This is a genomic window from Pseudooceanicola sp. NS-SX8 (assembly GCF_057380755.1).
The window spans coordinates 3,081,395-3,192,308 of sequence record NZ_CM170819.1; the positions used below are offsets into that span (position 1 = coordinate 3,081,395).

Consider the following 110,914-nt stretch of genomic DNA (forward strand, 5'->3'; position numbering starts at 1 on the left):
ATCGTCGGGAAGCCCAGCATCAGGTCGACAAAGCGCATGATGAAACTGTCGAGGAACCCGCCACGATAGGCCGCGATCAGGCCAAGAGAGGTCCCGACCAGCATCGCCAGCAGACCCGAGGTGACGCCGACCGCCAGCGAGGTGCGCAAGCCATAGAGCATGGCCGAGAACATGTCCCGCCCCTGCCCGTCCGTGCCGAGGATATAGGTCATGCCCGAATAGCCTTCGCTCATCGGCGGCAGCTTGGCGTCGAAGAAGTCGATCTCGTTCAGGTCGTAGGGGTTCTGCGGCGCGATCAGCGGCGCGAAGATGGCAGAGAAGACGAGGATCAGGCAGACAACCGCGGCGAGGGTCGCCTTGGGGCTGGACAGCAGGCCACGCAGGATGCGCGCCGCCATGCTTTCGCCCTTGAGGAGGGAGATCGTGGTCATCATGCGCGGCTCCGGATGCGGGGATCGAGCAGCGAATAGAGCACGTCGACGATCAGGTTGATGACGATGAACATCGCGACGATCACCAGGATGTAGGCGACGACGATGGGCCGATCGAGCATGTTGATGCTGTCGATGATCAGCTTGCCGACACCGGGCCAGGCAAAGATCGTCTCGGTCACCACGGCGAAGGCGATGAGGCTGCCGAACTCGATCCCCAGCACGGTGACGATGGGGATCAGGATGGTCTTGAGCACATGCACGAAGAGGATCCGCCGCTCGCTGATGCCGCGGGCGCGGGCGTATTTCACGAAGTCCAGCGGCATGGTTTCCTGCACGCCCGTCCGTGTCAGGCGGATCACCAGGGCGATCTGCGCCAGCGCCAGGTTCGTGGCGGGCAGCAACAGGTGGATGAAGCCGTCCCAGGTGGCATAGCTCGTGCGAATGCCCAGGATCTGACCTGTCTCGCCCCGCCCGGTCGAAGGCAACCATCCCAGCCAGACGGCGAAGATCATGATCAGCATCATGCCCTGCCAGAAGTTCGGCAGCGAGAAGCCGAGGATCGAACCGGTCATGATCGTCTCATCCGTCGCGCTGCCCGGCTTCACACCCGCGATCAGGCCCAGCGGGATGCCGAGGATCAGCGACAGGATCAGGGAGGTCGTCACCAGCTCCAGCGTCGCGGGCAGCCGCTCGAAGATCACGTCCAGCGCGGGCCGGTTGTAAACGAAGCTGCGCCCGAAATCGCCCTGCAGCGCCGAGGTGACGAAGTTCCAGTATTGCAGCGGCAGAGGGTCATCGAGGTGCAGCGAGGCCGCAACCTGTGCGCGCTCGGCCATGGAGGCATCGGCGGGCAGCAGGATCTCCAGCGGGTCGCCAATGGCATAGACACCGAGAAAGACGACGAGAGAGGTGACGATCAGGACCAGAATGGCCTGAAGCACCCGGCGGAGGATGAAAACCGTCATCGGGCGCCGCCCCGGTCCGATTGGTCTGTCATGTTCTTAGGCATGGCTTGCTTTGCTGTGTCCCTGTTTTCGGAAGAGCTTGAGAGAAGATTCGCATCTATGCAATATTATGAGAAATTGGCCAATTTATATGCGAGACTCGCATACCCATCACGGACCCTCTGATGCAGCTCAATCTTCTCGAAACCTTCCGCGTCGTCCTGGAAAAGGGCTCGACCCTGGCGGCGGCAGCGGACCTGGGGATAACCCAGTCTGCCGTCTCACGCCGCATTGGACAGCTGGAGTCGGAGCTCAACCTGGACCTCTTCGTGCGCGACCGAGGACGACTGGTGCCCACGCGGGAGTGCCGCGCCCTGCAAGGGCAGATCTTCGGCATGGTGGACCGTGGCCAGCGTCTCCAGCATCACGCGCGGGAACTCCGGCGGGGGAACTCCCCTGCCCTGCGCCTGCGCGTCGCGGTGCCTGCCAGCATGACCCTGTCGATCATGCCGCGCATCCTCAGCCGCTTTCTGGCCGAAAACGACCGCGTGCAGGTCGAACTGCACACGGGCCCCTATGATTCCATTGAGCGGATGCTGCAGGACGACCGGGCCGAGCTTGGCTTCCTGCGCATTCCGATCCAGCGCGCGGGGCTCACGATCCTGCCGACGATCTCCGCGCGCAGCGTCTGCGTCATGCCAGAGGGACATCCCCTCGCGTCGCAGGACGAGGTGAAGATGGAGGACCTGAACGGCGAACCCCTGATCCTTCTGGGACGGATGCGCGCGCCGCGTCGCGATCTCGACGCGGCCTTCTGGACTGCCGGCCAAAGCCCCTCGGTGCGGATCGAGGCGCACTCGGTGATGTCCGCCTGCTCCCTCGTGGCCGAGGGGCTGGGCCTGACCATCGTCAACGGGCTGATGGCGCGCGACTTCGCGCACCTGCCGGTGGTGCAGAAGCCGATCTCGCCGGCCATGACTGACCGCTTCGCCTTCGCCTTCAACGCCGAGATGCCGTTGAGCCAGGCAGCCGAGAATTTCATTGCCTGCGCCAACAGCTTCCTGAAGGAGTTGCTGGCCGAAGGGTGATCCCCGCGCAAGCCATGGAGCCCGGAAAGCTCCCCTCAGATCCTGAAGGCCTTGCGCGCACCTCCCCATAGAAGGCCTTTTCGCGCCACGGGCACATCCACGTGCCCGAAGACGCCGACCTCCTCCGGCACCTACTGCCAGGGGTAGCCCATGGCATGCATCATCCGGCCGGCGCCGATCACCTCCTGCACGAACCTCAACGGGGAGCCCAGGCCATCCGCAATCCCAAGGTCGCGGCGGCGCCCCTGGTCGATCCGACGATCACTCGCCCCATGCCCGTCATCAGCCGCCGCAGCCGCTGCCCCCGGCACGACGTTTCGTCGAGTTGCTGACGGCGGATCTGAGCTCGCCAATCCCCCCGCCCCAACTACGACGCTCGGCGACCTTCTTCACGATAGCGATTTTTTCCAATTTGCCGCGCATGGAGACGCCGGTCCCCTCACCGGCAGGGAGGATTCTGCCGCTGATTTGCATCTCTCCCCAAGGCCCCAAAAAGACGCGGGAAAGGATCATGCAGGCGGCGTTCTGCGGACGAAGCGGACTTTTGCGGATGCCGCTGAACTAGCTTTTATACCATCCTTTCGAGCATCACCTGCGCTTCGCCGACAGACGTCAAATCGCTCGTTTGCTCTCTGCCGAGAAAGCTAGAATATGCCGCTGGCTGCCCGAAAACATAGGGCTTACAGAGTGCGCACGGTTTCAGTCCAAATCTATCGGCTATTGCGAGTTGCAGATCGCCGCCGATAGTAGGGCTTTCATCGCTTGCTATATGATCTTGAATAACAAAGCGCGGAGCGCGCGCAATCGGACGACCTGGTACAGCCTTACCGGCAAAGGCTTCCCTAATTTCCTGTCTAAGCGTCTCTTTATAGTCGCCAAGATATACGAAGTCACAAGTATGCAGGTCTTGGTAGGCTTCGATACTGACTTCGAAAACGCCCTCAACTAGCTTTGGTCTGAAAACGAAAATCTCCAACCGTCGTGTCCTGTGGCAATAGCCAAACAGAGCCGTTTCAAAAAGAGATTGTTCCGCTGCTATTGAGCTGTAATCACGGAACGAGACTTTTAGATATGCCAGAATCTGACGGGCGATGTCCTCGATCGAGGGAATGTAAGACGTCGTCGACATGAGGTTCGATAGTAGCATTGACAGACCAAGATAGGTATTCTGGCCCATAAGCGTGCTGCCTGCGAAGCAGTAACCAAGTGTGTGAACGAAATAGGCATCGCTGAAAAATCCATCTGCATCGGGACGTCGGCAGATTATCGGGAGCGACATGACTTTCACGGCATCCCCGACAAGCTGTTGCCCGCTGCTACCAGACACTTTGCTATCTGCAACGGCCCATAGGGATGGATTCTCTGCGACTTCATCGTTGCGCCAAATGGCTATTGCGGTCATGTGCTCTCCTTCACCAAAAACTTGTAAAGTCTCGATTGGAAAATCCCAATATGCCTTTAGACGGATGGGATTAGACGGTAAGCGGTAACAAAGAGAGAGTAAACCAAAAGGCAGCTCTGGGCTCGAAGCAGACCTTCGCGGTGGGCTGGCTTGATGTGGTATACTGTGTCACCAACATGAGGTTGGTGTCGAGGCTGGGCGAGGAGGTTGGAGGACAGAACATGCCTACTGCCAACTTACCTGCCATCCGCGCTTGCCGCCCTGCCTGGAACAAGGGGCGCCTGATCGGTCAGAAACGCCCACTTTTGCCGAAACATGTCTGGGCCATCCGCGTTCGCCTGGAGATCGCCGGGAACCATCGCGACCTTGCCCTCTTCAACTTGGCCGTCGACAGCAAGCTCCGTGGCTGCGACTTGGTGAAACTAAAGGTCGTCGACGTCTACGCTTCCGGCCAGGTCAAGGAACGTGCATCGATCATTCAAAGCAAGACTCTACGGCCGGTCAGGTTTGAGATCACGGAAGGAACGCGGAAATCGCTGTCGCGCTGGATGGAAGAGCCGTTGATGGTCGGCTCGGAATTTCTCTGGCCGGGCCGTTTCCATGAGCGCCTGCACATCTCGACACGGCAGTACGCTCGTCTCGTTCGGGATTGGGTGTCATCCATCGGCCTGGCCCCCACATCCTACGGAACTCACTCCATGCGCCGGACGAAGGTCGCGGAGATCTATCGGAAGACGGGGAACCTGCGCGCCGTACAGCTTCTTCTGGGACACACCAAGATGGACAGCACGGTCCGGTATCTGGGCGTGGACCTAGAAGACGCGCTTGCCATCTCCGAAAGTGTTGAAATCTAATGGACCGGGCCGCCGTCACTGGCGGCCCTCAGCGGTCATTGGCGCGGATCATAGTTGCCGCAGCGCGGCTTCCCCATACCGGACCTTCGTGGCACTGCGCAGCGTCGCCCCTCATTGGCGGTGCGACAAGAGCACGCCGCGACACAGGTGTCCATCGGGAAAGTCGCAGTTCACATTTGCATCGCCGCCCCGCCGGGTGAAGGCGGAGCGACAATACCAGAGCCGCGTCAGGGCAGAACGACGATCTTGCCGACGGTACCCTTGCCGGCATAGGCGGCATAGGCAGCCGCAGCATCCTCCAGGCTGAAGGTTGCAGCGATCACGGGCGTCAGCTTGCCCTCTTCCAGAACGCTTGCCACGTCTTCCATGGTGGCGATCTGTCCTTCGGTGTCCGCCACGAAGATCGCCTCGATGTCCTGCCGGGAGATCATGTCGGGCTGTAGCGGCGGCATGGTGATCGACACGAGGCGCCCGCCGCTGCGCAGGTGACCCGCTGCATCGGAGAGTTCATGGCCCGGCAAGGCGAGGTTGAAGATCGCATCCAGATCGACCGGATAGCCCGCTGCGTCATATCCGGTGAACTGCTTGGCCCCCAGGGCTGCCAGCGTACTCTGGTCCCCCGGCTTGGCCGTTGCCGCGACTTCGACCCCGAGCGAGGCGAGATGGGAGATCAGCGCGGTGCCGACGCCACCAGAGGCCCCGATCACCAGAACCCTCTCGCCTGCCGCAGCGCGACCTGCGCGGGCGGCGGCCAGCGCAGTCAGCCCGGTCGTTGCCACGGCAGCGGCCTTCGCGGGTTCAACTGTCGCGGGACGGCGCGCGATCACCGGCGTATCCGCCTCGACCACCATGTATTCGGCCATGGAGCCGGTGCCGACCGAGGGGCGCGATCCCGCCATCGGCCGCATCACCCGGGGGCTTGCGTAGCCGAAGATTTCGTCGCCCACGGCATAGCCGCTGACCCCCTCGCCAACCGCCGTGACGGTACCGGCAAAGTCGTTACCCATCACATGGGGGAAGGGCAGGTCCAGGAAGGCGCTCAGCTCTCCGGTCAGAAGACGCATGTCGGCGGGGTTCACCGAGGCGGCCCTCACCTTGATCTGAAGCTGGCCTGGACCGGCTTCGGGACGTTCGATGTCTTCGACGGAGAGCACGTCGGGGGTGCCGTATTCGCGGGTAAGAAGGGCTTTCATGATGTGATCCTCTTGAGTCATGCTTCTAAACGGACCATGTAGTCACCTTAAAGGGCTGGATCAATAAGCGGACCGATCGGTCCGTTAAATTTTGGAGATGTCATGTCAAAGCCTCGCGCACCTCGCTCGGATGGGTTGAAGAACCAGGCTTCGCTGCTGAAGGCAGCCGAAGAGGCCTTTGTCGAACTCGGTGTGGATGTCTCCGTCGCCGAGATCGCCCGGCGCGCAGGCGTCGGGAAGGGCACGGTGTTTCGGCACTTCGCCACCAAGGAAGACCTGCTGGCAGCCGTCGTGGTCACCCGTCTTCAAGACCTGATCGCGGAAGGGCGCGCACATCTCGACGCGCCGGACAGCGCCAAGGCTCTCTACGATTTCCTTGAACTGGGGGCGGCGCAGCGGCAGCAGCGCGGGCTTTCCTTCATGCAGGATGCCTATGTGGGGAACGACGTCATCGCTGCGGCGCGCAGTGATCTCCTGACCGTGCTGGACGAGCTTGTCGAGCGCGCCAAGGCCGAGGGGGAACTCCGCAAGGACGTCAACGGCGCAGACGTTGCCCTCCTGATGTGCGCACCCGGCTATATCGCCAGTCATATGCATGAAGCGGACGAGACGGTCTGGCGGCGCTACCTGGCGATCATCTTCGACGGGCTGCGCCCGGAAAGCGCCCGAGCGCTGCCGGGTCACCCGCCGGGGATGCCGAAATAGGATGCGTCACCGACGTCGGGAAAGCTCGAAGCGGACATGCGGTGGCGCGGCAGGTATTTCTTGACGTTCGCGCCACCGTATCCACGCGTTTCGGCCCTGTGCGGCCCTTCGCCAAGCTGGCTCCGCTGCAGCGCAGCTTCCCCAAACCGGCCATCTATGGCATCGCGCAGCAAGGTCTGGCACGCCAAGGTCAGCTCCGCGGACGAAGCTGCCTTTGGAGCAGCCAGTTGCAGCCAAAGCTCCAGACGCACGGGGTCAGGTAGCACCATGGAAGACCGCTTCTACGTTGTTGCCTGCCGGATCTATGACGAAAGCGGCAAAGTAGGCGTCGTGATACTTCGGGCGCAGTCCCGGCAACCCATTGTCCGTTCCGCCGGCGGCCACAGCAGCCCCGTGGAAGGCCGCCACTTCCTCAAGATCATTGGCGCAAAAGGCCACATGGACCGGAGTGGGCCGGGCGCCCTGAATGGCAGAGATGAAAAGCTCTGCCCGGCTCCGCCCGAACCCCGCGACACCACCGTCGGGACGCTCCATTGAAAACAGCTTCGTAACGCCGAGGGGGGCAAGCGCCGCTTCATAGAAGGCCACCATCTCGGCGAAACGGGTGGTTTTCAGGGTCAGGTGATCAAAGAGGCACAAGGGTTCATTCCTTTTGCAGAGGCCAGCCCGCGGCTGGCAATGGGATAGAGGCATTCTCTGCCGACCCGCGATCAAGGCCGCGGTGCTGGCAAGGACCGGGCGCGGCCTTCAGGGAATGCAGGAGAAGCCGCCGTCGACATGCAGCTTCGCGCCGGTGATGTAGCTGGCCCGCGGACTGGCCAGGAAGGCGACCGCATCCGCGAGTTCTTCCAGCGCCCCGACCCGGCCCATCGGGACAGAGGCAAAGAGCGGCAGGACCTGGCGCTGAATGTCGTCCCAGGGGGCGTCCTCCTTCGCAAAGCCCCGCATGGCAGCGACAGTGCGGAAACCGGCTTCAAGTTTGGCACTCCTGATCGATCCGGGCGCAATGGTGTTGACCGTCACGCCATCGGCGGCAACCGCCTTGGCCATTGACGCTGTCATGGCGTTGATCGCCGCCTTCGCCGCCGCGTAATCCGCCCCGGCAGCCGGAGGCAGCGTCGCGGCACCGCTCGAGATGTTGATGACACGTCCCCAGCCCGCCTGCCGCATCGCGGGCAGAAGGCGCGTGCTGATCCGCATGGCGGCCAGCACATTGCGATCAAGGGTGGCCGCCCAGTCCTGCGCCGACGACGGCGCCTGCCAGTCACCCTTGGCCCCGGACCCGCCGGCGTTGTTGACGAGGATACCGATCCTGCCGACCAGTCTCTGGGCGTCCTGCACCAGGCGGTCGACCTCTGCATCCTGCGTCAGGTCGCCTGTCACCGCATGGGCACAGCCCCCGTCCGCGAGGATGGCAGAGACTACGCGTTCCACCTGCGCGGGATCGCGGCCGTGTACCACGACCTTTGCGCCCTCGCGTGCGAGCGTCCGGGCGATGGCTTCTCCGATGCCTTTGCTGCTGCCGGTCACCAACGCGGTCTTGTCGTTGAGTTGCAGATCCATCCTGTTCGCTCCATGTTGTCGTGCGAAGGACACAGATGGGGACAAGACGATGGGCGAGGCAAGTACGCACCAAAATGTGCCTGTCACGGCAGAACACCGGGCGGCCTGCCTGGGCCCGGATGGCACGGCGGAACATGTGATCCGCGTGATCCGGATGATCCAGGGCCGCTGGAAGCTTCCCATACTGTTCCGCCTGTTTGCAGATCCCTCCATTCGCTCTTCGGAGTTCTTGCGGGACATTCCGGGCATCTCACAAAAGATGCTGACCCAGCATCTGCGGGAACTGGAAGCCAACCATCTCATCGAAAGGATCGATTTCGACGAGAAACCCCTGCGCGTCGAATATCGCCTGTCGGCACAAGGACGAAAGCTGATGCCCTTCATCTTCGAAGCGGCGCGGTTTTCGGTAGGTCATCCGGAGTGAACAGACGTCGGAAATCTGTGCAGGGCGCATGGCCGCGTGGGCGCCTCCCTGTAAATCTGACCGCGCCGTAAGCGATGGTCTGACACCAAGCAATCACGGTCCGACCCAACTTTGCCGGATTCGTCTCGAAGGTCTCAGCCACACCTCTTTCCACTGCGTTTGGGCCGGCGGCACGAGGCGTCGTATGGGGCCGGTTCGGGCTCGAAGGGGTCATGCGGCGGTGCAGCGCGTCCAGCGCATAGCTGGCAGCGGTGGCCGTTGCGACCGGCCCAGTGCAGGCGGTAAAGGGCTCGAAGCCGACTTGCAGCGGCGCAGCGTGCTGGACACCCAGGCGAGAGGGTCTTCCCTGCAGAGACGGCCCTCTGCGGACATTCGAACCAAGCGCAGCTAGTGGTCGGTACATCCCATTAGCAGACATTCGTCGGGATGGGCCCCTCTGCGGTGCAGCGTTCCAAAAGCGGCTATCCCTGATTTTTGCGCAGCACTGTGTGCCGACCAAGGTCTGCGGTTCGGACGATGCTCCGTTTCGCTACGATTGTTCAGTGTCCGTTTGCACAATCTGACTGCGGCCTGCGCACGGAGAGAGCGTTGTTCCAAGTGACATCGCTCCCCCCCCCTTTCGCACCGATCTGCGGCCCGGGTTGCCCCTCAGATCGATGCTCTGGCCAGCACGTCCGCCATCGGCACTGGGTCGCGTCCGAGAAGACGAGCGAGGGTTGGGTTCGGGCGGTCGAATTCGCCCGCGCGCGCCGCACGGAAATAGCCCAGCATGATGGCGATCGCACCTTCAGGGACACCGCTTTGCCGCGCGCCGCGTTCCATCTGTTCCTCAGACATCACGTCCCGCGCGATGGCGCGGCCCGTGACCTCCGAGGCGATCCGCGCCAGATCCGCCAGGTCGAGTGCCTCGGGTCCGGTCAGCGGAGCCGTGGCACCGTCGATCGTAGCTTCCCCGGCGAGAAAACGGGCGTCGGCCTCGGCAAGGTCGTCATGGCTGACCCAGGCTACCTTGCCGTCCTCGGGCCCGGAAAGCGTTCCCTGCGCGAAGCCGTGGGCGTTCATCCCGACGGCACTCGCCGCGTAGAACCCATGGCGCAGCGCGGTCCAGGCCAGGCCAGACTCAGCCAGCATGGCTTCGGTGGCTGCGTGATCTCGTCCGGGCGGAAAATGCGACACAGGCGAGGCCGAGATCTGGCTTGTGTAGAGCAGCCGTCCGACACCGATCTCGCGCGCCACCTCGATCGCCACGCGATGCTGCGCGAGCGGATCGCCTCCGCTGGCGGCGGCGTTCGAGGAGACGAGCAGGATCCGCTCTGCCCCTTCCCATGCGTGGCGCAGGCTGGCGGCATCGTCATAGTCGCCGCGCCGCACGCGGATGCCGGCCTCGGCCAGATCGGCCGCCTGCACGGGGTCGCGAGTGCTGATGCCGATCCGACCGGCCGGCACCATATGTCTGAGATGATCCACGACCCTGCGGCCGAGCTGTCCGGTTGCTCCAGTGACAATGAGCATATCGGTCTCCTTGATGTGAAGTGCGAGGCCGGATGATCCGACACCGCCATGACGGAGATTTGGCTGTTCTTGTTTCACATGACTACCGTGCAATTTTCGAATAGCCTGTTCCTCATGAAGAACAGACACACTCTCGATGACCTTGCCATCTTCCATACGGTTGTCCGTGAAGGAGGATTTCGCGCCGCCTCCCGGCGGCTTGGTCTCGCGCCGTCGAAGGTCAGCAACACCGTTTCTCGGATGGAGGCGGCGCTCGGCGTGCCCCTGCTGCGCCGCACCACGCGCAGCATGGCCTGCACGGATGCCGGCCGCGCGCTGGCCGACCGGATCGGTCCGCTTCTCGACGGGCTCGAGGCGGCCCGCGCCGAGGCCGCAGAAACCGCCGATCTCGTGCGCGGGCGACTCAGGTTGAACGTGCCCGGAGCCGTCATGCCCGATGTGCTGCCACCGCTTATCGCCGCGTTCCACGACCGCCACCCGGAGGTGGAGGTCGAGATCGTGGTGGAGAACGGCATCGTCGACATCGTGGAAGCCGGCTGCGACGCCGGTATCCGCTACGACGAGGTGCTGGCACAGGACATGGTGTCGATCCCGATCGGGCCGCGGAGACAACAAATCGCGCTGGCTGCCGCGCCGGACTACCTCAAGGCGCATGGCACGCCCGCGACGCCGCAGGATCTGATCGAGCACCGGGCGATCCGCTACCGCCTGCCTGACGGACCGCTCCTGCCCTGGCAGCTTGTGGAAGACGGCCGGACAATCACGGTCGAGCCAGTCCCGCGCCTTATCCTCGGCGTCAACGCGATCGACACCGGTCTCAGGTTCGCACGGGCCGGCATAGGAATAATCGCGACATTCCGCAACTGGTTGGACGCGGATTTCGCATCAGGCGATCTTGTGCCGGTTTTGCCCGATAGGTGGCCCGCCCGCACCGGGCCCCGCCTTTACTACCCAAGCCGCCATGCTCCGCGGCCCCTCCGTGCTTTCATCGAGGTGTGCCAGGATCAGCATGAGGGCTGATCTTGGTCGAGACTGACACCCGGCAATGCCGGCCCTGAACGTACATTCGCTGTCCTGGTGCGCGTTGCGGCGCAGCGTCACCGAAGCGGCCGATCGGGCCTTGGCTCAGCATTTCCACCGCCCAGATGACCGCAGTGCGGATCTTTTTGCCGTTCGCCCCGTTCACGAACTAAGGGCGTCCGTATGAGCAATATCCCCACACCGGACAGGCCAGTCCGCGGATCGTGCTGAAACGCCGCGCAGGATCATGGAACCACCGGGCCAGCGATCCGGCCCGGCTATGCCCCGCGATGTCCTGCGGGCCCTTTCACCGAGGAGCCAGCTGTCCTGGACACGATCTCATCATGGGTCGCTCCGAACCAGGCACCAAGTCTGGACGGGTCTCCCTCTATGCGAAACTGATCGTTTGCCAGCGCGGCTTGTTGAACCTGCGCCAGGGTCGGGTCCGAGGCGTAGAGTTGGTTCAGCCTCCGCGCAATTTCGGCCGTCACATGGATGGTGATGTCGCCGACTTCACCCTGCATCACGCCCGTGCGGAAGCTGGACACGCCGTTGTTGATATCGAAGCGAAGCCCCTGGAACAGGCCCGGTGCGATTTCGGGTCCGTCGATGTAGTGCTCGACCAGCGAGACGTTCAGATCTGCGGGCAGGTCTGCTGCGCGGGCCGCGGTCACAAGGACCTCGCCGACCATGGCGAACCAGACGGAGCTGCCTGCGTGGAGTGCGGTTGCGGAGGGCACGGGAGTTCCCCTTGCTGGATCACCGGGGGCAGGTGGCGCCCCCGGTGGCAGGTTGAAATCAATCGACGGTCAGGACGATCTTGCCCTGGATGTGGCCTTCGGCCGCGCGCTCGTGGGCGCGGGCGGCCTGCGCCAGCGGCAGAGCGGTGTCGGTCACCACGCGGATCGTGCCGTCCGCCAGCAGGGGCGCCGCGGCGTCAAGTTGCGCGCCGCTGGAGCGCACCTGCGTCGAGGAGACGATAATGCCCAGCCGATCCGCCTCGGCGTGCCCGTCGAAGCCCAGCGGGTTGACGATGAACAGCGCCCCTCCGGGTTTCAGGCAGGCCAGGAAGCGTGCCGCAGCCGCCCCGCCGACACAGTCGAGCATCAGGTCGAGATCCGAGCAGACCTCTTCGGGCTTCATCTGCGTGTAGTCGATCACCTCATCCGCGCCGAGATCACGAAGCAGCTCCGCATGCCGTCCCGAGGCGACGGCGATCACATGCGCACCCTGCCACTTGGCGACCTGAAGGGCCAGGTGCCCGACGCCACCCGCGGCGCCATTGACCAGCACGCGCTTGCCCTTCAGCGGAATGGGGGCGTGCGCCACCGGCTGGAACGGGTTCGGCGCGTCGTGGCCGACCTCGACCAGGAACTGCCAGGCGGTCAGCAGGGACATGGGCGCGCCTGCACCCGCGGCGTGATCGATCACGGCGGGCTTGTGGCCGACCTGGGCGGCAGGCACTGTGACATATTCGGCATAGGCGCCCGAGCCTTCCATGATCGCATCGGGGAAACGCACCATGGAATAGACCTCATCCCCCGGCATGAAGCCGGTCACGTCGTCGCCCACCAGGTCGACCACGCCCGAAACATCGGTGCCGAGGATCAGTGGGAAATTCTCTTTGGGCCGCCATTCCGGGGGCAGCGCGCTGTAGCCGTCGCGCAGGTACCAGTCCGGCGGGTTGAGGCTGGCCGCCTTCACGCGGATCCGGATCTCGCCTTGGCCGGGTGTGGGGATCGGCGCGTCTTCATAGGTCATGACATCGGGGCCGCCGAAACTGTGCTGGCGGACGGCTTTCATAATCTGGGTCATCTGGGGTTCCTTCGTAAGACCATCTTCGGGCCTGCCTGTGATGACGAGTAGATACGCGCAGCCTTGTAGGTTTATAATTCAGCGGAAAGTCAGTTGAGTTGTGCCTTCATGGAATATATGGGACTTGAGCGCCTGACCGGCCTCATCGCCTTTGCCCGCACCGCCTCGCTCGGCAGCTATTCGGCTGCGGCGCGGTCGCTGTCGGTGTCACCCTCCGCCGTCAGTAAGAGTGTGCGGCGGCTGGAAGAGCAGCTGGGCGTCGCGCTCTTCACTCGCACCACGCGGTCAATTGCCATGACCACGGAGGGACAGGAGCTGCACCAGCGCGCGCTGCGCCTGATCGAGGCGGCCGAGGATATCGAGCAGACGGCGAGCTCCCTGCGCTCCGAACCTGTCGGGCGGCTCAGGATCGCGGCCCCGCTGCCGCTCGGCATCCACGTGATCGCACCCGCTCTGCCGCGCTTTCGGGCGCGCTATCCGGACGTCGTCATCGACCTTCGGCTGAGCGACCGGATCGTGGACCTCGTTGAGGACGGCATCGATATCGCGGTCCGGATCGGCGCGCTTGCAGACTCGCGCTTGCTGTCGCGCAAGTTGGCCGTGCAGAGGCTCTGCTGCTATGCCGCGCCCACCTACCTTGCGGCGCGTGGGCACCCGCAGCGTCCGGCGGACCTCGAACATCACGACACGGTCACCCTGCGCTACCAGAGCTCTGGCATGCTGATGCCCTGGCCCTTTCAGACGGGTGTGCGCATCACGGAGATCCGGCCCGAGGCCGCGATCACGGTGGATGCCAGTGACGCCCTCATCCAGACGCTGCTGGCCGGTGCGGGGATTGGCATGACCTCTACCCTTCTGGCGGCGCCGCACGTCGCGCGCGGCACGCTCGTCCCGGTGCTGGACGCCTTCACCGTCGAGCGCAGCCAGATCACCGCGATCTGGCCGGAAAGCCGCCGAAGCACCCCATCGGTCCGGGCTTTCCTGGACTTTCTGCAGGCAGAGTTCCAGGGACCAAACCGCTGAACACCGAGTCCCCCCCCTTACCGGGGCATCGGCGGACGTCAGCAAGACACGGCCACCATGCGTATACCGCGGTTAGAGTGGTCGATCGCCAAGGGCTCGAATGAAGCTTCAGCGAAGGTTTCGCAACGGCACGGTAGTTCGAGCTCAGTGCGCTCTTGCTGCGGCGCAGAACAAGACTCGCCCCTTGTCCGCTCCGAATGTCTGCTTCCACCTTTGTCGGGCAATCGGATTATCGCCGCAACGAACGGCGGCTACCCGCCCTTCGTGTCGGCGCCTGACGTCACGCTGCGCCTGGCGCGAATGTCGCAGAGGACAAGGAGCGGACCTATGCACCCGCCGCGAAGATTCGGCTCAGGCTAGGTATTTCCGCCTCAAAACCGCCCTTCATGATCGCTGCAGCATGATGACGAGCACCCGCAGAAAGGCGGCGGCGCACGGCCCTACGCTGCACGCTCCGCACCAACTACGTTTATACTCAAAAGCGGAACCTGACGCTCGCCACCCGGCCCTCCGAAGTGTCGACTTCAGGCCCTGAAACACACACCCGGCGCGGTTTCAGCCTCGTTGCCTGCGCCGATACAGTCGGGCCCGACACCGCGTGGGGTCGTGCTCCGGCGCCGGGCGCGGATCCTCATCTCAGCGGTCGGAACGCACCTGCGGCGCGAAGGCGACACTGCGCGATGCGCGCAACGGGCGTCGCTTTTCTACGGCCCCGCCGGGCCGCAGCACCCGCCTCAGGGCTGCGCCGCTGCCCCCTTGCCGCCCCGGGCACCCGCGCGGATACCCTTGACGGCTCAAGGGGTTCCGTACAGATAGGGGGCAAAGTTGACGCCTGCGCCCCTCTCCGGCCTGCCCGGAGCGGCGCTCCCTTCCCCGCGCCCGCAGCCGGGCGGCCCAATCGGACCGGCCCTCTCCTGCAGCCGTCCGGGCCCCGGCACGCCAGTGCGCCAAGACCGGCCGCCGAAGATTTGCCCCAGCCCGACAAGACACGCCCCCACAAGACACAGGCCGAGACGATACGTCCCGATACGACTTCTGGCCCCGACGCCGAAGGCCCACAGGGGTCCCGTCCCGAAGGCGCCGCCTCCACGCCGGTTACCCCCGGCCCCCGGCGGTTCGACCTGGACCGTCTCGGCCCGGTGATCCTGCGCGCCGCGGCGCTTCTGGTGCTGGGGTTCCTCGGGGGGCTGCTGGCGCATTTCATCCACCTTCCGCTGCCCTACATGCTGGGCTCGCTCTTCAGCGTGGCCATCGTCACCGGGGGCTTTCCGCGCCTGCTGCCCGATGACTACCGCTTCCCCGAAGGCTTCCGCGCCTTCTTCATCGCGATCATCGGCACCACCATCGGCGCGCAGATCACCTGGGAAATCCTCGGCCACCTGCCCCGCATGGCCGCCTCCATCGCCGCGCTGACGCTCTTCGTGCCGCTGGCCCATGCGCTGAACTACCAGCTGTTCCGCCGGCTGGGGCACTACGACCGCGCCACCGCCTTCTACGCCGGAACGCCCGGGGGGCTGATCGACTCGATCATCGCCGGCGAACGCGCCGGGGCGGATGTGCGCATCCTGGCCGTGCAGCAGTTCCTGCGGATCATCGTCGTGGTGACCCTGCTGCCCGTGGGCCTGTCGCTGTGGTACGGCCACCCCCTGGGATCTTCCGCCGGGGTCAGCCTCTCCGGCCACCCCGTCGGCCTGCGACACCTGCCCGAAGTCCTGCTGGCAGCGATCGCGGGCATCCTGGTCTTCCGCCGCACCCCGCTGCCCGCGCCACAGCTGATCGGGCCGATGATCTGCGCCGCCGCGCTCACCCTCTCCGGCCTGGCCGTGATCGAGGCGCCCCAATGGGTCATCTCGCTCTGCCAGGTGGTGGTGGGTACATCGCTCGGCACCCGCTTTGCCGGCATCCAGGCCCGCAGGCTCTGGCGCGCGCTCTGGCTTTCGGGGCTTTCGGTGGTGCTGATGATCCTGCTGGGGGTCGCGATGACCCTGCCGATCACCTCTCTCACCGGGCAACCGCTGGACGTGCTGGCGATCTCCTTCGCCCCCGGCGGGGTGACCGAAATGGCGCTGGTGGCGCTTTCGCTCAACGCCAATCCAGCGGTGGTCACGCTGCACCACCTCTATCGGATCATCCTGGCCGTGATCTCACTCGGCGTGGTGTCGAAACGCGGCTGGTTCACGGCCCCGCCCGGCCAGCGGCGGTGATACGGCCCCCGGGCCGCGCGGCGAACGCGCTCACCTGACTGGCCGAAATCGGCCGCACGGCGGATCGGAAAGACCCCTGCATCACGCCGAAGACACAGGCCCGGCAGGTCCTCACCGCCCCCTGCGAAACGCCGGGCTTCCGCGACGCCCGCCGGATCACCATGCACCGCGGCGGGGCGCCCCTGCCGCTCAGGCGCCCGCCTTTTCCTCCAGCACCATCCACTCTTCCTCGGCATCCGCCAGCATCTGCTGCCGCTCCGCCAGGGCCTCGCTGCCCTTGGTGAATTTCACCGGCTCCTTGTGGTACAGATCAGGCTGCGCCAGGAACTGCTCCAGCTTGGCAATCTCCGCCTCGATACGCTCGATGACGGAGGGCAGCTCCTCCAGCCGGTGCTTCTCGGTAAAGGACAGGCCGGATTTCTTCGGCGCCGGGGCGGGCGCGGGCTTGGCCGCCTCCGCCTTGGGCTTTGCGGCCTCCTTGGGCGCGGGCGCCTCCGCCAGCCGCTCGGCCCGCTGCGCCTGGTAGTCGCTCCAGCCGCCCGCATAGACGGTGGCCCGCCCGTCGCCCTCCATGGCGATGGTCGTGCCCGCCACGCGGTCCAGGAAATCCCGGTCGTGGCTGACCAGCAGGACGGTGCCGTCGTAATCGTCCAGCAGCTCCTGCAGCAGGTCCAGCGTTTCCACGTCCAGATCGTTGGTCGGTTCGTCAAGGACCAGAAGGTTGCTTTCCTTCGCCATCAGCTTGGCCAGCAGCAGACGCGCCTTCTCGCCCCCCGACAGCGACTTGACCTGCGCCCGGGCCTGCGCCTCGTCAAAGAGGAACTCCTTCAGGTAGCCCACCACATGCTTGGGCGTGCCGCGCACCATCACCTGGTCGGCCGCACCGCTGACGCGCATCTCCTTGTCGCCCGTCAGGCTCTCCCACAGGGTCATCTCCGGATCCAGCGCCGCGCGCGACTGGTCGAAGACCGCAGGCACCAGGTTGGTGCCCACCTTCACGCTGCCCTCGTCGGGCGCGACCTCGCCCATCAGCAGCTTCAGCAGGGTCGTCTTGCCGACGCCGTTGGGGCCCACGAAGGCCACCCGGTCGCCCCGGTTCACCAGCAGATCGAAATTCTTCACGATCTGCTTGCCGGCATAGGCCTTGCCCAGCCCCACGGCCTCGAAAACCTTCTTGCCGCTCGACGGCCCGGCCTCCAGCTCCATCGCCGCCGCGCCCTTGCGGCGGATCTGGCTCGACCGCTCCTCGCGCAGGGCCGCCAGGTTGCGCACGCGCCCCTGGTTGCGCTTGCGCCGCGCGCTGATGCCCTCAACGGCCCAGCGGGCCTCGGCCTTGATCTTCCGATCCAGCTTGTGACGGGCGATATCCTCGTCCTCCCAGACCTTGTCGCGCCAGGCCTCGAAGTTCTCGAACCCCTTCTCCTGGCGGCGCACCTGCCCCCGGTCGATCCAGAGCGTCGCCTTCGTCAGGTTCCGCAGGAAGGCGCGGTCGTGGGAGATCAGCACATAGGCCGCGCGCGTCTGGCCCAGCTCGGCTTCCAGCCAGGCGATCGCCTCGATGTCCAGGTGGTTGGTCGGTTCGTCCAGCAGCATCAGCTCCGGCGACTCGGCCATCAGCTTGGCCAGCGCCGCGCGCCGCCGCTCCCCGCCCGAAGCGGTCTCGACCGGACGGGCCGGATCGAACTTCAGCCCCTCACCCGCGATCTCCACCTTGTACTGTTCGGAAATATCCAGCCGCGACATGGCGAAATCGCCCAGGGTCGCGAAACCCGACATGTCCGGCTCCTGCTCCATGTAGCCGACGGTGGTGCCCGGGGCCATGACGACATCGCCCTGGTCGGCTTCGACCATGCCGGCCATGACCTTCATCAGGGTCGACTTGCCGGACCCGTTGCGCCCGACGAGCGCAACGCGGTCGCCCGGCTGGACGCTCAGCGAAAGGTCAGAGAAAACGGGATCGCCGCCGAAGGTCAGCGAGATCGAGGAGAGCTGGAGAAGAGGTGCCTGTGCCATGTCGCGCAGCTAATCAGGCAATGCGACGGCGTCAATGGGAAGCAGGCGCGCCCCGCCCCGCCGCCTCCGAACCTGCCAGCGAAGAGGCAGAGCGGCCCTTGACCCAATCTGCGTGCGGGAAAGTCCTCCCCCGCGTCTTTCCCGCAAGAAGAACCAGGACCGAGGCGCCCCGGACGTCCCGCCACAAGCAAGCGCCCAGGCCCGCCCCTCTCGCCCCGACCTCTCCAGGGACGCGCCGCCCCCTTCCCCTATTCGATGGCTGAAAATACTCCCGCCGGAGGCATCGCCGCGCCCGCCACCCGCCGCTCCGACCGCAAGCTGGGTGCACCCCGCCGCCGCCGTAGGGTGGGTGCCAACCCACCACCCCCAACCTCTCAACAACGCCCCCACAGCGCGCCCCGTTAACCCGGGCCCATCCCGCCTCTCCCCACCGTCGCGATACCGACGTAATACCGACGTTGTACCGACGTACCGATTTCGCCCCGAAACCGCTGTTAACCCGCGATTTCCCCATCGATTCGCTGCACTGCAGTACCGACGTTGGACACGGCGCGGCAGGGTTTCGTTAACCGCGCCCCAACCGCGCCCCCTTGGCACCCCGCCCCGGCTCGCGTTAGCTGGGCCCGCAAGTCCGGAGGATCCGATGATCGAACAGCCCCTTCTCTTTGCCGCCGACGGGCTGGCCACGCTGGTCTTCGCCACCACCGGCGCGCTGGTCGCCTCCCGCAAGGAGCTGGATATCTTCGGCTTCATGTGGTTCGCCGCGATCACCGGCATCGGCGGCGGCACCCTGCGCGACCTGCTGCTGGACGTGCCGGTCTTCTGGGTCGCAAACCCGCTGCCCCTCGCGCTCTGCCTCGCCACCGCCGTGGCGCTGCATTTCACCGCCAGCCGGGTGCATTCCCGCATGGCGCTGATCCTCTGGCTCGATGCCTTCGGGCTGGGCTTCGCCGCCATCGCCGGTACGCTCAAGGCCGTGGACCAGGGCACCCCCGGCCTCGTCGCCGTGGTCATGGGGGTCTTTTCGGGCTGCGTCGGCGGCATCATCCGCGACACCCTGGGCCAGGAACCCTCGATCATCCTCAAGCGGGAAATCTACGTGACCGCCGCCGCCCTCGGCGCCACCGCGACCGTCGTCATCCTGGCGGGGGGCGAGGCACGCCTTCTGGCCGCCGTCGCGGGCTTTGTCCTGGTGGTGGCGCTGCGCGGCGCCGCGCTCATGCGCAACCTCTCCCTGCCTGCCTTCCGGCCGCGCAAGGGGCGGGATTATTCCTGAAGGCCTTGGGGAGATGCATCACGCTCCGTGCACGCGGCGGGACAACAGCTCCGTGCGCGCGGGCGGCGGGATAAATCCCGCCCTACGAGGGACTTGCGCGGCGTCGGGCGGGGTTCACCCCGCCATACCTCCCCGCAATGCCTCCCCGCCACACACCCCGACATCCCGCCCCTCGCCTCACCCCGCCGTGGCGCGCAGCAGCCGCTTACGGGCGGGCGGGATCGCCTTGATCTCCAGCCCGGTGAAGACATGCAGCGTGTTCATCTTCGGATCGACAACGGCATGATCCGACACCCAGCCGCCCATCAAAAGGTAGGTCCGCAGCAGCGGCGGCATCCCCAGCATGGCCCGCTTCGCATCCGGCTTGGCCCGCAGCTTCTGCGCAAAGCGGAAGACCTTCGGCGCCTTGACCCGCGGCAGGAACCGCTTCGGCGCCAGGTGCCGCTCCTTCAACATGGCGAAGGCATCAAGGTAGGCCTCGGCATCGGTCCCCTTGAAGGAGGAACAGCCAAAGAGCATCTCCACCCCGTTGCGGTCGACATAGGCGGTCATGGCGCCCCAGGCGACGCGCAGGATATCCGGATCGCGATAGGCCGGATGGATGCAGAACCGCCCCATCTCCACCATCGGCCCCTCGAAGCTCTCCAGCCCCGACAGCTCGTAATACTGCGCGGAATAGGACCGCCCGATCTCCCGCCCCGCCTGCAACGGCAGCATGCGGAAACAGCAGACCAGCCCGCCATCGCGCTGGTCTTCCACCAGGATATGGGCGCAGATCGCGTCGAAATCGTCGGCATCGGAAAGGGCGGCATCGCCCAGGAAGGTCAGCGCCCGCAGGCGCTGCGCGGCGCGGATGTCGTCCTGGGTCTCGGCCAGGCGGGCGGCATAGCGCCCCTTCTTCAGCGACAGCATGTCAGTCACTCCGGCGACATGGAACGGATCGGTTCCGTTCCGTATCACGCCAGATGTGACCGCGTCGTGACAAGTTCAATCGTACCGCCCCCGCGCCCGCGGCAGGCGGCCCCCGCCGGGCGGCTTATTCGCCGCCCAGAACGCTGGCCGCGTCGAAGCGGCCAAGGTTGCCCAGAAGCTGCCGGACAAAGGTCTTGTCGGCGGTGGAGGAACTGGTCACGCGGCTTTCCAGGGTCACGACATTGCCGTCCTGCAGGCCGAAGGTCTCGATGTTGCTGATCACGCCGCGGCTGTCGAAACTGATCGCCAGGACGGTACGCTCGACCACCTCGGGCTTCTTCCAGGCGTAGTGGCGCACACGGCTGCGAATGTAATAGAAGCTGCCGTCGTCCATCACGCCCTGCGTCGTGGGCACGCCCACCACGTCCAGCACGGTGTCGCGGGTATCCACGCCGACGGTGACCTCGGAAAGCACCGACTCGTCCGGTACGTAGCCATGATTGCGGTACTGCGCCGTGCAGCCCGAAATCGCCAGCACAGCCATCAGGGTCACGATTCCGCTCGCGCGCTTGCCGATCCGCCTCATCTTGCCCCTCTTGTTTTCCAGTTCACAGGCTTCTACCTCGCCTACATAACGAGTTACACTGACGCAAGAAAGCAGGAAAGGCCCCCATGTCCGCACCTTCCGAAACCGGCCTCCGCGTCTCGACGCTGCCCAAGACGGCGCCCACTCCCTTCACCCTCGCCCCCGAGGGTGCCGCCCTCGATGCACTTGCCGCCCAGCTTGATCTGCAGGCGCTGCGCAAGCTCTCCTTCAAGGGGCAGATCCGCACCGCGGGCAAGCATGACTGGCTCCTGACGGGCCACCTGGGCGCCACCGTGGTGCAGCCCTGCTCCGTCACCCTGGCCCCCGTCACCACCCGCATCGAAGAGGAGGTGACGCGCCGCTTCACCCCCCATCTGCGCGACGAAACCACCTCCGAGGAAGAGGTCGAGATGCCCGAGGACGAGACCCTCGAACAGCTCGGCGCCTATATTGATCCCGCAGAAGTGATGGCGGAGGCGCTGGCCCTTGCCCTGCCCCTCTACCCCCGGGCAGAGGGCGCAGAGATGGAAACCGGCACCTTCACCAAGCCCGGCGAGAAGGCCATGACCGACGAAGACGCCCGGCCGCTGGCCAACCTGGCGGACCTCCTGAAGGCCCGCGAAGGACGCAAGGAGGGGGGCGGAGACTGACTCTCCGCAAAGAATCGCTTGCGTGGCGCATTTTTCGAAGTATTTTCGCGCCTCCATCCGAATTTTGGGTTGAATGCGACGGGCCTGTCCGACTAAGAGCCTCGCATCCACGAGAAACCGGGCCGGGTTCAACGCTTCGGCCCCCGAATTGAGTAGGTTGTGACATGGCTGTCCAACAGAACAAAGTCTCCAAGTCGCGCCGCAACAATCGTCGCGCACATGACGCTCTGACCGCGGCGAACCCGAACGAGTGCTCCAACTGCGGCGAACTGAAGCGTCCGCACCACGTCTGCCCGTCCTGCGGTCACTACGGTGAGCGTGAAGTCGTCGCTGTGGCCGACGAAATCGATCTGGACGAAGACGCGGCATAAGCACGTGAAGGCCGGGGGCAACTGTCCTAAATGACTGCGACATCTGCGCCAGTACCGGACAACGGGGCATCCCCGCAGTCCGCGAAGGAACCCCGGCGCATCCTTCTTTCCATCGACGCCATGGGCGGCGATCGCGGGCCGGCAACCGTTGTTGCCGGCATTGCGCGTTCTGCGCGCAAGAATCCCGAAATCGACTTCATCCTTCATGGCCCCCGGGACGAGCTGGAGCGCCTGGTGGCGCGCAGGCGCGGCCTGGCTGACCGCGTGCAGATCCGCGATGCCTCCGGCGTCGTGACGATGCACGACAAGCCCTCCCAGGTGGTGCGCAACGGCAAGGACACCTCGATGTGGTCCGCGCTCGACTCGGTGCGCGCCGGCGAGGCAGAGGTCTGCGTCTCCTGCGGCAATACCGGCGCGCTGATGGCGCTGTCGATGATGCGACTGCGGAAATTGCCCGGCGTGAACCGCCCGGCAATCGCAGTGCTCTGGCCGTCAAGGAATCCGCAAGGTTTCAACGTCATGCTGGACGTCGGCGCCGATATCCGCGCGGATGAGAAAGATTTGCTTCAATATGCGCTCATGGGGGCCTCCTATGCGCGCAACGGCATGAACCTCGCCCGTCCCCGGATCGGCCTGCTGAATGTCGGCACCGAAGAGCACAAGGGCCGTCCCGAACTCAAGGTCGCGAATGAGCTGATCACCCGCGCCGCCGAATCCGCGAATTTCGACTACGTGGGATTCGTCGAAGGCGGCGATATCCCGGGCGATACCTGCGACGTCATCGTGACGGACGGGTTCACCGGCAATATTGCGCTCAAGACCGGCGAAGGCACGGCAAAGCTGATCGGCGACCTGCTGAAGGAAGCCTTCAAGTTCTCGCCGCTCAGCCGCGTCGCGGCCCTGTTGGCGCTGACCTCGCTGCGGCGCCTGCAGAAACGCATCGACCCGCGCCGTGTGAACGGTGGCGTTTTCCTCGGGCTCAACGGACCTGTCGTCAAAAGCCACGGTTCCGCCGACGCCATGGGGGTTTCCGCCGCCATCAAACTGGCCTATCAGCTCGCAGCCAGCGGTTTTCAGGACAAGATCGCCGCACGGGTTGCATCCGCCGTTTCGCTGGCTCAGGATGCCACGGAACGAGGGACGGGGAACGAATGACAATACGCGCAGTCGCAACGGGTATCGGCCACTATCTGCCCGAGCGGGTGGTCCCCAATGCCGAGTTCGAGAAGACCCTCGACACCTCCGACGAATGGATCCGCACCCGCACCGGGATCGAACGGCGCCACTTCGCGGCAGAGGGCGAAACGACCTCTCAACTCGCGATCAAGGCGGCCAAGCAAGCTCTTGAAATGGCAGAGCTTTCGCCGGACGACATCGACTGCGTCGTGGTCGCGACCTCCACCCCCGACCTGACCTTCCCCTCCGTCGCCACCATGGTGCAGGAAGGGCTCGGCATGACCCGGGGCTTTGCCTACGACGTCCAGGCGGTCTGCGCCGGTTTCATCTTCGCGCTGGCCAATGCCAACGGCATGATCCTTTCCGGACAGGCCAACCGTATCCTGGTGATCGGCGCCGAAACCTTCTCCCGCATCATGGACTGGGAAGACCGTGGCACCTGCGTGCTCTTCGGCGACGGCGCGGGTGCGCTGGTGCTGGAATCCCGCACCGGCTCCGGCTCTTCCGATGATCGCGGCATCCTCTCGGTCGACCTGAACTCGGACGGTCGTTACCGCGACATGCTCTACGTCGACGGCGGCGTGTCCAGCTCCGGCACCGCCGGAAAGCTGCGCATGCAGGGCAATCCCCTCTTCCGTCAGGCCGTGGGCAAGCTCGCCTCCACCGCAGAGGCGGCGCTGGAAAAGGCCCATCTGACGCCCGCCGATGTCGACTGGATCGTGCCGCACCAGGCCAACATCCGCATCATCCAGGGCACGGCCAAGAAGATGGACGTGTCCATGGACAAGGTCATCGTCACCGTCCAGGACCACGGCAACACATCCGCCGCCTCCATCCCGCTGGCGCTCTCTGTCGGCGTGGCAGAGGGCAAGATCAAGCCCGGCGACCTCCTCGTGACCGAGGCGATCGGCGGCGGGCTGGCCTGGGGATCGGTGATCCTGCGCTGGTAATTCGAGGGTGATACGGATCCGCATCACCTCTGCAGGACAAACCATTGATATTGACTCGGAAAAACCGGCGGGCCTATGCTCCCTCCAACCAGAAAGGGACCGCCGATGAGTGAAAAGACCCTGACCAGAATGGATCTGAGCGAAGCCGTCTTCCGGGAAGTCGGCCTGTCTCGCAATGACTCCGCACAGCTGGTCGAATCCGTGCTGCAACACATGTCCGACGCGCTGGTGCGTGGCGAACAGGTAAAGATCTCTTCCTTCGGCACCTTCTCGGTCCGGGAAAAGGCCGCTCGCGTCGGCCGCAACCCGAAGACCGGTCAGGAAGTGCCGATCAACCCCCGGCGCGTGCTGACCTTCCGTCCCTCGCATCTGATGAAGGACCGTGTGGCCGCCGGCAACAAGAGCTGAGGCTCGCCGTAATGCCCAAGTCCGCCGATGCGTTCCGCACGATTTCCGAGGTTGCCGAATGGTTGGGAACCCCGGCCCATGTGCTGCGCTTCTGGGAAAGCAAGTTCTCCCAGGTCAAACCTGTAAAGCGGGCCGGCGGGCGCCGCTACTATCGTCGTACCGACATGGAATTGCTTGGGGGAATCAAGCGATTGCTCCATGAAGAGGGGATGACGATCAAGGGCGTGCAGAAGTTGCTGCGCGAACGCGGCACCTCTCATGTCGCCGCCATGTCACCGCCGCTGGATGACCTTGCCGTGCCGCTGGAAGCGGAGATCGTGCAGCTCAAGCCGCGCCCTGCGCCCGTCGCAGAGCCGGCAGCGCCCCCGATCTCGGAAGCCTCCGTCGAAGACACGGCCGCGGAAGAGACGATGGAAGAGCCCCCGGCAGAGGTTCCCGTCGTGGATGCCATGCCGTCGGAGGCTGCTCCTGCACCGCAGGAAGATCCCGTCGAAACGGCGGAGGAGCTCAACCTCTTCGCTTCCATGGAAGAAGACCTGCCCCCGACTGAGCCTCAGGACACTGCGCCCCAAGAGGCCGCAGCCGAAGACCCCGTGCCCGAGGTTTCTGCCCCCGAAGACGCCGCACCGGTCGATCTGACGACAGACGAATCTGCGCCGGTCGCCATGGCCGCCCTGCGCGTTGCGGATGTTCCGGCCGATCCCGAAGACAGCGAGATCACCCCGCCCCCCGGCGTCCTGGCCCGTCTTGCCGCGCGTACCAGCCCCCTGCCCGCCCCCGTCGCGGCCCGTGCACTGGCCCTGGCGCAGCGCCTGGCAGCCCTTCGCTGACCCGCCGAAAACCGCATCTGAAAATTGCGCACCGATGGCCAAAAAAGCCCTTGCCCCCGCCCGCAGATCGGATAGAAAGCGCAAACCGTCGGGCTATAGCGCAGCCTGGTAGCGCGTCCGTCTGGGGGACGGAAGGTCGCAGGTTCGAGTCCTGCTAGCCCGACCATTTCTCCCAAAAAGCCGATCCGTGGCAGAGTGTTAGCTCTCCTCGGGTCGGCTTTTTCGTTTCTGCGCCACGCCCGATTTATCGCTGCAAAGGCCAGTGCCCGGGCCCCGCCCTCTCCCCCTTTGGCCAGGTGCTGACAGGCTTTTCTTCGGCGCCCGAAGGCCCTAGTCTGCGCCTCCAGAACGAAAGGCGCCCCCATGATCGGCATCCTGCCCAGCCAGCACCTGAAACAGATGATCGCCCGTGGGGAGATCACCGGCACGCCCGCCGTGACACCCGCGCAGATCCAGCCGGCCAGCCTCGACCTGCGGCTCGGCACTGTCGCCTGGCGGGTCCGTGCCTCCTTCCTTTCCGGGGAGGGCCGGACCGTCGCCGACAGGCTGGCGGAGTTCGAGATGCACAAGGTCGACCTGACCGAAGGGGCCGTTCTGGAAAAGGGCTGCGTCTACGTCGTGCCGCTGATGGAAGGGCTGGCCCTGCCCGAAGGCATCGCCGCCATGGCCAATGCGAAAAGCTCCACCGGGCGGCTGGATCTGCTGACCCGGCTGATCACCGACGGCGGCACGGAATTCGACCGGATCCCCGCAGGTTACACCGGCCCGCTCTATGCAGAGATCTGCCCGCGCAGCTTCTCTGTGCTGGTGCGGCCCGGGATGCGCCTGAACCAGATCCGCTTCCGCTCCGGGCAGGCGGCGCTGTCGGACGACGCGCTGCGCGCCCTGCACGCCGACACCCCGCTGGTCAACGGCCGGGCCGTGATCGAACAGGGGCTTGGCTTCTCCGTCGATCTCTCCCCCGGGCCCGACCGCCTGGTCGGCTACCGGGCGAAACCGCATACCGGGGTCATCGACCTGGACCGGATCGGGCAATACGATCCGCAGGAGTTCTGGGAGCCGGTGCGGACAGAAGATCGCCAGATCATCCTCGATCCCGGCGCCTTCTACATCCTTGTCAGCCGCGAGGCGGTGACGATCCCGCCCGACTACGCGGCGGAAATGGCCCCCTACCTCGCCATGGTCGGCGAATTCCGCGTCCACTACGCCGGGTTCTTCGATCCGGGCTTCGGCTATGCCGGGGCCGGTGGGGCAGGATCGCGCGGTGTGCTCGAAGTGCGCTGCCACGAAGCGCCCTTTGTGCTGGAAGACGGACAGGTCGTGGGCCGGCTGGTCTTCGAAACCATGGCAGAGCGCCCCGAAACCCTTTACGGGCAGGAAATCGCTTCCAACTACCAGGGCCAGGGGTTGAAGCTTTCCAAGCACTTCCGCAGCGCCTGACATGGCCTTCATGACCCGCCCGCTTGCCCTGATGACCGGCGCCATTGCCGTTGTCGGGGCGAACTCCATGGTGCTTGCCCCCATTTCGGCCGCGGTTGCCTCCGACCTTGGCACCGCCCCGGCAGAGGTGCTGCAGGCCGCCGCCGCCTATGGTGGCACCACCGCGCTTTCGGCCTTGCTGCTGGCCCCCCGTGCCGACCGGATCGGCCCCGGGCGTGCCCTCATGCAGGCATTGGTGCTGCTGCTGGTCTCGCTTCTGGCCTCCGTTCTGGCCCCCGGGAAGTGGGTGCTGATCCTGGCCCAGGCCATCGGCGGGCTGGGCGCGGGCATTGCCATCCCCGCGATCTACGGCCTTGCCCCGGAACTGGGCCCCGAGGGGCAGGAGAAACGCTCGATGGGCCTCGTACTGTCGGGCTGGACCCTGGCCCTGGTGGCCGGTGTCGCAGGGGCCGGTTTCCTGGCCGAATGGGTGGGCTGGCGCGCGGTCTACGGCACCCTCCTGGCCTGCATGTCCCTGCTCTATCTGGCACTGGCGCGGGCCGACCTCTCCGTGCGACGCAGGGGCAGCGTGACCTCTCCGCTGACTGCGCTACAGGTGCCCGGGATCGCCCGTGGCCTGATCTCTGCCGGGCTGCTGATGACCAGCTTTTACGGCACCTTCGCCTTCATCGGCGTCCACGTGGCCGTGAACCTGGGCCTTGGCACCGACGCCGCAGGCTTCGTGACCCTGTGTTACGGGGTAGGCTTCGGGCTTTCGGCGCTGCTCGACCGTCAGCTGGACCGGCTTCCGATGCCCCGCGCGGGCGCGATCAGCTTTGCCGGGCTTGCCCTGGCCTACCTCGGCTTCTCCGCCACGGCAGCGCATTACGCGCTGATCTGCGGTGTCGCGCTGTTCTGGGGGATCGTCCAACACCTTGCGCTGAACTTTGTCGTTGGCCGCCTGGCCGGCCTCGACAGCGGCCAGCGGGGCGCCATCCTGGGGCTGAACTCCTCCATCACCTACCTTGCCGTGCTCGGCGGCGCGCTCAGCTTCCGGCTGCCGTTCGAAGCAGCCGGGCTGATGGGTTGCACGGTCATCTCGATGATCTGCTGCCTCGCGGCCCTGGCCGAATGCCTGGCCCCGCGCCGCGTCGCGATCTGACGGATCAGAAGCGGCCCAGGCGCCGCGTGATGCGCTGCGCCTGCCGGGCCTGGCGCGCCATCTTCTTGCTCTGGCGGTAGGTCTGCTGCGCCTTCGGATCATCCCCGGCAAGACGCTTTGCTCCCGCATCGACACCCCGGTTGACCGCCTTGCGCAGCAGCCGGTTGAAGATCATGCGGATCAGTCGGTCGGTGTTCATGGCCATTCCCTTCCGGTTTCCCGGCCCTCGCCGGATGGCAGGACGCTAACAGGAAATCGCGTTGATTTCATGGCCTTTCACGCAGAGGTGACAGCGTGGGTGATAGCGGGCTCGCGGCTCAATCGTCTTCCTCGAACATATCCGTCTGTTCGTCATCCTCCCGCTCGTCCTCCTCGGAGCGGCCCGGCGGCGGGCGGCTGTCCAGAAGGCCGGCGGCGCGCAGGTCCTTCAGACCGGGCAGATCGCGCGGCGTCTCCAGGCCGAAATGATCCAGGAAGATCGGCGTGACGATGAAGGTCACCGGCCGGCCCGGGGTCATCCGACGGCGGCCGAAGCGGATCCATTCCAGCTCCAACAGCAGGTCGATGGTGCCCCGGCTGACCGACACGCCACGAATTTCCTCGATCTCGGCCCGGGTGACGGGCTGGTGATAGGCGATGATCGCCAGGGTCTCGATCGCGGCGCGGGACAGCTTGCGCGTCTCCACCGTTTCCTTCTGCAGCAGGAACCCCAGGTCGGGCGCCGTGCGGATCGCCCAGGCCTCGGCCACGCGGACGACACGCACGCCCCGCCCCTCGTAGCGCTTGCGCAGCTGGTCCACCGCCGCCGCACCATCGCAGCCATGGGGCAGCCGCGCGTTCAGGTCCGCCACGGTCACGGGCTCGGCCGAGGCAAAGAGGATCGCCTCCACCATCCGTTCCTGTTCCCCCATGGGCGGGGCTTCGAACAGGCTGTCACGGATCGCCTCGTCGCCCTCTGCGACCGGACCATCTTCCTGCGGTTGCTCTGTCTCAGCCATTGTCTCGTTTCTCCCTGCGGCGCAGCTGGATCGGCGCGAAGGTTTCGGATTGCCGGATCTCGACCTTGCCTTCCTTGGCCAGCTCCAGCGAGGCGGCAAAGGTCGCCGCCGTCACCGAACGGCGGCGCACCGGGTCATGGGTCCATCCGGGCGGCATGTAGGCCGAAAGCTCCGTCCAGGTGCCGGCAAAGCCCACCATGCCGCGCATGTGTTCCAGCGCCTGCTCCATGGTGAAGACATTGTCGCGGTCCATCACGAAGGGGCGGAATTCATCCTTGGTACGGATCCGGGCATAGGCCTGCATCAGCTCCAGCAGGGTGGCGGAATAGGTCACTTTCCGCACCCGTTCCACCGTTTCCGGCACGCCCCGCACGAAGAAGTCCCGGCCCTTCTGGTCCCGCGCCATAAGCCGGGCGGCAACGTCGCGCATCGCCTGCAGGCGTTCCAGCTGGAAGGCCAGGTGGGCGGCCAGTTCCTCACCCGACGGTCCCTCTTCCTCGGGGTCGGGCGGCAGCAGCAGGCGCGACTTCAGGAAGGCCAGCCAGGCCGCCATCACCAGGTAATCCGCCGCCAGTTCGATGCGCAGCGTCTTGGCCTTCTCCACGAAGGCCAGGTACTGCTCCGCCAGCGTCAGGATGGAGATCTTCATCAGATCCACCTTCTGCGTCCGGCTCAGCGTCAGCAAAAGGTCGAGCGGGCCTTCAAACCCCTCCACGTCGACGATCAGCGCCTCCGCCGCCAGCCTTTCGGCCACGGTGATGCGCCCCTGCCCGTCGGGTCCATCGGCCGTACCGGCCTCGAACCGCCGAAGCGGGGTATCGTCTTCGAAATCGTCGGAGGCCATGACTTACCCGTTCAAGAGAGCGGACAGCTTGTCCTTCAGGGCGTCAATGTCAAGCGCGGCAGCGGCAGGCCGCTGCGCCAGAGCCCGCTCGGCCCGCGCCTGGGCGTCCGGGGTCATCCGCCCGGCGGCCTCTGCCACCCGTGTCCGGACATCCAGGGAGGAATTGCATTGCAGCACCACGTCGCACCCCGCATCCAGCGCCTGCAGCGCCAGGGCTTCGGGCGTACCGCTCAGGGCCTTCATGCCCATGTCGTCCGTCATCAGCAGCCCGTCGAACCCGATGCGGTTCCGGATCGCCTGGATGACCGAGGGCGACAGCGTCGCCGGCAGCTCCGGATCCAGCGCCTCGTAGACCACGTGAGAGGTCATCGCCATCGGCAGATCGTTGAGCACCATGAAGGGCGCGAAGTCGCTCTCTTCCAACAGCTCGGCCGCCGCAGTGACAACCGGCAGTTCATGGTGGCTGTCCGCCATCGCCCGCCCATGCCCCGGGATATGCTTCATCACCGGCAGCACCCCACCCAGGGTGAGCCCGTTGGCAACGGCGCGGCCCAGGCGGGCGACCGTCGCTGGATCCGACCCGTAGCAACGGTTGCGCAGGAAGGCATGGGTGTCCTCTCCGGCGACGTCGATCAGCGGGGCACAGTTCACGTCGATGCCCAGGGCGCGCATTTCCGCCGCGGTGATGGCATAGCGCAGGCGCATCGCCTCCTCCGCCAGCTCACCGGCCGCCATGGCGAACTCCAGCGGTGCTTCCCACTCGGTCGCCAGGGGCGCCCGCAGACGCTGCACCCGGCCGCCTTCCTGGTCGAGAAGGATCGGTGCCTCGCGGCCCACGGCCTCGCGCAGGTCGGAGCAGAGCGCGCGCACCTGTTCGGCATCCTCGATATGGCGTCCGAACAGGATGAAGCCGAAGGGATCGGCCTGCCGGAACAGCGCCGCCTCCTCCGGCATCAGCCGGGGACCTTCCGGATCCAGGATGATGGCACCGAAGGCCATTACTTCGCCGACACCGGGATGCAGTCCGCGCCTTCGGCCACCAGGGCCGCGCAGAAGCGGCGGCTGTCGGACAGATCGTCAAAGCCCATGACGCGCAGCCGGTAGAAGATCCGCCCGCCGCTTTCGGCACGCTGGATCACCCGGCGCTTGCCATCCATGTAGATTTCGAACCGGTTCACGAAACGGCTCCATTCCTGCAACGCGATCTCCCGCGAGGCGAAGGCACCAAGCTGGGCCAGACGGGTCCCTGCGGGCACCTCTTCCGGGGCGACTTCCACGTCGACCGGCGCGGCGGCGACCGGCGCCGCGACAGACCGGGCGACGAGGTTCGCCAGAAGCCCTTCCGGACGCTGCTTCGGCCGGACGGAAACATGCAGCCCGGATGGATCCGCCGGCCCCTTGCGGGCCTCGGTGCTTTCGGGGGCCGCAACGACCTTCGGCCCGGTTTCCGCCAGCGGGTCGGTGCCCGCCGCCAGGGCCGAAGCCAGGTCCTCGATGCTCTGCGGATCGGTGGTATCGAATGCCTCGGCCGCAGCCAGGTCACTGTCGCTGTCCTGCCCGGCGCTGGCCGAAGGTTCCGGTTGCTGCGCCTCTCGGGCGCGCTGCACCTCGGCCCGCTCCTCGGCAGAGGCGGCATCGCCAAGCCCCATGGGCGCAGGTGCAAGGCGGACCTCGCGCGCCGGATCTTCGGCGCCCTGCGATGCGGCAACGTGATTGACCGAAAGGCCCTGGAATGCGGTTTGCTGGCCACCGGCACTCTCCGGCACGCGGCGGGCCTCCCCCGTCATGGCGCGCACGATCGGCACGCCGGACACATCCCGCATCACCATGCGGTAGCCCCAGACGCCGACGCCCGCCACCAGCGCAATCGAAAGGGCGGCGCCCACCCATGTGACCAGGCTGCCGAAAGACGGCCCCTGGGCCGCCTCTGACTGCTGATGGTCATAGGACGCATAGCGCCCGTCCGCCGGAAAATCTGCCATATGCCTCTGCCCGCCGGGCTTATCTGCCCGGTCCTGCCACTGGTTCTGGGGTCGTGCCTGTCGTCTTCCGGCGGCGGTGCGTTAGCGCATCTCTTCTGCCGGGGTCACGCCCAAGATACCAAGACCTGCGGAAATGACAACGGCCACGGCCCGGGCAAGTGCCAGTTTCGACTGGGAAACCGCCGGTGCATCCTCCTGGACGAAACGCAATTGGGTTTCCTCGTTGCCGCGGTTGTAGAGCGCGTGCAGATCAGACGCCAGTTCGTACAGGTAGAAGGCCACGCGATGCGGCTCATGCGTGCGGGCCGCGATCTCCACCAGGCGAGGCCATTCGGCAAGCTTCCGCGCAACCGCCAGTTCGGACTCGTGGGTCATCCCGGACAGGTCTGCCGCGTTCAGCGTGGCGTCATCACAGGCGATGCCCGCCTCGCTCGCGCGCCGCAGAGCCGAACAGACACGGGCATGAGCGTATTGCACGTAGAAGACGGGGTTGTCCTTCGACTGCTCCAACACCTTGTCGAAATCGAAGTCCAGCGGCGCGTCGTTCTTCCGGGTCAGCATGACGAAACGGGTCACGTCGGGGCCGACCTGTTCGACCACGTCGCGAAGCGTGATGAAGGTACCCGCCCGCTTGGACATCTTGAAAGGTTCACCATTCTTGAACAGCTTCACCAGCTGGCACAGCTTGATGTCCAGCGGAACGGAGGCATTGGACAGGGCCGAAACCGCCGCCTTCATTCGCTTCACGTAGCCGCCGTGATCGGCGCCGAAGACGTCGATCAGCTGATCGAAACCGCGTTCGACCTTGTCGTAGTGATAGGCGATGTCGGGGGCGAAATAGGTCCAGGCGCCGTCCGATTTCATGATCGGCCGGTCAACGTCGTCACCATGCTCGGTGGACTTGAACAGCGTCTGCTCGCGCGGCTCCCAATCCTCGGGCGTCTTGCCCTTCGGCGGCTCCAGCACGCCGCGATAGATCAGGCCCTGCGCCTTCAGGCGTTCGATGGCCTTCTCGATCTTGCCGGTCCCGTAAAGCGACTTCTCGGAGAAGAATACATCCATCTCGACGTTGAGCAGTTTCAGATCCTGACGGATCAGCGCCAGCATCTCGTCGGTGGCGAACTCCCGCACCTCTTCCAGCCAGACATCTTCGGGCTGATCGACATAGGCATCGCCCACCTTCGCCTTCAGCTTCTCGCCCACCTCGATCAGGTAATCCCCGGGGTAGGTGCCGTTTTCGAAGGTTACCTCATGGCCGAAGCATTCGAGGTAGCGCAGGTAGACGGACCGCGCCAGGACGTCGACCTGAGCGCCCCCGTCGTTGATGTAGTATTCGCGGGTCACGTCGTAGCCCGCGTAGTCCAGCAGGCTTGCCAGTGCATCGCCGAAGACCGCCCCCCGGGTGTGGCCCACGTGCAGCGGCCCCGTCGGGTTGGCCGAGACATACTCGACGTTGATCTTCTTGTCCGCGCCCATGTCGGACTTGCCGTAGACGGTACCCTGCGCCAGCACGGCGTGGACGATCCCGCCCCAGGCGTCGCCTGCCAGCCGCAGGTTCAGGAAGCCCGGGCCCGCGACCTCGGCGGAGGTGATGCGCGGATCTTCCATCAGCTTCGGCGCCAGCGCTTCGGCAATGTCGCGCGGCTTCATCTTTGCGGGCTTGGCCAGCACCATGGCGGCGTTGGTCGCCATGTCCCCATGCGCCGCATCGCGCGGCGGCTCGACGGCGACGTTGTCGAAGGTCAGGCCTTCGGGCAGGCGCCCCTCGGCCACCAGGGTGTCGAGAGTGTCGAGAACGAGAGCACGGATATCGGTAAAGAGGTTCATGGATCTTTCCTGATGGGTTCCGCGCGGGTTTATCACTGCCGCGCCAGAGGTCAATCAAAGAGCACGTCACGGCGTCGATCCGGCGCCCGCCCCCCCCCCGGCCCTGCATGCCTCCCTGCGTGCCACCCTGAGAGGCATCCGCCGACCAAAGCCATGAAAACCCCGCCCCTGGCCGCACCGCCGGTTGCCCCCTCGCGCCCCCGCGCACAGGCTGACCCGGCGACACCCCTCCGCCTCGACAGGATCTACATGCCGCATCTCCGCGCCGCCCGCCTCGCCCTCCTCCTGCTTTCAACGCCTCTGGCCGCCCCCGCCACGGCGCAGCCTATCCCACCCTGCGCCTTCGAAGGATCTCTGGGCCCCTGGGCGATCTCCACCGGGGTCCATCCTGTCGCCCTTGTCGCGCCCGGGGAATTCACCGGCTCCGACTACATGCTTGCAGAGATGCGCACCTACCGCGACGTCGACACCGTGACCGCCGGGGGCGTGCCGGTCACGAACCGTCCGCTGTCGATCTGGTACGCTTGGCAGGACGGAGAGCCTGTGCTTCGCCTTGTCCTGCCCATCCCGGACGGGGCCTCCATGGCTTCCCTCCCCGGCCTCCCCGATCAGCGGTTCGAAACCTTCGCCGGAAGCTTCCCCTTCGCGCTGGTGATCGAAACCAATCGCGGCAGCACCATCGTCATCAGGGACATGGACACCGGAGAGGTAGAGCTGGCTCAAGATGTCCTGCCTCTCCTCGAAGAGGCCGAGCAGCTCCATATCTACACCCAGGCCGAAAACGACGATCCGCGCGCCTTCAGCTTCTACACCCGGATCGACATTGTCCGGATGGCAGAGGCGCGGGGGATCCTTGAAACCAACCGCCAGCGGCACGGAAGCGACCTCAGGGCCGCAGGGAAATGCCAGCGCAGCAACGGCAGCGTCGTCGACCTGCCCTCCTAGGCCCGGCCTGCCAGCCCCGTCACTCGTTCTCGTGTTCCGCCACCCGATCGGCATAGCGGATATGGCCGGGACCAGAGGCACGCAGCCCGGGCTCCGGATCCACGCCGGTGATCCGCGCGTGCTCCACTATGGCGAAGCGGTCCGTCATGCCGGAGATGTAGTCGCAAACGATCCGCGCCAGCTTCTGCTCGTCGCCCTCGATCTCCTCCACATCCTTTCGCCACTGCTTCGGCAGGTAGTCGGGATGCTGCATGAAGATGGGGAACAGCTCCATGATGATCCGGGTGACCTTCTTGCGCATCTCCACCACCTCGGGGGCGCGGTACATGCGGTGGAAGAGGAATTCCCGGATGACCTTCAGGTCGGTCCAGACCCCGCCGGAAAACTGCACCATCGGGCGCCCCGCGGCGCGGACCTCCTCCACGCTGGCGGCATCCAGCTCCGCCAGGTTGGCGCGGCTCACGTCGATCACGTCGCCCACCAGCACGCCGAAGAACCGCCGCAGCGCCTCGTGCCGGCGGCGGTAGTAGTTCAGCCCGGGATACTTGCGATCCACCTCGGCGAAACAGTCGTGCAGGATCGGCAACTCCGACAGCTCGTCGGTGGAGAAGAGCTCGGCCCGAAGACCGTCGTGCAGGTCGTGGTTGTTGTAGGCGATGTCGTCGGACAGCGCCGCCACCTGCGCCTCTGCACTGGCGTGGGTATGCAGTTCCAGGTCATGCCGCGCATTGTAGGCCGCCAGCGCTGCGGGCACGGGACCCTCCACCGGGCCATTGTGCTTGGCGATCCCTTCCAGCGTTTCCCAGGTCAGGTTCAGCCCGTCCCATTCGGCATAGGTCCGTTCCAGGTTGGTGACGATGCGGATCGCCTGGGCGTTGTGGTCGAACCCGCCGAAGGGCGCCATCAGCTCATGCATGGCGTCCTCCCCGGTGTGACCGAAGGGCGTATGGCCCAGGTCATGGGCCAGCGCCACCGCCTCCGTCAGCTCCTGGTTCAGGCCAAGCGCACCGCAGATCGTCCGCGCCACCTGCCCCACCTCGATCGAATGGGTCAGCCGGGTACGGAAGTAGTCGCCCTCGTGTTCAATGAAGACCTGGGTCTTGTGCTTCAGACGCCGAAAGGCGGAGGCATGGATGATCCGGTCACGATCCCGCTGGAAGCAGGAGCGGAAGGCGCTTTCTTCTTCCGGGTAGAGGCGCCCCCGGGACTGCTCGGGGTCGGAGGCAAAACGCGCGCGCATGGCATGGTTCCTTCGGCTTCTTGTCGCCCTTTGTCCTTCTCCTTATATTGGCGGGGAAAGACATGCAAAATGTCTGGCAAATTCCCGGCGACTGCAATGGTTTGCCGCGCCAAAATTCCAGGAGAAATCCATGAACCTGCCCCCGAAAGTCACGGATCGCGCCTTCGACCGCCTGGCCGAGATCGGTGCCGATGGCCAGGCCCTGCGTGTCGCCGTCGAAGGCGGCGGCTGCTCCGGTTTCCAGTATGACATCAAGCTTGACGACGTGGCCGATGATGACCTTGTCCTCGAAGGCAAAGGCCAGCGGGTCGTGGTCGACCCGACCTCTCTTCCCTTCCTCGCCGGCGCGGTCATCGACTTCACCGAAGAGCTCATCGGCGCCCGCTTCGTGATCGAGAACCCCAATGCCACCTCCAGCTGCGGTTGCGGCACGTCGTTTTCGATCTGACGCCCCCCGAAGATCCCGAACGCAAGAGGGCCGGAAGCACTGCTTCCGGCCCTTTTCATTCAGAGGCTGCCTTGAAATGGCGACGACGCGGCCTTACTCGGCCGGGGCCGCCGGCTTGTCTGCACCATCCACGGCGGCAAGGGTCTTGTACCCGCCGGCGCGCACGACCATGCCACGGGCCAGCTGATCGTAGATCAGGTAAAGGCCGGATCCGATCACGATGGCAGAACCCAAGTAGATATTGCTGCTGGTATGCTCGCCAAAGACCACGGCGCCCAGGATGACCATCCAGACGAACTGCAGGTTCAGCAGCGGCGTGACGACATAGGCCGCCAGCAGCCGCAGCGACACGACCAGCACCCAACGGGCGATGAACAGCGTTCCCGCATAGGCGCCGACCCAGTAGATATCATGCAGGGGCATGGGCTTGTAGACGAAGGGCAGCGCCAGGGCCATCGTCACCGCCAGGGTCGCATTGGGCCAGAAGACCTGCGCCAGGGAATTGCTTTCGAATTTCCCGATGCGCCGCGCCATGACCATGGACAGCGTCCCGGATGCCGTCGCGCCGATCGCCACGACGTGGCCTGTCGCGATCGCATGCACCCCATCGGGGAACAGGCAGACGATACCGACGAACCCGGCCGCCAGGGCGAACCACACCGCGAGCGAGACCTTCTCGTTCAGAAGCGGGCCGGACAGGAGCCCCGCAAAGATCGGCATCAGGCCGATGAAGATGAAGACCTCTGCGAAATCCAGCAGCTTGAACGCATAGAAGTAGCAGACAGAGGCAATGACCGTCGCGACGGAGCGCACCGCCATGTCCAGCGGCCGCGACGTGCGCACCGCGTCGATCACCGCGCGGCCATCGGATTTGACCGCTTCGGCCCCCAAGCAGAAGACAGCAACCAGCACGCCGGAAATCACGTAGAGCTGGGGCGCCGCATAGCCGCCCGACAGGAATTTCGTGATCGCATCGGCCGAGGAAATGCAGGCGGTGTAGAACAGCACCAGCGCGACCCCGATCAGGGTCGCCTTGAGGGCCTGTTGCTTCTTCGTCGTCGGAAGTGTCAAGCGATGGCCCTCGTCAGGGGCGCCGCGACCGCCGCACGGGAGAACCCGGCGAAGAAGGCTTCGAAATCGGTGCAGGCGTCACGGGCCGCGTCGAGATGGGCAACCTCCGTCTCGTCCGCCAGGGAGGAAAGGATCGGATCCTCCATCCGCTGCCAGTCGCTGCTGCGGGCCTCGTCCAGCTCCAGAAGGCAGCGCGACATGCGGCGCAGCGGACCCGCAGGACGACGCGGCGCATAGAAACGGACGGAGCCTTCGGGGATGGGGGCAAGGAACGGATCGTCGCCGGCAGCGGCACGGGCCCAGTTCGTCACGAGGTACTCGTGATAGTCGTCATGCCCCATGGATCCCTCCCACGCGTCGACGGTGAACCCGTCTGTCTCGCGGCTCAACCAGGTTTCCCAGGCCCTGGGCGGGGTCAGACCTGCATGGCGCATGGCGACGCAGATTTCCGCCAGGAGGTCCGCATTGAGGTCAAGGTATGCCAGCGTTCCCGCGAAGTTAAGGCTTTCCCCAACGGAATGGGGCAATTGCACGGCATTTCTTCCATACTCGCTCAGGTAGAACAGGATATGGGTTAGTTCATAGGCAGCTTTCTTGTTCGGCAACATGAAAGTGCCCGTTCTGGAGGCGAAGGACATTAAACGATCGGTCAACTGATCGGAGCTTTCGCGGCTGTCACTGGGGTCGATTCCCCGGCGCAGCATCAGGCGACGCGCCTCGGCCCGTTGCAGGTCGGACAGTTCCGCCCCCGCCAGCCCCTGGGCCTGTGCCCAGTGCACCAGCGCCTCTGCCTTGCTCCCGGGCATGCCGAGCGCTTCGAGGTCGAGGCAGATCGAAAGATAGAAACGGTAGTACTGCGGAAAGAAGCCCATGCGCTTTTCGATCGTGGCATAGACCTCCTCGAAGGGGGCAAGCGCGGCGTCGGGCAGCGCGCCCGATGCGAGGGTCTGCCCCGTGCATTCGAGGATGTTCAGGACTTCTGCATTTTCCTTCAGCCAGAAGACGTCATCGACAGAACGACGTTCGCTGGCGAAGCGGTCGAGCAGGGCCGCGCGTCGCGCGGCCCGGCCCTGGCTCCGGGCGGGGAAGGTCAGTTGGACAATATTGGACATGGGTGATCCTTTCCGTCTGATCGCCGGCGGCTCTGGGCCATCGGCCTGGGTTGCGCTGCGATCAGACGGAAACGTCCTTTCTGGCGCTCCCCTGCCCGGTCCGGGCAAGTTTGCTCGGCTCTTGGAGCGGCTTACTTGGCCGCGCGAACCGGCGCGGCGGAGGAAGTGAACATCTCGGTCGCGTCGCCGGAGGCGGCTTCCGAGGTCACCGGAGCAGCGGAGGAGGTGAACATTTCGACTGCGTCGCCGGAGGCGGCTTCCGAGGTCACCGGGGCGGCGGAAGAGGTGAACATCTCGACTGCGTCACCGGAAGCAGCTTCCGAGGTCACCGGGGCGGCGGAAGAGGTGAACATTTCGACAGCGTCACCGGACGCGGCTTCCGAGGTCACCGGGGCGGCGGAGGAGGTGAACATCTCGACTGCGTCACCGGAGGCGGCTTCCGAGGTCACCGGAGCGGCGGCGGAGGTGAACATCTCGACTGCGTCACCGGAGGCGGCTTCCGAGGTCACCGGAGCGGCGGAAGAGGTGAACATCTCGACTGCGTCACCGGAGGCGGCTTCCGAGGTCACCGGAGCGGCGGAGGAGGTGAACATTTCGACTGCGTCACCGGAGGCGGCATCGAAGGACACGGGAGCGGCGGAGGAGGTGAACATTTCCAGGGCCGAACCACCCAGCAGATCAGCTTCTGCGCGAGGCGCAGCGCTGGAGGTGAACATCTCGGTCAGTTCGCCATTCAGCATGCTTTCTGCAGCGGACACACGAACGGCTTCGGCTTTCACCGATTTACGGATGGCAGACATCTTGATCTCCAAGTCGTTGAAAAGAAAGGACGAGTGAGATCAGGCTTGCACGACAATCGGGCGTTCGAAACAGATTTTTCACCGAATACGTGTCAACCGAAAGTTATTCACAATAACTTCTTGCGGCAAATAATTGCATCCAATCAAACAACTTAACGTTGCTGAAATTTTGACAGGCGTTTTCGCCTGCCCTCAAACGACGGAACATCTCGGGAACATGAAGGAGATTCGTCGCAGCACCTTCGCCGCGGGAACCACGAATCGCGTGAATCGCGCGCAACCAACGCAGCGGCTGGACAGCAGGGTCTCGAAGACGGAAAAGACCCGGGACATGCTACGTGGGCGCGAATTCCCGACAAAGGTGAAATACCGGACGCACACGGGGGCAACAGTTGCGCTATAGCGTCACAAAAGAAAGCAAAAAGGGTTCCGCCGATGAAATTGGCCACTTTCAACATCAACGGCATCAAGGCGCGGGCGGCTGCGCTGACCGACTGGCTGGACGAGGCGCAACCGGACGTCGCCGTCCTGCAGGAGATCAAGTCGATCGATGAGGCCTTCCCCCGAGAGCTTTTCGAGGAACGCGGCTACCAGGTCGAAACCCATGGCCAGAAAAGCTTCAACGGGGTCGCCATCCTGTCCAAACTGCCGCTGGAGGACGTCTCCCGCGGGCTTCCGGGTGATGACACGGATGAACAGGCCCGCTGGATCGAGGCGACTGTCGTGGGAGAGAAGACGGCGCTGCGGATCTGCGGCCTCTATCTGCCCAACGGCAACCCGGTGGAGCTTGACGAGGCGGGGCGCCCGATCGAAGGCGGCAAATACGCCTACAAGCTGGCCTGGATGGAACGCCTGCAACGGCGCGCCGAAGAGCTCCTGAAGACCGAAGAGCCCGCGGTGATGCTGGGCGATTACAACATCATTCCCCAGGCGGAGGATGCGGCAAATCCCAAGAAATGGGAGGGTGATGCGCTCTACCGGCCCGAAAGCCGCGCGGCCTGGCGGCGCATCCTGAACCTCGGCTACACCGAGATTTTCCGCACCCGCCATGCCGCCCCGGGGCACTACACATTCTGGGATTACCAGGCTGGCGCCTGGAACAAGAATGACGGCATCCGCATCGACCACATGCTGATGACCCCACAGTGTGCCGACCTCGTCAGCGACTGCGGCATCGACGCGGCGATCCGCGGGCGGCAGAAGCCCTCCGACCACGTGCCCCTATGGGCAGAGATCGCCCTCTGACGGCGACCAGTCGAGCGCCGGCGCCAGGGTCCTGCCGCCGGTCACGTCGTGCTCGTAGAGCCAGTCGAACTGATGCACGATGGATGTGGGCGCAAGGCTGCCGCCGATCCGCAGCGCCGCATGCGCGGCCATCCGCAGCGGCGGGAACCGCAGGTGGTATTTCCAGGCATTGCGGTTGGCCGTCCGGATCGCCCGGCTGGCACGGGGCCGCCGCAGCGCCTGGTACCGGGCCAGCGCGGTGGCCACCGAAGGCTGTTCGGGATCCATAAGGCAATCCGCCAGCACCCAGGCATCTTCCAGTGCCATGTTGGCCCCCTGCGCCAGGAAGGGCAGCGTCGGATGCGCGGCATCGCCCAGCAAGGCAGTGCTGCCCTGATGCCAGGACGGCGCAACCGCATGGCGATGCAGCCCCCACAGATTGACCTTTTCGACCCTGGCCAGCAGCTCGCGCACTTCGGGGCAGAAACGGGCAAAGGCACGGCGCAGGTTTTCCGGATCGTCCTCATGGCTCCAGCTGTCCGGCGCCCATTCGCGCCGTTCCTCCACGGCCACGATGTTGCGCAGGCGACCGCCCCGCAGGGGGTAGGTCACCAGGTGCCGCCCCGGCCCCATGTAGACCCGTGCCTCCGCGCCCGCCGGATCGCCGGGGGCAGCGGGCACGACCGCGCGCCAGCAAACCTGACCCGTGAACCTTGGCTTTGCGTCCCCCAGGATGGCGGCCCGCAACCTTGAATGCAGCCCATCCGCGCCCACGACAACCGCCGGGCGCATCCGGGCCCGGTTGGCGATCCGGACTTCGGGCTCCGCCCCCGTCGTCACGTCCTCGACCCGCTGCAGCATGCGCAGCCGCACACCGGCTTCCCGCGCACCATGGGCCAGGGCGCCGATCAGATCGGCCCGATGACACAGGTAGTAGCCGTTGCCCCCGCCGCTCTGGGCCAGGTCCATCCGGACAGCCGTGCGTCCGCCCGCATCCAGCAGGTGCACGGCTTCGCTCGCCATGCCGATCTGTTCGGGCCTGAGCCCAAGACCGCGCAGCACGGCCGACCCGTTGGGGCTGATCTGAAGGCCGGCGCCGACCTCGCGGATGCACTCCGCCTGTTCCAGCACCGTCACCTCCGCCCCGCGCAGCGCCAGCGCACGCGCCGCGGCGAGCCCGCCAATACCGGCTCCGATGATGGCTATCCTGCGCCCTTCTAGGGACCCGTCGGGGGACAAGGGCTCTCTCCTGTTCCTGCCGCGCGGGGCCCTGGCCTGCGCGCGGGTATTCCGATGACCCGGAAGGCGGGCGGAATCGCCGTGTCGCCGCGCCGGGCGGGGCGATATGGCGCCTTCCGCAGGGGTGATGCAAGCGGCAATGCCCGAAACGAACAACGCCGGGGCAGGCCCCGGCGTCGTCCATTTCTCATCGCGATGGTGTTGCGCCGGAGCGGGGTGCAGCTCCGCTCCGGCAAGACGGGATCGCCCCGAAAGACTGCCCCCGCCCCCGCATCTGGCCGTGTCCGGCTTGCCCGCTGCCGGACCGCCCTGCCACGACCGGAGCATCAGTCGTCGCGATGCACCTTCTCGCGGCGCTCGTGACGTTCCTGGGCTTCCAGGCTCATCGTCGCGATCGGGCGGGCATCCAGCCGTTTCAGGCTGATCGGCTCACCGGTCACTTCGCAATAACCATATTCGCCTTCGTCGATACGGCGCAGGGCTGCATCGATCTTGGCGACCAGCTTGCGCTGGCGGTCCCTGGTGCGCAGTTCAAGAGCCCGATCGGTCTCTTCGCTGGCACGGTCCGCAATATCAGGAATATTGCGGGTACTGTCTTTCATGCCTTCGATTGTATCGCGGCTGTCGGCAAGGAGATCCTCCTTCCACGACAAGAGTTTGCGGCGAAAATACTCCGTCTGCCGTTCATTCATGAACGGCTCGTCCTCTGCAGGACGATAGTCGTCTTCAAGGAAAGATTCTGCTTTCATCAGCGGCTCCCGAGCTAGTCCGTCGCCTGGCTGAGAGATGCCTCATCAGGCGGCAGGGTCCCCTTCGGAGGGCCTTAACGGGTTGGACCCCTCTTGTCACTACACAATCCGAGCGCGCGGCCGTATGGAAAGCCTGTTGAAGCCCTTGTGGCACAGGCACAATCCCGGCAGACGGCACGCCCGACGGCAGAGGGAAAGCTACGCTGCCGCAGGGACTTAGCTCACACATCGGTGATCTGCCCCCTCCGGCCCGCAAAGGCGCCCGCCCCTCCTGCACCGCTAAAATGCGAAAGGGTAATCCCCGCAACTTCCGACAAATTTGCTCAAATAGATTGCTTAACGTCGTGTATCGGCCGGTTAACGAAGCCCGTCCCGCCCCCGCGTCACATGCCAGCATGCTTGCCAAGCCCGGGCCGGACTTTTACCTCCGGAGGGAGACCAGAGGGAGAGGGCAGATGACGACACGCTTCGAAAGCACCGACGACTACGTCGCGACCGAGGATCTGACGGTTGCGGTCAACGCCGCCATCGTGCTGCAGCGGCCCCTGCTGGTGAAGGGCGAACCCGGCACCGGCAAGACCGAACTGGCCAGGCAGGTCGCCCAGAGCATCGGCGCCCCGATGATCGAATGGAACATCAAATCGACCACCCGCGCCCAGCAGGGGCTTTACGAATACGATGCCGTCTCCCGCCTGCGCGACAGCCAGCTGGGCGAGGAACGCGTTCATGACGTGGCCAATTACATTCGCCGCGGCAAGCTCTGGCAGGCCTTCGAGGCGGAGGAACGTGTCGTCCTGCTCATCGACGAGATCGACAAGGCCGATATCGAGTTTCCCAACGACCTGCTGCAGGAACTCGACAAGATGGAGTTCCACGTCTACGAGACGGGCGAAACGATCCGGGCCGTCAACCGGCCCATCGTCATCATTACCTCGAACAACGAAAAGGAACTGCCGGACGCATTCCTGCGGCGTTGTTTCTTCCACTACATCCGGTTCCCGGACATGGACACGATGCGCAAGATCGTCGAGGTCCACCACCCGGGCATCAAGGCCGATCTCCTCACGACCGCACTGACCCAGTTCTTTGAACTGAGGGAGATGCAGGGCCTCAAGAAGAAGCCTTCGACCTCCGAGGTTCTGGACTGGCTGAAGCTGCTGCTGGCAGAGGATCTGACCGCAGAGGACCTGCGGCGCGAGGGCGCCAATGCCCTGCCGAAGCTGCACGGTGCCTTGCTTAAGAATGAGCAGGATGTGCACCTCTTCGAACGCCTGGCCTTCATGGCGAGGGGTCAAAGGCGCTAGGCGCTCTCCCTTAGCGTTAGTGCCCGCCTGCCAAAGCGTCGTTCCCGCAGGCGTGATCCGGCCGTGTCGCGCAATTGCGCAATTTTCTTTGCCCTTCGCCCGTCATGCCGTAGGTCTTGTGTACAAGTGACTTCCGGAACGGCCATGACGATCGAGATCCGCCCGCTTGAGCCCCAGGACCGCGAGGCCTGGGAGAACCTCTGGCAGGGCTACCTGACATTCTACCAGACCACCCTGCCGCAGGGGATCTACGACCTGACCTTTTCGCGGCTGCTGGATCCCGCACGCCCACAGTTCGCCCTGCTCGCCTGGCGGAGCGGGATGCCGGTGGGCCTGGTGCACTACCTCTTCCATGTCCACAACTGGTACGATGCGGATATCTGCTACCTGCAGGATCTCTTCGCCACGCCCGAGGCCCGGGGCAGCGGCGTCGGCCGCGCCCTGATCGAGGCGGTGCGCGAACGCGCGCAGGCAGCCGGAAGCGCCGGCGTCTACTGGATGACCCAGCAGGGCAATGCCACCGCGCAGAAGCTCTATGACCGGATGGCCACCAAGACCGATTTCATCATCTACGAGATGGAGAAAGCATGATCAGACGTTCCCTCGCCTCCCTGTCGCCCGCCCTGCCCCGCTTGCGCAGCCTCGGCCTGGCCTGTCTGGTCATTCCGATGGTCGCATCCACCTCGGGCTGCATGGCGCCGACACCGGACGCGGCGGCAACGCCGACCCGCGCGGCCCAGACCTTCCCGGCCCTGCCCCCGATGAAGGTCTTCCCGGCCGCCTCGCCTATGCCGATGCCGCGCATCGCCAACTCCGACCTGGCGCGCGATTTCATCGACCTCAGCTTCAACCTTGAATCCGGCCGGCCCCTGCCTGTCTTCACCCGGTTCGAAGGCCCGATCCGCATCGGCCTCACCGGCAATGTCCCCCCGGGGCTGGCCCGCGATCTTGATCAGGTCATCGGCCGCATCCGGCGCGAGGCCGGGATCGACATCGCCCGCCTGCCCACCGGCAAGACCGGCAACCTGACGATCAATGCCGTCAGCGGCGCCCAGATCCGCAACCAGCTGCCAGAGGCCGCCTGCTTCGTCGTGCCCGGCATTTCCCGCTTGTCGGAATACCGCGGCGCCCGGCGCCAGGGCCGCACCGACTGGGCCCAGCTCAGGCAGCGCGACCGCCTCGCGATCTTCGTGCCCTCCGACGCGGCGCCCCAGGAACTGCGCGATTGCCTGCACGAGGAACTGGCCCAGTCCCTCGGCCCGCTCAACGATCTCTATCGGCTGCCCTACAGCACCTTCAACGATGACAACATCCAGACCGTGCTGACCGGCTTCGACATGATGATGCTGCGGATCACCTACGCGCCGGAGCTTCATTCCGGCATGACCCGGCAAGAGGTCGCGGCGCGGCTGCCCGGCATCCTCGCCCGGCTCAACCCGGGTGGCGCCAGCGCCCCCGCGCATCCGCTGCCCGAAACGCCCCAGACCTGGGTGCGTGCCGTCTCCCTGGCCCTGGCCCCGGGCGGATCGGCCTCCACCCGCATTCGCGGCGCACATCAGGCCCTGGCGATCGCACAGTCCAGCGGCTGGACCGATCAGCGCCTCGCCTTCGCCTACTACATCCTCGGCCGCCTGCTTCAGGTGCGCGACCCCGCCCAGGCCGAAACCTACCTGGAACAGGCGCATGCCATCTACTCCAGCCGCCCCGAAACCCGCATCCACGCCGCCCACACCGCCGTGCAACTTGCGGCCCATGCGCTTTCCCTCGGGGACGGGGCAAAGGCCCTGCGCCTGCTTCAGGGCCGGGATACCGTCGCCAAGCTGCACCAGAACGCGGTCCTTCTCGCCAACATCGAAATGCTGCGCGCCGAGGCGCTGGAAATGACCGGCCACAAGGACCAGGCCCGCTCCGTCCGGCTGGACTCCCTTGGCTGGGCACGCTACGGCTTCGGTCCGGATTGGGCCGTGCGCGCCCGCCTGCAGGAAATCGACGCGCTCGCAGGGCTCACCGCCCGCAGCTGAGCCCTGCCCGCACCCGCACGGCACCAGGTGAACAGCAGGGGGAGTGGCATGTTCGCACTTGCAGGTTTGGTGATCGGCGCCATCTTCGGCGCGTTGCGCGCCCGCAGACGTGGCGGCAACACCAAGGACATGTTCCAATATGCGGCCGTACATGCCATCCTCTTCGGACTGGCGGGGCTCTTCCTGACGCTCTTCGTGCATCGCGCACTGGTCTGACGCGACCCCGCCCCTGACGACCGGGAGGCGGCCATGTTCATTCCCTTCTTCGAAGCGCTGCGTCAGCACGCGGTCCCCGTGTCGCTGCGCGAATACCTCACCTTCCTGGAAGCGCTGAAGGCCGGGCTCGTCACCTACGACCCGGAAGGGTTCTACTACCTCGCCCGCGCCGCCATGGTGAAGGACGAACGCAACATCGACCGCTTCGACCGTGCCTTCGCCGCAGCTTTCTCAGGGTTGGAGGAGATCAGCTTCGAACAGGTCATCGAAGCGGTGGAAATCCCCGGCGACTGGCTGCGTTCCATGGCCGAAAAGCATCTGAGCGAAGAGGAAAAGGCCCAGATCGAGGCGCTTGGCGGCTTCGACAAGCTGATGGAAACCCTCAAGCAGCGGCTGGAGGAACAAAAGGAGCGCCACCAGGGCGGCAACAAGTGGATCGGCACGGGCGGCACTTCGCCCTTCGGCGCCGACGGCTACAACCCCGAAGGCGTGCGCATCGGCCAGAAGGAAAGCCGCCACCGCCGCGCGGTCAAGGTCTGGGACAAGCGGGAGTTCCGCGATTTCGACGACACCCAGGAACTGGGCACCCGCAACATCAAGGTCGCGCTGAAACGCCTGCGCAAATGGGCCCGCGACGGCGCGCATGAAGAGCTCGACCTCGACGGCACCATCCGCGCCACCGCCGAACACGGCTACCTCGACGTGCAGACCCGCCCCGAACGGCGCAACGCGGTGAAGGTGCTGCTGTTCCTCGACGTGGGCGGCTCCATGGACGATCACATCAAGGTGGTGGAAGAGCTCTTCTCCGCCGCCCGGGCAGAGTTCAAGCACCTCGAACATTACTACTTCCACAACTGCCTCTACGAAGGCCTCTGGCGCAACAATGCCCGCCGCTGGACCGAACAGATCCCGACATGGGAGGTGCTGCGCACCTATGGCGCCGACTACAAGTGCATCTTCGTCGGCGACGCCTCCATGTCGCCCTACGAAATCGCCTACCCCGGTGGCGCCAACGAACACTGGAACGCCGAGGCCGGCCAGACTTGGCTGCAGCGCGCGCGCGAACACTGGCCCGACCACATCTGGATCAACCCGGTGCCACCCAAGTACTGGGACTACACCCATTCCATCGGCATGATCCGGGAGATCTTCGAAGATCGCATGGTGCCCATGACCCTTCAGGGCCTGGACCAGGGCATGCGCGACCTCCTGCGCTGACGCGATCAGGAACTCCCGGCGGGTCGGGCCCGTTGTTTCCATGAACTGAAGCAAAGGAGTTTCCCATGATCCGCAAGACAGCCTCCGCCCGCTGGTCCGGCACCATCACCAAGGGCACCGGCCATATCTCGACCCAGTCCGGCGCGCTGTCGGATCAGCCCTACGGGTTCAACACGCGCTTCGGCGACGAACCGGGCACCAACCCCGAAGAACTGATTGGCGCGGCCCAAGCCGGCTGCTTCACCATGGCGCTCTCCAAGGTGCTGGAAGAGGCAGGCATGGTTGCCGACAAGCTGGAAACCAAGGCCACGGTGAAGATGGACAAGGGCGACGACGGCTTCTCCATCACCGGCATCGACCTGGTGCTGGAGGCCGCGATCCCCGGCGCAGACGCGGCAAAATTCCAGGAAGCGGCGAAAACCGCCAAGGAAACCTGCCCCGTGTCCCGCCTGCTCGCTGCGGCGGAAATCACGCTGGAAGCCAGGCTGGTCTGATACTCGCACCCCGGTCGCCTGCGCACCCACGCGCAGCGGCCCGGCAATTGCCCCGATGACGGTGCGTGCAAACACGCACTCCGCAACGCCCCGCCCCTGCAGGTTTCATCAGGCCGGGACGTCGCTTTCCTCTCGACCTCCGCCGCCGGATCACGTTTTCTGGTGGCGGAGGCCCCGAATGTCGACCCTGCGCCAGCTCTGGAAACAGCACCCCCTCGCCACCGCCGGTTTCGCCGCCGGGCTGGCCATCACGCTGTTCTTCGTGGTCCGGACCCTGCTCTTCGCCGCCTACTGGGCCGATCACCAGCGGTTGGAGCCCGAGGCCTGGATGACCCCCGGCTACATCGCCCACTCCTGGCACCTGCCGGTCGAAGAGGTCGCGGCCCAGCTTGGCATCACCGAGCGTCCCCCGGGCAAGCCGCCCACCATCGCCGATATCGCCCGCGCCAGCGGCGAGACCGAAGCCGCCCTGCTCGCCCGCCTTTCCACCTGGCTCGAAACCGCCTCGGGGCCGCGCCCGTGACAGAGTGGTTCGTCGCGGCGCTGGTCACCTGGGGGCTGCCATTGCTGGGCATCGGCACCTTCCTGTCCTGCCTCGCCCTGCCCATCCCCACCTCGGTGATGATGCTCACGGCAGGCGCCTTCGCTGCCTCGGGCGATCTTGCGCTGCCCGGCGTCATGATCGCGGCCTTCATCGGGGCCGTCCTGGGCGACCAGGCAGGCTACCAGATCGCCCGCTCCGCCTTCGAAAAGCTTGAACCGCGCTTCGCCAACCGCGCCTCCGCCCGCGACGCCATGGCCCGCGCGCGCCATTTCCTCGACAATCGCGGGGTCGTGGCCGTCTTCCTCTCCCGCTGGCTGGTGTCCCCGCTGGGGCCCTACGTGAACTTCGCCGCAGGCGCCGCCCGCATGCCGCGCGGCGCCTTCTCCCTCGGCAGCGTGACCGGAGAGGCCACCTGGGTCCTGGCCTACGTCGGCCTGGGCTACAGCTTCGCCGCCTCCATCGGCACCGTTGCGGAACTCGCCTCCGACCTCTCCGGCATGCTCGCCGGTCTCGTGCTGATGACCATCTTCGGCCTCTGGCTGCGGCGTGCCCTGCGCAAGGCCCGCGTGGCGCATGCCCGTGACGATGGCGGCACCCTGCCCCGCAGCGGCCCGGGCGGGTGACGGGATGCAACCAACCACCTTGCCACGCCTCTCCCCTGCCCACATATCGGTGCCATGCTGAAGTTCACCCCGATCCTGCTTGCCGTGCTCTACGGTCTCGTCGTCTGGCGCTTCTCGGCCTGGCGGCTGAAGGCCCAGCTCGACCAACGCTCCGCCGAACTGGTGGAACCCGGGTTGAGGGAGCTGACCGCCCGCATGGCCACGGCGCTCGACCTGCCGCGGATCAAGGTGCACCTCTACGACATTCCGGCGATCAACGGGCTGGCCGCGCCCGACGGGCGGATCTTTCTGACCCGGGGCTTCCTCGAAGCCTACCGCGCCGGACGCGTCACGGCAGAGGAACTGGCCTCGGTCATCGCGCACGAACTGGGGCACGTTGCCCTCGGCCACTCCCGCCGCCGGATGATCGACTTCTCCGGTCAGAATGCCCTGCGGGTCGGTCTGGCCGCCATCCTGGGCCGCTTCATCCCGGGCCTCGGCCCGATGATCGCCAATGCCGCCATGTCGCTTCTGGCCGCGCGCCTCTCGCGCAGTGACGAATACGAGGCCGATGCCTATGCCGCAGCCCTGCTGACCAAGGCCGGCATCGGCACCGCCCCGCAGGTTTCCCTGCTGCAGAAGCTGGAACACCTCACCGGCTCGACGGGCGCGGGCCGCCCCGCCTGGCTCATGAGCCACCCCAAGACCGACGCCCGCGTCGCCGCCATCGCAAAGCTCGACGCGCGCTGGACCGGAGCCTGACTTCCCCGGGCTCCCAGAAAGGAAGACCATGAAATACTCCCTCCTCGACCTCGCCCCGATCCCCGAGGGCAGCACCGCCGCCGACGCCATCGCCAATTCCGTGGCGCTCGCACAACGCGCCGAAGAGCTGGGCTATCACCGGCACTGGCTGGCCGAACACCACAACATGCCCGGCATCGCCTCCTCGGCCACGGCCGTCATGATCGGCCATATCGCGGGCCAGACGAAACGGATCCGCGTCGGATCGGGCGGCATCATGCTGCCCAACCACTCGCCGCTGACGGTGGCCGAACAATTCGGCACGCTCGCCACGATCTACCCCGGCCGCATCGACCTCGGCCTGGGCCGCGCACCCGGCACCGACATGGCCACCGCCCGCGCCCTGCGCCGCCACATGGCCGGTGCCGAGGATCACTTCCCCCGCGATGTCGGCGAACTGCTGGCCTATCTCGGTGACCCGCAGGAGGGACAGTCCCTCCACGCCGTGCCGGGCGAAAGCACCCATGTGCCGGTCTGGATCCTCGGCTCCTCGCTCTACGGCGCGCAGCTGGCGGCCCAGGCGGGCCTGCCCTATGCCTTCGCCTCCCACTTCGCCCCCGATGCGCTGGATCAGGCGGTGGAGGTCTACCGGCGCGGCTTCCGCCCGTCGGAATGGCTCGAAAAGCCCTATTTCATGCTGGCGATGAACGTCTACGCGGCGCCGACAGAGGAAGAGGCGCTCTTCCTCAAGACCTCGATGCAGCAAGGGTTCGCGCGGTTGCGCACCGGCATGCCCGGCAAGCTGCCCCGCCCGGTGGAGGTGATCGAGGACCACGTGCCGCCCGCCCTGCTGGCCCAGGTCGAACGCGCCTTCCGCGTTTCGGCCACCGGCACGCCGGAAATGGTCCGCCGCCAGATCGCGGATTTCCTCGAACAATATGAACCGGACGAGGTGATCATCGCAGGCCAGATCCACGATCACGGCGCGCGCATGCGCAGCTACGAGATCGCAGCAGAGCAGCTGAAGGCCCTGGGCGCCGTGCCCAGCTGAGATGGCGGGAGGGGGGCGCTGCCCCCCGCGCGTGCCGCGCTCCCCCCGGAGTATTTTCGGCCCGGTGAGAGAGCATGGCCCGTGCGCCCCGGAGGCAGCGAAGCGCAACCTGCCCGGCCGGGCGGAGCACCCGGGACGGCGCTGTTTCCTGTGATTATTCGATGGCCGGAAATATTCCCGCCGGAGGCATCGGCCGCAGGCCGACCTCAGCCCTCCAGCCGCTCCAGCGCCTTGCCGGTGCGCGGAAGGCGCGCCTTGCGCATCAGTGCCCGCATCGTCCAGTCCTCGCCGGAGAGCTGCCGCGCGGTAGCCAGCACCCGCGCCCCGATCTCTGCCATGACATCGGGCGCAGCTTCGGTGAAGCCCTGCAGCAGCCCATCGGGATCGGCGCGGCTCACCCCTTCTTCCGCCAGGATATGGCGGGGAAAATCCTTGGCATTGGCGGTGACGATTACGTCGGCAGAGCTGGACACCGCCAGCGCCAGCACATGCAGGTCGTTCGGATCGGGCAGCCAGAGGCGCTGTTCGATCCCGGGCCGGGTCTCGGCCCGGGCCTTCGGGAAGGCGGCCTCCGCCAGGACGATCTCGCCCCGCGCCTGGGCCTCGACTTCCGGGCCGAACTTGCGACCCGTCAGCGCCCATTCCTCCAGCAGCCGGGCGGACCAGACGGGCTGGTAAAGCCCCGCCCGCGCCGCACCCAGCAGCATTTCCCGCATCACCGTCGGGTAGAGGACGCAGGCGTCAAGGACCGCCTTCACAGCCGGAAGAACAGCGACTTCAGGTAGCCGCTCTCCGCCAGCTGCGGGTGCATCGGGTGGTCCGGCCCGGCAAAGCCGGTGTGGATCAGCGCCGCATCGCGCCCGGCACGGCCGATGCCGCGGATCGAGGCGGTGCGGAACTTCGCCAGGTCCGCCGCTTGGGAGCAGGAGCAGAGCCCGAGGAAACCGCCCTCGGCCACCAGCGGCGCGGCGAGCTTCGCCACCCGCTCATAGGCGCGCAGACCCGCATCCAGCGCCTGCCGGTTCGGCGCGAAGGCCGGCGGGTCGCAGATCATCACCTCGAACCTTTCGCCCTCGGCCGCCAGCGCCTCCAGCGTGGCGAAGGCATCGCCCTGCCGCGTGGCGAAGCGGTCGCCCGCGCCCATGGCACCTGCCCCCTTCGCCGCCAGCTCCAGCGCCGGGGCGGATCCGTCGACTGCCAGGGCAGAGGTCGCACCGCCTGCAAGACAGGCCAGGCCGAAGCCGCCCACATGGCTGAAGACGTCAAGCACTCGACCACCCTTGGCCAGCCGCGCCGCGAAGGCATGGTTCGGCCGCTGGTCGTAGAAGAGCCCGGTCTTCTGCCCGCCCGTGACGTCGGCCATGTAAGTCGCGCCGTTCATCTGCACCGGCACCGGCGCATCCGGCGCCGTGCCCGCCAGAACGCCCGACACATCGTCCAGCCCTTCCAGCCCGCGCGCCCGGCCAGAGGCGCTTTTCAGCACATTGCGCACCCCGGTGACCGACACCAGCGCGGCGCTCAGCGCCTCGATCCGCGTATCGGCCCAGGCCGCGTTCGGCTGGATCACCGCCGTATCGCCGAAGCGGTCGATGATCACGCCCGGCAGGCCATCGGCCTCGGCATGGATCAGCCGGTAGAAGGGCGCATCGAACAACACCTCGCGCATCCGCAGGGCGCGGGTCAGCCTTGCGGCGAACCAGGCCTTGTCCGGCCCGCCTTCGGGCAGGGCGGCATCGGCGCGGTCCAGTACCCGGGCGAAGATCCGGCTGGCCGGGTTCACCGCCACCAGCGCCAGCGGCTGCCGCTCGGCATCCTCCAGCAGGGCAATGCTCCCCGGCGCCAGCGCCTTGGTGCGCCGGTCGGTGACAAGCTCGTTGTCGTAGACCCAGGGGAACCCATGCCGGATCTTCCGGGCATCGGACTTGGGTTTCAGGCGAATAGACGGAAAAGAGGAGGATGGCTGCATGGCCACCCTCCTATAGGTCTTCCCTGAATTGGGGAAGTCGGGAACGACAGAATGTCGCCTGTGGACGCGCAGGGCAGTGGCCCGCGCGAATTCGTCAAATCTCGTCTTGAAGCCCGGGGAAGGCCAGGACCTCTGCCGCCGGCCATTGCAGCTCTTCCCGGGCGCGGAACATCGGCATCATCAGCCATTCCTGTCCGGTCAGCGGATCGCGGATCACCTCCAGCTCCAGCGGCTGGATGCAGCGCCACCGCGCCCCCTGCAGCCGAGGCCCGCTCCGGACCCCGCGCGGAAGGGGCTTGGCAGTCGTGCCCTGCGGGGCCACACTGCGGCTCACGATCCGATAAGTCATTCTACCCTCCGGCACTTCTGTGCCCGTGCTTCTTGCAACTACGCTTTTGCATGGGAAAGCAGGCTGAAATGCGGCAAGCTGACGGCAAGCCCAAGGAGATGTGTACAGGCCCGTAGATTTCCCGCCGTCTTTCACGGCGCGCTACGAGCTGCTGTTTTACCCGTGGCGGCGCAACCGGGCTGGAATCCCGGCCCGTTAGCGCTAAAGTGCCAGTGAGATTCCCCATTCGACTCGCGCACCCCATTCCGGGTGCCTGTGCGGACGACGCCAAAGCGGAGACCCCAGCCATGTCCCTGAATCAGACCATCGCCGATGTGACCGATCGCATCATCGAACGTTCCCGCGATCGGCGGGAGACCTACCTCGATCGGATCGGCAAGGCGGCGGATGCGGGCCCCGTGCGCGCCCACCTGACCTGCGGCAACCAGGCCCACGCCTATGCCGGCGTGCCCCTCGACCAGGAAGCGCTGGCCACTGGCCGGGCGCCCAACATCGGCATCGTCACCGCCTACAACGACATGCTTTCGGCCCACCAGCCCTTCGAACGCTTCCCCGACCTCATCCGTGAAGCCGCCCGCAAGCAGGGCGCCACGGCGCAGGTCGCAGGCGGCGTGCCCGCCATGTGCGACGGCGTCACCCAGGGCCAGCCGGGGATGGAACTCTCGCTCTTCTCCCGCGACGTGATCGCCATGGCGGCGGGCATCGCGCTCTCGCACAATTGCTTCGACACCTCTCTCTACCTCGGCGTCTGCGACAAGATCGTCCCGGGCCTCGTCATGGCGGCGGCCACCTTCGGGCACATCCCGGCGGTCTTCCTGCCTGCGGGCCCCATGCCCTCGGGCCTGCCCAACGATCAGAAGGCCAAGGTCCGCCAGCAGTTCGCGGCGGGCGAAGTGGGCCGGGACAAGTTGATGGAGGCGGAAATGGCCTCCTACCACTCCCCCGGCACCTGTACCTTCTACGGCACTGCGAATTCCAACCAGATGCTGATGGAGTTCATGGGGCTTCACATGCCCGGCGCCTCCTTCGTCAACCCGAACACGCCGCTGCGTGACGCGCTCACCGTGGCAGGCACCGAACGCGCGCTGGAAATCACTGCGCTCGGCAACGACTTCCGCCCCGCGGGCGAGGTCCTGGACGAAAAGGCCTTCGTCAACGGCATCGTCGGGCTGATGGCCACCGGCGGCTCCACCAACCTGGTGCTGCACATGCCTGCCATGGCGCGTGCCGCCGGCATCATCCTGGATCCCGAAGATTTCGACGCGATCTCCGCCGTCACGCCGCTGCTGGCCAAGGTCTATCCCAACGGCCTGGCCGACGTGAACCACTTCCACGCCGCCGGCGGCCTGGGCTACCTGATCGACCAATTGCTGAATGACGGCCTGCTGCACGACGATACCAAGACCGTCGCCGGGGACGGGCTGGAACTCTACACCAAGGAGCCGCAGCTGATCGACGGCCGGCTCACCTGGTCCGAAGGCGCGCGCAAGTCCGAGAACGACAAGATCGTCCGCCCCGCCTCCGATCCCTTCCAGGCCACCGGCGGGCTGAAATCCCTGACGGGCGAGCTGGGCACGGCCATCATGAAGGTCTCCGCCGTGGCCCCCGAACGCCACGTGATCGAGGCCCCGGTGCGCATCTTCCATGACCAGAACGACGTGAAGGAAGCCTTCAAGAAGGGCGAATTCACCTCCGACACCATCGTCGTGGTGCGCTTCCAGGGCCCCCGCGCCAATGGCATGCCCGAACTGCACTCCCTGACGCCGACGCTGTCGGTGCTGCAGGACCGCGGGCTGAAGGTCGCCCTGCTGACCGATGGCCGGATGTCGGGGGCCTCCGGCAAGGTCCCCGCCGCCATCCACCTGTCGCCCGAAGCCGCCGACGGCGGCTGGATCGCCCGGCTGCAGGACGGCGACGTGGTGAAGCTGGATGCGGTCAACGGCACCATCACCTGCGACGCCGATCTCGCCTCGCGCACGCCGGCGGCACCGGATCTTTCGGCCAACAGCTTCGGCATCGGCCGCGAACTCTTTGAAACCTTCCGTCAGAACGCCTCGCCCGCCCGCGAAGGCGCCTCCAACGTCGTCTGAGGAGATAGACATGCTGACCCCGGAACTCGCCTCCGTCGAGGCGCGCAAGATCTGTGAACTCGCCCCCGTCGTGCCCGTGCTGGTCGTCCATGACGTAGCCCACGCCCGCCCGCTGGCCGAAGCACTGGTGGCCGGCGGCCTGCCCGCGCTAGAAGTGACCCTGCGCACGCCCGTGGCGCTCGACGTCATCCGCGAAATGGCCAAGGTCGAAGGCGGCGTGGTAGGCGCAGGCTCCATCCTGACGCCCCAGCACGTGACCCAGGTCATCGAAGCGGGCGCCAAGTTCGGCGTCTCCCCCGGCTCCACCGCCAAGGTGCTGACGGCGGCCGAGGAAGCCGACCTGCCGATGCTGCCCGGCGCGGCCACGGCCTCCGAGGTCATGGCCCTGCTGGAACGCGGCTACGAGGTGCAGAAGTTCTTCCCGGCCGAAATCGCCGGCGGTGCCGCCGCCATCAAGGCCCTTGGCGCGCCGATCCCCGGTGTCTCCTTCTGCCCCACCGGCGGCGTCTCGATGAAGAACGCGATGGACTACCTGTCGCTGAAGAACATCCTCTGCGTCGGCGGCTCCTGGGTGGCCCCGCAGAAACTGGTCGAAGCCAGCGACTGGAAGGCGATCGAGGAACTGGCCCGCGAAGCAGCCGCCCTGCCGCGCTGACCCGAGCGTCGAACGACCTTGAAACGGCGCGCCCGCCCCGGCGCGCCGCTTGTCTGTCCGCGCCCCGCATCCATGTCGATTTCGCCCGTGCCGGGCGAAGCCTCCGGCGGGAGTATTTCCGGCCAACGAATAGAACAAGGACGCCCTTCCCCTATTCGTTGGCCCGAAATACTCCGGGGGAGGCTCCGGAACGGAGACGGGGGCAGAGCCCCCTCCCTTCCCATCTGTCTCCTCCGGAGACGGGGGCAGAGCCCCCTTCTGCCCATTTCAATCCGGGCCGACCTCCCCTAGAGTTAACCGATCTCACCACCGGGGACGGCATGGAACTCGACCTGCCAAAGAGCGCTTTCACCGACGACGCCTGGGCCAATGTGCTCGAGGCGGTGGACCGCTCCTATGCAGAGCTCGTCGCCCACCAGGAGCAGCTGGAACGGCAGAACGCCGAACTGCAGGACCTGCGCCGCTTCATCGCCTCCATCCTCGGCTCCGTGACGGAGGTCATGGCCGTGCTCGACCGCGAGGGCACGATGGAGGAGGTCTCGGCCTCCCTCGCCACCGCCACCGGCTGCCGCCCCGAGGCGCTGGCGGGCCGGCCCGTGGGGGAGCTCCTGACGGAAGCGGGCGCGGCGCAGCTCGACACCGCCCTGCAGGGGCTGCGCCTGTCCCGCGCCCCCGCCCAGTTCGAGGCGGAGATCGTCACCACCGATGGCCCCGCGCCCTTCGAAATCGCCCTCTCGGCCCGTATCAACGACCGGGGCCGCGTCATGGGCGCCGTCCTCGTCGGCCGCCCCCTGGGCGAGCTGCGCCAGGCCTATTCGGAACTTGAACGCAGCCACCGGCAGCTGAAGGAAGCGCAGCTGCAGCTGGTCCGGAACGAGAAACTGGCCTCTCTCGGCCGCCTCCTCGCCGGTGTCGCGCATGAACTGAACAACCCCATCAGCTTCGTCTACGCCAATGCCCATGCGCTGGAAAAATATCTCGGCCGGTTCGAGACCTACTTCGAACGGGTTCAGGCCGGGGCCGAGCGGGACGAGCTGATCGCGCTCCGCGAGGAGCTCAAGCTGGGCCGCAACCTGAAGAACCTGAGGGAGGCGATCCACGGCGCCCGCGACGGGGCCGAGCGGGTGCGCGACATCGTGGCCGACCTGCGCCGGCTCTCCGCCGACGGCAGCGATACCCGCGCCCCCTTCGACCTCGTGGAAACCGCCCGGATCGCCGCCCACTGGATCGAACGCGGTTCGAAATCCGGCATCGTGCCGCAGTTCACCGGCCTCGACAGCCTCATCGTCACCGGCACCACCGGCCATGTCCAGCAGATCGTCATGAACCTGATCCAGAACGCCATGGACGCGCAGCGCGGGCAGGAGGACGCCGCCGTCACCATCGACATCTCCCGCGAGAAGGACCGCGCCATCCTCACCGTCACCGACAATGGCCCCGGCGTCGCGGCGGAAGACCGGGTGGCGATCTTCGACCCCTTCTTCACCACCAAGCCCGTGGGCCAGGGCACCGGCCTCGGCCTGTCGATCTGCAACAAGATTGCCGAAGAACACGGCGGCACCCTGACCCTTTGCCCGACAGACCACGGCGCCTGCTTCCGCCTCTCCCTCCCCCTCTCCCAACCGGCCCTCTCCCAACCTGACGGAGCCCCCACCCGATGAATCTGCTCTGGCTGCAATCGGCGGGCTGCGGCGGCTGCACCATGTCGCTGCTCTGCGCCGAGGATCCGAACCTCTTCGACCTCTTTTCCGACGCGGGCATCGACCTGCTCTGGCACCCCTCCGTCTCGATCGAGACCGGGGCAGAGGTGCGCCGCCTGCTCTCCCGCATCGAGGCCGGGGAGATTCCCCTCGACGCGCTCTGCATCGAGGGCTCCATCGTCACCGGGCCGAAGGGCACCGGACGCTTCCACATCCTCGCGGGCACCGGGCGCTCGATGCTCGACTGGGTGCGCAGCCTCGCGCCGCTTGCCCGCGACGTCATCGCCGTCGGCACCTGCGCGGCCTTCGGCGGCGTCACCTCCGCGGGCGGCAACCCGGCGGGGGCCATGGGCCTGGCCTTCGACGGAAAGCTCAAGGGCGGCGCGCTCGACGACGGGTTCCGCGCCCGCTCCGGCCGCCCCGTGATCAACATCGCCGGCTGCCCGACTCATCCCGGCTGGGTCACCGAAACCCTGCTCCTGCTGGCCGAGGACAAGCTGGGCGAAGCCGATCTGGACCCGCTCGGCCGCCCGCGCTTCTACGCCGACCACCTGGTGCACCACGGCTGCACCAAGAACGAGTTCTACGAGTACAAGGCCTCGGCGCGGGAGCTGTCGGAGATCGGCTGCATGATGGAGCACCTGGGCTGCGTCGGCACCCAGGCCCATGGCGATTGCAACATCCGGCCCTGGAACGGGTCGGGCTCCTGCACCTCGGGCAACTATCCCTGCATCAACTGCACCGCGCCCGAGTTCGAGGAACCCCGGCACCCCTTCACCGAGACGCCGAACATTGCGGGCATTCCTATCGGCCTGCCCTCGGACATGCCCAAGGCCTGGTTCATGGCGCTCGCCTCGCTGTCCAAGGCCGCCACGCCGAAACGCGTCGAGACAAACGCCCACTCCGACCGGCTGCGCATCCCGCCGGGCACCCCGGGAGGCAAGCGCAAGTGACCGAAAGACAACTGCTCGTCGGGCCCTTCAACCGGGTCGAGGGCGACCTGGAAATCAGCCTCGACATCCGCGACGGTCATGTCGCCGCCGCCCGCGCCAATTCGCCCCTCTTCCGTGGGTTTGAAATGCTGCTGGTGGGCAAGGATCCCCGCGACGCGCTGACGATCACGCCGCGCATCTGCGGCATCTGCTCCGTCAGCCAGTCGGCGGCAGCGGCCTTTGCCCTGGCCCAGGCCACCGGCGCGCAGATGCCGCCGCAGGGCGCGCTGGCCGCCGCGATCCTGCACGGGGTGGAAAACCTGGCCGACCACATCACCCACTTCAACCTCTTCTTCATGCCCGATTTCGCCCGCCCCGCCTATGCGGGCCGCAGCTGGCACGATCAGGCCGTGGCACGGTTCACCGCGCAGCAGGGCAGCGCCGTGCGCCGCGCGGCAGAGGCCCGCGCGCAGCTCTTCCACATCGTCGGACTTCTGGGCGGCAAGTGGCCCCATACCCTTGCCATCCAGCCCGGCGGCGTCACCCGCGCCCCCGATGCCCGCGACCGCATCCGCATCCGCACCGTGCTGCGCAGCTTCCGCCGCTACCTCGAAGAGACCCTCTTCGGCGCGCCGCTCGAAGCCTTCGCATCCCTCGCCACCCCGGATCAGCTCTCCGCCTGGGATACCGGCGACGCGGGCCTCTTCCAGCGCATCTCACATGACCTCGGCCTGTCACGGATCGGCACCGGCCCCGCCCGCTACCTCTCCTGCGGCGCCTACCCGCTGGCCGAAGGTCGCGCGATGAAATCCGGCCTTTGGGAGGCGGGCCGCGTGGCCGATTTCGACCCCGCGCAGATCACCGAAGACCTCTCCCACGCCTGGATGCTGGGTGACGCCGCCCACCCCTCCGCAGGGATCACCGAACCGGATGAGGACATGGCCGATCCCGCCTACAGCTGGTGCAAGGCGCCGCGCCTCGCGGGCCGCACGGTCGAGGTCGGCGCGCTCGCCCGGCAGGTCGTCGATGGCCACCCGCTGGCCCTCTCGCTCGCCGCCGAGGCCAGCGTGCGCGCCCGCATCGCCGGGCGCCTGCTGGAAATCGCCCGCCTGCAGATGCTGCTGGAAACCTGGGCCGAAGCGCTGGATCCCGGCGCCCGCTTCATGTCCGCCCCCGTGCCGCCCCGCGACGGCAGCGGCGTGGGGCTGGTGGAGGCCGCGCGCGGCACGCTGGGCCACTGGCTCCGGATCGAGGGCGGCCGCATCGCCTCCTACCAGATCATCGCGCCCACCACCTGGAACTTCTCCCCCCGCGACGCCACGGGCACCCCGGGCCCGGTCGAGGCCGCGCTGGTCGGCGCCGAGGTGGGCGAGGCCGAGGATACGCCGCTCACCGTCCAGCACATCGTCCGCAGCTTCGACCCCTGCATGGTCTGCACGGTGCACTGATGGGCCCGGCCTTCCGCATCCGCGTGCGCGGACAGGTGCAGGGCGTGGGCTTCCGCCCCCATGTCTGGCAACTGGCGCAGGCCATGGGCCTTTCGGGCTGGGTGCTGAACGACGCCGAAGGCGTGCTGCTGGAAATCGTGGGTCCCGGCGCCGAAACCTTCGCCACCCGTCTCCGCGACAGCGCCCCCCCGCTCTCCCGCATCGACGCGGTGGAGGTCTCCGCCGCGCAGACCGCCCCCACCGGCCCGTTCGAGATCCGCGCCTCCGGTCCCACAGGGGCCCGCACCCGCGTCACCCCCGATGCCGCCACCTGCCCCGACTGTCTGGCAGAGATCCGGGGCGAGGGCCGCCGCAAGAGCTATGCCTTCACCAACTGCACCCATTGCGGGCCGCGTTTCACGATCCTGGAACGGCTGCCCTACGACCGCGCCAACACCACCATGGCGCCCTTCGACATGTGCCCCGCCTGCCGCGCCGAATACGAGGACCCCGCCGACCGCCGCTTCCACGCCCAACCCATCGCCTGCCCCGACTGCGGCCCGCGCCTCTGGCTGGAACCCTCCGAAGGCGGCGATCCGATTGCCGGGGCCGCCGCGCTGCTGAAACAGGGGAAGATCCTGGCGATCAAGGGGCTGGGCGGCTTCCACCTTGCCTGCGACGCCACCAACCCCGAAGCCATCGCCCACTTGCGCGCGCGCAAGCACCGCCCGGCGAAACCGCTGGCCCTCATGGCGCCGCTCCCGCTCCTGCGGACCCATGCCCGGGTCGGCCCCGCCGCCGAAGCCCGCCTGACCGATCCCGCCGCCCCCATCGTGCTGCTGCCCATGGCCGGCACACCCCTGCCCGACGGCCTCGCCCCCGGCCAGTCGCTCCTCGGCTGGATGCTGCCCTACACGCCGCTGCACCACCTGCTCTGCGATGCGCTGCAACGCCCGCTGGTGATGACCTCCGGCAATCTCTCGGGCGAACCGCAGGTCATCGGCAATGACGAGGCGCGCGACAAGCTGGCGCCCTTCGCCGATGCCTTCCTGATGCATGACCGCGAAATCGCCCGCAGGCTGGATGACAGCGTCGAACGCGCCGATCCCCCCATGGTCCTGCGCCGTGCCCGGGGCCGCACCCCCGGCACCCTGCCCCTGCCCGCAGGCTTCCCCGACCGTCAGGTCGTGGCCTACGGCGGCCAGATGAAATCCGCGATCTGCCTCGTCAAGTCCGGCCAGGCCCTGCTGGGCCATCACCTTGGCGAACTGGATGAGGCGCTGACCTTCGACGCCTTCCTGCAGGCCGACCGCGACTATGCGCAGCTCTTCGATCACCGGCCCGAGGTCGTGGCCTGCGACCTCCACCCCGGCTACCGCGCCACCCGGCACGCGCATGAGACAGGCCATGCCAAGGGCCTGCCGGTGGTGGAGGTGCAGCACCACCACGCCCACCTCGCCGCATGCCTCAGCGAAGCTCTCTGGCCCCGCGACGGCGGAAAGGTCGCGGGGATCATCCTCGACGGCACCGGGCTCGGGACCGACGGCACGCTCTGGGGCGGAGAGCTTCTGCTGGGCGATTACGACGGCTTCACTCGCCATGCCTGGCTGACGCCCGCGCCGCTCATCGGGGGCGACATGGCCGCGCGGGAACCCTGGCGCAACGCGCTGGCACACCTCGACCAGGCCGGGCTTTCGGACCGCGCCGACGCGCTCTTCCCCGACCGACCCCGCGCCATGGCCCGCATGGCCGCCGAAAAGGGCCTGAACGCCCCGCTGTCGTCCTCCGCCGGGCGGCTCTTCGACGCCGTTGCCGCCTGCCTCGGGATCTGCCCCGACGGCCAGAGCTACGAAGGCGAGGCCGCCATGCGGCTCGAAGCGATGGCCGGGGACGCCCTGCACGAGGGCTACGACCTCGGCACCGACGGCCCCCTGATCGACCCCGCGCCGCTCTTCCGCGCGCTCCTGGCCGACCGTGACACGGGCACCCCGCACGCCGCCCGTGCCGCCGCCTTCCACGCCGGTCTCGCCCGTGCCTTCGCCACCCGCGCCCGCGCTCTGGTGGACGCCGGGGAGGCCCGCGCGGTGGCCCTCTCGGGCGGCTGTTTCCAGAACGCCCGCCTGCTGGCAGAGACGCTGCGCGCGCTCGGCGACACCCCCGTGCTGCTGCACCGCAGCACCCCCGCCAATGACGGCAGCCTCGCCCTCGGTCAGGCGCTCATCGCGCTGGCGCAACTGGAAAGCGCCTGACCGCATCGCTTGAAAAGTCGGAAACCGCTCTTCCGCCACGCGCACATGCGATACATCAAATGTGAAGTACAAACACCTGATTTAAAACAACAAAGAAGATATCCGACCCACCATCACTTTCTCCTCCGCATACGGCCGCATACGCGCGAAAACTGTCGCACCCGGACGCCGGGCCCGCCTGCATCAGGCCCGCCAGCGCCCCGAATAGCAGGACCTGAATGACAGGACCCGAAGGCCAGGAACGGAGGACCCACGTGACCCAGCAGATCGAAACCTTCTACGACGTGATGCGCCGGCAGGGGATCACCCGCCGCAGCTTCATGAAGTACTGCTCGCTGACCGCCGCCGCCCTCGGCCTCGGCCCGGCCTTCGTGCCCAAGATCGCCCATGCGATGGAAACCAAGCCGCGCACGCCGGTCATCTGGGTGCACGGGCTGGAATGCACCTGCTGCTCCGAAAGCTTCATCCGCTCGGCCCACCCGCTGGCCAAGGACGTCGTGCTGTCGATGATCTCGCTCGACTATGACGACACGCTGATGGCCGCCGCCGGCCACGCCGCCGAAGCCGCGCTGCAAGACACCATCGAGAAGTACAAGGGCAACTACATCCTCGCCGTCGAAGGCAACCCGCCGCTGGATGAGGACGGCATGTTCTGCATCGTCGGCGGCAAGCCCTTCGTCGAACAGCTGCGCCACGCGGCCAAGGACGCCAAGGCGATCATCAGCTGGGGCGCCTGCGCCTCCTACGGCTGCGTCCAGGCGGCCAAGCCCAACCCGACCCGCGCCACGCCGGTGCACAAGGTCATCACCGACAAGCCGATCATCAAGGTCCCGGGCTGCCCGCCCATTGCCGAGGTCATGACCGGCGTCATCACCTACATGCTGACCTTCGACCGCCTGCCCGAGCTGGATCGTCAGGGCCGCCCGGCGATGTTCTACGGCCAGCGGATCCACGACAAATGCTACCGCCGCCCCCATTTCGACGCCGGCCAGTTCGTCGAAGCCTGGGACGACGAGAACGCGCGCAAGGGCTACTGCCTGTATAAAATGGGCTGCAAGGGCCCGACCACCTACAACGCCTGTTCCACCGTGCGCTGGAACGAAGGCACCAGCTTCCCCATCCAGTCCGGCCACGGCTGCATCGGCTGTTCCGAGGACGGCTTCTGGGATCAGGGCAGCTTCTACAACCGCGTCACCGACCTCACCCAGTTCGGGGTGGAGGCAAACGCCGACAAGGTAGGCCTGACGGCGGCCGGTGTCGTCGGCGGGGGCATCGCGCTCCATGCCGCCGTCTCGGCCCTGAAATCGGCGCAACGCAAGACCCAAAGCAAGACCCAGGACGTGAAGTCCAAGGAAGAGGTGTAATCCATGGTCGTCCAGACTCCCAACGGCTTCAGCCTCGACAATTCCGGCAAGCGCATCGTCGTCGACCCGGTGACCCGGATCGAAGGCCACATGCGCTGCGAAGTGAACGTCGATGAAGACGGCGTCATCCGCAACGCGGTGTCGACCGGCACCATGTGGCGCGGTCTCGAAGTGATCCTCAAGGGCCGCGACCCGCGCGACGCCTGGGCCTTCACCGAACGGATCTGCGGCGTCTGCACCGGCACCCACGCGCTGACCTCGGTCCGCGCGGTGGAAGATGCGCTCGGCATCCAGATCCCGGACAACGCCAACTCGATCCGCAACATGATGCAGCTGGCGCTGCAGATCCATGACCACGTGGTGCACTTCTACCACCTGCACGCGCTGGACTGGGTGAACCCGGTCAACGCGCTGAAGGCGGATCCGAAGGCGACCTCGGAACTGCAGCAGACCGTGGGCCCGAACCACCCGCTGTCCTCCCCGGGCTACTTCCGCGACGTGCAGAACCGCCTGAAGAAGTTCGTGGAATCCGGCCAGCTGGGGCTTTTCAAGAACGGCTACTGGGACAACCCCGCCTATCAGCTGCCGCCCGAAGCGGACCTGATGGCGACGACCCACTACCTCGAAGCGCTCGACCTCCAGAAGGAGATCGTCAAGGTCCACACCATCTTCGGCGGCAAGAACCCGCATCCGAACTGGCTGGTGGGCGGCGTGCCCTGCCCGATCAACGTCCATTCGACCGGCGCCGTCGGCGCGATCAACATAGAACGCCTGAACCTGGTGCAGTCGATCATCCAGAAGAGCCAGGAGTTCAACCGCAACGTCTACATTCCGGACGTGAAGGCGATCGGCGGCTTCTACAAGAACTGGCTCTACGGCGGCGGCCTTTCCTCCCAGGCCTGCCTGGCCTATGGCGACATCCCCGAACATCCCAATGATTTCTCGCCCGAGCAGCTCCACCTGCCGCGCGGCGCGATCATCAACGGCGACCTCACCCAGGTGCACGACGTCGATCCGCGCGACCCCGAACAGGTGCAGGAATACGTCGATCACTCCTGGTACACCTACGGCGAACCGGGCAAGGGCCTGCACCCCTGGGACGGCGTCACCGAAGCCCAGTACGAGCTCGGCCCGAACGCCAAGGGCACCCGCACCAACATCCTCGAACTCGACGAGGCGGCGAAATACTCCTGGATCAAGGCGCCGCGCTGGAAGGGTCACGCGATGGAAGTGGGCCCGCTCGCCCGCTACATCGTCGGCTATGCCAAGGGGCACGAGGACATCAAGGACCAGGTCGATGGCCTGCTGACCGACATGGGCCTGCCGTTCGAGGCGATCTTCTCCACCCTCGGCCGCACCGCCGCCCGGGCGCTGGAATCCGAATACTGCGGCCGCCTGCAGCAGCACTTCTTCGACAAGCTCGTCACCAACATCAAGAACGGGGACGAGACGACGGCGAACATCGAGAAGTGGGATCCCTCCACCTGGCCCGCCGAAGCCAAGGGCGTCGGCATGACCGAAGCGCCGCGCGGCGCGCTTGGCCACTGGATCAAGATCAAGGATGGCCGGATCGAGAACTACCAGTGCGTCGTGCCCACCACCTGGAACGGCTCGCCCCGCGACACCCAGGGCAATATCGGCGCCTTCGAGGCCAGCCTGATGAACACGCCCATGGCCCGGCCGGAAGAGCCGGTGGAGATCCTGCGCACCCTGCACAGTTTCGACCCGTGCCTCGCCTGCTCGACCCATGTCATGTCGCCCGACGGCGACGTGCTGACCGAAGTCAAGGTTCGCTGAGGGAGGAACTCACCATGAAACCGTCCATCAAACGCATCGCGCTCATCGCTCTTGCCGCCGCCCTTCCCGGGGCGGCCTCGGCCCACGGGCTGCACGGGCCGGTGCACGGGGTCGCGGCCCATGCCGCCGCCCACCTCCTGCCCGCGCTGGTGCTGATCGTCGCCGCCGGCATCGCGCTCCACGTCGCGCGGAGGGCGCGGAAATGAGCAGCGCCTCCCCCTCGGGCGCAAAGTCGGCTCCGCTCGGCACCGCCGACGCCCACCACCTGGAGGGCGACCACCAGGTCACCCGCCAGACCTCGATCTACGTCTACGAGGCGCCGGTGCGGCTCTGGCACTGGATCAATGCCGCGGCGATCCTCGTGCTGATCGTCACCGGCTGGTTCATCGGCTCCCCGCCGCCCTCGATGCAGATCGGCGAGGCCACGCACCAGTTCGTCTTCGGCTACATCCGCTTCGCCCATTTCGCGGCGGCGATGATCCTGACCGCGGGCTTCTTCGGCCGCATCTACTGGGCCTTCGTGGGCAACCACCACGCCCGGCAGATGTTCTACCTGCCCCTGCTCCGCAAGACCTGGTGGAAAGAGATCATCCACGAAATGCGCTGGTACCTCTTCCTGGAACCGGTGCCGAAGAAATACATCGGGCACAACCCGCTGGCCCAGATCGCCATGTTCTTCTTCATGACCGTCGGGCTCAGCTTCATGATCATCACCGGCTTCGCGCTCTACGCCGAAGGCGTGGGCCAGGGTGGCATCCTGGATGCGATCTTCGGCCCGCTGCGCGACTGGATCGGCAACAGCCAGATCCTGCATTCGCTGCACCACATCGGCATGTATGCCATCGTGATCTTCATGATGATCCACATCTACGCCGCCATCCGCGAAGACATCATGTCCCGGCAGTCCATGGTCTCCACCATGATTTCGGGCCACCGCACCTTCAAGGATGACGCGCCGGAGTGACCACTTCGCGACTCGAATGGAAACTTCGTGACGGATGATCGGCAGGCCCCTCGGGGCCTGCCTTTCTTATGTGGACAGCCACCTTCACACTTTGCGCCAAACCGGAAACCAAGTTACCACAAAGAGCACAAAACCCACTTCCAAAACCAGTATTAAGCAAATACTTTCAACGCCTTACCCCAACCCATTCGAAACTGGCATTCTGCTGTCCACCCCCGGCCCCGCCCCCTAGATTGGCCCCACCTGCGGGGAGAGGAGCCCCGTGAAGACCAGCGGAGGCGCATCTCACATGACAGGCAAGGCCCTTATCCTCGGCATCGGCAACGTGCTCTGGGCAGACGAAGGCTTCGGCGTTCGCTGCGTCGAGGAAACCGCCCGCACCCTTTCCTTCGGCCCCGAAGTGCACCTCCTCGATGGTGGCACCCAGGGTCTCTACCTTCTCCCCTTCCTCGAAGGCGTCGAGGCCATGGTGGTCTTCGACGCGGTCGACTACGGCCTCGAACCCGGCACCCTGAAGGTGGTCGAAGGCGACGACGTCCCGTCCTTCATGGGCGCCAAGAAGATGTCGCTTCACCAGACCGGCTTCCAGGACGTGCTGGCCACGGCACAGCTGATGGGCTGCTGCCCAGCGCAGATCGTGCTGATCGGCTGCCAGCCGGTGGAGCTGGAAGATTACGGCGGCGGCCTGCGCCCCGCGGTCGAGGCACAGATCGCCCCCGCCATCGCCATCGCCCGCGACTGGCTGGCGGCGCGCGGCCACACCGCGACCAAGGGCGAAACCGCCACCAACGACCTCGCAGACATCTCCCTGCGCCGCGAAAACTACGAGGGCAACCGCCCGTCCGAGGCAGAGGCCTGCCGCACGGGCGATGTCCGCTTCTTCCCCGCCGACGGCTGACCTCCCCCGACAGGAACCCCCGCCTGCACGCCAGCCACCTTTGAAAGCAAGCCCATGTGTATCGGTATCCCCATGTTGATCCTCCACAGCGATGACCTCATCGCAACCGCCGCCGATGGCGACCGGGAGGTGCTCATCGACCTCGCCCTCACCGGCCCGCTCAATGCGGGCACCTGGGTGCTGACCTTCCTCGGCTCCGCCCGCGCGGTGCTGGAGGAAGAGGAGGCCCACCAGATCCTCGATGCGCTGCAGGGCCTGCGTGACATCGCCCGCGGCGTCGAAGGCAGCCCCGATCCCTTCGCCGATATCGAGGCCCGCGGCCCCCAGCTGCCGCCCCATCTCGCCGCCGCCCAGGCCGCCGGCCAAACCGAAGGATGATCCGATGACCCACCCCCTCGTTTCCCGGCTGATCGACGACCTGGGCTATCCGAAGCTCGACGATCCGGCCGCACTCGCCCTCTGGCTCGACCGGCCCGGCACCCACCTGGTCTTCGTGCCCGGCGATGCCGCCCGCAACCTCGAAACCCCCGATGTGGCGATCATCCTGCCGGAGCTTCATATGGCCTTCCAACGCGCCTTCGACTGCGCCGTCGCCGGCGACGCGATAGAGGCGAAGCTGCGAGAGGACACCGGCGTGCTGAAAACCCCCTCGCTGATCTTCTTCCGCGACGGCGCCTGCCTCGGCGGCATCGCCCGCGTCCGCGACTGGGACGACTACATGGCGCGGATCCCGCGCTTCCTCGCCGTCCAGCCCTCCCCCGATACCGCCCCCGCCGCCTGAGGATCCGAAGATGCAGAACTTCCACATGCCCCCCACCGGCTACGGCCCCGGCTCCCAGGCGTCAGAGGACGGGGAGGAGCTGGAATACATGCCCATGCCACAGGACATGCGCACCTACACCACCCACCTGCCGGAGGTGGAGCATGCCCCCGCCGCCGCCCTCGCCCTGCTGACCACCCTGGCCGATGCCGCCGATCGCGTCGCCGCAGGCGGCAAGGCCGAACGCTACGACCTGTCCAGGATCGACCCCGAGGCGCGCAAGATCATCGCGGAAACCCTGGGCGAAGGCGAAGTGGCCATGAAGGTGCGCGGCATCCCCGCGATCCGCGTGCAGGAATCCGTCTTTGCCGGCGTCTGGTCCCTCACCGGCTCGGGCATCGACGCGGTGGAGGTGGGCCAGGTCCCCGACATGGCCATCTCCCGCGCCTTCGAACCCTTCAAGCGCCCCACCGACGACAAGCCGGGCGCAGGCGTCGTCAACGCCCCCGCGCTGCTGTCGGAACTGCACGACCACTCCGCCAATCCCGGGGTGGAGCTGCACGTCATCAACCTCTCCCTCCTGCCCCATACCGAGGAAGACCTGGCCTGGCTCTCCGCCCGGCTCGGCGAAGGCTCCGTCGACATCCTGTCGCGCGGCTACGGCAACTGCCGCATCACCGCCCAGGCCCTGCCGCGCTGCTGGCACGTGCAGTTCTACAACTCCACCGACCAGCTGATCCTCGACACCTACGAGATCACGGCGATGCCCGAAGTGGTGCTCGCCGCCCGCGAAGACCTCTCCGACAGCGCCGAACGCCTGCGCGAAGTCGTGGAGGCGATCCGATGAACACCCCAAAGGCGACCTTCGAAGGCTCCTACCTCGGCGCGCAGGACAAGATCAGCCCGCAGGCGATCATGGAATGCAAGGTCTGCTGGACGCCCTACGACCCGGCCGAAGGCGACGACAGCCGCCAGATCGACCCCGGCACGCCCTTCTCCGCCCTGCCCGAGGACTGGACCTGCCCCACCTGCTCGGCGCCCGCGGCGCAGTTCATGGTGCTCGAAGATCCCGGCGCGGACGAGATGCGCGAAGCGGCCCGCATTGCCGAAATCACCGCCCGCCTCGTCGACGACTTCAACGAGGTCTGGCATTCCAAGATGCGCGACGTGCCGCTGGTCAACAAGGCGCTGCATGTGGAGGCCGTGGGCTTCCGCACCTGGAACGGCCATTTCCTCGGCGTGCTGGTCTCGCCCTGGTTCATGAACCTGATCCTGCTGCCAGATGGCGAGGCATGGACCCTGACCACCGGCGAGAAGGAGGTCATCTCCTTCCCCTCCGGCGATTACGAGTTCCTGCACAACACCCGCGACGCCATCGGCGGCTACAAGGCCTGCTCGCTCTTCTCCCCCATGGGCGACTTCACCCGCCAGAAGGATGCGACCGACGTGGCCCGCGCCGTGATGCAGGCGATCTTCGACGAGGAGAACCGGGCCGAAACCGACCGCAGCGCCGACATCCGCGCCGCCCGCGAGGCAGAGCTTGAAGCGCAGGCGGCCGCAGAAGTCGCAGCAGAAGAGCCGCCCGTGCCGATCCTGAACCCCGCGCCCACCCGCCGCGCGGTGCTGACAGCAGGCCTCGCCGAAGACCGTCTTGCCGACGACCGTCCCGCACCCTCCCCCGAAACCCCCGACGACACCACCGCCTGAGATGAACAAGCCCCTCACCCCCATTCCCGCCCTGCGCGCCCGGTCAGGCCCCGCCCTGCCGGTGGCACGCCTCGTGGTGGGCCGCAGCATAGAGGAGGTGGAAGCCCTGCTGCCCCGCCTCTTCGCGCTGTGCCGGGCGGCGCAGGGGGCGGCGCTTCAGGCGGCGCTCGGCCGGGCGGTGGACCCCGCGCCGATCGCGGCAGAGGTGCTGCGCGACCACCTGATGAAGCTCTTCGTGACCTGGCCGCGCCTGCTGGGCCTGCCGGTGCGCGCCCTGCCCGAAGGCTGGACCGAAGGCCGGGGCGTCGCCACCGCGCTCTTCGGGCCCACGGGCACCGCGCCCGAAAGCCCCGAGGACTTCGCGTCCTTCCTGCGCTCGGGCCATGGCGTGGCACCGCTGCTTTCCGCCATCGACCGGGCCTTCGGCACGGCGGGCGCCATCGCCCCGCTGCCCCCGGTCACGCCCGGCACGATCTGGGCCGACCGCCCGGTGGAAAACGCCTGTGCCACGCGCCAGGCCCACCGGCCCGCGCTGGCCGCGCTCGACCACGGCCCCTTGTGGCGGGCCGCCGCCCGGGCCTACGATGCCGAAAGCGCCCTCACCGGCGCCCTGCCCGCCGTCACCTGCCCCACCCCGGGCACGGCGGTCGTCCCCGCCACCCGCGGCAGCTCCGGCCTGCGCATCGCCACCGAGGAAGGCTTCGTGACCGAATTCGCCCGGATCACCCCGACCGATCACATGCTCGCCCCCGGCGGCGCGCTGGACCTGTCGCTGGCAGCCCTGCCCGCCGACCGCGCGGGGCTCGCGCCGCTCCTCCTCGACATCCTCGACCCCTGCGCGCCCGTCGAACTGGTGCCCCTTGCGGAAAACGTTGCGCCGGAGGCCCCCGATGCATGAAATGTCGCTCTGCGAAGGCATCCGCCGCGTCGTCGACCAGGCCGCCGACCGCCCCGACGTGACCCGCGTCACCCGCGTGCGCCTCGAAATCGGCCAGTTCGCCGGGGTCGAGAAATCCGCCCTTTCCTTCGCCTGGGAAATCGTCATGCGCGGCTCCAAGGCCGAGGGCGCAGACCTGATCATGATCGACCTGCCCGGCAAGGCGCTCTGCTACGATTGCATGGCCGAGGTCGAGATCCCCGAACGCCTGTCGCCCTGCCCGCTCTGCGGCGGGGGCAAGCTGCTGCCCCAGGGCGGCGATGAAATGCAGATTAAAGACATGGAGGTGCTCTGATGTGCACTGTATGCGGTTGCGGCGACGCCAGTCTCGCCGGTCATTCCCACGACCATGAACACGGGCACGATCACGGGCACGGGCACGGGCACGATCACTCCCACGATCACGCGCATGACCATGGCCATCACCACCATGACAACGGGCATGATCACGACCACGACCACGGCCACGCCCATTCCCACGACATCCACTACGGCACCGGCCCGGCCGGCACCGCCGTTCCCGGCATGTCGCAGGAACGCCTGATCGAGATCGAGACCGGCATCCTCAGCCAGAACGACCGCTACGCGGCGGCCAACCGCGCCCGCCTCGCGGCGCTGGATGCCTATGCCGTCAACCTCGTCTCCTCCCCCGGCTCGGGCAAGACCACGCTGCTTTGCGCCACCATCCGCGCCATGGCCGACGCAGGCCCCCTCGCCGTGATCGAGGGCGACCAGCAGACCACCAATGACGCCGACCGCATCCGCGAAACCGGCGCGCCGGCGATCCAGATCAACACCGGCAAGGGCTGCCACCTCGACGGCCACATGGTCGGGCACGCGATGGAACACCTCGCCCTCGCCCCCGAAACCACCCTCTTCATCGAAAACGTCGGCAACCTCGTCTGCCCCGCCGCCTTCGACCTGGGCGAAGACGCCAAGGTGGCGATCCTCTCCGTCACCGAAGGCGAGGACAAGCCGCTGAAATACCCCGACATGTTCACCGCCTCGCGCATCGCGCTGCTGAACAAGGTCGACCTTGCCCCGCATTGCGATGTCGACCTCGACCTCTACGAGGCGAACCTGAAACGCGTGAACCCCACGATCGAGGTCATCCGCGTCTCCGCCCGCACCGGAGAGGGGCTGAACCGCTGGATCGCCTGGCTCAAGGGCGAAGCCATGGCCAAACGCATCCGCAAGGCGGCCGAATGATGGCCGATCAGCTGCCCACCATCCTCGTCGTCGATGACGAACCCCACTCCGTCGCCGCCATGCGCATGGCGCTCGAGGACGATTTCACCGTCCTCGAAGCCGCCGATGCGGCCGAGGCCTGGGAACTGATGGAGCAGCACTGGGTCCAGGTCGTCGTCTCGGATCAGCGGATGCCGGGCAAGACCGGGATCGAACTGCTGACAGAGGTCCGCGACCGCTGGCCCGATACCGTCCGCATCATCGTCACCGGCTACACCGAAACCTCCGACATGATCGACGCCATCAACGAGGCGGGCATCTACCAGTTCATCACCAAGCCCTGGCACCCCGACCAGCTGCTGATGGCGGTAAAGAACGCCTCCCGCCTCTTCGACCTGGCGCGCGATCACGAACGCATGACGCTGGAAATGCGCTACCTCGGCACCGCGGCTGCGCAACGGACCGAGGAACGCCGCCGCCTGCTGCAGGCCGGCCTTGGCTTCGACAAGGTGCTGCGCGGCCCGAACTCGCCGCTGAACGCCACGATCTCCCGCGCGCGCCACTTCGCCAGCTTCGACGTGCCCGTGCTGATCACGGGCGAGCCAGGCACCGGCAAGACCGAACTGGCGCGCGCCATCCACTACGGCTCCCTGCGCGCCGACAAGCCCTTCTTCGAACTGAACTGCGCCGGTCTCGGGGATGAAGCCCTGGCGGCCGAACTCTTCGGCGCGCGGCGCGGCGCCCTGCCCGGCACCCCGCAATCGCGCACGGGCATCCTGCAGAAGGCCGCGCGCGGCACGGTCTTCCTCAACGGCGTCGACACGCTCTCGCCCGCCATGCAGATGGCGCTCTGGCGCGTCGTGACCGAAGGGGCGTTCCAGCCCTACGGCGCGCATGAGACGCTGACGACCAATGCCCGCATCCTCGCCGGGACCCACTCCGACCTGCGCCAGATGGTGGCCGAAGGGCGCTTCCGCTCGGACCTCTACTACGCGCTGCAGGTGACCGAACTGGCCCTGCCGCCCCTGCGCGCCCGCAACGACGACATCATCCTGCTCGCCGAACGCTACCTGCACGAGGTCGCGCAGGAACATGGCAAACCGGTGCGCGGTCTGGCCGCCGACGCCATCCACTTCCTCGAAGGCTACGACTGGCCCGGCAACCTGCCCGAGCTGCGCAACGAGGTCACCCGCATGCTGATCCTGGCCCAGGACGTGACCCTGGGGGCCGATCTCATCTCCCGCCACATCCTGCAATCGCGCGATCCCCGCGACGGCGCCGGCGCCCAGGTGGCCGCCCCCGATTTCAGCCAGCTCGAAGGCACGCTGAAGGACCGGGTGGAAATCATGGAGATGCGGATCCTGGGCGAAACCCTCACCCGGCTGAAGTGGAACAAGTCCCGCGCCGCCGCCGAACTGGGCCTGTCCCGGGTCGGCCTGCGCGCCAAGCTCGACCGCTACGGCATCGAACCCCATGCATCCATTTCAGAGGAGGACTGAGACATGTGCCTTGGTATTCCCGGCCAGATCATCGCGATCTCCGACCCGAACCGGCAGATGGGCCTGGCCGAAATCTCCGGCGTCCGGAGGGAGGTCTCGCTGGCCCCCGTCGCCGACCGCCCGCTGGATGACCTCGTGGGCGAATGGGTGCTGATCCACGTCGGCTTCGCCATGGCCGTCATCGACGAGGCGGAGGCCGCCGCGACACTCGACGCGCTCCGCGAACTGGGCGAGGCGCAGGAGGCGCTGGACCAGATGGCAGAGGGCGACCGCGCGCTGGCGCACCCTGTTGCCGTGGAGGCCCGCTGATGCGCTACGTCGAGGAATTCCGCGACCCGTCCAAGGCGCAGGCCCTGCTGAAGGCCATCGCGCGGGAGGCCGACGCCATAGGCGCCACCGCCGAAAGTCCCGTCCGCATCATGGAAATCTGCGGTGGCCACACCCATTCCATCTTCCGCTACGGGCTCGACAAGCTGGTGCACGAGGGCGTGGAATTCATCCACGGCCCCGGCTGCCCGGTCTGCGTCCTGCCCATGGCCCGCGTGGACGAAGCCGTCGAACTGGCCCGCCGGCCCGAAGTCATCTTCACCTCCTTCGGCGACGCCATGCGCGTGCCGGGGACCAAGGGATCCCTACTTCAGGCCAAGGCCGCCGGCGCCGATGTCCGCACCGTCTATTCGCCGCTCGACGCGCTGGAACTCGCCCGCCGCAATCCCGACCGCGAAGTGGTCTTCTTCGGCCTCGGCTTTGAAACCACGACGCCCTCCACCGCGCTCTCGGTCCAGCAGGCGGCGCGTGAAGGCCTGACCAATTTCACCGTCTTCGTGAACCACATCACCGTGCCGCCGCCCATCAAGGCGCTGCTGGATGACCCCTACATGCTGCTCGACGGTTTCGTCGGCCCCGGCCATGTCTCCATGGTCATCGGCGTGCACCCCTACGACTTCATCCCCCGCGACTATGGCAAACCCATCGTCGTGGCGGGCTTCGAACCGCTCGACCTGCTGCAATCGGTCCTCATGGTCCTGCAACAGATCCGCCAGGGCCGGGCCGAGGTCGAAAACCAGTACGCCCGCGTCGTGCCCGAACACGGCAACGCCGTCTCCCTCGCCGCCATCGCCGATGTCTACGAGGAACGCCCCTCCTTCGAATGGCGCGGACTTGGCGAGATCGACGCCTCCGGCCTGCGGATGCGCGCCGCCTACCGTGCCTTCGATGCGGAGGAGAAATTCGGCCTGGGCTATGCCGCCGCCGCCGGCCGCACGCCCGTGCCCGAACCCGAAGGCTGCGCCTGCGGACAGGTCATGACCGGCCGTATGAAACCCACCGCCTGCCCGCAGTTCGGGCGCGGCTGCACCCCCGACACGCCGCTGGGCGCGCTCATGGTCTCCTCGGAAGGCGCCTGTGCCGCCTACTGGACCTACGGCGGCGCCCGCGTCGCGGCCGAGTAACCCCACCCTCGGGGGGCCTCGGTCCCGGGCGGCCCCGTCCTGTCCTCCCAGATCGGGTGCCGCCTGAGACTTCCCCATTACGGGGAGCCTCAACAGATCAAAGGTTTCGCCCGGCGGCACGCCGGGCGGCGCCCGACCCTCCCCCCGGGAGGGCGCATTGGCGATGTCGGACAGAAGAAGCGCCCACATGGATGCTTCGAGGCACCACGCCGCCCACCCGTTCCAAGGCGCCCCCCCAGGGTCGGGCGCCTCCCTCACCAAGATGCCCAGAGGACCCGCCATGAACGCCGCCACCAAACCCTCCCGCCTCCGCGACAGCCACGTCACCCTCTCCCACGGCGGCGGCGGCCGGGCCATGCGCGACCTCATCGAAGAGGTCTTCACAGATGTCTTCCAACCCGACGGAGACGAGGATCAGGCCCGCCTGACCCATGCGGCACTCGCCACCCCCGGCACCCGTCTGGCCTTCACCACCGACAGCTTCGTCGTCACGCCGCTGGAATTCCCCGGCGGCGACATCGGCAAGCTGGCGGTCTGCGGCACCGTCAACGACCTTGCCGTGGGTGGCGCCACCCCGCTCTGGCTCTCCGCCTCCTTCATCATCGAGGAAGGCACGGAAATCGCCCTGCTGCGCCGCCTCGTCGCCTCCATGGCGCGGGAGGCCGAAGCGGCGGGCGTCCGCATCGTCACCGGCGACACCAAGGTCGTGGGGCGCGGCTCCTGCGACAAGGTCTTCATCACCACCTCAGGCGTCGGCGTGATCCCGGCGGGCCGCGACATGGGTGCGGCGCAGATCCGCGAAGGCGACGTGGCCATCGTCAACGGCGTGCTGGGCGATCACGGCGCCACCATCCTGGCGGCACGCGGCGACCTCGCGCTGTCGACACCGCTGCAATCGGATTGCCAGTCCCTCAACGCGCTGATGGAGGCGGTGCTGGCCGCCGCCCCCGACACCCGCGCCGCCCGCGACGCCACGCGCGGCGGCCTCGCCTCCTCGCTCAACGAAATGGCCGAGGCGGCGGGCGTCACCGTGGAACTGGACGAAGCCGCCCTGCCGCTGCGGGCAGAGGTGAAGGGGATGTGCGAAATCCTCGGCCTCGACCCGCTCTACCTCGCCAACGAAGGCACGCTGGTGCTCTTCGCCCCCGCCGATCAGGCCCAGGCCGCGCTGGCCGCCATGCGCGCCACGCCTGCGGGCCGGGATGCGGCGATCATCGGCCGCGCCCGCCCCCGCGACACCGTGCCCGTCAAGATGCGCACCGCTTTCGGTGGACAACGCATCGTCGACATGCTCGTTGGCGAACAACTTCCCCGCATCTGCTGATGCCCCCCGACAGGCCCGGCTCCCCCCGGTCCCTGCCCCCAGACGAGTTGCCAATGGACGCCCCCAAGACGCCCTTCCTGCAGTCAGACCACCCCCTGCGCGCCGCCACCGTGGATGAACTGCACGCCCGCCCCTTTCCCACCGTCACCACCGGCAGCTTCGCCTGGTTCGTGGCGCTCCGGCCCCTGCGCCGCTCCGACCGCGACCGCGCGGCGGAACGCGCCCAGCTCGACACGCTTCTGACCGCGGCCTGCCTCGACCTGCCGGGAGCGGAGGCGACCCACTGGTCCGGGCGCCTCGGCCCGCTCACCCTGAAATGGGAAAGCCATACGGAGTTCGTCACCTACCTGCTCACCGGCCCGGACGAGGCGCAGGTGATGGACTGCGCCCGCCAGATCCTCGGCTCTGCCGTGGGGGGCCGCATCGCCTCCGCCCGTTTCCGCCTGCTGGAGGCCGCCGATGACGCCGCCGTCCACGCGGGCCTGCGCGAAGACCATGCCGAAGACAGCCTCGCCCTGTCGCGCATGATCGACGATCAGGTGGTGGTGGCGGGCGATTTCCACCCCGACCCGGCGGGCGACATGCATTTCACCGTCATGGCCCGCCCCGGCACCGGCCCCGCCCGCCTCGGCCGCATCCTGCAACGCCTGTGCGAGGTCGAAACCTATCGCGCCATGGCCATGCTGGGCCTCATCCGCGCCCGCGACATGGGGGCGGAGCTGACCGAATGCGAAACCCGCCTGACGGCGGAAATCGCCCGCATCGGCAAGCCCGACACCGATGCGGCGGCAACACTGCAGGCCCTGCTCGACATCGCCACCCGGCTGGAACAGCTGCACTCGCGCACCGCCTACCGCTTCTCCGCCACGCTGGCCTATGAACGCATCGTCAACGCCCGCATCCGGGTGCTGCGCGAAACCCGTTTCGAGGGCCGCCAGACCTTCGCGGAATTCATGATGCGCCGCTTCGATCCCGCCATGCGCACGGTCGAGGCGACCGAGCGGCGCCTGTCCCAGCTCACCGAACGGGCCGGGCGCGCGGGGGAGCTGCTGCGCACCCGGGTGGAGGTGGAGCTGTCGCGCCAGAACCGCGAACTGCTGGTCTCCATGGACCGCCGCTCGGACGAGGCGCTGCGGCTGCAGCACACGGTCGAAGGGCTCTCGGTGGTGGCGATCTCCTACTACGCGACCTCGCTGGCGCTCTACGTGGCCGGGCCGGTGGACAAGTACCTCGGGATCGGGAAGACGTGGCTGGCGGCGGGGCTGACACCGGTGGTGGTGCTGCTGACCTGGGCGGCGCTGCGACGGATCCGCAAAGGGCTGCACTGACTGGACCGTGCGAGGGGGCCTTGCCCCCCGCGGGCCTGCGGCCCGTCTCCCCCCCCAGGATATTTGCGAACAAGAAAATGAACGGGGCGGCATTCCCCCATTTGTTGGCCCCAAATACACAAGCGACGCGCGCACCGTCGGCGCGACGCACGGTGGATTGGCATCCACCCTACGGGTCGCGCTGTCGTCGTAGGGTGGATGCCAATCCACCATTCCCCCAAAACCACCGCGCGCTCCGTTAACCCGGGGCCCTCCGCCGTTTCTGCACCGCCGCAATACCGACACAATACCGACGTTATACCGACGTGCCGATTTCGCCCCGAAACCCCTGTTAACCATGGGTTTCCCGGGCTGAGTCGCTGCACTGCAGTACCGACGTTCGAAACGATGCCGTAGGGCGGGGTTAACCCCGCCTTCCGCGCCACCCCCCGCGCCGCCGCCCGCCGCCGCCCTGCGACAGCCCCTGTTCCAGCAGCGCGGTCATCGGGTGATCGGGCGCCGCACTGCCATGGCGGTCCAGCAGCAGGCGCAGCGCCGCGCGCGGGTCCTGCCCCTCGGCCAGGCTCAGCGCCCAGTCCACCAGGATCGACCGGCATTCCGCGCCGGTGATCCCCTCGATCCGGTAGGCCTCCCGGATCAGCGCCTTGGGATCGGCCGCATCGCCCTTCATGGCGCCGCCTCCTCGGCCGGTGCCGCCTCCCGGGCCAGGATCTCGCCTATGGCCTCGCCCGCGCTGCGGGTCGCCAGCTCGAAGGCCGCCTGCAGCGCCTCCAGGCTCTCCGCCCCGGTGTCGCGCAGCAGCAGGGCGCGCCCGCCCTCGCCAATGGCTTCGGGGTCCAGAACCTTGTCGCTCAACAGTTTTCCAACCTGGCCGATGTTCCACAGCAGCCGGTAGGTGCTCGCCAGCAACTCCCGCTCGTCATCCCGCATCCAGCCCGCCGTCACCGCCAGCCGCAACCCGTCGGCGATCCAGCCCTCCGGATCGCCCGCGATCAACCCACCCGCCTGGGCCATCAGCTCGATCTCCTGGTTGCGCCCGGGGCCCACCTTTACCTCCCAGGGGGCACCCGCGCCCTTGGCCTGCAGAATCCGCCCCCGCATCTCCGCCACGTCGCGCAGCACCGGCCCCGCCTCGCGCCCCCTGGCGATCAGCCCCGTGCGGAAGGCCATGACCTCCGCCGCCAGAACCTCCGGCCCCGCCACCACCCGCGCGCGCGTCAGCGCCAGGTGCTCCCAGGTCCAGGCCGCCGTCTCCTGGTACTCCCGATAGGCGGTCAGAGAGGTCGCAACCGGCCCCTGGTTGCCCGAGGGCCGCAGCCGCATATCGACCTCGTAAAGCCGCCCCTCCGCCATGGGCGCCGAAAGCGCGGTGACCAGCGCCTGGGTGAGACGCGCAAAGTAAACCTTTGACGGCAGGGGTCTTTTGCCCTCCGACATCTCCTGCCCGGCGGCATCGTAGATCACGATCAGGTCCAGGTCGGACCGCGCGTTCAGCCGCCCTGCGCCGATGGATCCCATCCCCATCACCACCGCGCCGCGCCCCGGACAGGGGCCGTGACGGCGCGCGAATTCCATCCGCACCACGGGCCAGAGCGCGCGCAAGACCGCCTCGGCCAGGTCCGCATATTCCGCCCCCGCCTCCTCCGGCGGGATCAGCCCCCGCAGGTGATGCACCCCGATGCGGAAATGCCATTCCTTCTGCCAGCGCCGCGCCGCATCCAGCTTGGTCTCGTAATCCGCCTCATGCTCCAGCACCGCGCGCAACTGCGCGTCAAGCGCATCGACACCGGGCCAGCCGCTGAAGAAGGACCCTCCGATCACCGCGTCGAAGACCCCGGAATTGCGGCTCAGGTACAGCGCCAGGTCCGGCACCGTCCCCGCGATATCGCCGATCAGGTCGATCAGCTGCGGGTTCGCCTCGAAGAGCGAAAACAGCTGCACCCCCGCCGGCAGCCCCTTCAGGAAGCCGTCGAAGGCCTGCAGCGCCTCCTCCGGCTTCGCCGCACGGCTCAGCGCCGCCAGAAGCTGCGGCCGCAGCCGCCCGAAGATCTCCCGCGCGCGGGAGGAAGACAGCGCCGGGTAATGCAACCAGCGGTCCAGCACCGCCTCGTCGAAACCGCCGTGATCGGTATCCGGCCCGTCCGAGGGCGGCGTGACCCCGTTTTCCGGGGCAAAGAAGGCCTCCGTCGTGGCATGGACATCCTCCAGCCGCCGCCGCAGATCCGCCTTCATCTCCGCCAGGTCCCGGCCCGAAAGGGCCGCCAGCCGCGCCAGCCCCTCCTCCGATCCCGGCAGCTTGTGGGTCTGGGCGTCGTTCACCATCTGGATGCGGTGCTCCACCTCCCGGTGGGCGCGGTAATGATCCACCAGCCGTGCCGACAACTCCCCCGGCAGCCAGCCCGCCACCGACAGCTTGTGCAGCGCCGGCACCGTGCCGCGAATGCGCAGGGACGGATCCCGGCCACCCGCGATAAGCTGATGGAATTGCGCAAAGAACTCGATTTCGCGAATGCCGCCCTGGCCCAGCTTCATGTCATGGCCCGGCAATTCCAGCGGCCCGCCGTATCCCTTGCTGTCACGGATCGCCAGCCGCACCGCATGGGCATCCTGGATCGCCGCGTAATCCAGGTGCCGCCGCCAGACGAAGGGCCGCAGCGCGCGCAGGAACTCCGCCCCCCGCGCCAGATCGCCCGCGCAGGGCCGCGCCTTGATATAGGCCGCCCGCTCCCAGGTGCGGCCCACGCTCTCGTAGTAATGCTCCGCCGCCTCCATGCCGACACAGACCGGCGTGACCGACGGATCGGGCCGCAGCCGCAGATCGGTGCGGAAGACATAGCCCTCCCCGGTGATCTCGCTCAGGGTCGAGGACATCTTGCGCACCGCCCGGATCAGCGCCGGACGCGCCTCCCGGTGGTCCTCGAACCGCGCCTCGTCGTAAAGCGCGATCAGGTCGATGTCGGAGGAATAGTTCAGCTCCCCCGCGCCGCCCTTGCCCATGGCCAGCATGGTCAGGCCGCAGCCCGTCTCAAGATCCGCCTCGCTCATCCCGGGCAGCTTGTTGCGCTTCAGCTCCGCCGCCAGCGCCGCGCGCAACGCCAGCTGCACCGAGAGGTCGGCGAAATCCGACAGGGCGCCGGTGACCATCTCCAGATGCCAGGCGCCCGACAGGTCCGCCAGCGCGACGATCAGCGCCATCCGCCGCTTGCCCCGGCGCAGCTCGGCCCCCAGGGATGCGTCCAGCGGCTCCAGCGCCGCCAGCCGCGCAGCCTCTGCCGACAGCGCCGCCCGCGGCGCCGCCAGCGCCGTGCGCAGCCATTCGGCTTCCTTAACCATCAGCCCCGCCAAATAGGGCGACGACCCGGCCGTACCTTCCAGCAGCGCGCCCATGTCGCCGTGAAGCTCCGGGAAAAGCGCCCGGATCTCGGCTCCCTTTTCGGGGTCGAAGGCGCGCGGCAGGCGGGTGATCGCAAGAATGTCGTCCATGGCGCGACGTTGCGGTGCCCCGGCCCTCTGGTCAATCCCCGACCGAGGCGCCATGCTGCGGCCCGAAGACGACAAGGAAGACCCGAAGATGAGCAAGAGCCTGAAACGCGTCCAGCGCGCCCTCGAAGAGGCCGGCATCCCGGCCGAGATCCAGGACCTGGGGGAGACCCGCACCGCGCAGCAGGCTGCCGATGCCGCAGGCTGCGCCATCGACCAGATCGCCAAGTCGATCATCTTCCGGGGCGAGGACAGCGGCGAGGCGATCCTTTTCCTCACCGCGGGCGGCAACCGGGTGGATGCGGCCAAGGCCTCGGCCCTGGCGGGCGAACCGCTGGGCAAGGCCGATGCGGCGCTGATCCGGGCCCAGACCGGCTTTGCCATCGGCGGGGTCAGCCCCGTCGGGCACCTCAACCCGATCCGCGCCTTCCTGGATCCCCGCCTGCTGGATTTCGACCGGATCTGGGCTGCCGCTGGCACCCCGCGGCATGTTTTCGCCTTCGACGCCCACCTCCTCCCCGGGATGACAGGTGCGCAGTCCGCTGATTTCACTGAGTAAATCCATATAATGTAAAAAACATTCACATCACCCCTTGCGGGGCGGCCCTCCCGTGCGCATCTATCCAATGTGAAAGACATTCACATTAGCACACGAGGAGACACGAAGATGACCACCGCCGCCTACACCCACCACGACGCGCCCGTCCGGCGCAGCTGGCTGGGCCGCACGGAGGATTGGCTGGACAGCAAGGGCAAAGGGGCCTGGATCGCCGTTATGGTTCTGGGCTTCGTGTTCTTCTGGCCGGTCGGCCTCGCCATCCTCTTCTACATGATCTGGGGGAAACAGATGTTCGCCAAGTCCTGCCGCGGCCGTGGCCGCCCGATGTCCCGCATGCACTCCATGCACCGTGCCGGTTTCTCTGCGATGAAGTCCTCCGGCAACACCGCCTTCGACGCCTACAAGGAGGAAACCCTCCGCCGGCTGGAAGAGGAACAGGATCAGTTCGAAGCCTTCCTGGAACGCCTCCGCGCGGCCAAGGACAAGGCCGAGTTCGACCAGTTCATGGATGAACGCGCCACCCGGGCCCGCGCCGAACGTGACACCCCCGCCATCTCCGGCGATGATGACACCGGCCCGGCACCCAAGCCCTACGCAGAGGTCTGACCAGCCGGTCACGCTCCTGACCAAGGGCCCCGCCGCCCCTCCCGTCCCGGCCCCCGCTCTCCGGGGGCCGGTTCCTTTCAACCGGTTCCTTTCAACCTCTTGCCCCACCCCGACTTTTCCAACCGGAGACACAGATGTCCCTGCCCCTGCCCGACCCGATCACCGATCCCTCGCCCTACCAGGGCGTCGCGCTGAAGCGCGGCCTGGCCTGGCTGGTGGACATGGCGCTGATCCTCGCGGTCTCGGCGCTGACCATTCCCTTCACCGTCTTCCTGTCGCTGTTCTTCTTCCCCGGCGTGGTGCTGGTCGTCAGCTTTCTCTACCGGCTGATCACCGTGGCCTCCGGCTCCGCCACCTGGGGCATGCGGCTCTTCGGGATCGAGTTCCGCAACCTCGAAGGTCAGCGCCTTGATGGGGGCGAAGCCCTGCTGCACGTGCTGGGCTACACCGTCTCCCTCGCGCTTTCGCCGCTGCAGCTGATCTCGGTCATCCTGATGATCGTGACCCCGCGCGGCCAGGGCCTGACCGACATGGCGCTGAACACCACAGCGGTGAACAGCTACCGCATCTGACCCCGCAGGCCGGCACCCCGTCCCGACCCCATCCCGCCCCCTGCGCCGATCCGGCGCGGGGGGCCTTTGCCCCAAGGGCTTGGCGGAGGGCGGCATCATTGCTATCTTTCCCCGACGACCGGCATACCCTCCTGCGTCGGTCACCGTTCCACCGCCACCCCAGGCCCGCCGGCCCTCTTTCCCAATATCCGAGGATCCGCGCGGTTTCCCCCAGATTTCAGTCCTCTATCCGCTCCTGTCCATGCGTCACTCGCTTCCGCTCGCCCCGCAGTTCTATGTCACGGCCCCGCAGCCCTGCCCCTATCTCGATGGGCGGATGGAGCGGAAGCTGTTCACCTCCCTGCAGGGAGATTCGGCAGAGCAGCTGAACAACACGCTGTCCAAGCAGGGCTTCCGCCGCTCGCAGAACGTGCTCTACCGGCCATCCTGCGCCGATTGCGCCGCCTGCCTTTCGGCCCGGATCGACGTCTCGGCCTTCACGCCGACGAAAAGCCAGAAGCGCGTGATCAAGCGCAATGCCCATCTCGAACGCCGTGCGACCTCGCCCTGGGCGACAGAGGACCAGTACAGCCTGTTCCGCCGCTACCTCGACAGCCGCCACGCCGATGGCGGCATGGCCGACATGGACGTCTTCGAATTCGCCGCCATGATCGAGGAAACGCCGATCCGGTCCCGCGTGGTGGAATACATCGACGACGAAGGCCTGAAGGCCGCAGCCCTCACCGATGTGCTCGATGACGGCGTCTCGATGGTCTACTCCTTCTACGATCCGGAGATGGAGCGGAACTCGCTCGGCACCTACGTGATCCTCGATCATATCGAGATCGCCCGCCAGGCGGGCCTGCCCTATGTCTACCTGGGCTACTGGGTCCCCGGGTCGCCCAAGATGGGCTACAAGTGCAAGTTTTCGGGGTTGGAGCTCTACCACGGCGGACGCTGGCAGCGCATGCGCCATCCCTCCGACTACGACAGCACCACCCATCCGCTGAAAAGCGACCCCATCGCGGAGCAGGTGGCCAACATCACCCTGCCCGACACCCGCAGCACGCAGCGCTGAGCATGGCCGCGCAGCGTCTGCACGCGGTCGCCCTCGTGGTGCCCGACTATGACGCCGCCCTCGATTTCTACGTCACCCGGCTCGGCTTCGACCTGATCGAGGACACCCCCCTGTCAGAGACGAAACGCTGGGTCCTCGTCGCGCCCCCGGGCGGCGACACCCGCCTGCTGATCGCCCGGGCCGACGGCCCGGATCAGGCGGCGGCCATCGGGCGCCAGGCGGGCGGACGCGTGGGCTTCTTCCTCGAAACCGATGACTTCGACCGTGATCATGCCGCGATGCTGACCGCCGGCGTGACCTTCGAAGAAGCCCCCCGGGACGAACCCTATGGCCGGGTCGCCGTCTGGCGCGATCCCTTCGGAAACCGCTGGGACCTGCTGCAATTCGCGGAAAATCCCCGCCAGACCTGACGCCGCCAGGGGCCTCTTTCCCGAAGATTTTCCGGCCAACCCGGCCGCGTGCCGGAACCGGCGGCAAACGGCTCGCGAAATCCGCGCCCTGCGGTTGAGCGGCGGCGGTTCCCCGCCATTTTCGCCATACGGCCCCCGCCGTGACGAACCCGGACAGCATCGGCCCGGTTGTCTCCTCATGCAGGGCGGCGGCCATGACCCCGCCCAGAGTAAAGACCGGAAGACAAGAAAGGACACGACATGTTCAAGAAAGCCATCCTCGCCGCCGCTGCCGGGACCACCCTCATCGCGGGCGCCGCTGCCGCACAGACGACCACCTACACCACCGACAACAGCGAACAGAAACAGGCCAATGCCACGGGCGGCCTGGTCGCCGGGGCCACCGCCGGGGCCGTCGTCGGCGGTCCGGTGGGCGCCGTTGTCGGGGCTGCGATCGGCGCCACGGCCGGCAACCAGCTGACCCCGGACACCAAGACGGTGACCTATGTGCAGCAGCACCCGGTGCAGGTCGTGCCGATGAACGGCCAGGCCGTCGCGGGCTACGTCGTGCCCGACACGGTCACCCTGACGCCCGTGCCCGACAGCCAGTTCGCCTATGTCTATACCGAGCAGCACCCGGTCATCGTGAACCCGGAGACCCGCGAAGTCATCACCATCGTTCAGTGATCGCTGCCCCCGGCCACAGCCGGAAATCGAACGGCCCGGCATTTCTGCCGGGCCGTTTTTCGTTTCACTGCGCGCCCTTGGCCGACGCTGCGGTGCCTTACTTGCCCAGCAGGTCGGGCACCAGGGTCACGATCCCCGGCACGAACCACAGCAGCGCGAGCCCCACCACCTGGATCAGCACGAAGGGTATGATCCCGCGGTAGATATGGCCTGTCGTCACGCTCGCCGGGGCAACGCCGCGCAGGTAGAACAGCGCAAAGCCGAAGGGCGGGGTCAGGAAGGAAGTCTGCAGGTTCACCGCGATCATGATCGTCACCCACTTCGGATCGAAGGTGCCGCCGTAGATGACAGGGCCCACGATCGGGATGACGATGTAGATGATCTCCAGGAAGTCCAGAACGAAGCCCAGCACGAAGAGCACCAGCATCACGATCAGGAAGACCTGGAACTCGCTGTCGAAGCTGCGCAGGAAGTCCTGGATGTAGTGCTCACCCCCGAAGGAGATCACCACCAGGTTCAGCAACTGCGACCCCACCAGGATGGTGAACACCATCGAGGTGACCTTGGCCGTTTCCCGCACGATCTTGCCCAGGACAGAGGTCCGCAGCAGCACCCAGCCGGAATAGCACAGGCCGAAGCAGGCGAACATGAAGCAGATCGCGGCGGCGATATAGGCCAGATAGCTTTCCACCGTGACGACGCTCTGGTTGATCCGCAGGTCGAAGTTGGCGCCCAGCAGGATCAGCGCGATCAGGGCGAAGGTGGACCAGGTGATGACCCAGGGGTCGCGGCCCTCCTCCTTCAGCTTGCGGAAGGCCGCCAGCAGGATCGCCCCGCCCGCGCCAAGCGCCGCGGCGGGCGTCGGGTTGGTGATGCCGCCCAGGATCGAGCCGAGCACGGCCACGATCAGGACCAGCGGCGGGAAGACCACGCGGATCAGCTCGTTGCTGGCCAGCCGCGCCGCCGCATGCTTGCAGGACCAGAGCGCAACCGCCAGCGGGATCGCGATGATCAGCAGGGTCGCACCGGGGGACATGCCCGGATGGATGAACAGCACGTCCAGCGCGGCGATCACCGCCAGGGCGATCCCGCCGATCAGCAGCGGCTTGCCGTCATCACCCGGCCGCACGCCGCGCGCCGTGGCCAGGACCAGCCCCAGCAGCACGATGATCGTGGCGATGCCCTTGCCGATCGGGGCCGCGCCCGCGGCCTTGGCAGCGATGGCTGCGGTGATTTCCTCCGCCGACAGCTCGTGCCCCTCGGTGACACCCCCCGAAGCCTCGATTGCGGCCTGCTGCGCGACGGCCATGTCCCACTTGGACTGGCCATGCAGCTCGATCATCGCGGCCTGGCAGGTCTCGGACACATTGGTGCGCAGGATCGCGCCCTCGCCACCCTGGGCGAAGTTCGACACGGTCAGGTCCTGCGACCCGACGACGCCCAGCTGCCCCAGGACCACGACACCGACGATCAGGATCGCGGGCACGGCGAAGAACCAGGTCAGCGCCTCGCCCCGGGTGATCACCTCGTGCTGGGTGTGCTGCCCGCTGTGGACGGCCGGCGCGTGCTGCGGCCGGACCAGTGCGTAGACGAAGGCATAAAGCGCGTAGAGACCGGCCAGCAGGATGCCCGGCAGCATCGCCGACTGGAACAGCGTGCCCACGGAAACCACCGCCGGCTTGCCCAGGTAGGTCAGCGCATCGGTACAGCCGAAGCTTTGCGCGCGGGCTTCCTGCGCGGCACTGTAAAGGTCGCCCGAAAGCGTGCCCAGCAGGACCAGCACGATGGAGGGCGGAATGATCTGCCCCAGCGTGCCCGAGGCGGCGATGACACCCGTCGACAGTTCCGGCGAATAGCCTGCGCGCAACATGGTGGGCAGCGACAGCAGGCCCATGGTGACAACAGTCGCACCGACGATCCCGGTGGAGGCCGCCAGGAAGGCGCCCACGACGACGACCGACACGGCCAGGCCGCCCGGCAGCGGGCCGAAGACGCGCGCCATGGTGGTCAGCAGGTCATTGGCGATCTTCGACCGTTCCAGCGTGATCCCCATCATGACGAACATCAGCACCGCCAGCAGGGTCTCGATCGACTGGCCCGCAAAGACGCGCTCGTTCATCCGGTTCACGATGAAGCTGATGTTGCGGTCCATCGCCACTTCCCAGCCGCGTTCGAAGACGGGCTGCGCGATCAGCGGCAGATCCGGGTAGCGGAAGTGCGATATCGTGTCGGGATGCACCCCCGAGGCGGTAAGCGCCCTGTAGGCGTCGCTGCCGGTATCCACCGCCTGGTGGATCAGCACGCCCGAGGAATCGAGATAGGCGATGATGGCGAAGGCAAACAGACCCGCGCCCGGAATTGCGAAAGCCACCGGGAAGCCCGAAAGGATCCCCGCGAAAAGGCTCAGGAAGACGATGAGCAGGCCGACTTCGACCCCATCCAGTCCGAAAAGCATGTGTCAGGTTCCCTCAGTGCGTGCCTTCGTAGGCTTCTTCGCCCGCGCCAAGCGTATCAATGTCCAGGTACTTGCCCGCGCTCTCCTCCCCTTCCACGGCTTCCAGGAAGGAGCGGTAGAAGAAGGCGATGGCCTGCAGGAAGACCAGCGCGATGAAGCACAGGATCAGGATCTTGAAGAGGAAGTAGGCGTTGAACCCGTCCGGGCTGAAGCCGATCGTCTCCACGTTCCATTTCACGATGCGCGCCTTGCGCAGCATCATCTCCAGCTTGTCGGAGGCAGAGACCTTGGGCGTGATCAGGTGCCGCCACAGGAAGAACCAGGCGTACATCCAGGTCAGAGTGGCAACGGGGATCATGAAGAACAGCGACCCGAACATGTCGATGATCCGCTTCACGCGATGGCCCACGCCCGCATAGATCAGGTCGACCCGCACGTGGCTGCCCTGCACGAATGCGTAGGATACGCAAAGCGCGACAACGGCGGCGTTCCAGAACTTCAGGCCCTCCGCGTACCAGCCCACCGACTGGGTGAAGCCCACGCCGAAGGGGGACAGGGTGATCTCGCCCTGGCGGAAGATCGACTGCAGGAAGACGATCAGGATCTGCTGCGCCACCATGATCAGGCCCGCCCAGGCGGCGGTGCGGCCCATGGCGTTGGCGAAGCCTTCCAGCACCCGCACGCAGCCCCACATGAACGGGCGGAAGATCATCCCGGCGATGGTCACCACCAGGAAGATGTCGAAGACGGCGAAGAAGAACTCGACCGAGCCGCCGTAGTAAACGAAGCGGATCAGCGCTTCCTTGTTGGACCAGTCGAGCCACAGCCCCGGATGGGTCACCGCATAACCGATGTGGTAGAACCCCAGGCCGAGCTGCGTCACGAACCAGATGAGCCCGTCGAGCATCGTTTCCCCCGCCTCTGTCTTTGTCAGGAAGGGCTGCGCACCGATCTCGATGCGCAGCCCGGGTTTGATTGGTGTCTTGGGGCGATCAGCCCAGGACGCGGTTCCGCTGCGCGGTGTAGGCCGCGTCCGAAACGCTCATCCAGCCGGAAGCGGACTTCATCGAAGCCTCGGCAGAGGTGCGGATCTCGGCAAAGATCTCGTCATCCATGAAGCCGTCGAGGACCTCCTTGGAGGCGGAGCCGAAGGCATCCCAGACGTCATCGGGGAATTCCTGGACCTGGATGCCGGTGGAGCGCAGACGATCCAGCGCCGGGCCGTTGTTGGCGATGAACAGCGCGTAGTTGTGCTGATGCGCCTCGGCGGAAGCGACCTCGATGATCTTCTGCTGTTCCGGGGTGAGGCCGTTGAAGACGTCCAGGTTGGTCGCCACGGACAGCGCCGCACCCGGCTCGTGGAAACCGGCGGGATAGTAGTTCTTGCAGACTTCCTGCAGGCCCAGCTTCTCGTCCGACCACGGCCCGATCCACTCGGTCCCGTCCAGCGCGCCGGTGCTGAGCGCCTGGTAGATCTCGCCGCCCGGCAGAACCTGCACGGAGGCGCCCAGCTTGGCCAGCGCCTGACCACCAAGGCCCGGCATGCGGAACTTCAGACCCTTGAAGTCATCGGCGGAATTGATCGGATTGCGGAACCAGCCGCCACCCTGCGCCGCGGTCTGACCGGCAAGGAAGCTCTTCAGGCCGAAGATCTCGCCCAGCTGGTGATGCAGCGCCATGCCGCCGTTGGCGTAGTACCACACCATCATTTCCGGCGCGGTCATGCCGAAGGGCACGGTGGTGAAATAGGCCCATGCCGGGTGCTGGCCGACGAAGTAGTAATCGGCCCCGTGGTACATGTCGGCCTGGCCCGCGGTCACGGCGTCGAACACTTCCAGCGCCCCCACCAGCTCGCCGGCTGCCTTGGCCTCGACGACCATGCTGCCGCCGGACATCTCGTTGACGTTGTTGACGAAACGCTCAACCGAGTCCCAGACGCCAGCCAGGCCACGCGGCCAGGTGGTGACCATGGTCAGCTTGACCTGGCCCTGTGCCACGGCCGGAGCGGCCAGCGAAGCGGCAGCGGCTGCACCGCCGCCGATCGCGGAGGTTTTCAGAAAAGAACGACGATCCATGTTGGGCTCCTCCCCATGATGTCTCAACAAACACCCCCTTTCTCCCCGGGGTGTTTCCCTTGCAGTGTCGGCGAACCTAGACGACAGGAACCGAGGCGGGAAATACCAAAGATTACGTAGATCGCCCGAAATCTTGGCGAAAAGTACTGCGCAATACGGGTTTTCACGTAGCTTTCACCGGGCTCACGAAGGTTTTCCTTGCGTCACTCCCTCTGCCATTCTCCGCTGTTCCTCCGTCCGCAGCCCCGCTCTGGGAATCATCCGGGCCGCCCGCTATGGAAGTGCAATGACCCGCCTCTCGCGATGGATCTCCGACCGCGTCGTGCTGAGTTACGGCCAGAAGCTCTTTCTTCTGGCCACCCTTCCGCTCATCCTGGCGGTGGCCGCGATCTCGCTGCTGGTGGCGGCACAGTCCCGTGCCCTGGCCGAACGCGAAATCGCCGCGCTGGAACGCCAGATGATCGAGGCGAAGAAGGCCGAACTGCGCAACTACGTCGACCAGGCGCGCAACGGGCTCAACCGGATCTACGGCATGGCCGGTCCCACCGACGCCGAGGCGCAGGAACATGTGAAGCAGATCCTCTCGGCCATGATCTACGGCGATGACGGCTTCTTCTTCGTCTACGACTACGACGGCACCAACCTCGTCTCGCCCCGCCAGACCGGCATGATCGGCCGCAACTGGTGGAACCTGCAGGACAGCAATGGCAAATACGTCGTGCGGGAGTTCATCGACACCGCGCGTGAGGGCACGGGCTATGTCACCCACCTCTGGCCGCGCCCCTCCACCGGGCAGGAAGGGCTGATGGTCTCCTACGTGACCGCGCTGCATTCGTGGAAATGGGCCATGGGCACCGGTGTCTTCATCGACGACGTGCTGGCCACCACCGCCCAGGCCCGCGCCGACGTGGAAGAGAGGGTGCAAAAGACCTTCCTGCAGATCGGCGGCATCACCGCCGGCGCGCTGATCCTCGTCTTCTCCTCGGGCCTGCTGATCAACATCCGCGAACGGCGCCTTGCCGATGCCAAGCTGGGGGAGCTGACCCAACGGGTCTTCGACGCCCAGGAAGAGGAACGCGGCCGCGTGGCGAGGGAGCTGCACGACGGCATCTCCCAGCTGCTCGTCGGTGTCCGCTACGCGCTGGACAGCGCGCGGCGGCGGCTCGATGCCGGCGACGCGCGCGCCGGAGAGACGCTGGACCGTGGCATGGCCTCCCTGTCGGAAGCCATCCAGGAGGTGCGCCGCATCTCCCGCGACCTGCGCCCCGGCGTGCTGGACGACCTGGGCCTCGGCCCCGCGCTGAAGGCCCTGGTCGAAGACTTCGGCGCCCGCACCGGCATGGAGGTCGAATTCACCACCGTCGTCTTCCGCAACCGCCTGCACAACGATGCCAAGATCAGCCTCTACCGCATCGCCCAGGAAGCCCTGACCAACATCGAACGCCATTCCGGCGCGACCAAGCTCGCCATGGACCTGCGCGGTCACCGCTCCGGTGCCACGCTGAAGATCTCCGACAACGGCTGCGGCCTGCCCGCCCATCCCGAACAGGCCCGTGGCATGGGCCTTCGGAACATGCAGGAACGGGTGGAGCAGATGGGCGGCACCCTGCGGATCCTCTCCCACCGCAGCGGCCCCGAAACCGGCACCCTGATCGAGGTCACGGTGCCCCCCTCCAAGGTGATCGACCCGAGCTCCGCCGATCTCGACGCCCAGGACAAGAAGCCGCTCGCCGGGACCTCCTCCCGCCGCGCCGGAAAGGACAGCGCATGACCACCTCCCCCATCCGCGTCGCGATCGTCGACGATCACCCCATGGTGGCCGAGGGGATCGAGGCCATCCTCGACAGCTTCCCCGACATCGCCGTGGTCGGCACCTATGCCAACGGCCGCGCCATCATCGACGCGGTGGAGGAGGTGAAGCCCGACGTCATCCTGCTCGATCTCAACATGCCCGAAATGGGCGGCCTCACGGCCTGCGAGATCCTGCTGGAAGAACACCCGGGCCTGAAGATCCTGATCCTGTCGATGCATGACAGCCCCGAATACATCTCCACCGCGCTGGATCACGGCGCCATGGGCTACGTCCTGAAAGACGTGCCCACGGATGAGATCAAGCGCGCCATCGACGTGGTCATGGGCGGCGAACGCTATCTCTGCACCGGGGCGCAGGGCTCGCTCGCGCCGCGCGACACCGGCGGGCATCTGACCAACCGGGAACAGACGATCCTGCTGCAGCTGGCGCAGGGCAAGTCGAACAAGGAAGTCGCGCTGGCGCTCGACATCTCCGTCCGCACGGTCGAAACGCACCGCAAGAACATCAAGACAAAGCTCGGCATTTCCTCCACCGCCGGGCTGACCCGCTACGCCATGGAACACGGCGTCCTGCACGGCACCGGCAAGAAATTCTGACCTGATCCCAGGGCCTTGACCACCTGTCCGCCCGGGCGCACAACCGTTAACCTACCTGTCAGCAAGCAACCTTTTGGAAAGGGCACCCCCCTATCCACGGGGCAGCCCAGACAGGAGGTCCCATGCCCTTCCCCCGCTCGTCCCGCCCCGGTTTCCCCCTTGCCGCGCTGCTGACCCTCTGCGCCCTCTGGCCACATGCCGTGCAGGCCTCGGGTGATGCCCATGCGGCGCCCGCCGCTCCCGACAGCCATTCCGCCACCCCGGCAGCGTCCCACACCGCCATGCCCGCAGCCCCGGAGGGCGGCCTCTGCACCGGCTTCGGTCCCCAGACCCCGCGTGACATCGCGGCCTCCGCCGGGCGCAACGGCATCGTCTTCCCGCTGGCGCCGCCGCCCCAGGCGATGAACCTGTGCAATATCCACACCCACACCAATGCCGAACACAAGGGGCCCGGCTTCTCGATCCTGTCGGGCGATCCCCATGCCGGCGGTTACAAGTGCAATGAGACGGATCGCCTGACCCCGGCAGAGCTGCAGGACCCGGCCTTCGGGCACGGCCCCTTCGGCCATGTCAAACCCGGCGACACGATAGAGGTCCACTGGGTCTACTCATCCTGCGACGTCCAGCCGGGCCCGGGCCTGGGATCCTGCCTGTCCGACAGCTGCTCCAACCCGACCCTGCGCGTCGAATCCCAGGTCTTCCTGCTGGTGAACGATCCCTTCGCGCTCGACTTCGCCACCTTCGCCCATGGGGGCACCATGATCGAAGGCCGTCCCCAGCCGCGCGCCCTGCCCTCCAACACCGGAACGCCCGTGGTGTTCCACGGCTCTACCACCGGGGCGTCCTATACCCAGTCGACCTGCTCCCCCCTGCAGGTCACTTGGTCCGTGCGCCCCAACTGCGCCCGGCTCGACATCGCCTCCCTCTACCGCTGGGGCCACAACGGCAATGTCTTCGAAGAGGACCATTCCCACGACGTGCGTCAGCTGGTCACCGCGCCGGAACTCCTGGCACCGATCCGCTAGGCCGCAGTCCCCTTCGCCGATCCCCGCCCCCGGAACGGAAAGCGCATCGCCACCGCCGGGGGCCCCTCGCCGGGCGAAACGCGCCCGGCGCGACTCCCCGACCCGGCCAAATGCCGCCAAAACCACCGGCACGACAAAGATCCACCCCGTTCAGCGCAACTTTCGAAAAGAAAAACACCCCCTCACGACATTTTTGCCCCGGATTAGCGGTTGACCTTCCGCAACTCTGCTCCTATTCCTCCTTGCCATAACGAAGGAGCCCCTCGGGACATGAACGCACTAGTAGTCATCGTAGGAGATTGGCGCATGGGCCGGTGACCACCGGACTCCCGTTCAGGACCCCATGCGCCCCCGGTATCACCCCCGGGGGTTTTTTGTTGCCCGCGCCACGGCGCTGCGAACCAAGAGAGGCCGCCCAGGCGGCAGGAGACGGAGAAACGAAATGGCACGTCAGATGACTGGTGCGAAAATGGTGGTTCAGGCCCTGAAGGATCAGGGTGTGGACACGGTATTCGGCTACCCGGGCGGCGCTGTCCTGCCGATCTACGACGAAATCTTCCAGCAAAATGACATCCGTCACATCCTGGTTCGTCACGAACAGGCCGCGGTCCATGCCGCCGAAGGCTACGCACGCTCCACCGGCAAGCCGGGCGTCGCGCTCGTCACCTCCGGGCCGGGCGCGACCAACGCGGTCACCGGCCTGACCGACGCGCTGATGGATTCCATCCCGCTCATCGTGCTCTCCGGCCAGGTGCCCAGCTTCATGATCGGCACCGACGGCTTCCAGGAAGCCGACACCGTCGGCATCACCCGCCCCTGCACCAAGCACAACTGGCTGGTGAAGGAAACGGACGACCTGCCCCGCCTGCTGCACGCCGCCTTCCACGTCGCCACCTCGGGCCGCCCCGGCCCGGTGCTCGTCGACATTCCCAAGGACGTGCAGTTCGCCACCGGCACCTACATGCCCAAACCCAAGAGCGGCGATTTCCGCTACCAGCCGCCCGTGAAGGGCGACATGGAGGAAATCACCGAGCTCGTCGCGGCGCTGGAAACCGCGAAGAAGCCGATCTTCTACACCGGCGGCGGCGTCATCAACTCCGGCCCCGGCGCCAGCCAGCTTCTGCGCGAACTGGTGGAGGCCACCGGCGCGCCCATCACCTCCACCCTGATGGGCCTCGGCGCCTACCCGGCCTCTGGTGACAAGTGGCTCGGCATGCTCGGCATGCATGGCCTCTATGAGGCCAACATGGCGATGCACGACTGCGACCTGATGATCTGCGTCGGCGCCCGCTTCGACGACCGCATCACCGGGCGCACCGATGCCTTCTCGCCCCATTCGGTCAAGGCGCATATCGACATCGACCCCAGCTCGATCAACAAGATCATCCACGTCGATTTCCCGATTGTCGGGGATGTCGGCCATGTGCTGGAAGACCTGCTGAAGGTCTGGAAGGCCCGCGGCCGCAAGATGGACAGGGAGGCCCTGGCCAAGTGGTGGCAGAAGATCGAGGGCTGGAAGACGAAGAACTGCCTTTCCTACAAGAACTCCGACAAGATCATCAAACCGCAGTACGCCCTGCAGCGGCTTGAGGAACTGACCAAGGGGATGGATCGCTACATCACGACCGAGGTCGGCCAGCACCAGATGTGGGCGGCACAGTTCCTCCACTTCGATGAGCCGAACCGCTGGATGACCTCCGGTGGCCTCGGCACCATGGGCTACGGCTTCCCGGCCTCCGTCGGGGTGCAGCAGGCCCATCCGGAGGCGCTGGTCATCAACGTCGCGGGTGAGGCGTCCTGGCTGATGAACATGCAGGAGATGGGCACGGCCATGCAGTACCGCCTGCCGGTGAAGCAGTTCATCCTGAACAATGAACGCCTCGGGATGGTCCGCCAGTGGCAGCAGCTGCTGCATGGTGAGCGCTATTCGTCGAGCTGGTCGGAATCGCTGCCCGATTTCGTCAAGCTGGCCGAGGCCTTCGGCGCCAAGGGCATCCAATGCTCCGACCCGGCCGACCTCGACGATGCGATCATGGAGATGATCAACTACGACGGTCCGGTGATCTTCGACTGCCTGGTCGAGAAGCACGAGAACTGCTTCCCGATGATCCCCTCGGGCAAGGCGCATAACGAGATGCTGCTGGGCGACGCCTCCACCGAGGGCGCGATCGAGGCCGGCGGCGCGGTGCTGGTCTGACCGGGCGGTGATGGAAGGCGGGGTGAGCCCCGCCCTACGCCACCCGGCGCCGCGCCACCTGATGCACGCTCCGTAGGGCGGGGTTCAACCCCGCCATGCGCCAACCGATACAGGTTACGTCGTGCGGGGTTCACCCCGTCTTCGCAACGGCTCCCTCCGGAGGAAGAAACATGAACGCTCTGAAACTCAAGAAAGGCTCGACGAGCCACTCCGCCTACAACCTGCGCGCCACCTACGGCGATGCGGATGAACAGCACACCCTGGCCGTCCTGGTGGACAACGAGGCCGGCGTGCTCGCCCGCGTCATCGGCCTCTTCTCGGGCCGTGGCTACAACATCGAAAGCCTCACGGTGGCGGAGGTCGATCACACCGGCAAACGGTCCCGCATCACCATCGTGACCCGCGGCACGCCGCAGGTGATCGAACAGATCAAGGCGCAGCTGGGTCGCATCGTGCCGGTGCACAAGGTCAACGACCTGACCGTCGAAGGCCCCTCGGTGGAACGCGAACTGGCGCTCTTCAAGGTCGAGGGCGAGGGCGAGAAGCGGGTCGAGGCGCTGCGCCTGGCCGATATCTTCCGCGCCAAGGTGGTGGATTCGACGCTCTCCAGCTTCGTCTTCGAACTGACCGGCGCACCGGACAAGATCGACGCCTTCGCGGACCTGATGCGCCCGCTGGGCCTGGCCGACCTGGCCCGCACGGGCGTCGCGGCCCTGTCGCGCGGCGAAAGCTGACAGGGCGGGCCAGCCCGGCCCGTCCGGGCTTATGCGCCCCGAAGTCGCCGATGCGCAATTTCGCGCGCGCCCAGGAATGTCCCGGGCCCGAAAGTGCCCCGGGAATGAAAGACCCGGAACGACCGCCCCAGAACGACAGGCGCTCAAAACTGCGAACGCCGGAAATGACAAAGGCGGGCCTCCCGAAGGGGCCCGCCTTTGCAAATTTCCGGCGTCTTTCCGTCAGATCAGGAGTAGCGCTGCCGCTTGCGCTGCCGCGCGTCCCGACTCGCCTTGTCGGGAAATGGCACCACGATGGGCCGTCCCGCGTCGCTGGGTGGCGTCGGGTGTTGCTTTCCAGACGCAGGCATCTGAAAATTGCTGGCCTCCTTCAGTCGCCAGGCGAGCGAGGGATAATGATCCTCCTCGACGACACGCGGGTTCTTCACCATGCGCATGTCACCACACTCGCTCAAATCGAACTGAAGCAGATCCCCGGGATCAAGGCTGAGACCGGCAGCCATGTTACCCGCTGAATTCGCACGAAAAAATGCAAGATCACCTTGATCTTCGCACCATACCACAGCCGATTTGTCGTCGGCTGCCCGCCACAACACTATCCCGAACATTGGCTTCCCCGTGAACCCATTCCGCGTCTACCCTTTACTCAAGAGTATCCGAAACAGTCCCAATTCCCAGTTGCCTTTCCGTGTCGACTAGACAGTTTTTGTGTCGCATACGGCGCCAATTGACGTTATACAGATACAGGTGTGACGTCTTATAGCGTCAGTTCCGAGAAAAAGAAGACGAAAAAGTGGAATGCAGATGAGACGATGGGCCCGGGTAACGTCGAGGACGGTAGAAATTGGCTGACTCAATCGCGAAAACGGATCAGCCGGAACTCAAGCCGGTTGAACTTCGCAACATCTTCGGCGCGAACCTGCGACAACTCAGCGGTAGCTACCCGTCGATTGCGGGCCTGTGTCGAGAGTTGGGGATCAACCGGACACAATACAACCGCTACCTGTCGGGGGAGAGCTTCCCGCGCCCCGATGTGCTGCACCGTATCTGCCAGTTCTTCGGCACCGATGCCCGGATTCTGCTGGAACCGGTCGACAAGATCCGCCCCGGCAGCAACGACCTGCTGCACCACCCGGTGATTTCCGAATACATCGGCCGCTCCGCCACCCAGGTGGAGGAGGACGACTTCCCCTCCGGCTTCTACCGTTTTACCCGGATCAGCTTCACCGACGGCACGCGCGCCGTGCTGGGCCTGGTCCACATCACGCGCAGCGGCGGCTTCACCTTCCTGCGCGGCTTCGAACCCCGCGCCTCGATGAGCCAGCAGGGCCTGCCGGAAAACAACTTCACCCGGGAATACCGCGGCATCGTCCTGACGCAGGAAGCCGGCGTCGCCGCGCTCGTCTCGCGCCGCGGCTCGGTCACCTGCTCATTCAACTTCCTGGCCAAGGTCGCGACCTACAACAACAATTACTGGGAAGGCTACACCACGCGCACGATCCGGGAATCGCTTTCCGGCCCGCGTGTGGCGCGCCTGGTCTACGAACACCTGGGCCATGACACCGGCCTGGTCCTGGACTGCGCCCGGCGCTCCGGCATCATCGACGTCAGCGAAGTGCCGACCTTCCACGCGCGCCTGCTGCGGCTGAACGATCCCTTCAACTGATCCCCCGGCCCGCCCGGCGGGCCGACCAGCCAGGTTGCATCACCGGACTCGAAAGGGCGCCCGTCGGGGCGCCCTTCGTCGTCTCCAGATGCTCTTTCCGCCCCGCCCCGGGGGGCCGACGGATGCCCCGGCGGATCAGCCCGCAGGCACCCGCTGCGCCATGAAACCGGTCAGCCGCGACAGGCCTTCCTCAATGTCCGCCGTCGCCCGCGCGTAGGAGAACCGAAGCGTCCCCCGCCCCCGCGCCTTGTCGAAGTCGAGCCCCGGCGTCACCGCCACGCCCGCCTCTTCAAGGATCTGCTTGGCAAAGGCCAGGCTGTCCGACGTCAGCTCGCTCACATCGGCATAGATGTAGAACCCGCCATCAGGCGGCGCGATGCGGGTGAACCCGGCCTTCGGCAACCCGTCAAGCAGCAGCGCGCGGTTGCGGGCATAGATCGCGTGGTTCGCCTCCAGCTCCTCCGTCGCCTCCAGCGCCGCACAGGCAACAACCTGGCTGGCCGTCGGGGCACAGATGAACATGTGCTGCGCCAGCCGCTCCACCCGGCGCACGTGGTCTTCGGGCACGACCATCCAGCCGACACGCCAGCCCGTCATGCTGAAATACTTGGAGAAGGAGTTGATGACGTAGCAATCGTCGGTCACTTCCAGCGCGGTATGTGCCCTCTCCTCGTAATGCAGCCCGTGGTAGATCTCGTCCGAGATGAAGGCCGTGCCCTCCGCCGCGCAGGCCCCGGCCAGGTCCCGCATCGCCTGCAGGTCCAGCATCGTGCCCGACGGGTTCCCGGGCGATGCCGCCATCAGGCCCTGCAGGTTCCGCCCCCGGATATCCTCGGGCGCGGGCTGGAACCGGTTGGCCTCGGCGGTTTCGAAGACCACCGGCTCCAGGTCCATGGCCTTCAGGATCTGCAGGTAGCTGGGATAGCCCGGCGCGCCGATGCCCACACGGTCGCCCACGTCGAACAGGGAGGCAAAGCTCAGCAGGAACCCGGCGGAGGAGCCGGAGGTGACAACCACCCGCTCCGGATCCAGGTCAACGCCGTACCAGCGATCATAGAGCGCCGCGATGCCCTGCCGCAGCTCCGGCAGGCCCAGGGTCAGGGAATAGCCCAGCTGGTCGGCCTCCAGGGCGCGGCTCAGCGCGTCTCGCGCCTTCTTCGGTGCCGGCGTACCTGGCTGGCCGACCTCCATGTGAATGATTTCACGGCCTTCCGCTTCCAATGCTGCGGCCCGGCTCATGACATCCATCACGATGAAGGGATCAACCTCTCCCCGGGTTGAAACTCTCATGCTCTCCTCCGATGGTGGCTTCGGGTTGCATTCGTTTCAACAGGCCCGCATCCTCAGGTCAACCAAGGGCACGGGAAAACAGCGGAGGTTGTCGGTGCACCTGCGCACAGTTTTGGCACTCTGCCTGATTATTCTCGCCGCGCCTGCACAGGCCGTTTCCCTGCTGCGCGATCCCGACATCGAACATGCCCTGCGGCGTCTGGCCTCGCCCGTGCTGCAGGCCGCCGGGCTCAGCACGCAATTGCCCATCATCGTGGTGGATGACAGCAGCCTGAATGCCTTCGTGATCAGCCGCGATGCGATCTTCATCCATTCGGGCATGATCCTGCGCACCGCCTCCGCGTCGGAACTTCAGTTCGTCATCGGGCACGAGGCCGCGCATATCGCCAATGGCCACATCACCCGCCGCGCCCTGAACCTGGAACACAGCGAACGGATCGCCAAGCTCGGCCTTGCGCTTGGCATCGCGGCGGCGGCCGGGTCTGGCAACAGCGCCGCCGGCGCGGGGGTGGCCTTCGGCATGGCCAGCACCGCGCGGCGCATCCTTTACGGACATACCCAGGCGGAAGAAAGCAGCGCCGACCTGACCGCGATCCGCTGGATGTCCCTGGCCGGGCTGGACACCGGCGGCGCGGTGACGCTGATGCAGGTCTTCTCCGGGCAGGAGCTCCTGTCCGAAGGGCGTCAGGATCCCTACGCCCGCTCCCACCCCCTGTCGCGCGACCGGCTGCGGCGGCTGCAGGCCCTGGCCGACAGCTATGGCGGCAAGGGGCAGAACCGCACCGATGACGCCTACTGGTACGAACGCGCGAAGGGAAAGCTCTCCGCCTTCATTCGCAATCCGAAGTGGACGGAGGCGCGGGCGGGCGAAAGCCCGGCGCGGGATATCGAATACATGCGCCTTGCGGTGGTGAAGCACCGCCGGTCGGACTGGCGCGGTGCCGTGGCGCTAATGGACCAGGCGCTGGCCCTGCGCCCGGGCGATCCCTACTACCTTGAACTGAAAGGGCAGATCCTGCTGGAAGGGCGCCAGTTCGCCGCGGCGGAAACCGCCTACCGGGCCGCCGGCACCGCGGCGCCCGGAGATCCCCTGATCCTGGCAGCCCTCGGCCACGCCATGGTCGTGCAGGGGGGCGATGCGCGTCTGCGCGCCGCCCTGCCGGTGCTGGAACGAGCCCGCGCGCTGGACTATCGCAACGGCATGGTCCTGCGCGATCTCGGCTCCGCCTATGCGCAGCTGGGCCAGCCCGGCATGGCCGCCCTGTCGGTCGCCGAACGCCACGCCCTCTCCGGCCGCATGAAGGATGCGCGGATACAGGCGGAACGCGCCTCGGGCCTGCTGTCGCGAGGCTCCCCGCCTTGGCAACGCGCACAGGATGTGCTCAATGCCACGAAGGAGGATGACTGATGCAGCCCCTCCGCCCTCTTTCGCACCGGGCGCCCGCCCGGCGGCTTCGCCCCCCGGGCACTCCGGTTCCGGGGCAGCCCCCCGGGTCAGACACCGATCCTGATGCCAGTCTCCGCGCCTGACGCCAGACACCTACCCTGATGCCCGCACCTACCTGATGCCAGACACCTACCCTGAGAAAGAACGATGATGTCCCACCGCACCTCCCGCCCGTTCCTGGCCGCAACCGCAGCCCTCGCCATGGGCGCCGCGCTCTTCCTGCCCCAGGGCCCTGCCCTCGCACAGGAAAGCATCCCCGGCACCACGCCGCTGACCGGCGCCGAACGGGACCAGTTCCGGGCCGAGGTCCGCGCCTACCTCCTCGAACATCCCGAAGTCCTGATGGAAGCCATCCAGGTCCTGCAGGACCGTCAGGCGCAGCAGCAGGAAGCGGCCCAGGTCGATATGATCGCCGCCAACCAGGACGCGCTCTTCAACGACGGCTATTCCTGGACCGGCGGCAACACCGAAGGGGACATCACCCTGGTGGAGTTCATGGACTATCGCTGCGGCTACTGCCGCAAGGCCTTCGAAGAGGTCGAGGAACTGGTCGGCAGTGATGGCAACATCCGTTTCGTGCTGAAGGAATTCCCGATCCTGGGCGACGACAGCGTCGCGGCCTCCCGCGTGGCAATCGCCACCCGCCTGGTCGCGGGCGACGATGCCTACAAGGCCATGCATGACGCGCTGATGGCCTACAACGGCGGCTATGACGAGGTCTCGATGACCCGCCTTCTCAGCAGCCTGGGGATCGAACCGGCGCCGGTGATCGACGCGCTCGACGATCCGCGCATCAACCAGGAAATCCAGGCCAACCGCGCCCTGGCGCAGACGCTGCAAATCTCCGGCACGCCCACCTTCGTGCTGCCCGGCACCGTCCTGCCCGGCTACGTGCCGCTCGACGGCATGCGCTCCATCGTGGCGGAGCTGCGCGACAAATGAGCCGCCCCTCCGGTCGACCCGCGGCCGTGCAGCCCCGGCAGGGCCGGAGGCGGCCACAGCGGCGGGGGCACACCCCCGCCTGCCGCATGCTGCTCACGGCCCTCCTGGCGCTCCCGCCACTTTGGCCCGCGCTCTCGCCCGCCCCCGCCATGGCCCAACAGAGCACACAGGACAGCACACCGGGCCTCTGGCAAAAACTCTCCGCCTCGCCCGGGCTCTTCGCGGCAGAAATGCGCGCCCTCCTGCTCTCCCATCCGGAGTTGATAGAGGAAACCCGCGCCGAGGCGCGCCGCCTGATGGCCGAAGATGCCGCCTCCGATCTTTCTGCCGAAATCGCCGGGGACCTGGACGGGATCGGTGCCAATCGCGATGCGCTCTTCGCGCCCTCGCCGCGCGGGTTCGGCGCGGACGGGCCCGCGGCGATCACCCTGTTCACCTCCGCCGCCTGCGCCGCATGCTTCGCCGCGGAACAGGCGCTGCAACAGCTGGCCCAGGACATGCCCGGCCTTCGGGTGGAACTGCGCAGCCTGACCGATCGCCCGGCCGACCTGCTGGAACGCGCCCTTCTGGATGCCAGGGGCCCCGCCGCGGCGGGTGCCTTCCGCGCCGCCCTGGCCCAGGCCCCGGACAGCGATCCGGCCCGCGTGCTGGACGCCCTGGGCGAAGACACCGCCTCGCTCACCGCCGCCGCCAACAGTGCAGAGGTCCGCAACGAGGTAGAGGCCGAAGCCACCCTCGCCCGCCAGCTGGACCTGGACACGGCCCCTTCCTACGTCATGCCCGACAGACTGATCCGGGGTGCCATGCCTGCGGTCGTGCTGCGGCGCTACCTGGGCGAATGACGGCCATTACAGCAGGATTTCCGCACCGGCGCGGCGCGCCATCGGCGATCCTGCGCCGCCGCCGCATCTTCATGCCTGCGCCTATCCCACCCGACAAAATTCGTGCTAAGGTTGCCAGATGGAATCTGATGCAACTCCGAACAGGCCCCGGCGGTTCTCCGACCGGCTCCTGGACCTTCTGGTGCTCTTGCCCTTGGCCCTCTGGCAGCTGGGCAAGGCCCTTTTCGGCATCGCCATCGGACTGCTGATCGTCCTGCTGTTGCTCAAGGGCAGTTGATCGGGCTGATCAGGGGCGCCCCGCGCGGGCACGCCCGGATCCCCCCTCACCAGACATGGACCCCGCGCAGGGTCTTGCGCCCGACCTGACCCGGCCCGGCGCGCCTATTCGGCGGCCTGCGCTTCCACCGCGCCGGTCTCGATCGCCTCGGCGCGTTTTTCCACTTCCTCGACGATATGGTCGATCATCTGGGCATTGCTCATCTTGTGGCTGGCCTTGCCCGCCAGATAGACCATCCCGCTGCCCGCACCACCACCGGTGAAGCCGACGTCGGTCATCAGCGCCTCGCCGGGGCCGTTGACGACGCAGCCGATGATCGACAGCGACATCGGCGTCTTGATGTGCTCCAGCCGCTTTTCCAGCGTCTCGACCGTCTTGATCACGTCGAAGCCCTGCCGCGCGCAGCTGGGGCAGCTGATGATGTTCACGCCCCGGTGGCGCAGGCCGAGGCTCTTCAGGATCTCGTAGCCCACCTTCACCTCTTCCACCGGATCGGCGGAAAGGCTCACGCGCAGGGTGTCACCGATCCCCATCCACAGCAGGTTGCCCATGCCGATCGCACTCTTGATCGTGCCAGAAGTCAGCCCGCCCGCCTCGGTGATGCCGAGGTGGATCGGCGCATCGGTCTGCTCCGCCAGCATCTGGTAGGCGGCGGCGGCCATGAAGACGTCAGAGGCCTTCACGCTGATCTTGAACTCGTGGAAATCATGGTCCTGCAGGATCTTGATGTGATCCAGACCCGACTCCACCATCGCATCCGGGCAGGGCTCGCCATATTTTTCCAGCAGGTGCTTTTCCAGCGACCCGGCGTTGACGCCGATGCGGATGGAACAGTTGTGGTCCTTGGCGGCCTTGATCACCTCGGCCACGCGCTTTTCATCGCCGATGTTGCCGGGGTTGATCCGCAGGCAGGCCGCACCCGCCTCTGCCGCCTCGATGCCACGCTTGTAGTGGAAATGGATGTCGGCCACGATCGGCACGGGGCTCTCGCGGCAGATCTCCTTCATCGCGCGGGCGCTCGCCTCGTCGGGCACGGACACCCGGACGATATCCGCCCCGGCCTCGGCCGCGCGGATGATCTGGTCCAGCGTGCCCTTCACATCGGTCGTCACCGTATTGGTCATCGTCTGGACCGAGATCGGAGCACCGCCCCCCACGGGCACATTGCCCACCATGATGCGGCGGCTCTCGCGCCGGTCGATGTTGCGCCAGGGACGGACGGGATTATGCGACATGGGACAGGCCTTCTCGTTGCGCTGTGCGGCAGGGATACGACAGTGGGCGAAGGGGTGCAATGCGCCGCCCGGCGCGCAGCTTACAGATAGGTGCACAGGCCCCGCGCGACCAGTGCCGCCCCCCCCGTCACATTGCCCCCGGCCATCACTGCTGCCATCACTGCGGCTTGCGCCACTCCATGACATGAAACCAGGGCATGCGCCGCAGCCGGGCCACCCGGGCCGGATCGCCACCATGGGGCGCGGGTTCCTCGAAATGCAGCAGGTGCAGCCCCTGCGCCAGCAGCGCCTTCATGTAATCCTCCATCGGGCGATGCCAGTTCAGGATCCGGATGCCCGCCCATTCCTGCCATTCCGCCCGGGCCTCCAGGTAGTTGTCGATCGCGTAGTGCAGCCGCCGGCCCTGTGCGTCCTTCACCCAGTGTCCGGCAGTCACCATCGGGTTGAGGTTGGCAATCAGCAGGCTGCCGCCGGGGCGCAGCACCCGCGCCATCTCCGCCACCGCATCTTCCAGGCCGTCGATATCGATCAGGGTCAGGTAGCTCACCACCAGGTCAAAGCATTCCGCCGGAAATGGCATCGCCTCGGCCCGCCCGGCGATGTAGCGCCCGCCCGGATCCAGCGCCTGCGCCCGCGCCCGCAGCGCCTCCACTGGCTCCAGCCCCGTGACCTCCAGCCCCTCCGCCGCCATCACCCGCGCAAACCGACCCTCGCCACAGCCGACATCCAGCGCGGCCAGATGGCCCTGCTCCTGAACCCGGCCCCCAAATCGGCCCCTGATCCGGCCCAGCATCACCCGGTCCAGCACGAACTGGCGCGCGAAATCCCCTGCCTCTCCCTGCGCGGCCATCCAGGCCCCGGCAGAGGCATCCCAGCCATTATTTCCGCTCATCACCCTGCCCTCACCCTTCGCAAGGGCGCCCGTCTAGGCCGCACCGCGGGGCGCATCAAGTGAACCTTCGGTGACAGGACGGCAAAACGCCCGGACCATGGGCCCGGGCGCTTGCTGGAAATCAGGTCTGGCGGCCCGAGAGGGACCTCGAAGCGGGGCCTCAGTCGGCCACCACGTCTGCCTCGGCCACGGCGATCATCTTCTCCGCCTCGGGATCCAGCGACAGATCCGCCAGGGCGTAGTTGGTCTTCAGATCATCCACCGACAGCGCGACATTGCGAATGGTATTGGTGCCCTGCCCGGCCGGGCCGTAAAGCTGCCCGTCCACCTGGAAGTAGATCGACCCGGACATGCCCGCGCGCAGCACCGGCGCCTCTTCGGTATTGGGCAGCTTGTAGCTCTCGCCCGCGTCCAGGATCTTCTCGAACAGGATCGTCCCGTCGGATCCCTGCACCCGCACCCAGGCGGGGCGCACGGCCACGAGGGAGACACCCGGCTTGGCCGCGGCCACGACCTGCGGGCTCGTCGGCGTCGCTTCGGCCCCTGCATCGCCGCCGTCCAGCCCCAGGGCCATGGCGACAGCACGGTCTTCCTCGCTCACCACGCCCGTTTCCGGGCTGGGCAGCGACGGCGCACCGGCGCTGGCAAAGGTGCCGACCTGCGAAGGGTTCAGCGTGGAAATCGGCGCATCGCGCGAAACCACCACCGGCACGTCCAGCGCCTTGGGCCGGTAGAGCCGGTCCATCCCGTCGCTCGGCGGGTTGAACACGCCAGAGGCCGCATCGGCGCTCTGGACCGGGTCCTCCACCACGCGGGTGGCGCCTGCCAGCGGATCCAGGTCCGCCAGCACGTCCGGGGTATTCTCGACCGGGGCAAAGCGCACGCGCTGCACTTCGTTCAGCACGGCATAGCCGCCATAGGCCAGCCCGCCGATCACCGCCAGCAGCACCAGGGAGGAGCCGACAGCCGCCGGTTCGATCTTCGACAGCCAGCTTTCGCCCTGCGGGATGAACGGGGTGTTGGGATCGGTGAAGGGGTCGCTGCCGCGCTTTGCCTTCCGGCTCTCGACCCGCTGCTCCGGCTTGGAGCGCGAGGAGGCCTCGGCCGACATGCCATGGGCGGTGGTGAACCCGCTTTCGGCGCAGAACTTGGCATAGATCTCGTCCGGGGGCAGGCCCAGGTAACGCGCGTAGGACCGCACGTAACCGGCAATGAAGCCCGGCGTATCGAAGGCATCGGGATCGGCATTCTCGATCGCGGCAATGTAATTTGCCTTGATCCGCAATTCGCGCTGAACATCCAGCAGCGACTTGCCAAGGGTGGCCCGCTCGCCGCGCATCATGTCGCCGAGGCGTAGTTCGAAATCGTCGAAACCTTTAGGTTCGGTGTTAGCCTGGTCTTTGACAGGCTGTCTCCGCCGCATCATCCCGCTGCCCCATCTGCCTTACGGAAGTCCGAAATCCCCCGATTCGGATCCTCTTCTTTGTTTAGAAGACGGTAACATGTTTCAAGCTATTTGGTGCGGCCAAGGCGCGTCATCCGCCATATTTAGGCGTTCTTTCGCCAAGCTCACAGCACACACGTTAACGTTTACGCGCCCGGTCGTGATCGCGACCGGCAGCCACCCGCCGAACGCCCTTGGCAAGGATCCGGCCCCGATCCCCCCCCAGCCACCCCACGGCCGCGGGCATGGCGCCCCGCCCCCCACGCGGCAGACTTGGCGCAAGGCCCCCGACGCTCCGACCAGACCACGACACGAAAAACCCCCGCGCCGTTTCCGGTGCGGGGGTCTGTATATCTTGCCAGGTGGTGCGGCATCCCGGAACGGGCCCGATCACTCAGGCCCGGACAGGTGATCAGCCCGCCAGTTCCTGCCGGTTCAGGGCGCAGTGGGACCACAGCGTATCCATGGCACGGATCAGCTTCTCGGTCTCCAGCGGGCCGTGCACGGGGCTGGGGGTGAAGCGCAGGCGCTCGGTGCCGCGCTTCACGGTGGGGAAGTTGATCGGCTGAACGTAGATGCCGTGATCTTCCAGCAGCATGTCCGACAGCATCTTGGTGTGGACCGGGTTGCCGACGATGACGGGCACGATGTGGCTGCCATGGTCGATCAGCGGCAGGCCCAGCGCCTTGAAGCGGGTCTTCAGGATGGCGGCGCCCTCCTGGTGCTTGTCGCGCAGCGCCTGGTCGGTCTTCAGGTGCTTGATCGAAGCCGCGCAGCCTGCGGCAACCGCCGGCGGGATCGAGCTGGAGAAGATGAAGCCCGGCGCATAGCTGCGGATGGCATCGACCATCTTGGCCGAGGCCGCGATGTAGCCGCCCAGCACGCCAAAGGCCTTGGCCATGGTGCCGTTGACGATGTCGATCCGGTGGACGTTGTTGTCACGCTCGGTGACGCCGCCGCCGCGCGGGCCGTACATGCCGACCGCGTGGACCTCGTCGATATAGGTCAGCGCGTTGAATTCCTCGGCCAGGTCGCAGATCTCGTCGATGCGGCCGAAATCGCCGTCCATGGAGTAGACGGATTCAAAGGCGATCAGCTTCGGCGCGGCGGGATCGTCGGCCTCCAGCAGCTCGCGCAGGTGTTCCACGTCGTTGTGGCGGAAGATCCGCTTGGCACCACCGTTGCGCCGCACGCCCTCGATCATCGAGGCATGGTTCAGCTCGTCCGAGTAGATGATCAGGCCCGGGAACAGCTTCGGCAGGGTCGACAGCGTGGCGTCATTGGCGACATAGGCAGAGGTGAAGACCAGCGCCGCTTCCTTCTGGTGCAGGTCGGCGATCTCCGCCTCCAGCGCCTTGTGATAGAGCGTCGTGCCGGAGATGTTGCGCGTACCGCCCGACCCCGCACCCGCGGTGTCGATGGCATCATGCATGGCCTCCAGCACCACCGGGTGCTGCCCCATGCCCAGGTAGTCATTGCCGCACCACACGGTCACCGGCGTCTCGGTCCCGTCGGGACGGCGCCAGGTGGCGTGGGGGAAACGTCCCTTGTGGCGGACGATATCGATAAAGGTCCGGTAGCGTCCCTCTTCGTGCAGCTTGCCGAGTGCCTGGTCCAGTTGGGCTTCGTAAGTCACGGGCTTGGTCTTTCCTTGCTTCGTATACACCTTGGCGGGCCGCTGCCGGTCGTCTTTGCGCGTTTCTTCGCTCGAATGCGGGACCCTTCCATGGGGGTCCCCTCTGTCCTCGGTCCGTCGTTTCCTGGTCCGCCTCACGGCGGGCCGCCTCGGGTCCTCCCCCCGGGTTTTCACCCCTCGGGCGGTTCGGGTCTACCATCGCCCTCCCGACTTTGGAATGAAAATAAGTTCATCACTCCCATAGGAGAGCGTTACAAAATGACGCGTCCGGCAACTTTGACATGGGTCAAGCAACAAAAAGCGAGATCCACAGTCTGCCAAAAGTTCATCCAGACAGTCAAAAGCCCTGCCGGATCAAGCGGCAAAGGGCTTTGCGTTCCTCCTCGCCACCGTTTCTACTACGGGATGGGCCCGACCCGTGGCATCTTTTCACAAGTACTTGAGGTATTTTTTCTTCACCTTTTCGATCACCACACCCTTTCACCCCCGGCCGGCTCCGCCCGACCGGGGTTTTTGCCACCCCTCAGCGGCCCCGCCGAAGGCATCCCGGCCGCTGCGTCCCGTTGGCTGCTGGACAAGCCCCCGCCCTTTGCTAGGTTTCGCGCGAGCAATTGAAGGAGCCCCCCCATGTCCGCCGAATCCCAGCTGGAGCCAGTGCTCTCCCGCATCGACTCCGATCTTTCCGCCGCCACCGAACGGCTGATGGAACTCCTGCGTATCCCGTCGATCTCCACCGATCCGACCTACAAGGCCGATTGTGAAACCGCCGCCGACTGGCTGGTGGCCGATCTCACCTCCATCGGCGCCGATGTTTCCAAGCGGCCCACCCCCGGGCACCCGATGGTCGTCGGCCACGTCGGCCCCGAGGGCGATGACGTCCCCCACCTCCTCTTCTACGGCCACTACGACGTGCAGCCGGTCGACCCGCTGAACCTCTGGGACAAGCCCCCGTTCGAGCCGGAGATCCAGGATACCGCCAAGGGCCGCGTCATCCGCGGTCGCGGCTCCTCCGACGACAAGGGCCAGCTGATGACCTTCGTCGAGGCCTGCCGCGCCTGGACGCGGGAACACGGCGCCCTGCCCTGCCGCATCACCTTCTTCTTCGAAGGAGAGGAGGAAAGCGGTTCCCCCTCCCTCGTGCCCTACATGAAGGAGAACGCGGAGGAGCTGAAAGCCGACTTCGCGCTGATCTGCGACACCGCCATGTTCGACCCCGAAACGCCCGCCATCGTCACCATGCTGCGCGGCATGCTGGGCGAGGAGCTGACGGTGACCGGCCCCGACAAGGACCTGCATTCGGGCTTCTACGGTGGCGCAGCCATGAACCCGATCCGCGCCCTGTCCAAGGTCATCGCCGCGCTGCATGACGACGAGGGCCGCATCACCATCCCCGGCTTCTACGACGGTGTGCCGGAACTCCCGGCAGAGCTGATGTCCCAGTGGGACGGCCTCGGCTTCGACGCGGGCCAGTTCCTGGGCGACGTGGGGCTCTCGGTGCCCGCCGGCGAACAGGATCGAACGCCGCTGGAAATGGTCTGGTCCCGCCCCACCTGCGAAGTGAACGGGATCTGGGGCGGCTACACCTCCGAAGGGTTCAAGACCGTGCTGCCCTCCAAGGCCCACGCCAAGATCTCCTTCCGCCTCGTGGGCACCCAGGACCCGCTGAAGATCCGGGAGAACTTCCGCGCCTACGTCCAGTCCCTGCTGCCCGCCGACTGCAAGGTCGAATTCAAGGCGCACGGCGCCTCCATGGCCAGCCAGATGGATATCTCCGATCCGGCCTTCGAAAAGGCCCGCGGCGCCCTGACCGACGAATGGCCCAGCACCGCCGCCTACATCGGCTGCGGCGGCTCGATCCCGATTGCGGGGCATTTCAAGAAAATCCTCGACATGAATGCCATGCTGATCGGCTTCGGACTGGAAGATGACGCCCTGCATTCGCCCAACGAGAAATACGATCTTAACTCCTTCCATCATGGAATCCGCAGCTGGGCCCGTGTGCTGGACGCGCTGAGCCGCTGAACCTCCCCGCGTCTTTCCCCGGCCCCGGCAACTCGCCTGGATCCGGAGGAAAGACGCCATGGCACTCAATATCGAGGAAGAGATCGACGCCCGCCTGCATGCCATAGAGGCGGAGCCCTATGCCTCCGCGAGCGTGGCCGACGTGCGGCGTGAAATCATGCTGGTGCAGGACATGATCCATACCACCGGGACAGAGGCCGCGCCCGCGCTGCGCGGCCTCTCCCAGATAGAGCTGACGGGCATCGCCACCCCCAACTCCCAGGCCACCCGCGGCATCCTGCGGTTCCGCCGGCCCGAAGACCTGAAGGCGCCCTATTACAAGGACGCGGATCAGACGATCCGGCTCTGGCTCGACGTGGCGCATCTCGACCACGTGCTCTACCAGCTCCAGCACCGCAAGCGCTGGCTCTGGATCGGCACCTGGCCCGACGGGTTCACCTATGCCGACCTGCACTCCCGCCCCTGATCACGGCTCCTGATCACCCGCCCAAAGGTGGATTGGCATCCACCCTACAAGCGCCCGTTGGGTGGATGCCAATCCACCATCCCCCACACCATCCCCCACATCGCGCGGCCCCCAAACCTCACACCCACCGCACGCCCCCTTAACCTTCGCCTTCGCGCGCCAAAACGCACCGACGCGATACCGACGTAATACCGACGTGATACCGACATCGCGATTTTCGAGGTTTTTCAGCGATTAACCCGGGTTTTCGCGCCGAGTCGCTGCACTGCAGTACCGACGTGGGGTTCGCAGCCGTAGGGCGGGGTTAACCCCGCCACCGGCTCACGCCCGCCACTCGCCTGCGCCCAGGCTCCACCGGCACGCCGAAAACCCGGCCCCGGACGCCCCGGGCTCAACCCCGGGCCCATACGCAAACTCGGCCCCAAACCAGGACCCAGAAACGACAAACGCCCCACAAGGGGGCGTTTCATCGTGTCACTGATGGGGTAGAAGTGGCGCGGTTGACGGGGCTCGAACCCGCGACCTCCGGCGTGACAGGCCGGCACTCTAACCAGCTGAGCTACAACCGCGCGTGAGGGGTGGAATACTTATAGCCCCCGATCCCGTCAATGGGAAAATGCACGAAAAACGCCCCCCGGCCCCGTCTTTTTTCCGCGCCTCCCCGCGCCGCCCTTCCCACGGGGTTTTCCCGCCAAAGGCCTGGGCCCAAACGCAAAAAACGCCCCCAAAAGGGGGCGCTTTCTAGGACGGTGATGGCGCGGTTGACGGGGCTCGAACCCGCGACCTCCGGCGTGACAGGCCGGCACTCTAACCAGCTGAGCTACAACCGCTCTCTCACCGTGGGGGGCGTTCTATGCGGAGGGGCCGGAGGCGTCAAGCAGGAAAAACCCATGCTTTCGAAAAAACATGCAAGCCCTTGGAAAGACGCAGACAAACCCGCGATTTCCTGCCGTCACCCCCGGCCGCCGGGTTCAACCGGGCAGCGCGTGGAACCGTCGGGCGAACCAGGCGGAAACCGGGGCATCGGCCTGGCTGCGCAGGCCCACGATCTCGGCAAAGATCACCTCATGCGTGCCGATGGTGCGGCGCTCCGACACCTGGCAGTCGAAAGAGGCCACCGCCCCTTCCAGCACCGGCGCGCCGGTCACCAGGCTGGACCAGCCCGCGCCCTCGAACCGCGCCTCCATCGGGGTGCGACCGCCGAACCGCATCGCCAGATCCTCGTGCACGGGGCCCACGGTGTTCACGCAAAGCACCGGGTTGCCCAGGAAGGCCGGCGCGGCGGAAGACGCCCGGTTCAGGCAGACCAGCAGGGTCGGCG

Annotated in this window: 111 protein-coding genes and 3 tRNA genes (2 of these 114 cut by a window edge); 71 read left to right on the plus strand and 43 right to left on the minus strand. The window is 66.7% G+C overall.

Annotation, left to right across the window (positions count from 1 at the left end):
• Both AC2IR1_RS14105 and AC2IR1_RS14110 read right to left on the minus strand, forming a co-directional pair.
• Positions 1-434, minus strand: the start of a protein-coding gene (locus AC2IR1_RS14105) for an ABC transporter permease (RefSeq protein WP_486472604.1). 466 nt of this gene lie to the left of the window's left edge; the window shows 434 of its 900 coding nt (coding positions 1-434); the start codon lies at positions 432-434; the stop codon falls past the left edge of the window.
• Positions 431-1,399, minus strand: a complete 969-nt coding sequence (locus tag AC2IR1_RS14110; RefSeq protein ID WP_486472605.1) for an ABC transporter permease — start codon at positions 1,397-1,399, stop codon at positions 431-433. The genes AC2IR1_RS14105 and AC2IR1_RS14110 overlap by 4 nt, the downstream gene beginning before the upstream one ends.
• Before the next feature lie 164 nt (positions 1,400-1,563).
• Between AC2IR1_RS14110 and AC2IR1_RS14115 the strand changes: the two genes are divergently transcribed.
• Complete coding sequence (locus AC2IR1_RS14115; RefSeq protein WP_486472606.1) at positions 1,564-2,466, plus strand: LysR family transcriptional regulator; 903 nt, start codon at positions 1,564-1,566, stop codon at positions 2,464-2,466.
• A gap of 282 nt (positions 2,467-2,748) precedes the next feature.
• On the opposite strand, the gene AC2IR1_RS14120 is transcribed toward AC2IR1_RS14115, so the two are convergent.
• Both AC2IR1_RS14120 and AC2IR1_RS14125 read right to left on the minus strand, forming a co-directional pair.
• On the minus strand, positions 2,749-2,979 hold the full coding sequence (locus AC2IR1_RS14120) for a hypothetical protein (protein WP_486472607.1): 231 nt from the start codon (positions 2,977-2,979) through the stop codon (positions 2,749-2,751).
• A 55-nt stretch (positions 2,980-3,034) separates the two neighbouring features.
• Positions 3,035-3,868 carry a hypothetical protein gene (locus tag AC2IR1_RS14125; RefSeq protein ID WP_486472608.1) on the minus strand — a complete coding sequence of 278 codons (834 nt, stop codon included), beginning with the start codon at positions 3,866-3,868 and terminating at the stop codon, positions 3,035-3,037.
• A 221-nt stretch (positions 3,869-4,089) separates the two neighbouring features.
• On the opposite strand from AC2IR1_RS14125, the gene AC2IR1_RS14130 reads away from it, so the two are divergent.
• Positions 4,090-4,722: a tyrosine-type recombinase/integrase gene (locus AC2IR1_RS14130; protein ID WP_486472609.1), complete on the plus strand. Its 633-nt coding sequence runs from the start codon at positions 4,090-4,092 to the stop codon at positions 4,720-4,722.
• Positions 4,723-4,949: 227 nt separating this feature from the next.
• On the opposite strand, the gene AC2IR1_RS14135 is transcribed toward AC2IR1_RS14130, so the two are convergent.
• Entirely contained in the window at positions 4,950-5,915 is a 966-nt protein-coding gene (locus tag AC2IR1_RS14135) for an NADP-dependent oxidoreductase (protein ID WP_486472610.1), read from the minus strand.
• Between the two features lie 102 nt (positions 5,916-6,017).
• Between AC2IR1_RS14135 and AC2IR1_RS14140 the strand changes: the two genes are divergently transcribed.
• Positions 6,018-6,620 carry a TetR/AcrR family transcriptional regulator gene (locus AC2IR1_RS14140; RefSeq protein ID WP_486472611.1) on the plus strand — a complete coding sequence of 201 codons (603 nt, stop codon included), beginning with the start codon at positions 6,018-6,020 and terminating at the stop codon, positions 6,618-6,620.
• Here the strand turns inward: AC2IR1_RS14140 and AC2IR1_RS14145 are convergent.
• The 3 genes from AC2IR1_RS14145 to AC2IR1_RS14155 form a co-directional block, all read right to left on the minus strand.
• Positions 6,596-6,889 carry a hypothetical protein gene (locus AC2IR1_RS14145; RefSeq protein ID WP_486472612.1) on the minus strand — a complete coding sequence of 98 codons (294 nt, stop codon included), beginning with the start codon at positions 6,887-6,889 and terminating at the stop codon, positions 6,596-6,598. The genes AC2IR1_RS14140 and AC2IR1_RS14145 overlap by 25 nt on opposite strands.
• On the minus strand, positions 6,876-7,259 hold the full coding sequence (locus tag AC2IR1_RS14150) for a VOC family protein (RefSeq protein ID WP_486472613.1): 384 nt from the start codon (positions 7,257-7,259) through the stop codon (positions 6,876-6,878). Before AC2IR1_RS14150 ends, AC2IR1_RS14145 begins: the two co-directional genes overlap by 14 nt.
• A 108-nt stretch (positions 7,260-7,367) precedes the next feature.
• A complete protein-coding gene (locus AC2IR1_RS14155; protein ID WP_486472614.1) occupies positions 7,368-8,183 on the minus strand; it encodes an SDR family NAD(P)-dependent oxidoreductase in 816 nt (271 codons plus the stop codon).
• 49 nt (positions 8,184-8,232) lie between these two features.
• On the opposite strand from AC2IR1_RS14155, the gene AC2IR1_RS14160 reads away from it, so the two are divergent.
• Entirely contained in the window at positions 8,233-8,607 is a 375-nt protein-coding gene (locus tag AC2IR1_RS14160; protein ID WP_486472615.1) for a winged helix-turn-helix transcriptional regulator, read from the plus strand.
• Positions 8,608-9,255: 648 nt separating this feature from the next.
• Here the strand turns inward: AC2IR1_RS14160 and AC2IR1_RS14165 are convergent.
• Positions 9,256-10,119 carry an SDR family oxidoreductase gene (locus AC2IR1_RS14165; RefSeq protein WP_486472616.1) on the minus strand — a complete coding sequence of 288 codons (864 nt, stop codon included), beginning with the start codon at positions 10,117-10,119 and terminating at the stop codon, positions 9,256-9,258.
• Positions 10,120-10,167: 48 nt separating this feature from the next.
• Here AC2IR1_RS14165 and AC2IR1_RS14170 point away from each other — a divergent pair, with 48 nt between their 5' ends.
• Positions 10,168-11,139 carry a LysR family transcriptional regulator gene (locus AC2IR1_RS14170; RefSeq protein WP_486472617.1) on the plus strand — a complete coding sequence of 324 codons (972 nt, stop codon included), beginning with the start codon at positions 10,168-10,170 and terminating at the stop codon, positions 11,137-11,139.
• 278 nt (positions 11,140-11,417) lie between these two features.
• Here AC2IR1_RS14170 and AC2IR1_RS14175 read toward each other — a convergent pair whose 3' ends face one another.
• Positions 11,418-11,879: a hypothetical protein gene (locus AC2IR1_RS14175; protein ID WP_486472618.1), complete on the minus strand. Its 462-nt coding sequence runs from the start codon at positions 11,877-11,879 to the stop codon at positions 11,418-11,420.
• A 58-nt stretch (positions 11,880-11,937) separates the two neighbouring features.
• Positions 11,938-12,954: an NADP-dependent oxidoreductase gene (locus AC2IR1_RS14180; protein ID WP_486472619.1), complete on the minus strand. Its 1,017-nt coding sequence runs from the start codon at positions 12,952-12,954 to the stop codon at positions 11,938-11,940.
• A 108-nt stretch (positions 12,955-13,062) separates the two neighbouring features.
• Here AC2IR1_RS14180 and AC2IR1_RS14185 point away from each other — a divergent pair, with 108 nt between their 5' ends.
• Both AC2IR1_RS14185 and AC2IR1_RS14190 read left to right on the plus strand, forming a co-directional pair.
• Positions 13,063-13,977, plus strand: coding sequence for a LysR family transcriptional regulator (locus AC2IR1_RS14185; RefSeq protein ID WP_486472620.1), 915 nt, complete (start codon positions 13,063-13,065; stop codon positions 13,975-13,977).
• A gap of 968 nt (positions 13,978-14,945) precedes the next feature.
• Positions 14,946-16,181 carry an AbrB family transcriptional regulator gene (locus AC2IR1_RS14190; RefSeq protein ID WP_486472621.1) on the plus strand — a complete coding sequence of 412 codons (1,236 nt, stop codon included), beginning with the start codon at positions 14,946-14,948 and terminating at the stop codon, positions 16,179-16,181.
• Between the two features lie 189 nt (positions 16,182-16,370).
• Here AC2IR1_RS14190 and AC2IR1_RS14195 read toward each other — a convergent pair whose 3' ends face one another.
• Positions 16,371-18,194, minus strand: a complete 1,824-nt coding sequence (locus AC2IR1_RS14195; protein ID WP_486472622.1) for an ABC-F family ATP-binding cassette domain-containing protein — start codon at positions 18,192-18,194, stop codon at positions 16,371-16,373.
• 643 nt (positions 18,195-18,837) lie between these two features.
• On the opposite strand from AC2IR1_RS14195, the gene AC2IR1_RS14200 reads away from it, so the two are divergent.
• Positions 18,838-19,470 (plus strand): trimeric intracellular cation channel family protein, encoded by a 633-nt coding sequence (locus AC2IR1_RS14200; RefSeq protein ID WP_486472623.1) that lies wholly within the window; start codon positions 18,838-18,840, stop codon positions 19,468-19,470.
• A gap of 177 nt (positions 19,471-19,647) precedes the next feature.
• Here the strand turns inward: AC2IR1_RS14200 and AC2IR1_RS14205 are convergent, their stop codons facing one another.
• Complete coding sequence (locus tag AC2IR1_RS14205) at positions 19,648-20,382, minus strand: GNAT family N-acetyltransferase (RefSeq protein ID WP_486472624.1); 735 nt, start codon at positions 20,380-20,382, stop codon at positions 19,648-19,650.
• Between the two features lie 124 nt (positions 20,383-20,506).
• Positions 20,507-20,968, minus strand: coding sequence for an outer membrane protein assembly factor BamE (locus AC2IR1_RS14210; RefSeq protein WP_486472625.1), 462 nt, complete (start codon positions 20,966-20,968; stop codon positions 20,507-20,509).
• Between the two features lie 86 nt (positions 20,969-21,054).
• On the opposite strand from AC2IR1_RS14210, the gene AC2IR1_RS14215 reads away from it, so the two are divergent.
• The 9 genes from AC2IR1_RS14215 to AC2IR1_RS14255 all read left to right on the plus strand — a co-directional run bounded on the left by AC2IR1_RS14215 (position 21,055) and on the right by AC2IR1_RS14255 (position 27,934).
• The gene (locus AC2IR1_RS14215) at positions 21,055-21,618 is read left to right on the plus strand and encodes a YceD family protein (RefSeq protein ID WP_486472626.1); all 564 of its coding nucleotides are present in this window, start codon (positions 21,055-21,057) and stop codon (positions 21,616-21,618) included.
• Between the two features lie 164 nt (positions 21,619-21,782).
• Entirely contained in the window at positions 21,783-21,989 is a 207-nt protein-coding gene (gene rpmF / locus AC2IR1_RS14220; protein WP_486472627.1) for a 50S ribosomal protein L32, read from the plus strand.
• Positions 21,990-22,088: 99 nt separating this feature from the next.
• Positions 22,089-23,144, plus strand: a complete 1,056-nt coding sequence (gene plsX, locus AC2IR1_RS14225; protein ID WP_486476419.1) for a phosphate acyltransferase PlsX — start codon at positions 22,089-22,091, stop codon at positions 23,142-23,144.
• The gene (locus AC2IR1_RS14230; protein ID WP_486472628.1) at positions 23,141-24,115 is read left to right on the plus strand and encodes a beta-ketoacyl-ACP synthase III; all 975 of its coding nucleotides are present in this window, start codon (positions 23,141-23,143) and stop codon (positions 24,113-24,115) included. The genes plsX and AC2IR1_RS14230 overlap by 4 nt, the downstream gene beginning before the upstream one ends.
• Positions 24,116-24,220: 105 nt before the next feature.
• A complete protein-coding gene (gene ihfA, locus AC2IR1_RS14235) occupies positions 24,221-24,523 on the plus strand; it encodes an integration host factor subunit alpha (RefSeq protein ID WP_486472629.1) in 303 nt (100 codons plus the stop codon).
• 11 nt (positions 24,524-24,534) lie between these two features.
• The gene (locus AC2IR1_RS14240; protein ID WP_486472630.1) at positions 24,535-25,353 is read left to right on the plus strand and encodes a MerR family transcriptional regulator; all 819 of its coding nucleotides are present in this window, start codon (positions 24,535-24,537) and stop codon (positions 25,351-25,353) included.
• Positions 25,354-25,442: 89 nt separating this feature from the next.
• Positions 25,443-25,519 (plus strand) — tRNA-Pro (locus AC2IR1_RS14245).
• A gap of 197 nt (positions 25,520-25,716) precedes the next feature.
• The gene (locus AC2IR1_RS14250; protein ID WP_486472631.1) at positions 25,717-26,793 is read left to right on the plus strand and encodes a 2'-deoxycytidine 5'-triphosphate deaminase; all 1,077 of its coding nucleotides are present in this window, start codon (positions 25,717-25,719) and stop codon (positions 26,791-26,793) included.
• A 10-nt stretch (positions 26,794-26,803) separates the two neighbouring features.
• Positions 26,804-27,934, plus strand: a complete 1,131-nt coding sequence (locus AC2IR1_RS14255; RefSeq protein ID WP_486472632.1) for an MFS transporter — start codon at positions 26,804-26,806, stop codon at positions 27,932-27,934.
• A gap of 4 nt (positions 27,935-27,938) precedes the next feature.
• Here the strand turns inward: AC2IR1_RS14255 and AC2IR1_RS14260 are convergent, their stop codons facing one another.
• The 6 genes from AC2IR1_RS14260 to argS all read right to left on the minus strand — a co-directional run bounded on the left by AC2IR1_RS14260 (position 27,939) and on the right by argS (position 33,585).
• A complete protein-coding gene (locus AC2IR1_RS14260) occupies positions 27,939-28,133 on the minus strand; it encodes a hypothetical protein (RefSeq protein WP_486472633.1) in 195 nt (64 codons plus the stop codon).
• Positions 28,134-28,251: 118 nt separating this feature from the next.
• Positions 28,252-28,932, minus strand: coding sequence for an SMC-Scp complex subunit ScpB (gene scpB / locus AC2IR1_RS14265; protein ID WP_486472634.1), 681 nt, complete (start codon positions 28,930-28,932; stop codon positions 28,252-28,254).
• On the minus strand, positions 28,925-29,776 hold the full coding sequence (locus AC2IR1_RS14270) for a segregation and condensation protein A (RefSeq protein WP_486472635.1): 852 nt from the start codon (positions 29,774-29,776) through the stop codon (positions 28,925-28,927). The genes scpB and AC2IR1_RS14270 overlap by 8 nt, the downstream gene beginning before the upstream one ends.
• A gap of 3 nt (positions 29,777-29,779) precedes the next feature.
• On the minus strand, positions 29,780-30,775 hold the full coding sequence (gene nagZ / locus AC2IR1_RS14275) for a beta-N-acetylhexosaminidase (RefSeq protein WP_486472636.1): 996 nt from the start codon (positions 30,773-30,775) through the stop codon (positions 29,780-29,782).
• Positions 30,775-31,758, minus strand: coding sequence for an SPOR domain-containing protein (locus tag AC2IR1_RS14280; RefSeq protein WP_486472637.1), 984 nt, complete (start codon positions 31,756-31,758; stop codon positions 30,775-30,777). Before AC2IR1_RS14280 ends, nagZ begins: the two co-directional genes overlap by 1 nt.
• Positions 31,759-31,839: 81 nt before the next feature.
• Complete coding sequence (gene argS / locus AC2IR1_RS14285) at positions 31,840-33,585, minus strand: arginine--tRNA ligase (protein ID WP_486472638.1); 1,746 nt, start codon at positions 33,583-33,585, stop codon at positions 31,840-31,842.
• Between the two features lie 153 nt (positions 33,586-33,738).
• Between argS and AC2IR1_RS14290 the strand changes: the two genes are divergently transcribed.
• A complete protein-coding gene (locus tag AC2IR1_RS14290) occupies positions 33,739-34,530 on the plus strand; it encodes a hypothetical protein (protein ID WP_486472639.1) in 792 nt (263 codons plus the stop codon).
• Between the two features lie 19 nt (positions 34,531-34,549).
• Here AC2IR1_RS14290 and AC2IR1_RS14295 read toward each other — a convergent pair whose 3' ends face one another.
• Positions 34,550-35,770 (minus strand): deoxyguanosinetriphosphate triphosphohydrolase, encoded by a 1,221-nt coding sequence (locus AC2IR1_RS14295; RefSeq protein ID WP_486472640.1) that lies wholly within the window; start codon positions 35,768-35,770, stop codon positions 34,550-34,552.
• A gap of 130 nt (positions 35,771-35,900) precedes the next feature.
• On the opposite strand from AC2IR1_RS14295, the gene AC2IR1_RS14300 reads away from it, so the two are divergent.
• A complete protein-coding gene (locus AC2IR1_RS14300) occupies positions 35,901-36,218 on the plus strand; it encodes a HesB/IscA family protein (protein WP_486472641.1) in 318 nt (105 codons plus the stop codon).
• 93 nt (positions 36,219-36,311) lie between these two features.
• Here AC2IR1_RS14300 and AC2IR1_RS14305 read toward each other — a convergent pair whose 3' ends face one another.
• From AC2IR1_RS14305 to AC2IR1_RS14315, 3 genes are all read right to left on the minus strand, one after another.
• Positions 36,312-37,289, minus strand: coding sequence for a DMT family transporter (locus AC2IR1_RS14305; RefSeq protein WP_486472642.1), 978 nt, complete (start codon positions 37,287-37,289; stop codon positions 36,312-36,314).
• Positions 37,286-38,401 (minus strand): DUF6902 family protein, encoded by a 1,116-nt coding sequence (locus AC2IR1_RS14310; protein ID WP_486472643.1) that lies wholly within the window; start codon positions 38,399-38,401, stop codon positions 37,286-37,288. The genes AC2IR1_RS14305 and AC2IR1_RS14310 overlap by 4 nt, the downstream gene beginning before the upstream one ends.
• Before the next feature lie 131 nt (positions 38,402-38,532).
• Entirely contained in the window at positions 38,533-39,201 is a 669-nt protein-coding gene (locus tag AC2IR1_RS14315) for a hypothetical protein (RefSeq protein ID WP_486472644.1), read from the minus strand.
• 435 nt (positions 39,202-39,636) lie between these two features.
• Between AC2IR1_RS14315 and xth the strand changes: the two genes are divergently transcribed.
• Entirely contained in the window at positions 39,637-40,446 is an 810-nt protein-coding gene (gene xth, locus AC2IR1_RS14320) for an exodeoxyribonuclease III (protein ID WP_486472645.1), read from the plus strand.
• On the opposite strand, the gene AC2IR1_RS14325 is transcribed toward xth, so the two are convergent.
• Together AC2IR1_RS14325 and dksA are read right to left on the minus strand one after the other, a co-directional pair.
• Entirely contained in the window at positions 40,423-41,664 is a 1,242-nt protein-coding gene (locus AC2IR1_RS14325; RefSeq protein WP_486472646.1) for an FAD-dependent monooxygenase, read from the minus strand. The genes xth and AC2IR1_RS14325 overlap by 24 nt on opposite strands.
• Positions 41,665-41,990: 326 nt before the next feature.
• Positions 41,991-42,413 (minus strand): RNA polymerase-binding protein DksA, encoded by a 423-nt coding sequence (gene dksA, locus AC2IR1_RS14330; protein ID WP_486472647.1) that lies wholly within the window; start codon positions 42,411-42,413, stop codon positions 41,991-41,993.
• Between the two features lie 455 nt (positions 42,414-42,868).
• Here dksA and AC2IR1_RS14335 point away from each other — a divergent pair, with 455 nt between their 5' ends.
• The 10 genes from AC2IR1_RS14335 (at position 42,869) to AC2IR1_RS14380 (ending at position 50,604) form a co-directional block, all read left to right on the plus strand.
• Entirely contained in the window at positions 42,869-43,717 is an 849-nt protein-coding gene (locus tag AC2IR1_RS14335; protein WP_486472648.1) for an AAA family ATPase, read from the plus strand.
• Positions 43,718-43,861: 144 nt separating this feature from the next.
• On the plus strand, positions 43,862-44,308 hold the full coding sequence (locus tag AC2IR1_RS14340) for a GNAT family N-acetyltransferase (protein WP_486472649.1): 447 nt from the start codon (positions 43,862-43,864) through the stop codon (positions 44,306-44,308).
• A complete protein-coding gene (locus AC2IR1_RS14345; protein ID WP_486472650.1) occupies positions 44,305-45,738 on the plus strand; it encodes a DUF2927 domain-containing protein in 1,434 nt (477 codons plus the stop codon). The genes AC2IR1_RS14340 and AC2IR1_RS14345 overlap by 4 nt, the downstream gene beginning before the upstream one ends.
• A gap of 48 nt (positions 45,739-45,786) precedes the next feature.
• Positions 45,787-45,954, plus strand: a complete 168-nt coding sequence (locus AC2IR1_RS14350) for a hypothetical protein (RefSeq protein ID WP_486472651.1) — start codon at positions 45,787-45,789, stop codon at positions 45,952-45,954.
• Between the two features lie 33 nt (positions 45,955-45,987).
• Positions 45,988-47,172, plus strand: coding sequence for a vWA domain-containing protein (locus tag AC2IR1_RS14355; protein WP_486472652.1), 1,185 nt, complete (start codon positions 45,988-45,990; stop codon positions 47,170-47,172).
• Positions 47,173-47,237: 65 nt separating this feature from the next.
• Positions 47,238-47,666, plus strand: a complete 429-nt coding sequence (locus AC2IR1_RS14360; RefSeq protein ID WP_486472653.1) for an OsmC family protein — start codon at positions 47,238-47,240, stop codon at positions 47,664-47,666.
• A gap of 178 nt (positions 47,667-47,844) precedes the next feature.
• Complete coding sequence (locus tag AC2IR1_RS14365; protein WP_486472654.1) at positions 47,845-48,189, plus strand: hypothetical protein; 345 nt, start codon at positions 47,845-47,847, stop codon at positions 48,187-48,189.
• Positions 48,186-48,833: a DedA family protein gene (locus AC2IR1_RS14370; RefSeq protein ID WP_486472655.1), complete on the plus strand. Its 648-nt coding sequence runs from the start codon at positions 48,186-48,188 to the stop codon at positions 48,831-48,833. Before AC2IR1_RS14365 ends, AC2IR1_RS14370 begins: the two co-directional genes overlap by 4 nt.
• Before the next feature lie 54 nt (positions 48,834-48,887).
• On the plus strand, positions 48,888-49,574 hold the full coding sequence (locus AC2IR1_RS14375) for a M48 family metalloprotease (RefSeq protein WP_486472656.1): 687 nt from the start codon (positions 48,888-48,890) through the stop codon (positions 49,572-49,574).
• Between the two features lie 28 nt (positions 49,575-49,602).
• Positions 49,603-50,604, plus strand: a complete 1,002-nt coding sequence (locus AC2IR1_RS14380) for an LLM class flavin-dependent oxidoreductase (RefSeq protein WP_486472657.1) — start codon at positions 49,603-49,605, stop codon at positions 50,602-50,604.
• Positions 50,605-50,810: 206 nt separating this feature from the next.
• Here the strand turns inward: AC2IR1_RS14380 and AC2IR1_RS14385 are convergent, their stop codons facing one another.
• The 3 genes from AC2IR1_RS14385 to AC2IR1_RS14395 form a co-directional block, all read right to left on the minus strand.
• A complete protein-coding gene (locus tag AC2IR1_RS14385) occupies positions 50,811-51,362 on the minus strand; it encodes an RSP_2648 family PIN domain-containing protein (RefSeq protein ID WP_486472658.1) in 552 nt (183 codons plus the stop codon).
• The gene (locus tag AC2IR1_RS14390) at positions 51,359-52,570 is read right to left on the minus strand and encodes an RSP_2647 family RNA methyltransferase (protein WP_486472659.1); all 1,212 of its coding nucleotides are present in this window, start codon (positions 52,568-52,570) and stop codon (positions 51,359-51,361) included. Before AC2IR1_RS14390 ends, AC2IR1_RS14385 begins: the two co-directional genes overlap by 4 nt.
• 94 nt (positions 52,571-52,664) lie before the next feature.
• Positions 52,665-52,919, minus strand: coding sequence for a hypothetical protein (locus AC2IR1_RS14395; protein WP_486472660.1), 255 nt, complete (start codon positions 52,917-52,919; stop codon positions 52,665-52,667).
• Between the two features lie 287 nt (positions 52,920-53,206).
• Between AC2IR1_RS14395 and edd the strand changes: the two genes are divergently transcribed.
• From edd to AC2IR1_RS14510, 23 genes are all read left to right on the plus strand, one after another.
• Positions 53,207-55,009, plus strand: a complete 1,803-nt coding sequence (gene edd / locus AC2IR1_RS14400; RefSeq protein WP_486472661.1) for a phosphogluconate dehydratase — start codon at positions 53,207-53,209, stop codon at positions 55,007-55,009.
• A 10-nt stretch (positions 55,010-55,019) separates the two neighbouring features.
• Positions 55,020-55,664 carry a bifunctional 4-hydroxy-2-oxoglutarate aldolase/2-dehydro-3-deoxy-phosphogluconate aldolase gene (gene eda, locus AC2IR1_RS14405; protein ID WP_486472662.1) on the plus strand — a complete coding sequence of 215 codons (645 nt, stop codon included), beginning with the start codon at positions 55,020-55,022 and terminating at the stop codon, positions 55,662-55,664.
• Between the two features lie 320 nt (positions 55,665-55,984).
• Complete coding sequence (locus AC2IR1_RS14410) at positions 55,985-57,325, plus strand: sensor histidine kinase (RefSeq protein ID WP_486472663.1); 1,341 nt, start codon at positions 55,985-55,987, stop codon at positions 57,323-57,325.
• Entirely contained in the window at positions 57,322-58,317 is a 996-nt protein-coding gene (locus AC2IR1_RS14415) for an NADH-quinone oxidoreductase subunit B family protein (RefSeq protein ID WP_486472664.1), read from the plus strand. Before AC2IR1_RS14410 ends, AC2IR1_RS14415 begins: the two co-directional genes overlap by 4 nt.
• Positions 58,314-59,744, plus strand: a complete 1,431-nt coding sequence (locus AC2IR1_RS14420; protein WP_486472665.1) for a nickel-dependent hydrogenase large subunit — start codon at positions 58,314-58,316, stop codon at positions 59,742-59,744. Before AC2IR1_RS14415 ends, AC2IR1_RS14420 begins: the two co-directional genes overlap by 4 nt.
• The gene (hypF, locus tag AC2IR1_RS14425; protein ID WP_486472666.1) at positions 59,744-61,972 is read left to right on the plus strand and encodes a carbamoyltransferase HypF; all 2,229 of its coding nucleotides are present in this window, start codon (positions 59,744-59,746) and stop codon (positions 61,970-61,972) included. Before AC2IR1_RS14420 ends, hypF begins: the two co-directional genes overlap by 1 nt.
• Before the next feature lie 218 nt (positions 61,973-62,190).
• Positions 62,191-63,336: a hydrogenase small subunit gene (locus AC2IR1_RS14430; RefSeq protein ID WP_486472667.1), complete on the plus strand. Its 1,146-nt coding sequence runs from the start codon at positions 62,191-62,193 to the stop codon at positions 63,334-63,336.
• A 3-nt stretch (positions 63,337-63,339) separates the two neighbouring features.
• Positions 63,340-65,133: a nickel-dependent hydrogenase large subunit gene (locus tag AC2IR1_RS14435; RefSeq protein ID WP_486472668.1), complete on the plus strand. Its 1,794-nt coding sequence runs from the start codon at positions 63,340-63,342 to the stop codon at positions 65,131-65,133.
• Positions 65,134-65,147: 14 nt separating this feature from the next.
• Positions 65,148-65,339, plus strand: coding sequence for a hypothetical protein (locus AC2IR1_RS14440; protein ID WP_486472669.1), 192 nt, complete (start codon positions 65,148-65,150; stop codon positions 65,337-65,339).
• Positions 65,336-66,097: a Ni/Fe-hydrogenase, b-type cytochrome subunit gene (gene cybH / locus AC2IR1_RS14445; protein ID WP_486472670.1), complete on the plus strand. Its 762-nt coding sequence runs from the start codon at positions 65,336-65,338 to the stop codon at positions 66,095-66,097. The genes AC2IR1_RS14440 and cybH overlap by 4 nt, the downstream gene beginning before the upstream one ends.
• A 289-nt stretch (positions 66,098-66,386) precedes the next feature.
• Entirely contained in the window at positions 66,387-66,995 is a 609-nt protein-coding gene (locus tag AC2IR1_RS14450) for a HyaD/HybD family hydrogenase maturation endopeptidase (protein ID WP_486472671.1), read from the plus strand.
• A gap of 54 nt (positions 66,996-67,049) precedes the next feature.
• Positions 67,050-67,373 (plus strand): HypC/HybG/HupF family hydrogenase formation chaperone, encoded by a 324-nt coding sequence (locus AC2IR1_RS14455; RefSeq protein WP_486472672.1) that lies wholly within the window; start codon positions 67,050-67,052, stop codon positions 67,371-67,373.
• Positions 67,374-67,377: 4 nt separating this feature from the next.
• Positions 67,378-67,776 (plus strand): thioredoxin domain-containing protein, encoded by a 399-nt coding sequence (locus AC2IR1_RS14460; RefSeq protein WP_486472673.1) that lies wholly within the window; start codon positions 67,378-67,380, stop codon positions 67,774-67,776.
• A 10-nt stretch (positions 67,777-67,786) separates the two neighbouring features.
• Positions 67,787-68,602 (plus strand): hydrogenase expression/formation protein, encoded by an 816-nt coding sequence (locus tag AC2IR1_RS14465; RefSeq protein WP_486472674.1) that lies wholly within the window; start codon positions 67,787-67,789, stop codon positions 68,600-68,602.
• Positions 68,599-69,462, plus strand: a complete 864-nt coding sequence (gene hybE / locus AC2IR1_RS14470) for a [NiFe]-hydrogenase assembly chaperone HybE (protein WP_486472675.1) — start codon at positions 68,599-68,601, stop codon at positions 69,460-69,462. Before AC2IR1_RS14465 ends, hybE begins: the two co-directional genes overlap by 4 nt.
• Position 69,463: 1 nt before the next feature.
• Complete coding sequence (locus tag AC2IR1_RS14475) at positions 69,464-70,360, plus strand: hydrogenase expression/formation protein HupK (protein ID WP_486472676.1); 897 nt, start codon at positions 69,464-69,466, stop codon at positions 70,358-70,360.
• Positions 70,353-70,694, plus strand: coding sequence for a hydrogenase maturation nickel metallochaperone HypA (gene hypA / locus AC2IR1_RS14480; protein ID WP_486472677.1), 342 nt, complete (start codon positions 70,353-70,355; stop codon positions 70,692-70,694). The genes AC2IR1_RS14475 and hypA overlap by 8 nt, the downstream gene beginning before the upstream one ends.
• The gene (hypB, locus tag AC2IR1_RS14485; protein WP_486472678.1) at positions 70,694-71,608 is read left to right on the plus strand and encodes a hydrogenase nickel incorporation protein HypB; all 915 of its coding nucleotides are present in this window, start codon (positions 70,694-70,696) and stop codon (positions 71,606-71,608) included. Before hypA ends, hypB begins: the two co-directional genes overlap by 1 nt.
• Entirely contained in the window at positions 71,608-73,086 is a 1,479-nt protein-coding gene (locus AC2IR1_RS14490) for a sigma-54-dependent transcriptional regulator (protein WP_486472679.1), read from the plus strand. The genes hypB and AC2IR1_RS14490 overlap by 1 nt, the downstream gene beginning before the upstream one ends.
• Before the next feature lie 3 nt (positions 73,087-73,089).
• Positions 73,090-73,395 carry a HypC/HybG/HupF family hydrogenase formation chaperone gene (locus AC2IR1_RS14495; protein WP_486472680.1) on the plus strand — a complete coding sequence of 102 codons (306 nt, stop codon included), beginning with the start codon at positions 73,090-73,092 and terminating at the stop codon, positions 73,393-73,395.
• Positions 73,395-74,537, plus strand: coding sequence for a hydrogenase formation protein HypD (gene hypD / locus AC2IR1_RS14500; protein ID WP_486472681.1), 1,143 nt, complete (start codon positions 73,395-73,397; stop codon positions 74,535-74,537). The genes AC2IR1_RS14495 and hypD overlap by 1 nt, the downstream gene beginning before the upstream one ends.
• 280 nt (positions 74,538-74,817) lie before the next feature.
• Positions 74,818-75,861: a hydrogenase expression/formation protein HypE gene (gene hypE, locus AC2IR1_RS14505; protein WP_486472682.1), complete on the plus strand. Its 1,044-nt coding sequence runs from the start codon at positions 74,818-74,820 to the stop codon at positions 75,859-75,861.
• Between the two features lie 53 nt (positions 75,862-75,914).
• Positions 75,915-77,189 carry a DUF3422 family protein gene (locus AC2IR1_RS14510; RefSeq protein ID WP_486472683.1) on the plus strand — a complete coding sequence of 425 codons (1,275 nt, stop codon included), beginning with the start codon at positions 75,915-75,917 and terminating at the stop codon, positions 77,187-77,189.
• Between the two features lie 403 nt (positions 77,190-77,592).
• On the opposite strand, the gene AC2IR1_RS14515 is transcribed toward AC2IR1_RS14510, so the two are convergent.
• Together AC2IR1_RS14515 and AC2IR1_RS14520 are read right to left on the minus strand one after the other, a co-directional pair.
• Positions 77,593-77,859 (minus strand): hypothetical protein, encoded by a 267-nt coding sequence (locus AC2IR1_RS14515; protein WP_486472684.1) that lies wholly within the window; start codon positions 77,857-77,859, stop codon positions 77,593-77,595.
• Positions 77,856-80,672: a bifunctional [glutamine synthetase] adenylyltransferase/[glutamine synthetase]-adenylyl-L-tyrosine phosphorylase gene (locus tag AC2IR1_RS14520; protein ID WP_486472685.1), complete on the minus strand. Its 2,817-nt coding sequence runs from the start codon at positions 80,670-80,672 to the stop codon at positions 77,856-77,858. Before AC2IR1_RS14520 ends, AC2IR1_RS14515 begins: the two co-directional genes overlap by 4 nt.
• A gap of 88 nt (positions 80,673-80,760) precedes the next feature.
• Between AC2IR1_RS14520 and AC2IR1_RS14525 the strand changes: the two genes are divergently transcribed.
• From AC2IR1_RS14525 to AC2IR1_RS14550, 6 genes are all read left to right on the plus strand, one after another.
• Positions 80,761-81,228, plus strand: coding sequence for a YbaK/EbsC family protein (locus tag AC2IR1_RS14525; RefSeq protein ID WP_486472686.1), 468 nt, complete (start codon positions 80,761-80,763; stop codon positions 81,226-81,228).
• A 108-nt stretch (positions 81,229-81,336) separates the two neighbouring features.
• The gene (locus AC2IR1_RS14530; protein WP_486472687.1) at positions 81,337-81,834 is read left to right on the plus strand and encodes a DUF2852 domain-containing protein; all 498 of its coding nucleotides are present in this window, start codon (positions 81,337-81,339) and stop codon (positions 81,832-81,834) included.
• A gap of 134 nt (positions 81,835-81,968) precedes the next feature.
• Positions 81,969-82,406: an RDD family protein gene (locus AC2IR1_RS14535; protein WP_486472688.1), complete on the plus strand. Its 438-nt coding sequence runs from the start codon at positions 81,969-81,971 to the stop codon at positions 82,404-82,406.
• A 241-nt stretch (positions 82,407-82,647) separates the two neighbouring features.
• On the plus strand, positions 82,648-83,463 hold the full coding sequence (locus tag AC2IR1_RS14540) for an arginyltransferase (RefSeq protein WP_486472689.1): 816 nt from the start codon (positions 82,648-82,650) through the stop codon (positions 83,461-83,463).
• Positions 83,464-83,465: 2 nt separating this feature from the next.
• Entirely contained in the window at positions 83,466-83,873 is a 408-nt protein-coding gene (locus tag AC2IR1_RS14545; RefSeq protein ID WP_486472690.1) for a VOC family protein, read from the plus strand.
• Positions 83,874-84,113: 240 nt separating this feature from the next.
• Positions 84,114-84,539 (plus strand): DUF1236 domain-containing protein, encoded by a 426-nt coding sequence (locus tag AC2IR1_RS14550; protein WP_486472691.1) that lies wholly within the window; start codon positions 84,114-84,116, stop codon positions 84,537-84,539.
• Between the two features lie 97 nt (positions 84,540-84,636).
• Here AC2IR1_RS14550 and AC2IR1_RS14555 read toward each other — a convergent pair whose 3' ends face one another.
• The 3 genes from AC2IR1_RS14555 to AC2IR1_RS14565 form a co-directional block, all read right to left on the minus strand.
• Positions 84,637-86,994 (minus strand): TRAP transporter large permease, encoded by a 2,358-nt coding sequence (locus AC2IR1_RS14555; protein ID WP_486472692.1) that lies wholly within the window; start codon positions 86,992-86,994, stop codon positions 84,637-84,639.
• Between the two features lie 13 nt (positions 86,995-87,007).
• Positions 87,008-87,901 (minus strand): TRAP transporter small permease subunit, encoded by an 894-nt coding sequence (locus AC2IR1_RS14560; RefSeq protein ID WP_486472693.1) that lies wholly within the window; start codon positions 87,899-87,901, stop codon positions 87,008-87,010.
• 85 nt (positions 87,902-87,986) lie between these two features.
• Positions 87,987-89,069, minus strand: coding sequence for a TRAP transporter substrate-binding protein (locus AC2IR1_RS14565; RefSeq protein ID WP_486472694.1), 1,083 nt, complete (start codon positions 89,067-89,069; stop codon positions 87,987-87,989).
• Positions 89,070-89,355: 286 nt separating this feature from the next.
• Here AC2IR1_RS14565 and AC2IR1_RS14570 point away from each other — a divergent pair, with 286 nt between their 5' ends.
• The 5 genes from AC2IR1_RS14570 (at position 89,356) to ilvN (ending at position 95,434) form a co-directional block, all read left to right on the plus strand.
• Positions 89,356-90,840, plus strand: coding sequence for a cache domain-containing protein (locus AC2IR1_RS14570; protein WP_486472695.1), 1,485 nt, complete (start codon positions 89,356-89,358; stop codon positions 90,838-90,840).
• A complete protein-coding gene (locus AC2IR1_RS14575) occupies positions 90,837-91,478 on the plus strand; it encodes a response regulator transcription factor (RefSeq protein WP_486472696.1) in 642 nt (213 codons plus the stop codon). Before AC2IR1_RS14570 ends, AC2IR1_RS14575 begins: the two co-directional genes overlap by 4 nt.
• Before the next feature lie 122 nt (positions 91,479-91,600).
• Entirely contained in the window at positions 91,601-92,503 is a 903-nt protein-coding gene (locus AC2IR1_RS14580) for a delta-class carbonic anhydrase (RefSeq protein ID WP_486472697.1), read from the plus strand.
• 442 nt (positions 92,504-92,945) lie between these two features.
• Complete coding sequence (locus tag AC2IR1_RS14585) at positions 92,946-94,700, plus strand: acetolactate synthase 3 large subunit (RefSeq protein ID WP_486472698.1); 1,755 nt, start codon at positions 92,946-92,948, stop codon at positions 94,698-94,700.
• A 170-nt stretch (positions 94,701-94,870) separates the two neighbouring features.
• Complete coding sequence (ilvN, locus tag AC2IR1_RS14590) at positions 94,871-95,434, plus strand: acetolactate synthase small subunit (protein WP_486472699.1); 564 nt, start codon at positions 94,871-94,873, stop codon at positions 95,432-95,434.
• A 227-nt stretch (positions 95,435-95,661) separates the two neighbouring features.
• Here ilvN and AC2IR1_RS14595 read toward each other — a convergent pair whose 3' ends face one another.
• A complete protein-coding gene (locus tag AC2IR1_RS14595; RefSeq protein WP_486472700.1) occupies positions 95,662-96,042 on the minus strand; it encodes a hypothetical protein in 381 nt (126 codons plus the stop codon).
• 236 nt (positions 96,043-96,278) lie between these two features.
• On the opposite strand from AC2IR1_RS14595, the gene AC2IR1_RS14600 reads away from it, so the two are divergent.
• Positions 96,279-97,100, plus strand: a complete 822-nt coding sequence (locus tag AC2IR1_RS14600) for a helix-turn-helix domain-containing protein (RefSeq protein WP_486472701.1) — start codon at positions 96,279-96,281, stop codon at positions 97,098-97,100.
• A 135-nt stretch (positions 97,101-97,235) separates the two neighbouring features.
• Here AC2IR1_RS14600 and AC2IR1_RS14605 read toward each other — a convergent pair whose 3' ends face one another.
• Positions 97,236-98,390: a pyridoxal phosphate-dependent aminotransferase gene (locus AC2IR1_RS14605; RefSeq protein ID WP_486472702.1), complete on the minus strand. Its 1,155-nt coding sequence runs from the start codon at positions 98,388-98,390 to the stop codon at positions 97,236-97,238.
• 94 nt (positions 98,391-98,484) lie between these two features.
• Between AC2IR1_RS14605 and AC2IR1_RS14610 the strand changes: the two genes are divergently transcribed.
• The 4 genes from AC2IR1_RS14610 (at position 98,485) to AC2IR1_RS14625 (ending at position 101,898) form a co-directional block, all read left to right on the plus strand.
• The gene (locus tag AC2IR1_RS14610) at positions 98,485-99,798 is read left to right on the plus strand and encodes a M48 family metalloprotease (protein ID WP_486472703.1); all 1,314 of its coding nucleotides are present in this window, start codon (positions 98,485-98,487) and stop codon (positions 99,796-99,798) included.
• Positions 99,799-99,987: 189 nt separating this feature from the next.
• Positions 99,988-100,779: a DsbA family protein gene (locus AC2IR1_RS14615; RefSeq protein WP_486472704.1), complete on the plus strand. Its 792-nt coding sequence runs from the start codon at positions 99,988-99,990 to the stop codon at positions 100,777-100,779.
• Between the two features lie 149 nt (positions 100,780-100,928).
• Entirely contained in the window at positions 100,929-101,621 is a 693-nt protein-coding gene (locus AC2IR1_RS14620; protein WP_486472705.1) for a thioredoxin domain-containing protein, read from the plus strand.
• Between the two features lie 118 nt (positions 101,622-101,739).
• The gene (locus tag AC2IR1_RS14625; RefSeq protein WP_486472706.1) at positions 101,740-101,898 is read left to right on the plus strand and encodes a hypothetical protein; all 159 of its coding nucleotides are present in this window, start codon (positions 101,740-101,742) and stop codon (positions 101,896-101,898) included.
• 104 nt (positions 101,899-102,002) lie between these two features.
• On the opposite strand, the gene ispG is transcribed toward AC2IR1_RS14625, so the two are convergent.
• The 4 genes from ispG to hemA all read right to left on the minus strand — a co-directional run bounded on the left by ispG (position 102,003) and on the right by hemA (position 107,105).
• Positions 102,003-103,133 carry a flavodoxin-dependent (E)-4-hydroxy-3-methylbut-2-enyl-diphosphate synthase gene (ispG, locus tag AC2IR1_RS14630; RefSeq protein WP_486472707.1) on the minus strand — a complete coding sequence of 377 codons (1,131 nt, stop codon included), beginning with the start codon at positions 103,131-103,133 and terminating at the stop codon, positions 102,003-102,005.
• Between the two features lie 157 nt (positions 103,134-103,290).
• The gene (locus tag AC2IR1_RS14635; protein WP_486472708.1) at positions 103,291-104,025 is read right to left on the minus strand and encodes a class I SAM-dependent methyltransferase; all 735 of its coding nucleotides are present in this window, start codon (positions 104,023-104,025) and stop codon (positions 103,291-103,293) included.
• A 160-nt stretch (positions 104,026-104,185) separates the two neighbouring features.
• Entirely contained in the window at positions 104,186-105,451 is a 1,266-nt protein-coding gene (locus tag AC2IR1_RS14640; protein WP_486472709.1) for a helix-turn-helix domain-containing protein, read from the minus strand.
• A gap of 430 nt (positions 105,452-105,881) precedes the next feature.
• Complete coding sequence (gene hemA / locus AC2IR1_RS14645; RefSeq protein ID WP_486472710.1) at positions 105,882-107,105, minus strand: 5-aminolevulinate synthase; 1,224 nt, start codon at positions 107,103-107,105, stop codon at positions 105,882-105,884.
• Positions 107,106-107,732: 627 nt separating this feature from the next.
• On the opposite strand from hemA, the gene AC2IR1_RS14650 reads away from it, so the two are divergent.
• Positions 107,733-109,127 carry a M20/M25/M40 family metallo-hydrolase gene (locus AC2IR1_RS14650; RefSeq protein ID WP_486472711.1) on the plus strand — a complete coding sequence of 465 codons (1,395 nt, stop codon included), beginning with the start codon at positions 107,733-107,735 and terminating at the stop codon, positions 109,125-109,127.
• A 58-nt stretch (positions 109,128-109,185) separates the two neighbouring features.
• Positions 109,186-109,593, plus strand: a complete 408-nt coding sequence (locus AC2IR1_RS14655; protein ID WP_486472712.1) for a hypothetical protein — start codon at positions 109,186-109,188, stop codon at positions 109,591-109,593.
• A 492-nt stretch (positions 109,594-110,085) separates the two neighbouring features.
• On the opposite strand, the gene AC2IR1_RS14660 is transcribed toward AC2IR1_RS14655, so the two are convergent.
• From AC2IR1_RS14660 to AC2IR1_RS14670, 3 genes are all read right to left on the minus strand, one after another.
• Positions 110,086-110,162 (minus strand) — tRNA-Asp (locus AC2IR1_RS14660).
• 184 nt (positions 110,163-110,346) lie between these two features.
• A tRNA-Asp gene (locus AC2IR1_RS14665) sits at positions 110,347-110,423 on the minus strand.
• Positions 110,424-110,564: 141 nt separating this feature from the next.
• A protein-coding gene (locus AC2IR1_RS14670; protein ID WP_486472713.1) for a flavin reductase crosses the window boundary here: on the minus strand, positions 110,565-110,914 show its 3' portion. 142 nt of this gene lie beyond the right edge of the window; only the last 350 of its 492 coding nucleotides appear in the window; its start codon lies off the right edge, out of view — the gene reads right to left on this strand; its stop codon occupies positions 110,565-110,567.

What these genes read in the sequence shown, in the direction of transcription:
- AC2IR1_RS14110 (WP_486472605.1), bottom strand. Translation starts at nt 1,399, where the DNA reads ATGACGGTTTTCATCCTCCGCCGGGTGCTTCAGGCCATTCTGGTCCTG.
- AC2IR1_RS14115 (WP_486472606.1), top strand. Translation starts at nt 1,564, where the DNA reads ATGCAGCTCAATCTTCTCGAAACCTTCCGCGTCGTCCTGGAAAAGGGC.
- AC2IR1_RS14120 (WP_486472607.1), bottom strand. Translation starts at nt 2,979, where the DNA reads ATGATCCTTTCCCGCGTCTTTTTGGGGCCTTGGGGAGAGATGCAAATC.
- AC2IR1_RS14125 (WP_486472608.1), bottom strand. Translation starts at nt 3,868, where the DNA reads ATGACCGCAATAGCCATTTGGCGCAACGATGAAGTCGCAGAGAATCCA.
- AC2IR1_RS14130 (WP_486472609.1), top strand. Translation starts at nt 4,090, where the DNA reads ATGCCTACTGCCAACTTACCTGCCATCCGCGCTTGCCGCCCTGCCTGG.
- AC2IR1_RS14135 (WP_486472610.1), bottom strand. Translation starts at nt 5,915, where the DNA reads ATGAAAGCCCTTCTTACCCGCGAATACGGCACCCCCGACGTGCTCTCC.
- AC2IR1_RS14140 (WP_486472611.1), top strand. Translation starts at nt 6,018, where the DNA reads ATGTCAAAGCCTCGCGCACCTCGCTCGGATGGGTTGAAGAACCAGGCT.
- AC2IR1_RS14145 (WP_486472612.1), bottom strand. Translation starts at nt 6,889, where the DNA reads ATGGTGCTACCTGACCCCGTGCGTCTGGAGCTTTGGCTGCAACTGGCT.
- AC2IR1_RS14155 (WP_486472614.1), bottom strand. Translation starts at nt 8,183, where the DNA reads ATGGATCTGCAACTCAACGACAAGACCGCGTTGGTGACCGGCAGCAGC.
- AC2IR1_RS14160 (WP_486472615.1), top strand. Translation starts at nt 8,233, where the DNA reads ATGGGCGAGGCAAGTACGCACCAAAATGTGCCTGTCACGGCAGAACAC.
- AC2IR1_RS14165 (WP_486472616.1), bottom strand. Translation starts at nt 10,119, where the DNA reads ATGCTCATTGTCACTGGAGCAACCGGACAGCTCGGCCGCAGGGTCGTG.
- AC2IR1_RS14170 (WP_486472617.1), top strand. Translation starts at nt 10,168, where the DNA reads ATGACGGAGATTTGGCTGTTCTTGTTTCACATGACTACCGTGCAATTT.
- AC2IR1_RS14180 (WP_486472619.1), bottom strand. Translation starts at nt 12,954, where the DNA reads ATGACCCAGATTATGAAAGCCGTCCGCCAGCACAGTTTCGGCGGCCCC.
- AC2IR1_RS14185 (WP_486472620.1), top strand. Translation starts at nt 13,063, where the DNA reads ATGGAATATATGGGACTTGAGCGCCTGACCGGCCTCATCGCCTTTGCC.
- AC2IR1_RS14195 (WP_486472622.1), bottom strand. Translation starts at nt 18,194, where the DNA reads ATGGCACAGGCACCTCTTCTCCAGCTCTCCTCGATCTCGCTGACCTTC.
- AC2IR1_RS14200 (WP_486472623.1), top strand. Translation starts at nt 18,838, where the DNA reads ATGATCGAACAGCCCCTTCTCTTTGCCGCCGACGGGCTGGCCACGCTG.
- AC2IR1_RS14205 (WP_486472624.1), bottom strand. Translation starts at nt 20,382, where the DNA reads ATGCTGTCGCTGAAGAAGGGGCGCTATGCCGCCCGCCTGGCCGAGACC.
- AC2IR1_RS14210 (WP_486472625.1), bottom strand. Translation starts at nt 20,968, where the DNA reads ATGAGGCGGATCGGCAAGCGCGCGAGCGGAATCGTGACCCTGATGGCT.
- AC2IR1_RS14215 (WP_486472626.1), top strand. Translation starts at nt 21,055, where the DNA reads ATGTCCGCACCTTCCGAAACCGGCCTCCGCGTCTCGACGCTGCCCAAG.
- rpmF (WP_486472627.1), top strand. Translation starts at nt 21,783, where the DNA reads ATGGCTGTCCAACAGAACAAAGTCTCCAAGTCGCGCCGCAACAATCGT.
- AC2IR1_RS14230 (WP_486472628.1), top strand. Translation starts at nt 23,141, where the DNA reads ATGACAATACGCGCAGTCGCAACGGGTATCGGCCACTATCTGCCCGAG.
- ihfA (WP_486472629.1), top strand. Translation starts at nt 24,221, where the DNA reads ATGAGTGAAAAGACCCTGACCAGAATGGATCTGAGCGAAGCCGTCTTC.
- AC2IR1_RS14240 (WP_486472630.1), top strand. Translation starts at nt 24,535, where the DNA reads ATGCCCAAGTCCGCCGATGCGTTCCGCACGATTTCCGAGGTTGCCGAA.
- AC2IR1_RS14250 (WP_486472631.1), top strand. Translation starts at nt 25,717, where the DNA reads ATGATCGGCATCCTGCCCAGCCAGCACCTGAAACAGATGATCGCCCGT.
- AC2IR1_RS14255 (WP_486472632.1), top strand. Translation starts at nt 26,804, where the DNA reads ATGACCCGCCCGCTTGCCCTGATGACCGGCGCCATTGCCGTTGTCGGG.
- AC2IR1_RS14260 (WP_486472633.1), bottom strand. Translation starts at nt 28,133, where the DNA reads ATGAACACCGACCGACTGATCCGCATGATCTTCAACCGGCTGCTGCGC.
- scpB (WP_486472634.1), bottom strand. Translation starts at nt 28,932, where the DNA reads ATGGCTGAGACAGAGCAACCGCAGGAAGATGGTCCGGTCGCAGAGGGC.
- AC2IR1_RS14270 (WP_486472635.1), bottom strand. Translation starts at nt 29,776, where the DNA reads ATGGCCTCCGACGATTTCGAAGACGATACCCCGCTTCGGCGGTTCGAG.
- nagZ (WP_486472636.1), bottom strand. Translation starts at nt 30,775, where the DNA reads ATGGCCTTCGGTGCCATCATCCTGGATCCGGAAGGTCCCCGGCTGATG.
- AC2IR1_RS14280 (WP_486472637.1), bottom strand. Translation starts at nt 31,758, where the DNA reads ATGGCAGATTTTCCGGCGGACGGGCGCTATGCGTCCTATGACCATCAG.
- argS (WP_486472638.1), bottom strand. Translation starts at nt 33,585, where the DNA reads ATGAACCTCTTTACCGATATCCGTGCTCTCGTTCTCGACACTCTCGAC.
- AC2IR1_RS14290 (WP_486472639.1), top strand. Translation starts at nt 33,739, where the DNA reads ATGAAAACCCCGCCCCTGGCCGCACCGCCGGTTGCCCCCTCGCGCCCC.
- AC2IR1_RS14295 (WP_486472640.1), bottom strand. Translation starts at nt 35,770, where the DNA reads ATGCGCGCGCGTTTTGCCTCCGACCCCGAGCAGTCCCGGGGGCGCCTC.
- AC2IR1_RS14300 (WP_486472641.1), top strand. Translation starts at nt 35,901, where the DNA reads ATGAACCTGCCCCCGAAAGTCACGGATCGCGCCTTCGACCGCCTGGCC.
- AC2IR1_RS14310 (WP_486472643.1), bottom strand. Translation starts at nt 38,401, where the DNA reads ATGTCCAATATTGTCCAACTGACCTTCCCCGCCCGGAGCCAGGGCCGG.
- AC2IR1_RS14315 (WP_486472644.1), bottom strand. Translation starts at nt 39,201, where the DNA reads ATGTCTGCCATCCGTAAATCGGTGAAAGCCGAAGCCGTTCGTGTGTCC.
- xth (WP_486472645.1), top strand. Translation starts at nt 39,637, where the DNA reads ATGAAATTGGCCACTTTCAACATCAACGGCATCAAGGCGCGGGCGGCT.
- dksA (WP_486472647.1), bottom strand. Translation starts at nt 42,413, where the DNA reads ATGAAAGCAGAATCTTTCCTTGAAGACGACTATCGTCCTGCAGAGGAC.
- AC2IR1_RS14335 (WP_486472648.1), top strand. Translation starts at nt 42,869, where the DNA reads ATGACGACACGCTTCGAAAGCACCGACGACTACGTCGCGACCGAGGAT.
- AC2IR1_RS14340 (WP_486472649.1), top strand. Translation starts at nt 43,862, where the DNA reads ATGACGATCGAGATCCGCCCGCTTGAGCCCCAGGACCGCGAGGCCTGG.
- AC2IR1_RS14345 (WP_486472650.1), top strand. Translation starts at nt 44,305, where the DNA reads ATGATCAGACGTTCCCTCGCCTCCCTGTCGCCCGCCCTGCCCCGCTTG.
- AC2IR1_RS14350 (WP_486472651.1), top strand. Translation starts at nt 45,787, where the DNA reads ATGTTCGCACTTGCAGGTTTGGTGATCGGCGCCATCTTCGGCGCGTTG.
- AC2IR1_RS14355 (WP_486472652.1), top strand. Translation starts at nt 45,988, where the DNA reads ATGTTCATTCCCTTCTTCGAAGCGCTGCGTCAGCACGCGGTCCCCGTG.
- AC2IR1_RS14360 (WP_486472653.1), top strand. Translation starts at nt 47,238, where the DNA reads ATGATCCGCAAGACAGCCTCCGCCCGCTGGTCCGGCACCATCACCAAG.
- AC2IR1_RS14365 (WP_486472654.1), top strand. Translation starts at nt 47,845, where the DNA reads ATGTCGACCCTGCGCCAGCTCTGGAAACAGCACCCCCTCGCCACCGCC.
- AC2IR1_RS14375 (WP_486472656.1), top strand. Translation starts at nt 48,888, where the DNA reads ATGCTGAAGTTCACCCCGATCCTGCTTGCCGTGCTCTACGGTCTCGTC.
- AC2IR1_RS14380 (WP_486472657.1), top strand. Translation starts at nt 49,603, where the DNA reads ATGAAATACTCCCTCCTCGACCTCGCCCCGATCCCCGAGGGCAGCACC.
- AC2IR1_RS14390 (WP_486472659.1), bottom strand. Translation starts at nt 52,570, where the DNA reads ATGCAGCCATCCTCCTCTTTTCCGTCTATTCGCCTGAAACCCAAGTCC.
- AC2IR1_RS14395 (WP_486472660.1), bottom strand. Translation starts at nt 52,919, where the DNA reads ATGACTTATCGGATCGTGAGCCGCAGTGTGGCCCCGCAGGGCACGACT.
- edd (WP_486472661.1), top strand. Translation starts at nt 53,207, where the DNA reads ATGTCCCTGAATCAGACCATCGCCGATGTGACCGATCGCATCATCGAA.
- eda (WP_486472662.1), top strand. Translation starts at nt 55,020, where the DNA reads ATGCTGACCCCGGAACTCGCCTCCGTCGAGGCGCGCAAGATCTGTGAA.
- AC2IR1_RS14410 (WP_486472663.1), top strand. Translation starts at nt 55,985, where the DNA reads ATGGAACTCGACCTGCCAAAGAGCGCTTTCACCGACGACGCCTGGGCC.
- AC2IR1_RS14415 (WP_486472664.1), top strand. Translation starts at nt 57,322, where the DNA reads ATGAATCTGCTCTGGCTGCAATCGGCGGGCTGCGGCGGCTGCACCATG.
- hypF (WP_486472666.1), top strand. Translation starts at nt 59,744, where the DNA reads ATGGGCCCGGCCTTCCGCATCCGCGTGCGCGGACAGGTGCAGGGCGTG.
- AC2IR1_RS14430 (WP_486472667.1), top strand. Translation starts at nt 62,191, where the DNA reads ATGACAGGACCCGAAGGCCAGGAACGGAGGACCCACGTGACCCAGCAG.
- AC2IR1_RS14435 (WP_486472668.1), top strand. Translation starts at nt 63,340, where the DNA reads ATGGTCGTCCAGACTCCCAACGGCTTCAGCCTCGACAATTCCGGCAAG.
- AC2IR1_RS14440 (WP_486472669.1), top strand. Translation starts at nt 65,148, where the DNA reads ATGAAACCGTCCATCAAACGCATCGCGCTCATCGCTCTTGCCGCCGCC.
- cybH (WP_486472670.1), top strand. Translation starts at nt 65,336, where the DNA reads ATGAGCAGCGCCTCCCCCTCGGGCGCAAAGTCGGCTCCGCTCGGCACC.
- AC2IR1_RS14450 (WP_486472671.1), top strand. Translation starts at nt 66,387, where the DNA reads ATGACAGGCAAGGCCCTTATCCTCGGCATCGGCAACGTGCTCTGGGCA.
- AC2IR1_RS14455 (WP_486472672.1), top strand. Translation starts at nt 67,050, where the DNA reads ATGTGTATCGGTATCCCCATGTTGATCCTCCACAGCGATGACCTCATC.
- AC2IR1_RS14460 (WP_486472673.1), top strand. Translation starts at nt 67,378, where the DNA reads ATGACCCACCCCCTCGTTTCCCGGCTGATCGACGACCTGGGCTATCCG.
- AC2IR1_RS14465 (WP_486472674.1), top strand. Translation starts at nt 67,787, where the DNA reads ATGCAGAACTTCCACATGCCCCCCACCGGCTACGGCCCCGGCTCCCAG.
- hybE (WP_486472675.1), top strand. Translation starts at nt 68,599, where the DNA reads ATGAACACCCCAAAGGCGACCTTCGAAGGCTCCTACCTCGGCGCGCAG.
- AC2IR1_RS14475 (WP_486472676.1), top strand. Translation starts at nt 69,464, where the DNA reads ATGAACAAGCCCCTCACCCCCATTCCCGCCCTGCGCGCCCGGTCAGGC.
- hypA (WP_486472677.1), top strand. Translation starts at nt 70,353, where the DNA reads ATGCATGAAATGTCGCTCTGCGAAGGCATCCGCCGCGTCGTCGACCAG.
- hypB (WP_486472678.1), top strand. Translation starts at nt 70,694, where the DNA reads ATGTGCACTGTATGCGGTTGCGGCGACGCCAGTCTCGCCGGTCATTCC.
- AC2IR1_RS14490 (WP_486472679.1), top strand. Translation starts at nt 71,608, where the DNA reads ATGGCCGATCAGCTGCCCACCATCCTCGTCGTCGATGACGAACCCCAC.
- AC2IR1_RS14495 (WP_486472680.1), top strand. Translation starts at nt 73,090, where the DNA reads ATGTGCCTTGGTATTCCCGGCCAGATCATCGCGATCTCCGACCCGAAC.
- hypD (WP_486472681.1), top strand. Translation starts at nt 73,395, where the DNA reads ATGCGCTACGTCGAGGAATTCCGCGACCCGTCCAAGGCGCAGGCCCTG.
- hypE (WP_486472682.1), top strand. Translation starts at nt 74,818, where the DNA reads ATGAACGCCGCCACCAAACCCTCCCGCCTCCGCGACAGCCACGTCACC.
- AC2IR1_RS14510 (WP_486472683.1), top strand. Translation starts at nt 75,915, where the DNA reads ATGGACGCCCCCAAGACGCCCTTCCTGCAGTCAGACCACCCCCTGCGC.
- AC2IR1_RS14515 (WP_486472684.1), bottom strand. Translation starts at nt 77,859, where the DNA reads ATGAAGGGCGATGCGGCCGATCCCAAGGCGCTGATCCGGGAGGCCTAC.
- AC2IR1_RS14520 (WP_486472685.1), bottom strand. Translation starts at nt 80,672, where the DNA reads ATGGACGACATTCTTGCGATCACCCGCCTGCCGCGCGCCTTCGACCCC.
- AC2IR1_RS14525 (WP_486472686.1), top strand. Translation starts at nt 80,761, where the DNA reads ATGAGCAAGAGCCTGAAACGCGTCCAGCGCGCCCTCGAAGAGGCCGGC.
- AC2IR1_RS14530 (WP_486472687.1), top strand. Translation starts at nt 81,337, where the DNA reads ATGACCACCGCCGCCTACACCCACCACGACGCGCCCGTCCGGCGCAGC.
- AC2IR1_RS14535 (WP_486472688.1), top strand. Translation starts at nt 81,969, where the DNA reads ATGTCCCTGCCCCTGCCCGACCCGATCACCGATCCCTCGCCCTACCAG.
- AC2IR1_RS14540 (WP_486472689.1), top strand. Translation starts at nt 82,648, where the DNA reads ATGCGTCACTCGCTTCCGCTCGCCCCGCAGTTCTATGTCACGGCCCCG.
- AC2IR1_RS14545 (WP_486472690.1), top strand. Translation starts at nt 83,466, where the DNA reads ATGGCCGCGCAGCGTCTGCACGCGGTCGCCCTCGTGGTGCCCGACTAT.
- AC2IR1_RS14550 (WP_486472691.1), top strand. Translation starts at nt 84,114, where the DNA reads ATGTTCAAGAAAGCCATCCTCGCCGCCGCTGCCGGGACCACCCTCATC.
- AC2IR1_RS14555 (WP_486472692.1), bottom strand. Translation starts at nt 86,994, where the DNA reads ATGCTTTTCGGACTGGATGGGGTCGAAGTCGGCCTGCTCATCGTCTTC.
- AC2IR1_RS14560 (WP_486472693.1), bottom strand. Translation starts at nt 87,901, where the DNA reads ATGCTCGACGGGCTCATCTGGTTCGTGACGCAGCTCGGCCTGGGGTTC.
- AC2IR1_RS14565 (WP_486472694.1), bottom strand. Translation starts at nt 89,069, where the DNA reads ATGGATCGTCGTTCTTTTCTGAAAACCTCCGCGATCGGCGGCGGTGCA.
- AC2IR1_RS14570 (WP_486472695.1), top strand. Translation starts at nt 89,356, where the DNA reads ATGACCCGCCTCTCGCGATGGATCTCCGACCGCGTCGTGCTGAGTTAC.
- AC2IR1_RS14575 (WP_486472696.1), top strand. Translation starts at nt 90,837, where the DNA reads ATGACCACCTCCCCCATCCGCGTCGCGATCGTCGACGATCACCCCATG.
- AC2IR1_RS14580 (WP_486472697.1), top strand. Translation starts at nt 91,601, where the DNA reads ATGCCCTTCCCCCGCTCGTCCCGCCCCGGTTTCCCCCTTGCCGCGCTG.
- AC2IR1_RS14585 (WP_486472698.1), top strand. Translation starts at nt 92,946, where the DNA reads ATGGCACGTCAGATGACTGGTGCGAAAATGGTGGTTCAGGCCCTGAAG.
- ilvN (WP_486472699.1), top strand. Translation starts at nt 94,871, where the DNA reads ATGAACGCTCTGAAACTCAAGAAAGGCTCGACGAGCCACTCCGCCTAC.
- AC2IR1_RS14595 (WP_486472700.1), bottom strand. Translation starts at nt 96,042, where the DNA reads ATGTTCGGGATAGTGTTGTGGCGGGCAGCCGACGACAAATCGGCTGTG.
- AC2IR1_RS14605 (WP_486472702.1), bottom strand. Translation starts at nt 98,390, where the DNA reads ATGAGAGTTTCAACCCGGGGAGAGGTTGATCCCTTCATCGTGATGGAT.
- AC2IR1_RS14615 (WP_486472704.1), top strand. Translation starts at nt 99,988, where the DNA reads ATGTCCCACCGCACCTCCCGCCCGTTCCTGGCCGCAACCGCAGCCCTC.
- AC2IR1_RS14620 (WP_486472705.1), top strand. Translation starts at nt 100,929, where the DNA reads ATGGCCCAACAGAGCACACAGGACAGCACACCGGGCCTCTGGCAAAAA.
- AC2IR1_RS14625 (WP_486472706.1), top strand. Translation starts at nt 101,740, where the DNA reads ATGGAATCTGATGCAACTCCGAACAGGCCCCGGCGGTTCTCCGACCGG.
- ispG (WP_486472707.1), bottom strand. Translation starts at nt 103,133, where the DNA reads ATGTCGCATAATCCCGTCCGTCCCTGGCGCAACATCGACCGGCGCGAG.
- AC2IR1_RS14635 (WP_486472708.1), bottom strand. Translation starts at nt 104,025, where the DNA reads ATGAGCGGAAATAATGGCTGGGATGCCTCTGCCGGGGCCTGGATGGCC.
- AC2IR1_RS14640 (WP_486472709.1), bottom strand. Translation starts at nt 105,451, where the DNA reads ATGATGCGGCGGAGACAGCCTGTCAAAGACCAGGCTAACACCGAACCT.
- AC2IR1_RS14650 (WP_486472711.1), top strand. Translation starts at nt 107,733, where the DNA reads ATGTCCGCCGAATCCCAGCTGGAGCCAGTGCTCTCCCGCATCGACTCC.
- AC2IR1_RS14655 (WP_486472712.1), top strand. Translation starts at nt 109,186, where the DNA reads ATGGCACTCAATATCGAGGAAGAGATCGACGCCCGCCTGCATGCCATA.